Source organism: Streptomyces sp. NBC_00775, from assembly GCF_036347135.1.
GTDB classification, from domain to species: domain Bacteria; phylum Actinomycetota; class Actinomycetes; order Streptomycetales; family Streptomycetaceae; genus Streptomyces; species Streptomyces lutosisoli.
Genome location: NZ_CP108938.1, coordinates 10,598,809 through 10,713,682, shown reverse-complemented (window position 1 = coordinate 10,713,682; position 114,874 = coordinate 10,598,809). Strand labels below are relative to the sequence as shown.

General features: G+C 69.2%; 90 protein-coding genes, 1 tRNA gene and 17 pseudogenes (2 of these 108 running past the window's edge). 46 read left to right on the top strand and 62 right to left on the bottom strand.

All coding sequences use genetic code 11. The features are described from left to right. From OIC96_RS47885 to OIC96_RS47835, 11 genes and pseudogenes are all read left to right on the top strand, one after another. Positions 1 to 2,998 carry the 3' portion of a non-ribosomal peptide synthetase gene (locus OIC96_RS47885; RefSeq protein WP_330301795.1) on the top strand. 299 nt of this gene lie to the left of the window's left edge, so 2,998 of the gene's 3,297 nt are visible here — the last part of the coding sequence; its start codon lies beyond the left edge, outside the window; the stop codon is at positions 2,996 to 2,998. Between the two features lie 34 nt (positions 2,999 to 3,032). Next, complete coding sequence (locus OIC96_RS47880) at positions 3,033 to 4,040, top strand: TauD/TfdA family dioxygenase (protein ID WP_330301796.1); 1,008 nt, start codon at positions 3,033 to 3,035, stop codon at positions 4,038 to 4,040. Then, a complete protein-coding gene (gene sbnB / locus OIC96_RS47875) occupies positions 4,037 to 5,125 on the top strand; it encodes a 2,3-diaminopropionate biosynthesis protein SbnB (RefSeq protein WP_330301797.1) in 1,089 nt (362 codons plus the stop codon). Before OIC96_RS47880 ends, sbnB begins: the two co-directional genes overlap by 4 nt. Before the next feature lie 60 nt (positions 5,126 to 5,185). Continuing rightward, positions 5,186 to 6,274 carry a 2,3-diaminopropionate biosynthesis protein SbnA gene (gene sbnA, locus OIC96_RS47870; protein WP_330301798.1) on the top strand — a complete coding sequence of 363 codons (1,089 nt, stop codon included), beginning with the start codon at positions 5,186 to 5,188 and terminating at the stop codon, positions 6,272 to 6,274. An 18-nt stretch (positions 6,275 to 6,292) separates the two neighbouring features. After that, positions 6,293 to 6,558, top strand: a pseudogene (locus tag OIC96_RS47865) (GTP 3',8-cyclase MoaA); the annotation flags it as partial. A 48-nt stretch (positions 6,559 to 6,606) separates the two neighbouring features. Then, a pseudogene (locus tag OIC96_RS47860) lies at positions 6,607 to 6,727 on the top strand (IS5/IS1182 family transposase); the annotation flags it as partial. Positions 6,728 to 6,853: 126 nt separating this feature from the next. After that, positions 6,854 to 7,072 carry a hypothetical protein gene (locus OIC96_RS47855; protein WP_330301799.1) on the top strand — a complete coding sequence of 73 codons (219 nt, stop codon included), beginning with the start codon at positions 6,854 to 6,856 and terminating at the stop codon, positions 7,070 to 7,072. A gap of 176 nt (positions 7,073 to 7,248) precedes the next feature. Continuing rightward, positions 7,249 to 7,758: a transposase gene (locus tag OIC96_RS47850; RefSeq protein WP_330301800.1), complete on the top strand. Its 510-nt coding sequence runs from the start codon at positions 7,249 to 7,251 to the stop codon at positions 7,756 to 7,758. A 68-nt stretch (positions 7,759 to 7,826) separates the two neighbouring features. Beyond that, positions 7,827 to 8,285, top strand: coding sequence for a MarR family winged helix-turn-helix transcriptional regulator (locus tag OIC96_RS47845; RefSeq protein WP_330301801.1), 459 nt, complete (start codon positions 7,827 to 7,829; stop codon positions 8,283 to 8,285). 26 nt (positions 8,286 to 8,311) lie between these two features. Next, positions 8,312 to 9,778 (top strand): MFS transporter, encoded by a 1,467-nt coding sequence (locus OIC96_RS47840; RefSeq protein ID WP_330301802.1) that lies wholly within the window; start codon positions 8,312 to 8,314, stop codon positions 9,776 to 9,778. Positions 9,779 to 9,890: 112 nt separating this feature from the next. Further along, positions 9,891 to 10,184, top strand: a complete 294-nt coding sequence (locus OIC96_RS47835; protein ID WP_330301803.1) for a DUF1330 domain-containing protein — start codon at positions 9,891 to 9,893, stop codon at positions 10,182 to 10,184. A gap of 45 nt (positions 10,185 to 10,229) precedes the next feature. Here the strand turns inward: OIC96_RS47835 and OIC96_RS47830 are convergent, their stop codons facing one another. The 3 genes from OIC96_RS47830 to OIC96_RS47820 form a co-directional block, all read right to left on the bottom strand. Beyond that, on the bottom strand, positions 10,230 to 10,817 hold the full coding sequence (locus OIC96_RS47830; protein ID WP_330301804.1) for a hypothetical protein: 588 nt from the start codon (positions 10,815 to 10,817) through the stop codon (positions 10,230 to 10,232). A gap of 355 nt (positions 10,818 to 11,172) precedes the next feature. After that, positions 11,173 to 11,511: a thioredoxin family protein gene (locus OIC96_RS47825; protein ID WP_330301805.1), complete on the bottom strand. Its 339-nt coding sequence runs from the start codon at positions 11,509 to 11,511 to the stop codon at positions 11,173 to 11,175. A gap of 562 nt (positions 11,512 to 12,073) precedes the next feature. Further along, the gene (locus OIC96_RS47820; RefSeq protein ID WP_330301806.1) at positions 12,074 to 13,213 is read right to left on the bottom strand and encodes a PucR family transcriptional regulator; all 1,140 of its coding nucleotides are present in this window, start codon (positions 13,211 to 13,213) and stop codon (positions 12,074 to 12,076) included. Between the two features lie 87 nt (positions 13,214 to 13,300). Here OIC96_RS47820 and OIC96_RS47815 point away from each other — a divergent pair, with 87 nt between their 5' ends. The 3 genes from OIC96_RS47815 to OIC96_RS50050 are packed head-to-tail and all read left to right on the top strand — an operon-like array spanning position 13,301 to position 15,828. After that, positions 13,301 to 14,356: a ferredoxin reductase gene (locus OIC96_RS47815; protein ID WP_330301807.1), complete on the top strand. Its 1,056-nt coding sequence runs from the start codon at positions 13,301 to 13,303 to the stop codon at positions 14,354 to 14,356. 7 nt (positions 14,357 to 14,363) lie between these two features. Next, complete coding sequence (locus OIC96_RS47810) at positions 14,364 to 15,482, top strand: fatty acid desaturase family protein (RefSeq protein WP_330301808.1); 1,119 nt, start codon at positions 14,364 to 14,366, stop codon at positions 15,480 to 15,482. A gap of 58 nt (positions 15,483 to 15,540) precedes the next feature. Next, positions 15,541 to 15,828 carry a DUF6207 family protein gene (locus OIC96_RS50050; RefSeq protein WP_443058600.1) on the top strand — a complete coding sequence of 96 codons (288 nt, stop codon included), beginning with the start codon at positions 15,541 to 15,543 and terminating at the stop codon, positions 15,826 to 15,828. A 544-nt stretch (positions 15,829 to 16,372) separates the two neighbouring features. Here OIC96_RS50050 and OIC96_RS47800 read toward each other — a convergent pair. The 3 genes and pseudogenes from OIC96_RS47800 to OIC96_RS47790 form a co-directional block, all read right to left on the bottom strand. After that, entirely contained in the window at positions 16,373 to 17,485 is a 1,113-nt protein-coding gene (locus OIC96_RS47800; protein ID WP_330301809.1) for an alkene reductase, read from the bottom strand. Positions 17,486 to 17,542: 57 nt separating this feature from the next. Further along, positions 17,543 to 17,834, bottom strand: a pseudogene (locus tag OIC96_RS47795) (hypothetical protein); the annotation flags it as partial. Between the two features lie 149 nt (positions 17,835 to 17,983). Then, positions 17,984 to 19,330 carry an aldehyde dehydrogenase family protein gene (locus tag OIC96_RS47790; RefSeq protein WP_330301810.1) on the bottom strand — a complete coding sequence of 449 codons (1,347 nt, stop codon included), beginning with the start codon at positions 19,328 to 19,330 and terminating at the stop codon, positions 17,984 to 17,986. Positions 19,331 to 19,499: 169 nt separating this feature from the next. On the opposite strand from OIC96_RS47790, the gene OIC96_RS47785 reads away from it, so the two are divergent. Together OIC96_RS47785 and OIC96_RS47780 are read left to right on the top strand one after the other, a co-directional pair. Next, positions 19,500 to 19,853 carry an ArsR/SmtB family transcription factor gene (locus OIC96_RS47785; RefSeq protein WP_330301811.1) on the top strand — a complete coding sequence of 118 codons (354 nt, stop codon included), beginning with the start codon at positions 19,500 to 19,502 and terminating at the stop codon, positions 19,851 to 19,853. A gap of 174 nt (positions 19,854 to 20,027) precedes the next feature. Beyond that, a pseudogene (locus OIC96_RS47780) lies at positions 20,028 to 20,141 on the top strand (transcriptional regulator); the annotation flags it as partial. Positions 20,142 to 20,394: 253 nt separating this feature from the next. Here OIC96_RS47780 and OIC96_RS47775 read toward each other — a convergent pair. The 14 genes from OIC96_RS47775 to OIC96_RS47710 form a co-directional block, all read right to left on the bottom strand. Continuing rightward, a complete protein-coding gene (locus tag OIC96_RS47775) occupies positions 20,395 to 21,951 on the bottom strand; it encodes a carboxylesterase/lipase family protein (protein WP_330301812.1) in 1,557 nt (518 codons plus the stop codon). A 134-nt stretch (positions 21,952 to 22,085) separates the two neighbouring features. Continuing rightward, positions 22,086 to 23,639 (bottom strand): ABC transporter substrate-binding protein, encoded by a 1,554-nt coding sequence (locus tag OIC96_RS47770; RefSeq protein WP_330301813.1) that lies wholly within the window; start codon positions 23,637 to 23,639, stop codon positions 22,086 to 22,088. Next, positions 23,621 to 24,706 carry an ABC transporter ATP-binding protein gene (locus OIC96_RS47765; protein WP_330301814.1) on the bottom strand — a complete coding sequence of 362 codons (1,086 nt, stop codon included), beginning with the start codon at positions 24,704 to 24,706 and terminating at the stop codon, positions 23,621 to 23,623. Before OIC96_RS47765 ends, OIC96_RS47770 begins: the two co-directional genes overlap by 19 nt. Beyond that, the gene (locus OIC96_RS47760; RefSeq protein ID WP_330301815.1) at positions 24,703 to 26,652 is read right to left on the bottom strand and encodes a dipeptide/oligopeptide/nickel ABC transporter permease/ATP-binding protein; all 1,950 of its coding nucleotides are present in this window, start codon (positions 26,650 to 26,652) and stop codon (positions 24,703 to 24,705) included. The genes OIC96_RS47765 and OIC96_RS47760 overlap by 4 nt, the downstream gene beginning before the upstream one ends. Then, on the bottom strand, positions 26,649 to 27,596 hold the full coding sequence (locus tag OIC96_RS47755) for an ABC transporter permease (protein WP_330301816.1): 948 nt from the start codon (positions 27,594 to 27,596) through the stop codon (positions 26,649 to 26,651). Before OIC96_RS47755 ends, OIC96_RS47760 begins: the two co-directional genes overlap by 4 nt. Before the next feature lie 684 nt (positions 27,597 to 28,280). Further along, a complete protein-coding gene (locus tag OIC96_RS47750) occupies positions 28,281 to 29,096 on the bottom strand; it encodes a PaaX family transcriptional regulator (RefSeq protein ID WP_330301817.1) in 816 nt (271 codons plus the stop codon). A gap of 82 nt (positions 29,097 to 29,178) precedes the next feature. Beyond that, positions 29,179 to 29,919, bottom strand: a complete 741-nt coding sequence (locus tag OIC96_RS47745) for a maleate cis-trans isomerase family protein (protein WP_330309935.1) — start codon at positions 29,917 to 29,919, stop codon at positions 29,179 to 29,181. A gap of 92 nt (positions 29,920 to 30,011) precedes the next feature. Then, entirely contained in the window at positions 30,012 to 30,917 is a 906-nt protein-coding gene (locus OIC96_RS47740) for a fumarylacetoacetate hydrolase family protein (protein ID WP_330301818.1), read from the bottom strand. Positions 30,918 to 31,101: 184 nt separating this feature from the next. Beyond that, positions 31,102 to 32,214: a cupin domain-containing protein gene (locus OIC96_RS47735; protein WP_330301819.1), complete on the bottom strand. Its 1,113-nt coding sequence runs from the start codon at positions 32,212 to 32,214 to the stop codon at positions 31,102 to 31,104. Further along, positions 32,211 to 33,254, bottom strand: a complete 1,044-nt coding sequence (locus OIC96_RS47730) for a carbon-nitrogen hydrolase family protein (protein WP_330301820.1) — start codon at positions 33,252 to 33,254, stop codon at positions 32,211 to 32,213. The genes OIC96_RS47735 and OIC96_RS47730 overlap by 4 nt, the downstream gene beginning before the upstream one ends. Positions 33,255 to 33,289: 35 nt before the next feature. Further along, on the bottom strand, positions 33,290 to 35,689 hold the full coding sequence (locus OIC96_RS47725; protein WP_330301821.1) for a bifunctional salicylyl-CoA 5-hydroxylase/oxidoreductase: 2,400 nt from the start codon (positions 35,687 to 35,689) through the stop codon (positions 33,290 to 33,292). Positions 35,690 to 35,769: 80 nt separating this feature from the next. Next, complete coding sequence (locus OIC96_RS47720; protein WP_330301822.1) at positions 35,770 to 36,264, bottom strand: acyl-CoA thioesterase; 495 nt, start codon at positions 36,262 to 36,264, stop codon at positions 35,770 to 35,772. A 94-nt stretch (positions 36,265 to 36,358) separates the two neighbouring features. Continuing rightward, the gene (locus OIC96_RS47715; protein WP_330301823.1) at positions 36,359 to 37,984 is read right to left on the bottom strand and encodes a benzoate-CoA ligase family protein; all 1,626 of its coding nucleotides are present in this window, start codon (positions 37,982 to 37,984) and stop codon (positions 36,359 to 36,361) included. A gap of 209 nt (positions 37,985 to 38,193) precedes the next feature. Further along, positions 38,194 to 38,568, bottom strand: a complete 375-nt coding sequence (locus OIC96_RS47710) for an ATP-binding protein (RefSeq protein ID WP_330462177.1) — start codon at positions 38,566 to 38,568, stop codon at positions 38,194 to 38,196. Between the two features lie 375 nt (positions 38,569 to 38,943). On the opposite strand from OIC96_RS47710, the gene OIC96_RS47705 reads away from it, so the two are divergent. Both OIC96_RS47705 and OIC96_RS47700 read left to right on the top strand, forming a co-directional pair. Continuing rightward, complete coding sequence (locus tag OIC96_RS47705) at positions 38,944 to 39,903, top strand: alpha/beta hydrolase (protein WP_330301825.1); 960 nt, start codon at positions 38,944 to 38,946, stop codon at positions 39,901 to 39,903. Between the two features lie 123 nt (positions 39,904 to 40,026). Beyond that, positions 40,027 to 40,818, top strand: a complete 792-nt coding sequence (locus OIC96_RS47700; protein ID WP_330462157.1) for a phosphatase PAP2 family protein — start codon at positions 40,027 to 40,029, stop codon at positions 40,816 to 40,818. On the opposite strand, the gene OIC96_RS47695 is transcribed toward OIC96_RS47700, so the two are convergent. Beyond that, the gene (locus OIC96_RS47695; RefSeq protein WP_330301827.1) at positions 40,714 to 41,721 is read right to left on the bottom strand and encodes a LacI family DNA-binding transcriptional regulator; all 1,008 of its coding nucleotides are present in this window, start codon (positions 41,719 to 41,721) and stop codon (positions 40,714 to 40,716) included. The genes OIC96_RS47700 and OIC96_RS47695 overlap by 105 nt on opposite strands. 338 nt (positions 41,722 to 42,059) lie before the next feature. Here OIC96_RS47695 and OIC96_RS47690 point away from each other — a divergent pair, with 338 nt between their 5' ends. After that, entirely contained in the window at positions 42,060 to 43,226 is a 1,167-nt protein-coding gene (locus OIC96_RS47690) for a cytochrome P450 (protein ID WP_330301828.1), read from the top strand. A 303-nt stretch (positions 43,227 to 43,529) separates the two neighbouring features. Here the strand turns inward: OIC96_RS47690 and OIC96_RS47685 are convergent, their stop codons facing one another. Together OIC96_RS47685 and OIC96_RS47680 are read right to left on the bottom strand one after the other, a co-directional pair. Further along, entirely contained in the window at positions 43,530 to 45,065 is a 1,536-nt protein-coding gene (locus OIC96_RS47685) for a carboxylesterase/lipase family protein (protein WP_330301829.1), read from the bottom strand. Between the two features lie 144 nt (positions 45,066 to 45,209). After that, positions 45,210 to 45,920 carry a phosphatase PAP2 family protein gene (locus OIC96_RS47680; RefSeq protein ID WP_330309936.1) on the bottom strand — a complete coding sequence of 237 codons (711 nt, stop codon included), beginning with the start codon at positions 45,918 to 45,920 and terminating at the stop codon, positions 45,210 to 45,212. Between the two features lie 712 nt (positions 45,921 to 46,632). On the opposite strand from OIC96_RS47680, the gene OIC96_RS47675 reads away from it, so the two are divergent. From OIC96_RS47675 to OIC96_RS47660, 4 genes are all read left to right on the top strand, one after another. After that, positions 46,633 to 47,877, top strand: coding sequence for an MFS transporter (locus tag OIC96_RS47675; protein WP_330301830.1), 1,245 nt, complete (start codon positions 46,633 to 46,635; stop codon positions 47,875 to 47,877). 114 nt (positions 47,878 to 47,991) lie between these two features. Beyond that, the gene (surE, locus tag OIC96_RS47670; RefSeq protein WP_330301831.1) at positions 47,992 to 48,897 is read left to right on the top strand and encodes a 5'/3'-nucleotidase SurE; all 906 of its coding nucleotides are present in this window, start codon (positions 47,992 to 47,994) and stop codon (positions 48,895 to 48,897) included. 296 nt (positions 48,898 to 49,193) lie between these two features. Continuing rightward, a complete protein-coding gene (locus OIC96_RS47665) occupies positions 49,194 to 49,448 on the top strand; it encodes a transposase (protein WP_330301832.1) in 255 nt (84 codons plus the stop codon). Positions 49,449 to 49,638: 190 nt separating this feature from the next. Beyond that, positions 49,639 to 49,836, top strand: a complete 198-nt coding sequence (locus OIC96_RS47660; protein ID WP_330309937.1) for a transposase — start codon at positions 49,639 to 49,641, stop codon at positions 49,834 to 49,836. Between the two features lie 86 nt (positions 49,837 to 49,922). On the opposite strand, the gene OIC96_RS47655 is transcribed toward OIC96_RS47660, so the two are convergent. Both OIC96_RS47655 and OIC96_RS47650 read right to left on the bottom strand, forming a co-directional pair. Continuing rightward, positions 49,923 to 50,471 (bottom strand): HIT family protein, encoded by a 549-nt coding sequence (locus tag OIC96_RS47655; RefSeq protein WP_330301833.1) that lies wholly within the window; start codon positions 50,469 to 50,471, stop codon positions 49,923 to 49,925. A gap of 101 nt (positions 50,472 to 50,572) precedes the next feature. Next, complete coding sequence (locus tag OIC96_RS47650) at positions 50,573 to 50,980, bottom strand: RidA family protein (RefSeq protein ID WP_330301834.1); 408 nt, start codon at positions 50,978 to 50,980, stop codon at positions 50,573 to 50,575. 141 nt (positions 50,981 to 51,121) lie between these two features. Here OIC96_RS47650 and OIC96_RS47645 point away from each other — a divergent pair, with 141 nt between their 5' ends. The 3 genes from OIC96_RS47645 to OIC96_RS47635 all read left to right on the top strand — a co-directional run bounded on the left by OIC96_RS47645 (position 51,122) and on the right by OIC96_RS47635 (position 53,769). After that, the gene (locus OIC96_RS47645; RefSeq protein WP_330301835.1) at positions 51,122 to 51,502 is read left to right on the top strand and encodes a winged helix-turn-helix transcriptional regulator; all 381 of its coding nucleotides are present in this window, start codon (positions 51,122 to 51,124) and stop codon (positions 51,500 to 51,502) included. A 198-nt stretch (positions 51,503 to 51,700) separates the two neighbouring features. Beyond that, a complete protein-coding gene (locus OIC96_RS47640; protein WP_443058543.1) occupies positions 51,701 to 53,128 on the top strand; it encodes an IS1182 family transposase in 1,428 nt (475 codons plus the stop codon). Between the two features lie 446 nt (positions 53,129 to 53,574). Then, on the top strand, positions 53,575 to 53,769 hold the full coding sequence (locus OIC96_RS47635) for a hypothetical protein (RefSeq protein WP_330301837.1): 195 nt from the start codon (positions 53,575 to 53,577) through the stop codon (positions 53,767 to 53,769). 381 nt (positions 53,770 to 54,150) lie between these two features. Here the strand turns inward: OIC96_RS47635 and OIC96_RS47630 are convergent, their stop codons facing one another. Then, positions 54,151 to 55,599, bottom strand: a complete 1,449-nt coding sequence (locus OIC96_RS47630; RefSeq protein ID WP_330301838.1) for a serine/threonine-protein kinase — start codon at positions 55,597 to 55,599, stop codon at positions 54,151 to 54,153. Positions 55,600 to 56,275: 676 nt separating this feature from the next. On the opposite strand from OIC96_RS47630, the gene OIC96_RS47625 reads away from it, so the two are divergent. Continuing rightward, on the top strand, positions 56,276 to 56,842 hold the full coding sequence (locus tag OIC96_RS47625; RefSeq protein ID WP_330301839.1) for a hypothetical protein: 567 nt from the start codon (positions 56,276 to 56,278) through the stop codon (positions 56,840 to 56,842). A 212-nt stretch (positions 56,843 to 57,054) separates the two neighbouring features. On the opposite strand, the gene OIC96_RS47620 is transcribed toward OIC96_RS47625, so the two are convergent. Together OIC96_RS47620 and OIC96_RS47615 are read right to left on the bottom strand one after the other, a co-directional pair. Further along, on the bottom strand, positions 57,055 to 57,747 hold the full coding sequence (locus tag OIC96_RS47620) for a metal-dependent transcriptional regulator (protein WP_330301840.1): 693 nt from the start codon (positions 57,745 to 57,747) through the stop codon (positions 57,055 to 57,057). A gap of 8 nt (positions 57,748 to 57,755) precedes the next feature. Then, on the bottom strand, positions 57,756 to 58,295 hold the full coding sequence (locus OIC96_RS47615) for a YbhB/YbcL family Raf kinase inhibitor-like protein (protein ID WP_330301841.1): 540 nt from the start codon (positions 58,293 to 58,295) through the stop codon (positions 57,756 to 57,758). Positions 58,296 to 58,457: 162 nt separating this feature from the next. Between OIC96_RS47615 and OIC96_RS47610 the strand changes: the two genes are divergently transcribed. Next, a complete protein-coding gene (locus tag OIC96_RS47610; RefSeq protein ID WP_330301842.1) occupies positions 58,458 to 59,162 on the top strand; it encodes a GntR family transcriptional regulator in 705 nt (234 codons plus the stop codon). Between the two features lie 746 nt (positions 59,163 to 59,908). On the opposite strand, the gene OIC96_RS47605 is transcribed toward OIC96_RS47610, so the two are convergent. After that, a complete protein-coding gene (locus tag OIC96_RS47605; RefSeq protein ID WP_330301843.1) occupies positions 59,909 to 60,139 on the bottom strand; it encodes a response regulator transcription factor in 231 nt (76 codons plus the stop codon). Between the two features lie 710 nt (positions 60,140 to 60,849). On the opposite strand from OIC96_RS47605, the gene OIC96_RS47600 reads away from it, so the two are divergent. The 3 genes from OIC96_RS47600 to OIC96_RS47590 all read left to right on the top strand — a co-directional run bounded on the left by OIC96_RS47600 (position 60,850) and on the right by OIC96_RS47590 (position 64,504). Beyond that, entirely contained in the window at positions 60,850 to 63,276 is a 2,427-nt protein-coding gene (locus tag OIC96_RS47600) for a SpoIIE family protein phosphatase (RefSeq protein WP_330301844.1), read from the top strand. A 428-nt stretch (positions 63,277 to 63,704) separates the two neighbouring features. Next, entirely contained in the window at positions 63,705 to 64,184 is a 480-nt protein-coding gene (locus OIC96_RS47595) for a hypothetical protein (RefSeq protein ID WP_330301845.1), read from the top strand. Next, positions 64,181 to 64,504, top strand: coding sequence for a transcriptional regulator (locus tag OIC96_RS47590; RefSeq protein ID WP_330301846.1), 324 nt, complete (start codon positions 64,181 to 64,183; stop codon positions 64,502 to 64,504). Before OIC96_RS47595 ends, OIC96_RS47590 begins: the two co-directional genes overlap by 4 nt. A 381-nt stretch (positions 64,505 to 64,885) precedes the next feature. Here the strand turns inward: OIC96_RS47590 and OIC96_RS47585 are convergent, their stop codons facing one another. The 3 genes from OIC96_RS47585 to OIC96_RS47575 form a co-directional block, all read right to left on the bottom strand. Next, positions 64,886 to 65,545, bottom strand: coding sequence for a hypothetical protein (locus OIC96_RS47585; protein ID WP_330301847.1), 660 nt, complete (start codon positions 65,543 to 65,545; stop codon positions 64,886 to 64,888). A gap of 146 nt (positions 65,546 to 65,691) precedes the next feature. Continuing rightward, positions 65,692 to 65,949 (bottom strand): hypothetical protein, encoded by a 258-nt coding sequence (locus OIC96_RS47580; protein ID WP_330301848.1) that lies wholly within the window; start codon positions 65,947 to 65,949, stop codon positions 65,692 to 65,694. Between the two features lie 270 nt (positions 65,950 to 66,219). Next, positions 66,220 to 67,443 carry an RNA-guided endonuclease InsQ/TnpB family protein gene (locus tag OIC96_RS47575; protein ID WP_330301849.1) on the bottom strand — a complete coding sequence of 408 codons (1,224 nt, stop codon included), beginning with the start codon at positions 67,441 to 67,443 and terminating at the stop codon, positions 66,220 to 66,222. A 34-nt stretch (positions 67,444 to 67,477) separates the two neighbouring features. On the opposite strand from OIC96_RS47575, the pseudogene tnpA reads away from it, so the two are divergent. Continuing rightward, positions 67,478 to 67,886: pseudogene (gene tnpA / locus OIC96_RS47570) on the top strand (IS200/IS605 family transposase). A gap of 356 nt (positions 67,887 to 68,242) precedes the next feature. Here the strand turns inward: tnpA and OIC96_RS47565 are convergent. The 3 genes and pseudogenes from OIC96_RS47565 to OIC96_RS47555 all read right to left on the bottom strand — a co-directional run. Next, positions 68,243 to 69,448: a cytochrome P450 gene (locus OIC96_RS47565; protein ID WP_330301850.1), complete on the bottom strand. Its 1,206-nt coding sequence runs from the start codon at positions 69,446 to 69,448 to the stop codon at positions 68,243 to 68,245. Then, positions 69,448 to 70,446 carry a DUF1259 domain-containing protein gene (locus tag OIC96_RS47560; RefSeq protein ID WP_330301851.1) on the bottom strand — a complete coding sequence of 333 codons (999 nt, stop codon included), beginning with the start codon at positions 70,444 to 70,446 and terminating at the stop codon, positions 69,448 to 69,450. The genes OIC96_RS47565 and OIC96_RS47560 overlap by 1 nt, the downstream gene beginning before the upstream one ends. A 102-nt stretch (positions 70,447 to 70,548) precedes the next feature. Then, positions 70,549 to 71,099, bottom strand: a pseudogene (locus OIC96_RS47555) (IS5 family transposase); the annotation flags it as partial. Between the two features lie 9 nt (positions 71,100 to 71,108). On the opposite strand from OIC96_RS47555, the pseudogene OIC96_RS47550 reads away from it, so the two are divergent. Beyond that, positions 71,109 to 71,513 (top strand): annotated as a pseudogene (locus OIC96_RS47550) (RNA-guided endonuclease InsQ/TnpB family protein); the annotation flags it as partial. A 56-nt stretch (positions 71,514 to 71,569) separates the two neighbouring features. On the opposite strand, the gene OIC96_RS47545 reads toward OIC96_RS47550, so the two are convergent. After that, positions 71,570 to 71,830: a hypothetical protein gene (locus tag OIC96_RS47545; RefSeq protein WP_330301852.1), complete on the bottom strand. Its 261-nt coding sequence runs from the start codon at positions 71,828 to 71,830 to the stop codon at positions 71,570 to 71,572. 275 nt (positions 71,831 to 72,105) lie between these two features. Here OIC96_RS47545 and OIC96_RS47540 point away from each other — a divergent pair, with 275 nt between their 5' ends. Next, the gene (locus OIC96_RS47540; RefSeq protein WP_330301853.1) at positions 72,106 to 72,255 is read left to right on the top strand and encodes a hypothetical protein; all 150 of its coding nucleotides are present in this window, start codon (positions 72,106 to 72,108) and stop codon (positions 72,253 to 72,255) included. A 700-nt stretch (positions 72,256 to 72,955) separates the two neighbouring features. On the opposite strand, the gene OIC96_RS47535 is transcribed toward OIC96_RS47540, so the two are convergent. After that, on the bottom strand, positions 72,956 to 73,942 hold the full coding sequence (locus OIC96_RS47535; RefSeq protein ID WP_330301854.1) for a serine/threonine-protein kinase: 987 nt from the start codon (positions 73,940 to 73,942) through the stop codon (positions 72,956 to 72,958). 692 nt (positions 73,943 to 74,634) lie between these two features. Here OIC96_RS47535 and OIC96_RS50045 point away from each other — a divergent pair. Next, positions 74,635 to 74,785: pseudogene (locus OIC96_RS50045) on the top strand (transposase); the annotation flags it as partial. A gap of 41 nt (positions 74,786 to 74,826) precedes the next feature. Here OIC96_RS50045 and OIC96_RS47530 read toward each other — a convergent pair. Beyond that, positions 74,827 to 75,168: pseudogene (locus tag OIC96_RS47530) on the bottom strand (transposase); the annotation flags it as partial. Between the two features lie 139 nt (positions 75,169 to 75,307). On the opposite strand from OIC96_RS47530, the gene OIC96_RS47525 reads away from it, so the two are divergent. Next, positions 75,308 to 75,586, top strand: a complete 279-nt coding sequence (locus OIC96_RS47525; RefSeq protein WP_330301855.1) for a hypothetical protein — start codon at positions 75,308 to 75,310, stop codon at positions 75,584 to 75,586. Between the two features lie 42 nt (positions 75,587 to 75,628). On the opposite strand, the gene OIC96_RS47520 is transcribed toward OIC96_RS47525, so the two are convergent. The 7 genes and pseudogenes from OIC96_RS47520 to OIC96_RS47490 form a co-directional block, all read right to left on the bottom strand. Continuing rightward, positions 75,629 to 77,527: a xanthine dehydrogenase family protein molybdopterin-binding subunit gene (locus OIC96_RS47520; RefSeq protein WP_330301856.1), complete on the bottom strand. Its 1,899-nt coding sequence runs from the start codon at positions 77,525 to 77,527 to the stop codon at positions 75,629 to 75,631. 223 nt (positions 77,528 to 77,750) lie between these two features. After that, positions 77,751 to 78,338, bottom strand: coding sequence for a hypothetical protein (locus OIC96_RS47515; RefSeq protein WP_330301857.1), 588 nt, complete (start codon positions 78,336 to 78,338; stop codon positions 77,751 to 77,753). 214 nt (positions 78,339 to 78,552) lie between these two features. Further along, complete coding sequence (locus tag OIC96_RS47510; RefSeq protein WP_330301682.1) at positions 78,553 to 79,017, bottom strand: helix-turn-helix domain-containing protein; 465 nt, start codon at positions 79,015 to 79,017, stop codon at positions 78,553 to 78,555. 156 nt (positions 79,018 to 79,173) lie between these two features. Further along, positions 79,174 to 79,617 carry a hypothetical protein gene (locus tag OIC96_RS47505; RefSeq protein WP_330301683.1) on the bottom strand — a complete coding sequence of 148 codons (444 nt, stop codon included), beginning with the start codon at positions 79,615 to 79,617 and terminating at the stop codon, positions 79,174 to 79,176. Positions 79,618 to 80,144: 527 nt separating this feature from the next. Continuing rightward, a pseudogene (locus OIC96_RS47500) lies at positions 80,145 to 80,648 on the bottom strand (ISL3 family transposase); the annotation flags it as partial. 21 nt (positions 80,649 to 80,669) lie between these two features. Then, a complete protein-coding gene (locus OIC96_RS47495; protein ID WP_330301858.1) occupies positions 80,670 to 81,167 on the bottom strand; it encodes a transposase family protein in 498 nt (165 codons plus the stop codon). Between the two features lie 583 nt (positions 81,168 to 81,750). Beyond that, on the bottom strand, positions 81,751 to 82,407 hold the full coding sequence (locus tag OIC96_RS47490) for a hypothetical protein (protein WP_330301859.1): 657 nt from the start codon (positions 82,405 to 82,407) through the stop codon (positions 81,751 to 81,753). Positions 82,408 to 82,741: 334 nt separating this feature from the next. Between OIC96_RS47490 and OIC96_RS47485 the strand changes: the two genes are divergently transcribed. Beyond that, positions 82,742 to 83,113 (top strand): PP2C family protein-serine/threonine phosphatase, encoded by a 372-nt coding sequence (locus tag OIC96_RS47485; protein ID WP_330301860.1) that lies wholly within the window; start codon positions 82,742 to 82,744, stop codon positions 83,111 to 83,113. Between the two features lie 231 nt (positions 83,114 to 83,344). Here OIC96_RS47485 and OIC96_RS47480 read toward each other — a convergent pair whose 3' ends face one another. Further along, on the bottom strand, positions 83,345 to 83,887 hold the full coding sequence (locus tag OIC96_RS47480; protein ID WP_330301861.1) for a DUF3592 domain-containing protein: 543 nt from the start codon (positions 83,885 to 83,887) through the stop codon (positions 83,345 to 83,347). A 101-nt stretch (positions 83,888 to 83,988) separates the two neighbouring features. Between OIC96_RS47480 and OIC96_RS47475 the strand changes: the two genes are divergently transcribed. Together OIC96_RS47475 and OIC96_RS47470 are read left to right on the top strand one after the other, a co-directional pair. Continuing rightward, positions 83,989 to 84,062, top strand: a tRNA-Met gene (locus tag OIC96_RS47475). A 231-nt stretch (positions 84,063 to 84,293) separates the two neighbouring features. Beyond that, positions 84,294 to 84,590: a hypothetical protein gene (locus OIC96_RS47470; RefSeq protein WP_330301862.1), complete on the top strand. Its 297-nt coding sequence runs from the start codon at positions 84,294 to 84,296 to the stop codon at positions 84,588 to 84,590. Between the two features lie 192 nt (positions 84,591 to 84,782). Here the strand turns inward: OIC96_RS47470 and OIC96_RS47465 are convergent, their stop codons facing one another. Beyond that, the gene (locus OIC96_RS47465; RefSeq protein WP_330301863.1) at positions 84,783 to 85,319 is read right to left on the bottom strand and encodes a hypothetical protein; all 537 of its coding nucleotides are present in this window, start codon (positions 85,317 to 85,319) and stop codon (positions 84,783 to 84,785) included. 373 nt (positions 85,320 to 85,692) lie between these two features. On the opposite strand from OIC96_RS47465, the gene OIC96_RS47460 reads away from it, so the two are divergent. Further along, complete coding sequence (locus OIC96_RS47460) at positions 85,693 to 86,670, top strand: hypothetical protein (RefSeq protein WP_330301864.1); 978 nt, start codon at positions 85,693 to 85,695, stop codon at positions 86,668 to 86,670. Positions 86,671 to 86,794: 124 nt separating this feature from the next. Here the strand turns inward: OIC96_RS47460 and OIC96_RS47455 are convergent. Then, positions 86,795 to 87,070 (bottom strand): annotated as a pseudogene (locus OIC96_RS47455) (IS256 family transposase); the annotation flags it as partial. Positions 87,071 to 87,101: 31 nt separating this feature from the next. Between OIC96_RS47455 and OIC96_RS47450 the strand changes: the two are divergent. Beyond that, entirely contained in the window at positions 87,102 to 87,875 is a 774-nt protein-coding gene (locus OIC96_RS47450; RefSeq protein WP_330462156.1) for an alpha/beta hydrolase, read from the top strand. Between the two features lie 98 nt (positions 87,876 to 87,973). Next, positions 87,974 to 88,999 carry a hypothetical protein gene (locus tag OIC96_RS47445; RefSeq protein ID WP_330301866.1) on the top strand — a complete coding sequence of 342 codons (1,026 nt, stop codon included), beginning with the start codon at positions 87,974 to 87,976 and terminating at the stop codon, positions 88,997 to 88,999. Positions 89,000 to 89,302: 303 nt separating this feature from the next. Here the strand turns inward: OIC96_RS47445 and OIC96_RS47440 are convergent, their stop codons facing one another. From OIC96_RS47440 to OIC96_RS47415, 6 genes and pseudogenes are all read right to left on the bottom strand, one after another. Next, on the bottom strand, positions 89,303 to 89,659 hold the full coding sequence (locus OIC96_RS47440) for a transposase family protein (RefSeq protein ID WP_330301867.1): 357 nt from the start codon (positions 89,657 to 89,659) through the stop codon (positions 89,303 to 89,305). Between the two features lie 190 nt (positions 89,660 to 89,849). Then, on the bottom strand, positions 89,850 to 90,818 hold the full coding sequence (locus OIC96_RS47435; protein ID WP_330301868.1) for a hypothetical protein: 969 nt from the start codon (positions 90,816 to 90,818) through the stop codon (positions 89,850 to 89,852). 142 nt (positions 90,819 to 90,960) lie between these two features. Next, positions 90,961 to 91,639: pseudogene (locus tag OIC96_RS47430) on the bottom strand (SWIM zinc finger family protein); the annotation flags it as partial. Between the two features lie 288 nt (positions 91,640 to 91,927). Beyond that, a pseudogene (locus OIC96_RS47425) lies at positions 91,928 to 92,070 on the bottom strand (IS5/IS1182 family transposase); the annotation flags it as partial. 43 nt (positions 92,071 to 92,113) lie between these two features. Beyond that, positions 92,114 to 92,683 (bottom strand): hypothetical protein, encoded by a 570-nt coding sequence (locus tag OIC96_RS47420; RefSeq protein WP_330301869.1) that lies wholly within the window; start codon positions 92,681 to 92,683, stop codon positions 92,114 to 92,116. A 1,054-nt stretch (positions 92,684 to 93,737) separates the two neighbouring features. Next, a pseudogene (locus tag OIC96_RS47415) lies at positions 93,738 to 93,969 on the bottom strand (transposase family protein); the annotation flags it as partial. A 306-nt stretch (positions 93,970 to 94,275) separates the two neighbouring features. Here OIC96_RS47415 and OIC96_RS47410 point away from each other — a divergent pair. Further along, on the top strand, positions 94,276 to 94,755 hold the full coding sequence (locus OIC96_RS47410; RefSeq protein WP_330301870.1) for a VOC family protein: 480 nt from the start codon (positions 94,276 to 94,278) through the stop codon (positions 94,753 to 94,755). Positions 94,756 to 94,841: 86 nt separating this feature from the next. On the opposite strand, the pseudogene OIC96_RS47405 reads toward OIC96_RS47410, so the two are convergent. From OIC96_RS47405 to OIC96_RS47385, 5 genes and pseudogenes are all read right to left on the bottom strand, one after another. Then, positions 94,842 to 95,063 (bottom strand): annotated as a pseudogene (locus tag OIC96_RS47405) (zinc ribbon domain-containing protein); the annotation flags it as partial. A gap of 371 nt (positions 95,064 to 95,434) precedes the next feature. Continuing rightward, positions 95,435 to 96,910, bottom strand: a complete 1,476-nt coding sequence (locus OIC96_RS47400) for an MFS transporter (RefSeq protein ID WP_330301871.1) — start codon at positions 96,908 to 96,910, stop codon at positions 95,435 to 95,437. Further along, positions 96,907 to 97,650 (bottom strand): thioesterase II family protein, encoded by a 744-nt coding sequence (locus tag OIC96_RS47395; RefSeq protein WP_330301872.1) that lies wholly within the window; start codon positions 97,648 to 97,650, stop codon positions 96,907 to 96,909. Before OIC96_RS47395 ends, OIC96_RS47400 begins: the two co-directional genes overlap by 4 nt. A 23-nt stretch (positions 97,651 to 97,673) precedes the next feature. Then, positions 97,674 to 105,173 (bottom strand): SDR family NAD(P)-dependent oxidoreductase, encoded by a 7,500-nt coding sequence (locus OIC96_RS47390; RefSeq protein ID WP_330301873.1) that lies wholly within the window; start codon positions 105,171 to 105,173, stop codon positions 97,674 to 97,676. Between the two features lie 188 nt (positions 105,174 to 105,361). Next, positions 105,362 to 105,484 (bottom strand): hypothetical protein, encoded by a 123-nt coding sequence (locus OIC96_RS47385; RefSeq protein ID WP_330301874.1) that lies wholly within the window; start codon positions 105,482 to 105,484, stop codon positions 105,362 to 105,364. Between the two features lie 285 nt (positions 105,485 to 105,769). On the opposite strand from OIC96_RS47385, the gene OIC96_RS47380 reads away from it, so the two are divergent. After that, positions 105,770 to 106,708: a serine protein kinase RIO gene (locus OIC96_RS47380; RefSeq protein ID WP_330301875.1), complete on the top strand. Its 939-nt coding sequence runs from the start codon at positions 105,770 to 105,772 to the stop codon at positions 106,706 to 106,708. A 101-nt stretch (positions 106,709 to 106,809) separates the two neighbouring features. On the opposite strand, the pseudogene OIC96_RS47375 reads toward OIC96_RS47380, so the two are convergent. Continuing rightward, positions 106,810 to 107,795, bottom strand: a pseudogene (locus tag OIC96_RS47375) (transposase); the annotation flags it as partial. Between the two features lie 3 nt (positions 107,796 to 107,798). Further along, positions 107,799 to 109,232 carry a nucleobase:cation symporter-2 family protein gene (locus OIC96_RS47370; RefSeq protein WP_330301876.1) on the bottom strand — a complete coding sequence of 478 codons (1,434 nt, stop codon included), beginning with the start codon at positions 109,230 to 109,232 and terminating at the stop codon, positions 107,799 to 107,801. A gap of 383 nt (positions 109,233 to 109,615) precedes the next feature. Between OIC96_RS47370 and OIC96_RS47365 the strand changes: the two genes are divergently transcribed. Both OIC96_RS47365 and OIC96_RS47360 read left to right on the top strand, forming a co-directional pair. Continuing rightward, positions 109,616 to 110,368: a helix-turn-helix domain-containing protein gene (locus tag OIC96_RS47365; RefSeq protein ID WP_330301877.1), complete on the top strand. Its 753-nt coding sequence runs from the start codon at positions 109,616 to 109,618 to the stop codon at positions 110,366 to 110,368. An 841-nt stretch (positions 110,369 to 111,209) separates the two neighbouring features. Continuing rightward, positions 111,210 to 111,599 (top strand): annotated as a pseudogene (locus OIC96_RS47360) (RNA-guided endonuclease InsQ/TnpB family protein); the annotation flags it as partial. 56 nt (positions 111,600 to 111,655) lie between these two features. On the opposite strand, the gene OIC96_RS47355 reads toward OIC96_RS47360, so the two are convergent. Beyond that, on the bottom strand, positions 111,656 to 114,874 hold the 3' portion of the coding sequence (locus OIC96_RS47355; protein WP_330301878.1) for a discoidin domain-containing protein. The gene runs 1,053 nt beyond the window's last position; only the last 3,219 of its 4,272 coding nucleotides appear in the window; its start codon lies beyond the right edge, outside the window — the gene reads right to left on this strand; its stop codon occupies positions 111,656 to 111,658.

The window sequence follows — 114,874 nt, the reverse complement described above, 5'->3', positions numbered from 1 at the left end:
GACCGCACCCGAGTCGTGGCGGGCGCTGCTGGTGGACGCCCATCGCGGCGCGTCGGAACTGGTGTCGCACAAGGACTTTCCGGTCGACGCACTCAGGCGCGAACTGGGCCTGTCCGAAGCGCCGATCGAGACCGTCTTCGATCCGCATCCGGCCTCCGGTCCCCGTCCGACGGACGTCGGCGGCGGTCTCTTCGGAGACACCGTGCTGTGGGTGGGATTCTCGGAGCACGGCGGCCGGGCCGTGCTGCGACTGCGGTACCGGACCGACGTACTCGACGCGGACCACGCCGCCAGGATCGCCGGCTACCACCTCGCCGCGCTCACGTTCATCGCCGCGGATCCGGACGCGGAGCACGCGCGACAGAGCCTGCTGTCCACCGAGGAGCTCCGGTTCCAGCTCGAAGGGCTGTCCGGACCGCGCCGTGCCCTGCCGGACGTCCGGATGCACGAGCTGTTCGAGCAGCAGGCGAGGGTACGTCCGGATGCCGTGGTCGCCGTGCACGGCGACCGGCAGTGGACGTACGAGGAACTCAACGCCCGTGCCAACCAGCTGGGACGGGCCCTGTTGGCGCGGGGGCTGCAGCGCGAAGGCGTCGTCGCGGTGGTGACCGGGAGGAACCTGGACTGGATGGCAGCGGTCCTCGCGGTGTTCAAGGCCGGAGGCGTGTACCTCCCCGTCGAGCCGCACTTCCCGGCCGACCGCATCGCGGCCATGCTCTCCCGCGCCGAGTGCGGGCTCGTCCTCACCGAACCGGGCAGCACCGACTCGCTCGACCAGGCCCTGGACTCGCTGCCGGGGGTCCGGAAGCTCCTCATCGGCACGGCGTACGACGAGGGCCATGGCGGCGACGACCTGGGCATCGCCGTCGCGCCGGACCAACTCGCCTACATCTACTTCACCTCCGGCTCCACGGGAGAGCCCAAGGGAGCGATGTGCGAGCACGCGGGCATGCTCAACCACCTCTACGCCAAGATCGACGACCTGGGAATCGACGAGGGGCAGGTGGTCGCCCAGACCGCCCCCCAGTGCTTCGACATCTCGCTGTGGCAACTGGTGTCCTCGCTCCTGGTCGGTGGGCGGACCGTGCTGGTGGAGCAGGAGGTGATCCTGGACGTCCAGCAGTTCGTCGACAAGATCGTCCGCGGCCGGGTCGCCGTGCTCCAGGTCGTGCCGTCGTACCTCGAGGTCGTCCTGACCTATCTGGAGCAACACCCGCGCGAACTGCCCGACCTGCGGTGCGTGTCCGTCACCGGTGAGGCGTTGAAGAAGGAGCTCACGCAGCGCTGGTTCGCGGCCGAGCCCGACATCAAACTGGTCAACGCGTACGGACTGACCGAGACCTCCGACGACACCAACCACGAGGTCATGGACGGGGTGCCGGCCCGCGAACGGGTCCCGCTCGGTCCCCCCATCAGCAACGTGCACATCTACGTCGTCGACGAGCAGCTGTCACCGGTGCCGCTCGGCGCGCCCGGCGAAATCGTCTTCTCCGGCGTCTGCGTGGGCCGTGGATACGTCAACGACCCCGACCGCACCAAGCAGGCCTTCATGCCCGATCCGCACCGCGAGGGCGCCCGGCTCTACCGGAGTGGCGACCACGGCCGCTGGCTGCCCGAGGGCAAGCTGGAGTTCCTCGGGCGCCGCGACACCCAGGTCAAGATCCGTGGCTTCAGGATCGAGATCGGCGAGATCGAGAACACACTGCTACGGGTGCCCGGTGTCCGCGACGGTGCGGTGGTGGTCGTGGAGCGGCCCGACCGGAGCACGCACCTGGTGGCCTTCTGCTCCGGCCCGCGGTCGCTCTCGGCCGGGGATCTGGTGGACCGGCTGGGTGGGACGCTGCCGGAGTACATGGTGCCGTCGGCCTTCCACTGGCTGGAGAGACTGCCGCTGACCGCCAACGGCAAGACCGACAAGAAGGCACTGGCGGTGCTCGCCGGAGAGCTCGATGTCGTCGGAGACCACAAGGAAGGCCACGACACGCCGGGTACGCCGACCGAGCGGTGGCTGGCGGCCGCCTGGGCGAAGGTGCTCGGCATCCCGCAGGACGTGATCGGACGACGGGACCACTTCTTCGACCGGGGCGGGACATCGTTGTCGGCCGTGAAGCTGGCCATCGCCCTGGAGCGCGCGGTGTCGCTCAAGGACGTGACCCGCCATCCGGTCCTCGCCGATCTGGCCGCTCTGGTCGACGGCAGGTCCGATCGGCATTCCGGGCTGCTTCAGTCGCTGTGCGAGCCGGAGGGTGCGCCGGCCGCTGCTCTGGTGTGCTTTCCCCACGCCGGCGGCAACGCCGTGAACTTTCAGCCGATGGCCAAGGCGCTGCGGAGCAGTGGGATCGCGGTCTACGCCGTTGAGCTGCCCGGTCACGATGTCGGCGCCGAGAGCGAGCCCTTCGCGCCGATGACAGACGTGGTCGCGCAGGTCGTCGCCGAGATCGCCGAGATCGCCGAACGCGGCCTGCCCCGAGTCCTGCTGTGGGGTCACTCCTCGGGCGCGGCCTTCGCCCTGGAGACGGCCAGGCAGCTGGAGGAGCGCGGGGTGGATGTCCAACGGGTCTTCGTCGGCGCGCAGTTGCTCGGCAACGCCGCTGACCGGCGCAACGCCGTCACCGAGCTGACCGGACAGAGCAACGCCGAGATCGCCGCGAAACTGAGCACGGACAGCGACTACACCGGACTCCATCAGCTGGATGCGCAGCGTGCCGAGCATGTCGGTGCCGCCTACCGGCACGACTGCGTGTCCGCACACCGCTATTTCACCGGCCTCCTCAACACTCCCCCGGCGGTGAAGCTGTCCGCGCCGGTCACCGTGGTCGTCGCCGCCGACGACCCGATCACGACCGGACACGCGCACCGCCACCGCGACTGGGAGCTCCTCGCGGTCCGCGTCGACCTGCACGAACTCGCCGAGGGCGGCCACTACTTCCCCCGCACCTGTCCGACCGAGGCAGCGCAGGCCGTGCTGCGCACCGCCGAACTGCTGCCTTCTGCCTGAGCGGCACACAGTCACACACCGAAAGGAAACCACGATGTCCTCCACATCCCCGGCGCCGCTGCTCGACGACGTCGAGCTCCAACCCGGCCGGCCTCCGATACTGCGGACCGAGCCCCCCGGCGACGCGCCGGGCTGGGCGGCCGAGCACCGGGACGCGCTGCGCGCCGTCGTCGCCGAGCAGGGCTGCGTCCTGATCCGCGGCCTCGGGCTGCGCGACGTGGCCGGGACCGGTGCGGTCTTCGAGCGGCTGAGCACCGGGCTGATGGCGGAGCGGGAGGCCTTCGCGCCCCGGCGGACCTACGCCGACGGCGTGTACTCCTCCGCGCAGTGGCCGCCGAACCAGCCGATGTGCATGCACCACGAACTGAGCTACACGCTGGAGTTCCCCGGCCTGATGCTGTTCGCCTGCCTCACCGCACCCGCCGAGGGCGGGGCGACCGGAGTGGCCGACGCGGCGACCGTGCTCGAGGAGCTGCCCACCGAGCTGGCCGAGCGGTTCGAGCGGGAGGGTTGGCTGCTCACCCGCAGCTACAACGACGAGATCGGGTCGTCCCTCATCGAGGCCTTCGGCACCGACGACCGGGGCGCCGTCGAACGTTACTGCCGCGCCAATGCGATCGAGTTCGATTGGCAACCCGACGGGGGCCTGCGCACCAGGCAGCGCCGCAGCGCCGTGATGCGCCATCCGGTCACCGGCCGACGCTGCTGGTTCAACCAGATCGCGTTCCTCAACGAGTGGACGCTGGCCTCCGAGGTCCGCGAGTACCTCGTCGAGGACTACGGCGCCGACGGGCTGCCGTTCAACACCCGTTTCGGAGGCGGTGACCCGATCGGCGAGGACGTGGTGACACTGCTCAACAAGATCTACGAGGCCAACACCGCACGCGAGCGGTGGCAGGCCGGCGACCTGATGCTCGTCGACAACATCCGCACCGCGCACAGCCGGGAGCCCTTCGAGGGATCGCGCGAGGTGCTCGTCGCGATGGCCGACTCGGTACGACTGTCCGACTGCTCGCCGAACTTCGAGGTGACCGTCCGATGACCGGCAACCAACCGTCGACCACCGTCACCGCCGCCGTGGCGGCTTCGGCGACGACCGAGCAGCACAGCGTGCGGCCCTTCGCGGTGATCTCCGGTGCCCAGGTCCAGCAGGTGCTGGAGGGGCGCGAGAAGCAGATCGTCGACTTGGTCGAGGCCACCTACCGGCTGCACGGCGCGGGTCACTCGGTGAACCCGCCGTCGTACTTCCTGCGTTTCGCCGACCGCCCGTCCTCCCGGATCATCGCGCTGCCGGCTTCGATCGGCGGGCACGTAGGGGTGGACGGCCTGAAGTGGATCTCCAGCTTCCCGGAGAACGTACAGGCCGGCATCCCGAGGGCGTCCGCCGTGCTGATCCTCAACGACCGGGACACCGGCTACCCGTTCGCCTGCCTGGAGAGTTCCATCATCAGCGCCACCAGGACGGCCGCGTCGGCGGCGTTGGCCGCGGACCGGCTCAGCCGGGGCCGACCGCGGCCCACGCGCGTCGGGTTCTTCGGGACGGGCCTGATCGCCCGCTACATCCACATGTTCCTGGCCGGCAGCGGCTGGTCGTTCGACGAGATCGGCGTACACGACCTGTCCGCCGACAGCGCGGCCGGGTTCCGCCGCTACCTCGAGCAGTCGGGCACCGCGGGCCGGATCACGGTGCACGACAACGCCGAGGAGCTGATCCGCTGCAGCGACCTGGTGGTCTTCGCCACCGTCGCCGGTGAGCCGCACATCAGCGACCCCGCGTGGTTCTCGCACCATCCCGTGGTGCTGCACGTGTCGCTGCGCGACCTCGCGCCGGAGATCGTTCTGGCCTCGACCAACATCGTCGACGACGTCGAGCACTGTCTGAAGGCCGACACCTCACCGCATCTGGCCGAACAGCTCACCGGCAACCGGGACTTCCTGCACGGCACGTTGGACGACGTGATAGCGGGCCGGGTGGCGGTGCCGGCGGACCGGCCGGTGGTGTTCTCGCCCTTCGGCCTCGGGGTGCTCGACCTCGCGGTCGGCAAGTACGTCTACGACGAAGTGGTCCGCTCCGGAGAGCTGCACGTCATCGACGACTTCTTCCATGACATGCGCCGGTACGGATGACCGTCCGAGAGCGCTTTCAGCTCTGGAGAAGGTCCTGCTGCAGATGAGGAGGAGGCCGTCATGCCCGTCATCACCGCTCCCCATGCCTTCAACGAAGGACAGCTCTATGTCGACCTTGAGCCCATCTACGGGCGCTCCCTGTTCCTGAAGTGCGAAGGCTTCAACTTTGCCGGTTCGATCAAGCTGAAGGCCGCGACCGAGATGGTGGAGGCCGCCGAGCGGAACGGAGTCCTCAAGCCGAACTCGATCCTGGTCGAGTCCTCGTCGGGCAACCTCGGCGTGGCGCTGAGCATGATCGCGGCGAGCAAGGGCTACCGGTTCCTGTGTGTGACGGACTCCCGGTGCAACCTGTCGACCAGACTCCTGATGGAGGCATTGGGCAGCCGGGTGCTCACCATCTCCGACCTGGACGCCAACGGCGGCTTCCTGGGCGCACGCCTCAACTGCGTCCGCGCGCTGTGCGATGCCGACGACCGCTACGTGTGGCTCAGTCAGTACACCAATCCGGGCAACTGGCAGGCGCACTACCGCAGGACGGCGCCGGAGATCGCCCAGGGCTTCCCGCGCCTGGACGTGCTGTTCGTCGGCGCCGGCACCACCGGGACTCTGATGGGCTGCGCACGCTACTTCCGTCAGTGGCCCCGGCCGGTACGGATCGTCGCGGTGGACAGCGCAGGCTCAGTGATCTTCGGTGGTGCGCCTGGCCGCCGCATGATTCCCGGTCTCGGCATGAGCATGCGGCCGCCACTGCTCGACGAGTCCTACGTGGACGAGGTGATAAGCGTCGAAGAGACGGACACCATCCGTGCCTGCCATCGCATGGCCAGACACGGATTCCTGTTCGGCGGCTCCACCGGCACGGTCGTCAGCGGCGCCATGCGCTGGCTGGCCGAGCATGATGACGGACGTGAACTCACCGCGGTGGCCATCTCCCCGGACCTCGGCGAGCGCTATCTCGACACCGTCTACCAATCCAACTGGCTGCAGGATCTGTACGGAGAGGAGGTGATTGGTTTCGACGAGGGGGCCGAAGGTTCCTGGGCAACCGGCCCTATGGCAACGCGCCAGGAGAGCCGCCCACCGCACCACCCGCAGACCGGCGACGGCGGTGGTGGCTGGCACCATCGGTACCAGGACCGCAAAGCGTAGGTTCTGTCCATCCAGGGGGAACACGGCTCGGCCCCGGCCGAACGCTGACTGATGGACGGCGGCCCGCACCGCGTAGGAGTCATCGCCTCCGTCACCCGTCCGTTCTGCGCCGCCTGCGACCGCACCCGCCTCACGGCCGACGGCCAGGTCCGCACCTGCCCCTACGCCCGCGAGGAGACGGACCTGCGAGCGGCCCTGCGCTCCGGCGTCCCCGACGAGGAGACAGCCCGCGTCTGGCGCCTGGCCATCGGGGCAAGAAGGCGGGCACGAGCCTGGACGACTGATCCCTCGTCCAGCCGGACAGGCCGATGTCGGCTATCGGCGGCTGGTCAGGGCGACGCCGCCGGGTCACCGAGCGAACGATGTCCTGGCTGTCTGGCTACCGGCGCCTGAGCCCTCGCCACGAACGCAATCCCCCGCAACTACCTGGCCTTTATCGGTCTCGCTCCTTGATGCATGAGCCCGCAGCGAGCGGGACCCAGAGCGCCGCGGGCTGAGTCGGCGCATGCGCCGACTGCGCCGCCGGAGTCGCAAGGACTGCTCGTACCCGGACCGGATCTGCCGCCCTCAACCGCCCCGATGACGGTCGATGCACTGCTGAACCGGTGGCCCACCGGAGCGCAGAAGGTGGAGCTCTTCTCCGGCGTGCTGCTCTTCACGGGCGCCTTCGACGAGCGCGACCTGGCCACCACACGGCGCACGTACCCCGGTCGGCGTCCCGCCCTGAACGCCGACCGGGGCCTGGGGGTTCACCCCGCTGGAAAGGGCGAACCGACACCCGTAGTGAGCGGCCTCTGACTGTGGCCGGGCGGCGAACCGGTCTGACCTGGACCAAGCGCCGATGGCGGTGCGCCAACGAGCAGCGCCGGCGCAAGACGTTCACCGAGGCGCTGCCGTCGATCCCACCGCGGTCGCGGTTGACGTCGCAGCTGCGTACCTCGGTCGGGGAAGCGGTCGCCGACCGCGGACGGACGATGGTGCAGGCCGCGCGCGACTTCGAGGTGTCGTGGCCGGTGGCGAACACCGCGTTCACGGCCGCGGCCGAGGCTGCGCTGCCGAAGGACACGCCGCCGGTGACACACCTGGGGATCGACGAGACCCGACGCGGGAAGGCGAAGTTCCGCCTGGTCGAGGCGCCCGACGGCGGTGAGATCTGGGAAGTCGTCGCCGACCGGTGGCATGTCGGGCTGGTTGACCTGCTCGGCGGTGCCGGCCTGCTGGGGCAGGTCGAGGGCCGCACCGCGGCGAGTGTGTCGGCGTGGATCGGCGCCCAGACTCGCCAGTGGCGGGCCGGGGTCCAGGTGGTCGCGATCGACATGTGCACCGTGTTCAAAGCCGCGGTGCGCGACTCGCTGCCGCACGTCAGCGCGTGGTGGCCGCAGATCCTCGCCGCGATCACGACCGGCGTCACCAGCGCCGCCTCCGAAGGGATCAACAGGGCGATCAAAACCGACGTCGTTCATGTTTACGCGAACGCGTTGTAAGTCAAGTATCGCCGAACCCTGATCGGGAGATGCATAAAGGATTCATATAAAGCTGCTATGCTTCAGGCATGAGTCGCCGAGACGCCGCGCACGGCGCTTCCGATGCCATCGGGTCAGCCCTCTACGGTCTGGCCACCAGGGCCGTGAGACGCCTTCCCCGCGACATGAGCCTGACGTCCGCCGCCACCTTGGCCACCCTGGACAAGACCGGCCCGCGACGGATCACCGATCTGGCGGTGTCCGAGGGCGTCACCCAGCCCGCGATGACCGTCCTGGTCCGGGTGATGGAGGAATCCGGGCTGGTCGAACGGAAGGGCGATCCGTCCGACAAGCGGGTCACCCTGGTGTGCCTGACCGAGGCCGGCGCGTCGTACGTCCGGACGCGACGCCAGGCGGGCGTCGACGCGTACGCGCGGTTGATCGACGAACTCACCGGTGACGAGGTCGAGGCCTTGGCAGCAGCCCTTCCAGCGCTGCTGCATCTGGCGGAGCTCGAAAGCCACGCCCGAGAGGAGTCGGACCGGTGACCGCGGCCCAGGCTCATGACCAGCCCATGAGCACTGTCCTGATACGTTCCGAGGCACGTCTGCTGGTCCCCGCCCTGATGTTCATCGCCCTGGTCGTGGCGGCGGTCGCCAGCCTCGGGACGCCGCTCATCACCAGCGTGGCGACCACGTTCCACGTCTCCCTCGACAGCGCGCAGTGGACGCTGACCATCGCCCTGCTCAGCGGCGCCGTCGCCACACCCGTCCTCGGCCGGCTCGGAGCCGGTCCGCACCGGCGGGCCACGATTCTCGCCACGCTGGCGATCGTCGTCGTCGGCAGCGCGCTCACCGTGCTGCCGCTGCCGTTCGCCTGGCTGCTCGTGGGCAGAGCGGCCCAAGGCGTCGGACTCGGTCTCACGGCGCTGATGATGGGCGTGGCCCGCGACCATCTTCCCGAGGAGCGCAGCGCGGCCACGATCGCCCTGATCTCAGTGGTCTCCATCATCGGAGCCGGCGTCGGCTACCCGCTGGCCGCGCTGCTCGCCGAGTTCGGCGGACTGCGGGCCGCCTACGGCCTCGGCCTGCTCGTCACCGCCATCGCCTTCGTGACCGCGTGGCGCTCCATGCCCGCAGCTCCCGAAGGCCGCTCCGCTCACGTGAACGTGGCCGGTGCGCTCGTCCTGGCGGGTGGACTGCTCCTCGTCCTGTTCCTGGCCGGCGAGAGGAGCCTGTGGAGCCGACACCTCGCCGTGGCGGTGACCCTTGCCGTCGCCGCCGTACTCCTGCTCTGCGTCTGGACCGTTTCCGAACTGCGAACCAAGACGCCCCTGGTCGACGTCCGGGCGGTACGGCACCCGGCGGTCGCCGGGGCGAACATCGCCATGTTCGTCGGCGGGAGCGGCATGTACCTCCTGCTCACGCTCATCACCCGCTACGCGCAGACGCCGCACAGCGCCGACTACGGCTTCGGACTGACCACCTTCGTGGCGGGGCTGGTCCTCATCCCGTTCTCCGTGCTGGGGTTCATCGCCGGCAAGGTCACGCCGCGGGTCCGCGAACGGATCGACGGCCCCCTGCTCCTGGCCGGCAGCGCCGCCATCGTCGGCGGCGGGTTCGTCCTGTTCGCCACCGCCCGGTCCAACCTGGCCGAACTGCTCGCGGCCATGGGCGTGCTGGGTTTCGGCGTCGGCAGCTTCTCGGCCGCCATGCCCGGCGTCATCCTGGCCGTCACCCCCAAGAGCGAGACGTCGAGCGCCATGAGCTTCAACTACGTCGTCCGCAGCGTCGGGTACTCCCTGGGCAGCGCCATCGGCGGTCTGGTCCTGGCCGCCGGCACCGCCACGGGCCGCCTCTTCCCGAACGACGACGCCTACACGACCGCGGCGCTGGTCGGCGTCGCCGCGATGGCGATCACGACGATGGCCAGCCTCGCCCTCGCCCTCGCCCTCGCCCGCCGACGCTCACCCGAGACCAATCCGATCACAGCCCCAGTCGGTGTGCCGGGCCTGGGCCGGTCGAGTCGAACCGGAAGCTGAGGATCGAAGCCGTCCGACTTCGACGCCGTCTCCGTCGGCTCGCTGACCCACAGCGCGCCGGCCATGGATCTGAGCATGCTTCTGAACATCAATTCCGAACACAGGAGATACCGTGTCCAAGGGCTATTGGGTCAGCGTCTACCGCACCATTGCGGACCCCGAGAAGCTGGCTGCCTACAACAAGCTGGCTCGTCCAGCCGTAGCGGCCGCGGGCGGGCGGCTGCTCGCCCGCGACGGCCGGGTCGTCGCATACGACGCCGGAATCGCCGAGCGCACCATCCTGATCGAGTTCGACAGCTTCGAACAGGCGGTCGCCGCACGTGCGAGTGCGGCCTACCAGGAGGCGCTGGCCGCACTTGCTGACGGCGTCGAGCGCGACTTCCGCATCATCGAAGGCCTCGACTGACGACCGAGGCTGCGTCGGCGACGAACACGAAGCCGACTGCGGGGATCACCCCGGCTCGTCAGCGCGCCGCACCGTCGCGAAAATCGTCAGGCCAGTGGCATCGGCGGTGATGTCCAGTCCGGCGACGGTTCCCGGCGGCGCGGCGGCACGGAGGCCGGCCTCGATGTCGGCGGGGGTGCGTTCGACGAGGTTCCAGCGGCCGATGTGGGCCATCAGGGCGGCGTAGGGGTTCGGGGTCGCGATGTTGGAGAAGCAGAACGTGCCTCCGGGGCGGCACAGGCGGGACAGAGTGGTGCGGATCGGGGCTCGGGCGAAGCGTTCTTCGAGGTAGTCGAAGAGGCCTCCGGCCAGGACCAGGTCGAAGGGGCCGTGGTCGGCGGCCAGGTGGGCGGCGGTGCGCAGGACGTTGCTGGGGGCCGCGGCGGTCTGGGCGCGGGCCGCGGGCGGCAGGTGTGTGAGGGCGTACTGGAGGGCGTCGGGGTCGACGTCGTTGAGGACCAGGCGGTCGGCGGGGTGCAGGAGAGCCGGGTCGACTCGGCGCAGGTCGGCGGCGCCTCCGGACGCTATCAGCAGGATGCGGCGGCCGGTGGCGCGCGCGGGGGCCGTGCTCGGGACGTCCGCCGGGTCGATCACAGCGGTACCTTCATCCGGCGGGCTCTCCCGCCTCACCCCTTGGTGGGACTCGGCACCGGAAGGACAGCACCGGAGTGCCAGCGGCTTCCGTCCTGGCTCCGCCGCCGGGCTGACGGCGGCGAGGCGCTGCGGCCCCAGCCGACGCGCAACCGGCTGAGCGCGCCCCGGTCCCCGGCCGCGGCCGTGCCGCCCATCCCGCCCGTCCCAGGCTGCCGCCCGTGACCTCCCGAAGTCCCTGATCCTGGACGGCGTTATGTGACCTGTGGGGGTGTCTCAGCCCCAAGGTGTCTCAGGCGGCGCAGCTCCCATAGACGAGACGTGACGGGCGTCGCGGCCGCAGTGCCGCGGCGGCCGCTCAGAGGTGGCCGTCCAGGAACTTCCGTATCTCGGCGATGGTCATAGGCCCCGTGCCGTGCGCCACCGCCTCTCCCTCCTTCAGCAGGACGTAGGACGGGGCTCCGGTGATCCCGTATCGCTCGGTTGCGGCCGGACAGCGCGTGATGTCGGTGCGGACGGCCGTCAGGCGGCCCGTGTACTCGTCGGCGATGTCACCCACGACGAGGTCCATCGCCCGGCAGGGCTCGATTGCCTTGGGCCATGTCCCGGTGAAGTATGCAAGGACCGGAACTCCGCTCATCCCGAGGATGAAATCGAACTCCGCGTCCTCACGGGGTTGGTGAACCCGCTTCGCCATGGAAGCTCCTGACCTCGCGTTCCGTCATTCCATCCCCATCATCCCCCGCGCGGTGCGGCAGGCCGACCCGGTCGGTCGTCCGGCTGACCTGTCGGAAGGGAGGCACGGGGCCGTCGCAGAACCACGGTGGTCCCCGGCGCGAGCGGCCCGGCCCCCGCCCCTGGCGACCCGGCCTGGCCGCCCCGCCGGTCACCCAGCTGCAGCCTGCCGCGCGCCCGTGGGTCAGCTCGTGCCGGGACAGCGCCCTGCACGACGACATGAAAGCTGTTTTCCAGGACATAGCGGCCCAGATCATCGACCAGATGCTCGATGAGCGCGTCGATGAGCGGGCCGGTGCGCATCGTCCACCGGATCCAGTCGAGCCGTATCCGCCACCCCGCTTCTCAGAGACAGCGCCCCCGACGGGCTTCCCGAGGCCTTGTCTGGTCTTCACATCAACCCCCGGTCTCAGCCAGGCTCATACCGCTCTTCCCCGGGCCGCACGAGCCAGCTGATGGCACCGAGACCGAGGCACGATTCCTGGACCGCTCGCGGACGCGGTCGTGGACGGTCGAAGTACGCGTCAGCTGACCCGAAGACCGACCGCCAGCGTCAGTTCAAGGACCCGGTGTGGCGATGCGAGATCCGGAAACAGCTCCCGCAGCTGCGACATCCGGTACCGGACTGTCTGGGGATGGATGAACAACGCCGCCGCCACCTCGTCCCGTCTGCCCTGGTGCAGCAGCCACTCCCGCAACGTCTCCTCCAGCCGCCGTGCGGTCGCGACAGGCAAGGTCCGCAACGGTGCGAGGGCTCGGGCACGCAGGTCTGCGAACGCGTCCATGTCGGCGCTCAGCACCAGTTCGGGCAGGTGGTCCTCGGTGTCGTGAATATCAGAGGAGAGGGAGCGGGCGCGTACGGCTCGTGCGTACGAGGCGGTCGCACGAGTCCATGGCCGGGCCGGGCCGACCACGGCGGTGCGGTCGGTCAGCTGCCGCAAGAGATGTGATCGGTCGGCATCGGGGACGAGCAGCACACCGGTGGCGTCCGGCAGATCGTCCAGGACGAGGGTGCTCGGGTCGAGCGCGCGGTAGGCAGGCCGGGCCTGGGCGGCGGGCAGCAGGACCGCGGTCAGTGAAACCGGAGGCTGCCACCCGGCCCGTTGAGCGGAGGCCAGCAGCACGTCCGGGCTCGCGCCGGCGAGGAGGTCGCGGGCCAGGTGTTCCAGGTGGCGCTCGTGGTCCCTGCCCCGGGCGGCCAGTTCGTCGGCGTGGCCCGCGGCGCTCGCGGCGGAGAGCTCGTCGATGTAGGCGAAGGTCAGCTCGGCGAACTTGGCGACCTCGGCGGCGGGCAGACCTGCGGGTACGGCACCCGCTGCCAGGCATCGCCAGGCCACGCGGGCGCCGACGCGGTAGGCGCTGAGCAGGGCGTCCATCGAACGGCCGTCGCGCACCTCGCCGCGGCCCAGCTCGTAGGCGGCGTCACCGGCGTCGCCGCCTGTGGCGTTCCCGCTCGCGCGGTCCAGGTAGTGCCCCAGGGCGGTGCGGACGGCTCGGCGGATGGTGGCGCCCATGTGGCCCGAAAGGGCGTTGGCGTAGGGAGGGACCTCGTCGATGATCGCCTGGACGACCTCGTCGGCGGTGGTCTTCAGCGCGGCCCGCAGTGCGGTGACCGTCGTCTCATCCAGGACCAGTTCGCTGGCCCTCCGGATTGCATGGCTCACGTTTCTATTCCCTGCGAACAATTCAGCCAGCCAGATTTACGTCCTGCGGTCAGGACTTTACGCCTTGAGGCGCAGCAAGCTGGAGTCATGACGAGTACAGCCCTCCGCAGCAGGGCGTGGAAACTGCTGGAGATGGTCACGACGCCGCTGCTGCCGTCGGACTACCTCGACCTGGTCAGCCCGCTGCGTGCGGGCGCTGACCTGCGTGGGCGCATCGAGGCCGTGCACCCCGAGACGGGTGACGCCGCGACCATCGTGATCAGGCCGGGACGGGGCTGGCGCGGCCACACAGCCGGTCAGTACGTGCGGATCGGGGTCGACGTCGACGGGGTGCGCCTGTGGCGTGCCTACTCCCTCACCTCGCCCACAAACCGCCAGGACGGCCGCGTCACGATCACCGTGAAGGCGATCCCGGACGGCAAGGTCAGCAACCACCTGGTCCGCAGGGCGAAACCGGGCACGCTGATCCAGCTCGACCAGCCGACCGGTGACTTCGTGCTGCCGCAGGCCAAGCCCGCCAAGGTGCTCTACCTGACGGCCGGCAGCGGCATCACGCCCGTGATGGGCATGCTGCGCGACACCGAGTTCGACGACGTCGTCATGGTCCACTGCGCGCCACAGCCGCAAGACGTGATCTTCCGCAACGAACTGCACGACCTGGTCGCGGACAAGAAGCTGCGGCTCACCGAGGTGCACACCGACACAGACGGCATGCTCGACATCGCCCGTCTCGACGAACTCGTGCCCGACTGGGCCGAGCGCGAGACCTGGGCTTGCGGGCCCGCTGGCCTGCTCGACGCCGCCGAAGAGCACTGGACCGAGCACGGCGCACCAGAGCGCCTGCACACCGAACGCTTCCGCCCCAGCATCGTCGTCGCCGGCGACGGCGGCGAGGTCACGTTCAGCGCCACCGGCAAGACCGTCGACGCGGACGGCGCCACGCCGTTGCTGGACATCGGCGAGGAGGCCGGCGTGCTCATGCCCTCCGGGTGCCGCATGGGCATCTGCTTCGGCTGCGTCACGCCGCTCAAGGCGGGCGCCGTCCGCGACCTGCGCACCGGCGAGATCACCGAGGCCGAGCCCGGCGTCCTCATCCAGACCTGCGTGTCCGCCGCGGCGGGCCCCTGCGACATCGAACGGTAGGAGCACCTTGACCGCCATCGACCCCACCGCCCACCTGACCGCGGAGCAGATCGAGGAGCTTGGCCGCGAGCTGGACGCGATCCGCGACGAGGTGATCGCCGGCCGCGGCGAGAAAGACGCCGCCTACATCCGTAAGGTCATCTCGGCGCAGCGCAAGCTCGAGCTGGTCAGCAGGGGCGTGCTGCTGTTCTCGATCTTCCCGCCCGCGTGGCTGATCGGCACCGCCGGTCTGTCCGTGGCGAAGATCATGGACAACATGGAGATCGGCCACAACATCCTGCACGGCCAGTGGGACTGGATGCGGGACCCGAAGATCCACTCCACCACCTGGGAGTGGGATCACGTCTCGCCGTCCGAGCAGTGGAAGCACTCGCACAACGAGCTGCACCACACGTACACCAACGTGATCGGCAAGGACAACGACCTCGGCTACGGCATCATGCGCGTCGACGAGGACCAGAGGTGGCACCCGTTCCACCTCGGCCAGCCGCTGTGGAACTTCATCAACGCCTGCTTCTTCGAGTACGGCATCGCAGCGTACGACCTGGAGCTCGGCAAGAACCTGCACAAGCGCCGCCGCAAGAACCCGGAGTTCCGCGCGCGGGCCAAGGCCGTGGGCCGCAAGATCCGCAAGCAGGTCCTCAAGGACTACGTGATCCACCCGCTGCTGTCGGGCCCGTCGTTTTTCACCACGCTCGCCGCCACGTTCACCGCGAACCTGGTCCGCAACATCTGGACCCACTCGGTGATCATGTGCGGGCACTTCCCCGAGGGCGTACAGGTCTTCGAGCGCCGCTCCATCAAGGGCGAGACGCGCGGCCAGTGGTACCTGCGCCAGATGATGGGCTCGGCGAACATCAGCGGCAGCAAGGCCATGCACTTCATGACCGGCAACCTCTCCCACCAGATCGAGCACCACCTCTTCCCGGACCTGCCGAGCAACCGGTACGCCGAGGTCGCGGTGAAGGTGCGCGCGCTGTTCGAGAAGTACGAGCTGGAGTACGTCACCGGCCCGCTGCCCAAGCAGGTTTTCTCCGCGTGGCACAAGGTCTTCCGGCTCTCACTGCCGAACAAGAAGCCCAAGGTCAAAACGCCGGACCGCGAGCAGGAGCTCGTCGCCGCCTGATTCCCGGTATCGGTTCAGATCATTCGGCCGTACCGGCGGCACCGCCGGGTTCGGTGAGATCCGTTGCGGACGGCGGGCGACCGCGACGGCAGACCGTACGACACGGGGATCCGGGCAGCCCGGTGTCCGACTGCGCTGCTACCTGGACGTGCGCCAGGAGCTCAGCACACAGCCCCCGGCGAGGTGCTGCCGGGGTGGGCGGGCGAGCCGAAGTTATGGATGGGGTTTCGTTCTGTCCGTTGTCCACTGCGGGCATGGCTCAGGGCCCTCCGGCGTGAAGGGCCCTGGACCAGTGGTGGCGTCGGTTGGGGAGCCGTTAACGAGCGGCGAATCAGGTGCCAAGTAACTCGTGAACCGCCTCCGAGGTCGCCGCCGCAAAATTTCAGCTGGACGGCTAAGCCCAGCCTGGTGGCGCCGCCTTTGTTCCGTAACCAGCCCGCCTCGTCGCAGGACAGGGTGAAGTAGTCCACCACCCCGTCCAGACCCAGATCCCGACCCACCGACAGCCCCTTTCGTCACCCCCGTTCCCAGCGTTCGGGCTGGACGGTATGGGCGCCGGTGTACAGCGGGGACGGATATCGGCGAAGGACTGCCTTACGGAAGGCGGACCTGGTGGATGGGCCGCCGCCGGAAAACTGTCATAGGCGTCAGCTGTGGCCGAAGGCCGCCGCGGTGGCCACGCACGAGAGCGATGTGCTCGACGAGGTCACCGAACGCAGGCTGCTGACCAGGAACTTGCGGACCGTCAACGCCCTGACGGACCCGACGGTCCTCGAGCCGGTGATCGCGGGTGTGACCCGCGGGCTCAAAGGGGCGGGCACAGTGTCGCCGGTCGGGCGCCTGTCCATGTGTGAGTGGGGCTGCCGCGTGGACAGGCGTGACCGTGGGCCTCAAGCCGCTTCGAGGAAGGGGTAGTCGGTGTAGCCCTCGGCGCCCGGCCCGTAGAACAGTTCCGGCCGCGGCTCGTTCTCCGGGTGGCCACCCTGCCAGCGCTCGACCAGGTCGGGGTTGGCGATGAGGGCCCGGCCCACGACCACGGCATCGGCGTGGTCGGCCTCGATCTGCTGGAGCGCCTGCTCGCGGGTGGTCTGCCCCCCGAAGGGGCCGCTGTTGACGATCAGCTTGCCGTCGAAGCGCCGCCGCAGCTCCTGTACAAGGTCGCCGCCCGGCTCGGCGTGCAGTACGGAGAGGTAGGCCAGGCCCAGCGGGCGCAGTTGGTCCATCAGGGTGCCGTAGGTGGCCAGGACGTCGTCCCGGTCGGTCTCGAAGACGTCCCCGAGGTCGACCTCCGGCGAGATCCGCAGCCCGACCCGCTCGGCACCGACGGCCTGGGCGACCGCCGTGACGACCTCGACGACGAAGCGGGCGCGGTTCTGCGGCGAGCCGCCGTATCCATCGGTGCGCTGGTTGGCCGCCGGGGAGAGGAACTCCTGGAGCAGGTAGCCGTTGGCGCCGTGGATTTCCACGCCGTCCGCTCCCGCCTCGACGGCCCGGCGGGCAGCGGTGACGAAGTCCTCCAGGGCTGCCCGGATCTCTGCGGTGGTCATCGCTTCCGGTACGGGGTAGGGCTGCTCGCCCTTCTCGGTGAACGTCTTGCCGTCGATGGCGATCGCGCTGGGGGCGAGGATGCGGCGGCCGCCGTTGATGTCGGGGTGGGTGCCGCGGCCGGCGTGCATGATCTGCAGGACGATGCGGCCGCCCTCGGCGTGCACCGCCTCGAACACCCGCTGCCAGCCGGCCGCCTGCTCGTCGGTGGCGATGCCCGGCTCACCGACATACCCCTGCGACGCGTTGTCGGGGTAGGTGCCCTCGGTGATGATCATTCCGACGCTCGCCCGCTGCCGGTAATACTCGACCATGAGGTCCCCGGGGATGCCGGAGGAACCGGCCCGGACCCGGGTCAGCGGTGCCATGACGATGCGGTTGGCGAGCTCGATCTTCCCGAAGGCGACGGGGGAGAAAAGAGACGGGGCGGACGAAACTTCTGAAATGTTGATATTCATGGGTTCCTTTCTGCAATACGGAGGAAAACGGGATGAAGGTCTGCGACGCAGGGGTCCACGCTGTCCCGGCGGAGGCGCGGATGCGGTCCTCGGGCAGGCGCGGGCCCGCTGACGGTGACGCGGTTCCAGGACTGCGATCGGGGTGTGGGTGGTGTTGGCGGCGAACGCGGTGAGAGCCGCATGCCGTCGGCGTCGACGCCGGTCAAGCGCAACTGCCCGCCGAAGTACGGGCGTTCGCTCCTTGCGCACGATCAGCAGTAAGCCAGGTGACGAAGTCATGGGTGCCGCCGCCGGAGTCGGTACGGATCGGTGTCTGCAGGCCGCGCCGCGACCGGCTCCCTCGTCGCGCCCCCGCGAAGAGGACCGATACACGGCTTCACCTGGAACGCGCTTCCGGCGGTGGCGGGAACAGCGATCTCAGCGATCCTCGTTCGCACCGGAGAGGCACTTCCGCCGGCCGATCGCCTATCGGACAGCCTGCTTCACGAAGGCGCGGGCCTAGTTGAGCGGCACGTCCGCGACGGCCTTGAGGTGGCTGAACGTCTCGAGGGAGTACCGGCCGTGGTACCGGCCCATGCCGCTTTCGCCGACGCCACCGAAAGGCAGGCCGGGCATGAGCAGTTGCATCACGGGCTGGCCCCAGGCGACGCCGCCGGAGGACGTCTCGTTCACGAGGCGTGACTTGGTGGCCTCGGACGTGGTGAAGGCGTAGAGCGCGAGGGGCTTTTCGCGTTCGTTGATGACGGCGATGGCGGCGTCGAGGTCTTCGACTTCGACGACGGGGAGGATCGGACCGAAGATCTCCTCCCGCATGACCGGCGATGCGGGGTCGACATCGGTGAGCACGGTCGGTGCGATGAACAGGTCGTCGCGGTCGTGCTGGCCTCCCACCGCCGCCCGGCCGGAGTCCAGCAGACGGGTGAGCCGGTCGAAGTGCCGCTCGTTGATGATCCGACCGAAGTCGGCTGAGGTCTGCGGGGTGGTACCGAACTGGGCGTCGACCGCCGCGCGGAGGGCGGGGACCAGTGCGGCGGCGGTGGCAGGATCGGCCAGAACGTAGTCGGGGGCTATGCACTGCTGCCCCGCGTTGCCGAACTTGGCACCGACCAGCCGCTTCGCGGTCTCGTCCACGTCGGCGTCGGGCGCCACGAAGACCGGTGACTTGCCCCCGAGTTCAAGCGTGACCGGGGTGAGGTTCTTGGCTGCCGCGGCCATGACGATCCGGCCGACCGTGCCATTGCCGGTGTAGAAGATGTGGTCGAAACGCTGCGCCAGCAGGGCCGTGGTCTCCTCGGCGCCGCCCTCGACGACGGTGAGCACGTCGGCGTCGAAGTACTCACGCAGGAGCCGTGAAGCCACCGCCGAAGTGTGCACCGACATCTCGCTCGGCTTGGCCACCACGGTGTTCCCGGTGGCCAGTGCGCCGATGATGGGGTCGATGAGAAGGTGCAGCGGGAAGTTCCACGGGGCGATCACCAGGACGACCCCAAGCGGGTCGTACGTGGTGTAGGCCGTTGTCGTGGGACCGAAGTGGGCAGGAACCTCCACCGGGCGAGGCTGAAGCCAGTTCTCGAGGTTCGCCAGTGCCTCGTCGATGTCGGCGACGGTGAAGTCGATCTCCTGCATCTTCGCCTCGGCGGCGTTCTTCCTCAGATCCGCCCAGAGCGCTTCGAGCAGCTCCTGCTCGTTCTCGATCAGCAGGGCCCGCAGCCGCTGCAGCTGGTTGACGCGCCAGTCCAGTCCGCGGGTGACGCCGGTGTTGAACGTCGCACGAAGGCGGCCGACCACCTCCGCGGCCGTTTCGGTCCGGTGCGTCCTCGGCTCGGTCGCCTGATTTGTGGTCATGGGGTGTGCTCCGTTCTTGATGCAGGCCGCGCCGTCAAAGGCGTTCGTGGCATGCCGTAGTACCGGTGATGGGCAACCCGGTGGATGACGGATGAAGGGTCAATCCGTTCCTTCACCGTAGCCCATGTACGCGCTAACGCGAACATAGGTCGGGCGTTATCCTTCCCTTATGGCTAGCCGCACCGCGTCACCCCTCGTCCACCCCGACACGGACGACCTCGACCTCTTCAAGATCATGAGCGCGCTGACCGACGAGACCCGGCTCACCATCGTCGTCACCCTCTCCGTCTCCCCCGGTCTGGCCTGCAGCGGCTTCACGCAGGACGTCACCGCGTCCGTACTCACCCGCCACTTCCGCGTCCTGCGCGAGGCCGGTCTCATCCGGCAGCACGATGTCGGCACCCGCCGTTTCAACACTCTGCGCAAGGAAGATCTGGACCAGCGGTTCCCCGGACTGCTCGACCTCGTCCTCAAGGAGAGCGTCGGCCGCGTGGAGCCTTACGTGAACGCCGAGTGCGCCTGACCCTCCGGGGCGCCCCTCCGTGGCCGCGACGAACCGGACCCACCGCAGCCAGGTGTCCAGCTTGCGGTCGACTTCGATCACGTCGAACAACACCCCGTGCGCCGAGCGGCAGTAACCGGTGCCCCAGCAAGGCGATACGCCACCGGCCCCGACGTACCCGCTTACACGGAGGCGACGTACTACGCCGAACCCGGTTCCCCGTCGGCGGAGGCACTACAACTGCTGGTCAGCTGGGGCACCGACGCGACAAGGGCGGGAGCCGGGATGCCGCCGGCACGCACGGCTTGATGAACAGTTGATCATCGGTAGTTGGCTGCGCGCCACGCCCAGCGTCCTTTCGCACGCCAGACGCCTCCGGGGGGCGGTGTCGGATTCAGGACGGCGCGGGTGGCGCGGGCGTGCTGCGGGTAGGCAGTGGAAGAACGGTGCCGCCGCCGCGCAGGGCGTCGTTTTCGAGGGCCAGCTGGCGGATGGCCTCCTCGCACAGGGCGAGGGTGCGGCGCAGGTCGGTGTTCTCCTTCCTTGACTTGCTCCTCGGGCTTCAGCCCGAGGAGCAAGACAAGAAGCCACGGCACCCGTCGCTCTCGCAGCTTGGCGGGCGCCATGAGGAATCAGTCAGCAGCCGGACATCATTCCAGGGGTCCCGAACCATCCGTGAGGTGACGTCGAAGACCATGGTGGCTCGGTGGGCGGTGTCGAAGGCGGGCCAAGGAACGCCGGGATGGCCGTGGTGTGCGAAGGACGCCCAGGCGGAGCTCAGGGCGTCCGCGAGGCGCTGTGGCGCATCCTTGCCCGTGAATCGGTCGACTCCCCCAGCGTGCAGGTTGTCGAACACGAAGGGCAGATCGAGCGAGTGACAGGCGCCGAGCTGTCCGCCCCGGGCAGACGAGCGCCAGCTGAACAGGTACGTCCAGACCTGGCTGGTGCGTGCCGCGTGGGCCTCGAGGAGCCTGGCGGTGGGCGCGCGGAACATGCGTTCACCCATGAGGGCGGCGAGGAGCCCCATGGGGCTGGTGTCCGGCTGGACTCCCCTGAACGCCTCCAGGGCTTCCTCGGGCTTGTCGAATTCCGTGTCGAAGAGAGCGGTGACGGCGGCGTCGTCGACGTTCGGCGACTCAGGCCCGACCAGGAACAGGCGTCCCTCTTCCAACGTGGTGCCCGCGATCAGAGGAACCGGGGATGCGGCTCCTGATGTGAACGCCTCCAGCGGCGCCCGGGGAAGGGTAGGTCCGTCCACCACCGGAGCGAACGGCAGGCCGAGAGCGTCGCCGCGCTGGCGCATTACCTCCACCACACTCTGCTGGGCATACAGAAGTGTCGCGACGGGGAGGTCGAGGAGCCTGTGTGCCTCGTGTTCCGGAAGGGCGAGGGCGGCGAGCACATCCCGGGCCACGGCGGTGGCGCGCTCCCGGGTGTGGGTGCACTCGGCGCTGCCGCTCTGGGCGATGGCCTTGTGGAAGAGGCCCTGGGCGGCCGGCATGGCCATCAACGAGAGGACACTCATCGCCCCGGCGGACTGTCCGAACAGGGTGACGTTGCCCGGGTCACCGCCGAACGCCGCAATGTTGTCCCGGACCCATCGCAGCGCGGCGATCTGGTCCAGCAGGCCCACGTTGCCGGACGACGCGTACTCGTCGCCGAGCAGTTCACCCAGGTACAGGAACCCCAGTGCTCCCAGCCGGTAGTTGACGGTGACGACCACCACGTCGTGCAGTGATGCGAGTCGGCTCCCGTCGAACACCGGGTCGCGTCCCGAGCCCGTCAGGAACGCGCCTCCGTGCAGCCACACCATGACGGGCCGGTTTTCGGCGCCCTGCTGCGGCGTCCAGACGTTGAGGGTGAGACACGACGCCTCACTCGTGGGAAACGGCGCGTGCCCGAACATCTGCTCCAGCACCAGGTCACGCGGTTGCGGAGCGGCTGGGCCATACTCATGGACGGGTTTCGCCTCCGTCCACGGTGCGGGTGGCTGCGGCGGCTTGAAGCGCAGCGGCCCTACGGGTGGGGCGGCGAACGGTATGCCCTTGAACACGTGTACGCGTTCGCCGAGGGTGCCCTCGACCGGGCCGAGTGTCGTGTCAACGACCTCAATGGCCATGCGGAAATCCCTACTTCAACGGCCGGTCCACGCCGCTCACCTGCGATGCGGCGCGAGACACGGGACAGCCGACCGGCGCGCGGGCCCGGCGTCGTCCGCCGGCCCCGCGCCCGTCTTCGTGTGTCGGTTCGCTGCTACTTCGGGGCGACGGCCCAGGCGAGGTCGGGCAGATAGCTGGGGGCGGAGGTGAAGCCGGACAGCTTCCCGCCGTTGTAGGCGTACAGCCCGTCCATGCGCAGCACCGAGACGAACCACGCCTGATCGACGACGTAGCGCATCGCGTCCTGGTACAGGGCCCGTTGGTGTTGCGGGGAGGCGGCGTTCGCCTTGGAGAGCATCTTGGTCAGCTTGGGATCCGACGTGGCGTAGGGATTGAACGCGGTCGGGTGCGGAAGCATCCAGTCCAGGGCGAGCGTGTAGGTGGGTGCGCCGCCGTAGCCGAAGCCGAGGACCGGGTACTTCTTCGATGTGGCGGAGGCGAGCCACTGCCCGACGCTGGTGTCGGTGGTGACGTCGGTCTTGACACCGATCTTCTGCCACTGCTGGACCACGGCCTGGGAGACGAGATCGATGCCGAAGAAGCCCTGGGTCTCCATCTTCAGCGAGAAGCCGTGCGGGTATCCCGCCTCGGCCAGGAGCTTCTTGGCCTTCGCCGGGTCGTACGGGTAGTTGTTGTCGTAGTCGGCGGCGAAGCCGTCCAGGCCGGGCAGGGAGATCTGATCCGTCGGGTGGCCGTACTTCTGCACGACGGCCTTGGTGATCGCGGCCCGGTCGACGGCGTAGTTGAGGGCCTTGCGGACACGTATGTCCTTGAGGGGTGTGGCGAGGGCGCCGTCGCGGTCGGCGAGGTTCACGCCCAGGAACACATTGGGGCTGCCGGTGACCTTGAGCCCGCCGGCCTTGGCGGTGTCGACCTGGTTGGCGTTGATCGCCATGGCGTCGGCCTGTCCCGTCTTGACGGCCTGGAGTGCCGAGTTGGGGTTGGCGACGACCTTGATGACCACCTTCTTCCAGTGGATCTTCTTCTTGTCCCAGTAGTGGGGGTTGGGCGTGTAGGTGTAGTGGTCGCCCGTGGCGGTGTGGGCCGTGTCGAGGATGTAGGGGCCCGCTCCGAAGGACTTGGTGCCCATCGCGCCCGGTGAGGCCAGTCCCTTGGGGCTGATGGCGGAGCCGATCATGAGTACCTGGGTAAGGAGTTGGGGCAGGATCGGGTTCGGGCTGGAGCATCGGATGCGCACGGTCCGGGGTCCGGTGACGGAGACCGAGCTGATGGCCGAGGTCCATGAGACGTTGAGGCCATTCTTGCGGGTGTAGTTGAGGGAAGCCGCGATGGCCTTGGCGTCCAGCGGGGTGCCGTCGGCGAAGGTGAGGCCGTCGCGCAGGGTGACGTCGAAGACCTTGTTGCCGCTACCGACGTATCCCCACTTCGTCGCCAGGCCCGCCTGGGTCTTGCCGCCGGGGCCCTGCCGGAGCAGCGTGTCGTAGGCGAGGTTGATGAACCAGTTGTCCGAGCCGACATTCGCCTTGGCGGGGTGGAGGCTCGCGGGCGCGCCGGCCGAGACGACGGTGAGCGTGCCTCCGTGAGCGCCGCTTGGGGGGCTGGAGGAACTCGAACCGCTGCACGCGGTGGCCGCCGCCGCGAGCGCGGCGAACGCCGCCAGTCCCGCGGTTATTCGCTGTCTGCGCATGGTGCTTCCTTACGTACCGGGCCGCTGGGGGCGGACTCGAGTTCCTGGGTGTTGGTTCGTCGGGGCATCGGCAGCCCGTGGAGTTCCGCCGAGCGATGGCAGGCGACGGCGCGGCCGTCTCCGGTGCCGTTGCCCCGCCCCTCGGAGAAGGGCTGCAGGTCCGGGCGTTCGCGGTGACACAGGTCGACGGCATGCGCGCAGCGGTGGGCGAAGGCGCATCCTGTGTCGGCCGGAACGCCCGAGACCCGTTTGGCCTCTCGTGCTGACCGGCGAACCCGCTGGATGCGGGGGTCGGGCTCGGGCACTGCCTCGAGCAGCATTTGGGTGTAGGGGTGCGCGGGATCGTCGTACACTGCGCCGGCGGGCCCGGATTCCATGACCTGACCGCGGTAGAGCACGACGATGCGATGCGACAGATGGCGCACCACCGGCAGGTCATGGGCGATGAACAGATAGCTGAGAGAGAGTTCCTGCTGCAGTTCGGCCAGCAGGTTCATCACTTGCGCCTGGATCGACAGGTCGAGGGCGCTGACCGGCTCGTCGCAGAGCACCAGGCGTGGATGGAGCATGAGCGCGCGGGCGATGGCGATCCGCTGGCGCTGACCGCCCGAGAACTGCCCGGGAAAGCGCTGTGCGGTGTCGGGCGGCAGGCCCACCCGCTCGAGCATCGTCGCGATGCGCTGGGCGACGCCTTTACGGTCGGTCCCGCCGTGCGCCATCAGCGGCTCGGCCAGGGTCTGTCCGATGGTGCGGGCCGGGTTGAGTGAGGAATAGGGGTCTTGGAAGACCACCTGGAGTCTGGCGCTCAGAGCACGCCTGTCCCGGGTCGAGGCGCGGGTGATGTCGCGGCCTTCGAACTGGATGCGGCCCGAGTGGACCTGGTTGAGTCCGAGCACGGCGCGGCCGAGTGTGGACTTGCCTGATCCCGACTCCCCCACGAGGCCGACGGTCTCGCCTTCGGCGATGGTCAGCGAGACACCGTCCACGGCCCGGAACGGCTGAGTTCGACGGCCTTGGCGGAACTGCACCACGAGTTGGCTGATGTCCAGGAGGGGCGGCTGGGTCATGGGTGGCTGCCTTCCGCAAGGAGCTGCTGGTCGTGGACGCAGCGGGTGAGCCGGTCGGGGGCCGGTGCGGTGAGCTGGACCGGACGCTCGGTGCACGTGTCGTCGGCGAGAGAGCAGCGGGCCGCGAAGCGGCAGCCGGTCGGCCAGTTGCCGGGGGCGGGGACGGTTCCCGGGATGGTGGGCAGTGGTTCCCCGTGGCGTGCGAGGTGAGGGTTGGCTCCCAGCAGTCCCGCTGTGTAGGGGTGGAGCGGTCGGCTGAACATCTGCTCCACCTCGGCCTGTTCGACGACCTGCCCGGCGTACATGACCACCGAGCGGTGGCAGAGGTCGGCGACGACTCCCCAGTCGTGGGTGACGATCAGGATCGCCATGCCGGTCTGCTGCTGGAGCGTGCGCAGCAGGGTCAGGATCTCGGCCTGCACGGTGACGTCGAGTGCGGTCGTGGGCTCGTCGGCGATCAGGAGCTCGGGGTCGCCCGCGAGGGCCAGGGCGATGGCGACGCGTTGGGCCATGCCCCCGGACAGTTGGTGAGGGTAGCGTTTGGCCACCCCGGCGGGATCAGGGATGTTCACCATACGCAGGAGTTCGACGACTCGTGCCCGAGCTGCGTGCCGGTCGCAGTCCTGGTGCCTGCGCACCGCCTCGGCGAGCTGGTCGCCGACCGAGAAGGTCGGGTCGAGGGCGACCATCGGTTCTTGCGAGACGTAGGCGATGCCGGTGCCGCGGACGTGCTCGAGGGCACGGGGAGCACCCACGAGGTCGGCCCCGTTGAAGATCACCTGACCATCAGTGATATCACCGCCTCCCGGTACGAGTCCGAGGATGCCCAGCGAGGTGACCGACTTGCCGCACCCCGACTCGCCGACCAGACCGACGGTCTCGCCGGCGCACACGTGGAAGCTGACGCACTGCACCACGGGTGTCCCGCCGATGGCAATCGACAGGTCGCGCACCGTCAGCAGGGCGTCGGTGTCGTCAGGGGCGGCAGGCCGCCCGGTCTCCCCGACACGTTCCGGGGTAGAAGCAGCGGTCGCAGCTCGTGTCTTGGGCCGCCGCTCCGGCTCGCGCAGTTTCGAGACGGACCAGTTCTCCGTCGCCGCATCCCTGATGGCGTCGCCGAGGATGCCCAGTGCCATCACCGTGAGGACGAGCGGGACACCGGTGGGCACGAGCATCCACGGCGCGCGATCGATGTTCTGGGAGGCATCGGCCACCAGACCTCCCCAGGAGGGGTTGGGGGGTTGTGCGCCCAGGCCCAGGAACCCGAGGCCGGCCTGGATGACGACGACGACCGCCGCGAACAGCGAGGACTGGACGATGACCGTGCTGGCCAGCCGGGGCAGGATGTGGCGGCGCATGATCTGCCCGCGGCGCAGACCCGCCACTTGGGCCGCGGCGACATAGAGTTCCTCGCGGATGCCGAGGGTCTGGGACCTCAGGACCCGGGTGATGCCGGGGCTGCCCAGCACCCCGAACGTGATCATCGCGGCGTGGAGGTTCCCCGGGAACACCGAGAGCACCACGAGGACGATGATGATTCCGGGAAGGGCGAACAGCAGCTCTGCGCTCCGCGTGACGAGCCAGTCGATCCATCCCCCAAGGAAGCCCGCCGCCAGGCCGGAGGTGACGCCGATCAGAAGGAAGACGGCCAGGGCCTCCGCTACGGCCAGGAGCGTGGAGCGGCCGCCGTAGAGCAGTCGGCTGAGCAGGTCCCGGCCGAGGTTGTCCGTGCCGAGAAGGTGATGGCCGGAGGGGCCGGCGAGCACGTGACTCAGGTCCTGGTCCAGCGGGCTGTGGGCCGACACGGCCGAGGCCGCGAGGGTGGCCATGGTGAGGAGGACGAGCCAGCCGAGCGAGATGGCTCCCGCGGGTCGGCGCAGGACCCGCGAGATCAGTCCGGGGCTTCGCGCGGCCTTGCCGGCTGCCACGGTCGGGGAGAGTTTCATGAGGTACGCACCCTCGGGTCGAGTCGGCCGTAGGCCAGGTCCACGAGCAGATTGACGATCACCACGAAGCCGGTGATGTAGAGAACGGCTCCCTGGATGACGGGGATGTCGTGCTGGACGGTCGCCTGCTGGGTGAGGCTGCCGAGTCCCGGCATGGCGAACACGGTCTCGACGAACACGGACGCGGCGAGCAGGCTGACCAGCACGACGCCGAGAACCGTGACGACGGGCAGGGCAGCGTTGCGCAGCACGTGCCGGTAGAGAATCGAACGCCGGGAGAAGCCGTTCGCCTCCATCACCCGGATGAAGTCCCGGCCGAAGGTGTCCAGCACCGCGTCGCGTGTCTGTTTGGCGATGATCGCCACCGCGCTCAGCGACAACGACAGGACGGGCAGCACGAGAGAGCGCGCCCACTCGCCCGGGTCGTCGGCCAGGGGAACGTAGCCGGTGACGGGGAACCATCGCAGCTTCACGGCACCGACGGCGATCAGTACGAGCGCGAACCAGAAGGCCGGCACCGCCAGGCCGATGAGCGACAAGCCGTCGACGACCTTCACCAGGAATCCGCCGCGCCGCGCGCTCATCAGGCCCAACGCCACTCCGAGGAGACCGGAGACCAGGGTTCCGGCCGTGATCAGGGACAGGGACACCGGCACCCGGCTGCCGAGCACGTCGGTCACCGCCTCGCCGCTGAAGAGTGAAGATCCCAGGTCTCCGTGAAAGACACGCGCCAGCCAGTGCCCGTACTGGACCGGCAACGCGTCGTCCAGGCCCAGCTGTTGGCGCACCGCCTCGTACTGCTCGACGGTCGCGTGTTGCCCGACGATCGTTCGAGCCGGATCCCCCGGAACCAGGGACACCAACACGAAAGTCAGCGCAGAGACCAGAAACAAGAGGGGGATCGACGACAGCAGCCGCCTTGCCACCAACCGCAGGATTGCCATGCTCACCTCACCGTGAGTTGTGCAACTGATCGGTCGTACACGTCACTTCGGCGCCCGACCGGAGCGTGCGAAGTCGTCTGGATGTCTCGAACCCGGCAGAAGACAGGCCTGGTGGGCGGGGGTCAGCGCCGTGCGACCTCGGCCGGCGCAGGGATGCCCTGAGGGGCCGGCGAAACGCCGCGGGATTCACGTCGGGAGGCTGAAGCCGTGAGAACGAGACGGATGGAGCCGGACCCGAACGGGACGGAGCAGGTGCGGGGTGCGCACAACTCCCCGGCACGAGCTGCTGGTTCGACCGCTGAGAAGTGCGGCGTCTGAGACCGGGACCTTATATCGAAATTCTGGCGGTCACCAGAGAAGCAACATAAACGTTGAGTAACGTGCCCGCCACCCCCCTCACCCCTTGCCCGAACACGCTCCGGCATGGACACTGATTACACGTGTTAACGGCAAGTCGTCCAGGGGGCGGAATGAAGTTGTACGGACACGAGCAGGGCAACCACGACCCGGCCTCCGCACTGATACAAGGCGACATGGCCGACCACCAGATCTGCAGTCGACGGGTTCATCGAGTCACTGAGGGGCTGGACCTGACGCCAAGAGTTACACGTATTAGCAGCCCAACCAGCTTCCGTGGCCAGTGCTCGCGTGCCGCCGCGGAGAGCCTCGCACGCGGCGCTCGACTCAGAGCCCCGTCACTTTCCGTACATGTTCCAGGCTCGGCGCGGCCAGGACTCCATGCAGCTGCTGGAAGAGCTGACGGGCAGCGACCGCGTTCCAGTCGTCGGGAAGCAGTTCGACGGGAAGGCCGGGATCGAGATAGGGCAGGCGCCTCCACTGCGTGAGCATGGGCACGTAGTGGAGGAATGCTTCTTCGGCGTCGATGTCTTCCTGCTGCTCGATGGAGCGGACGATCGGGCCGTAGGCGTCGGTGAAAGCCGCGTACTGCGCCTCGATCGCCGGGAAGTCCCACCAGGTGCTCACTGTCGTACGCAGATCGCTGAAGGCGGCGTACTGGGACGTGAACAGGTGGACGTAGTCGCTGAGTTCCAGGCGCTCAAGCGTGGCGCGGGCAGGCTCCAGCAGTCGGGCCGGCGCCAGCCAGATGCCCGGCCCCATGTTGCCGAAACCGAGCCACGTCAGCCGCGTACGCAGCTGATAGCGGTAGGTGCGTTCCGACTCGGGCACGGAGAAGACCGCCATGACCCAGCCGTCCTCCAGCGCGGCGGGCTCCAAGCTGCCGAAGATGCGGCGATCGCCCTCGTCGAAGACGGGGTGCATGGCGGGGCTGAGGCTGTACCCCGTGCCTGAGCGGCGTTCGGGTACGAGGACGCCTCGCTTCTTCAGCCGGGACATGGCGGAGCGCACCGCCTGGCTGTCCACGCCGAGGTCCCCCATCAGCACGATCAGATCAGCGATGGAGATCCACCCGCCGAGCCGTCGGACGAATGCTCCGTAGACCGTGTTGATGAGGGAGCTTGGCCGAATGGAGCTGTCCACCTGATCGCCTTCCGTCGTATGCGGTGGCGATCCTATCGACCGGTACGGCCTCCTCCGGGTGCCGGGCAGTCCCCCGCCGGGGTCATCGCCCGCCGGTGGAGCCAGGGCTGAACGGCGCCTCTGCGTAGGCTCCGGACAGGAGGTGCCCGGCGCCGGGGGCCACAGCGGGGAGCCCGAGCGCCCGCAGCATCTGGTGGGCGGTGCAGATCGCCGCGGAGACCACGGGCTTGCCCAGCTGCTGCTCGGCCTCCTCGACGGCTCCCAGTGACGGCATCTGCACACAGGCGGACAGCACGACGGCGTCGGCGTCGGCGTGGTCGAGCGCGCGGGCGAGGCCGGGCAGCCTGGCCGGATCGTGGGCGGCCACGTCGAGGTTGTTGGGGATCTCGAGCGCCGCGTAATCGAGGACCTCGATCCCTTCATGGGTCAGGTAGTCCACGACCGTCTGCGTCAACGGACGCATGTAGGGCGCGAGCAGTGCGATCTTCCTGGCGCCGAGGGTGTGCAGGCCCTGGACGAGGGCTCCCGCACTGGTGACGACCGGCGCCGGGGCACCGTTCTCGACGGTCCGGCCGTGCAGGCGTTCCTCGGACGTGCGGTGGTAGCCCAGGCCCATGCTCATGATGGCCACCAGGCAGGCGTAGCCGAGGACGTCGACGTGGGCGTCGGACAGTTCCAGAGCGCACCGGTCGGAGTCGGCGTCCATGGCTTTGAGCTGCTCGGGCGTTACGTGCGTCATGCGCATCCGGCTGGAGTGGAAGGTGAAGCGTTCCGGCGCGATCGTTTCCCGGGCGCGCAGGATGGCCGGCACCTCCGTCTCCATGGTGACGTTGGAACTCGGAACGATCTGGCCGATCCGATACGTACGTGGGGCCACGGGGATTCTCCTGCTGGAAGTGAAGGGGACGCCGCGCGTCAGCGTGCGTCGATGACGGGGTTGGTGAGCGTGCCGATGCCCTCGACGGTGGCCTCGACGATGTCACCGGGTACGAGGAACTGCGGAGGGACCATGCCGGCGCCCACTCCGGAAGGGGAACCGGTGGCGATGACGTCGCCGGGCTCCAGCGTGACCCCGGAGGTGATGTCGGCGATGAGACGGGCGATGGGGAAGAGCATGTGGCGGGTGTTCGACTTCTGCTTGGTCACGCCGTTGACCCGCAGTTCGAGGTCGAGGGACTGAGGGTCGGGCACCTCGTCGGCGGTGACGACGGCAGGGCCGAACGGGGCGTAGGAGTCCTGCCCCTTGGAGAAGAACCACTGCCCCGAGCGGCGCTGGTCGCGGGCGCTGATGTCGTTGACGATGCTGTAGCCGAAGATGTAGTCGAAGGCGTCGTCCTCGCTGACGCGGAAGGCGGTGCGGCCGATGACCACGGCCAGCTCGCACTCCCAGTCGAGTTGGTCGGTCAGGTCGGCGTTGTGCAGGATCGGCTGGCCGGGACCGGTCACGGCGGTCGACGGCTTGCTGAACAGCACCGGCCTCGAGGGCAGTTCCTTGGCGGTGTCGAGGCTGCGGCTGGACTCCTCGACGTGTTCGACGTAGTTCAGGCCGACACCGATGACCTTGCCGGGGCGCAGCGGAGCACGCAGCGAGACCTCGTCCAGTGGGCGGCAGACGTCGGCGGGCCAGGCGACCGGATCGGTGGCGAGCAGCCGCCGTGCGGTCTCGTGGACGACGTCGCCGGCCCGGACGAGGGACAGGAGGTCCTGCGGCAGTTCCTCGTTGTGGAAGGCGGCCAGAGCGGGCAGGTCGATCACGCTCTCGTCGATCTGAGCACCGAGTCGGGCGGGCCCCTCGTCGAGGCAGTAGGTCACCAGGCGCATGGGAACTCCTTGGGCAATGAGTACGGATGGAAGAGCGGGGAGGGTGAGGCGGTGGCGAAGGTCATGTCCCTTCGCCACCGCCCCGGAACCGGGGGCGGCGCGGGGCGACAATGGCCGTCCCCGGTCGCGCCGGCGTCACACCACCGGTGTCAGGGCCGGCCGCGGTGGTGACGGTGGGCGCGGTCTAGGCGGTGGGCTGGTGCCCTGCGTTGTCGGCGTACGCCTCTTCCCGGTAGAAGCCGAGCGAGCGCATGACGGGGAAGTCGTTGAACGAGAAGAGGCAGGCATCGTCGTCCTGGTCGAGGTTGCTGTGCTCGTGCCACGCCCAGGACGGGACGCAGAAGATGTCGCCCTCCTTCCAGGCGAAACGCTTCCCGCCGATCACCGACTCTCCGCGGCCCTTGGCCACCGTGTAGATGACCGAACCGGTGTGCCGGTGAGCCTTGGTGGCCTGGCCCGGTCGCAGCAGCTGCATGTGCGCGCCCATGGTGGGCATGACCGACCCGCCGGTGACCGGGTTGGTGTACTCCGCGATCACACCGTCGTAAGGGGAACCTTCGGAGGCCCGGGCCAGCTGGCGCAGGGACTCGTACGTCGGCTCCCAGGGGTAGGCGAGCAGCGGGGAGTAGGGGCGGGTCCACTTCTCCACGCCGTAGGGCAGGAGGTTGGCGCCGAAGGTGAGCACGGAGGAGTTGATCACCTTTCCGGGCTTCTGGTAGAGCTCCGGATGGACTTCGTAGAAGCCGGCGTCCAGGGCGTTGACGAGAGGGATGTCAAGGCCGTCCTGCCAGATGACCGGACCGTCGTCGGATTCGTTGCCGTGCTCGTGCCAGGTGCCGTTGGGAGTGATGGCGAAGTCGCGCGGGCCGACCCTGAGCTTCTGTCCGTCGACGATGGTCCAGGCTCCGGTGCCCTCGTGCACGAAGCGCAGGGCGGCGGCCTGGTGGCGGTGGGCGGTCATCGCCTCGCCGGGGCCCATGATCTGCAGACCGGTGTACAGAAGTCCGACGGCGGCGCTGACGTCCTTGCGGCCCGGGTTGACGAGCATCACGACGCGCCGGCCGGCGTCGTCGGCCTTGACCAGGTCGAGCGCCTTGCGGACCAGGGGGCGCAGTTCCTCGTACCGCCACAGGACGGGTACGGACTTGGGTTGCGGGTACCAGGGTTCGATGTCGTTGGCGACGGTCCACAGGGCGCCGGCGTCCCGTTCGGCGAGTTCACCGTAGTAGGCGGTGAGTTCGGGTGTGTCGGCCACCCGGGCCCGCCCCAGCTGGTTGTCGTCGTACGCGGTGGTCATGCGTGATCCTCCTTCGTGGTGTCGGTGCCGTCCGTCGGCAGCGGGGCGCAGTGGTGCGTCGCGGGCTGCCGCGCGGGATCCGCGGTGAAAGTCACCGGGCTGCGGGGGGTGTTGTCGACGTGGAGCTGGAAGACGTCGAAGCGGTTGTAGTGGCCGACGATGTCGTGCATCTGCTTGGGCTGGATGCACTTGGCCAGGTCGATCTCCGCGTAGACGATCCCTTCGTCGTCGACGAGGGGTTCGGTCACGGGTCTGCCGTCGGGGCCGAAGATCCCCGAAAGCGCGCTGCGAGGGCGGGCGAGCATGCGCCGCATCTCCTCGTCGTCACCGGCGACGGTGTCGACGATCTCCGGGGAGATCGTCGAACAGGCCACGACGGAGAAGACCTTGCCCTCGAAGCTGTGGGCGGCGGTGCGCACCGCGATGGCGTCCGCCATGTCGTAGTCCTCGGGGGCAACCGGCAGCGCGATGTAACTGGCGGCGTGCACCAGTTCGCCCTGCGCCAGGAGCGCGAAGCGGGCGAGGGTGTTGGTGTTCTCGCCGCAGGCCAGTACGCCCAGGGGCCCGATCGGGGTGTGGTGGACGCGCAGGGAGCTGCCGTCGCCGCCGGTCCAGGTGAGTTTCTCCGCCCAGGTGGGCACCAACTTGCGGTGGACGCCGAGCAGTTGCCCGTCGGGTCCGATGGTGAGCAGTGTGTTGTAGAGGACACCCAGACTGTGCGGGCCGCGCTCGTTGACGCCGATCACGACGACGACGTTGTGCTGGCGGGCCGCCGCGCGCAGCGCGTCCACGTGGGGTCCGGGCACGTCGATGGACGCGCGGTAGAGGCGTTCGAACCAGGGTGAGCCCTGGACCGGGCTCATCGTCCAGTTCCAGTACGGGTAGCCCGGGACGAACACCTCGGGGAGGACGACGAGCGAGGCGCCGTTGCCGGCGGCCTCCTCGATGAGCGCGACCGCCTTGTCGACGGTGGCGGCCGGGTCCAGGTAGACCGGGGCGGCCTGGACCGCGGCGGCGATGAAGCGGGGAAGATTGTCCACGGGTTCCTCCTGGGACCGGGGATGTCCTGGGCGGGTCAACGGACCGTCGCCGCGGCGACGGTGGCCTGCGCAGGGGGCAGCCAGCGCTGGTGCACGGGCACGGGGGCTTCCCGCAGCAGCTGCAGCCGGGGCGGGATGCGGTCGGTGCGCACGCCCGGGGGCTTTCCGCTCCCCGCCTTCCAGGACGCCGGCCACGGTGCTGCGGGTCCTGCGTACCCCTGGGCCGCGGCGGCGTGCAGCGTCCAGAGCGGATCGTGGAGCTGTGCCCGTCCGACGGCACAGAGATCGGCACGACCGGCCAGGATGATGGAGTTCACGTCGTCGTAGGTGGAGATGGCTCCCACGGCGATGGCGGGAATCCCAGTGGCGTTGCGGATGAGGTCCGCGTACGGGGTCTGGTAACTGCGGCCGTAGCGGGGCTGTTCATGGGCGACGACCTCGCCGGTGGAGACGTCGAGGGCGTCGGCGCCGGCGGCCGCCAGGCGGCGGGCGATCTCGACCGCCTCGGCCTCCGTGGTGCCGCCCTCGGCCCAGTCCGTCGCCGAGATGCGGACGATCAGAGCCTTGCCCGCCGGCCATACCTCGCGCACACCTTCCAGAACCTGCAGGGGGAAGCGCAGCCGGTTGGTGAGGCTGCCCCCGTAGGCGTCGGTGCGGGTGTTCGTCAGCGGTGACAGGAAGCCGGACATCAGGTGTCCGTGTCCGAACTGCAGCTCCAGGACGTCGAATCCGGCTCGGTCGGCGCGGCGCGCGGCGGCGACGAAGTCCCGGATGATGTCGTCCATGTCCTGGCGCGTGGCCTCCCGGGGCGTGCTGCTGTCGGTGTCCCAGGGAATGGCCGAGGCAGCGATGAGCGGCCATCCGCGGTCACCGAGTGAGGTGCTCCGGCCGTCGGCGCGGGGCACACCGGTCGCCGCCCGTCGGCCGGCGTGGGTGAGCTGGATGCCCAGACGGGCGCCCGCCTGACGGTGGACGAATTCGGTGATCTTCCGCCAGGCCTCCTCCTGTTCGTCGGTGTAGAGACCGGGGCAGCCGAGTGTGGCGCGGCCGTCCGGGTTCACGGCCGTCATGCCCGCGAGGACGAGCCCGGCGCCGCCGAGGGACTGGGTGCTCAGGTGAACGAGTTCGAAGTCCCCGGGCAGACCGTCATGTGCCGAGTACAGGGCGGTCGGGGGCACCACGACACGGTTGCGCAGGTGCAGGCCGCCCAGTGGGAACGGCCGGAACATGGGCGGCACGGCGGCAGCGGCGCCTGTGACGGCGGTGATCGGGGCCTGCGTGGATGCGTTGCGTGCCTCGACCGCGTCCGTGAACTCCTTGTCCCGCACGCGCAGGTTGTCGTGGGTGACGCGCCGGCTGCGGGTCAGAAGATTGAAGGCGAACTGGTGCGGCTCCTGACCGCTGTAGCGACCCACGTTCTCGAACCATTCCAGGCTGGCCTGGGCGGCGCGCTGGGTGGACTCGACCACCGGCTTGCGCTCGGCCTCGTACGCGACCAGTGCCGTTGCCGGATCGGGCTGCTCGTGGAGGCAGGCCGCGAGCGCGAGCGCGTCCTCCATCGCCAGCTTGGTGCCGGAGCCGATGGAGAAGTGCGCGGTGTGGGCGGCGTCGCCGAGCAGGACGACATTGCCGTGCCGCCAGGTCTCGTTGCGGACCGTGGTGAAGCGGATCCACTTGGAGTTGTTCGGTATCAGGCGGTGTCCGTCGAGATGGTCGGCGAGGATCTCCTGGCACAGCCGGATGCTGTCCTCGTCACTGGTTCCCGGCGGGTGGTCGCGGGCCGCGAACTCGGCGAAGCCCGCGCGCCGCCAGGAGTCCTCGTCGATCTCCACGATGAACGTGCTGCGGGTGGCGTCGAAGGGGTAGGCGTGGACCTGCACGGTGCCGAAGTCCCGCTCCTCGACGATGAACGTGAACGCCTCGAAGACCTTGTCCGTGGCAAGCCACATGTAGCGGCAGTGCCGTTCGTCGAGGTCCGGCCGGAAGGTGCCGGCGTAGGTGGCGCGGGCCGTCGACCGGACCCCGTCACTGGCGACCACCAGGTCGTACTCGGCCGCGAGTGCGGCCACCGGCGGCGCCTGGGTGCGATAGCGCACGTCCACCTTCAGGGCCGAACACCGCTCCTGAAGGATGGTCAGCAGCCTCTTGCGCCCGAGCGCCGCGAAGCCGTGTCCTCCCGAGGTGAGGACCTGTCCCTTGTAGCGGATGTCGATGTCGCTCCAGCGGGCGAACTCGGCCGACATCGCCGCGAAGATCTCGGGATCGGCCTGCGCGATGCCGTCGAGGGTCTCGTCGGAGAACACGACACCGAACCCGAACGTGTCGTCGGCCGCGTTGCGTTCCCAGACGGTGACCTCCCAGTGCGGGGAGAGCTGCTTGGCCAGAGCTGCGAAGTACAGCCCTCCCGGCCCTCCCCCGATGACTGCTACGCGCACGGCGTCCTCCTTACGGTTCCACGAGCAAGGTATGCCGTGAATTCAACGATCGTCAAGAAAGCTATATACATGCGGAGTCCTCAGAGGAGGCGTTCCGGCGCTTGGGGTCCCGCCTTGGTCAGCACCTCGCGCACGTCGTCGGGCCAGGGGGTGGCGCCGGACGCCCGGGCGGCCGAGTGCGCGATCGACATGCGCCCGGTGGCCGCCACTTCGCCGCCCTCCGCCCGGACGGTGAAGGCGTAGTGCAGGGAGGCCGTGCCCACCTTCGTGACACTCAGCTCCGTACGGACGAGCTGGCCGAACCACAGCCGGGCGCGGTAGTCGGCCTCGAAGTGCACCCTCGGTGTGCTCCCGAAGAGGTGGGCAAGACCCAGCCGGCTCAGCAGTACGGCCTCGGCCGCCTCCACCCAGCGCACGACCGTCGAGTGGTGGTAGTGCCCTGCCGCGTCGGTGTCCGGCCACTCGACGCGTCGCTCGATGACAACGCTGGGCAGCTGGGGTTCGCGCGCTTCGAGGGATCCGGCGGAACAGCCTTCGTCACGAAGCGCTTTCGGCCGTGGCCTGGACCTGTCCATGCGAGTGCCTTTCACAACGAGCCGGCCGTGCCGGCGTGGGGGAAGGACGGCCGTGCCGTCCACGGGAGAGTCGACGCCGTGCGGGATGCCTGTCTCAACTGGCTGCGCCCAGGGCGTGTTTGCGCAGCTCGGCGCGCTGCAGCTTGCCGTTGATCGTGCGCGGCAGGTCGGCGACGAACTCGATGGCGCGGGGGTACTTGTACGGCGCGATGGCCTGCTTGACGTGGTCCTGAAGTTCCTTCGCGGTGACCTCGTCGCCGGAGACTTCCGGCTTGAGCACGACATACGCCTTCACGATCATCCCGCGACGGTCGTCCGGAGCTCCCACGACGCCGCAGTCCTCGACGTAGGGATGAGTGACCAGAGCCTTCTCGACCTCGGGGCCCGCGATGTTGTAGCCGGAGGAAACGATCATGTCGTCGCTGCGGGCCACGTACCAGAAGTAGCCTTCCGCGTCCCTGATGTAGGTGTCGCCGGTGATGTTCCAGCCGTTCTTGACGTAAGTCGTCTGACGGGGGTCATCCAGGTACCGGCACCCGGTGGGGCCGGTCACGGCGAGCAGTCCGGGCTCGCCGTCGGGGACGGGTTCGCCGGTCTCGTCGACGACTCTGGCCCGGTATCCGGGGACGGGCCTGCCAGTGGAGCCGGGGCGTATGTCGTCGTCGGCGGCGGAGATGAACACGTGGAGCATCTCCGTGGCGCCGATTCCGTCGATGATGCGCAGTCCGGTGGCGGCGTGGAAGTCCTCCCAGACCTGCGCCGGCAGTGCCTCGCCGGCGGCCACGCAGCGCCGGAGGTTCGCCAGGCGGTCCGCCTTGCCTGCCGCCATGATCGCCCGGTACGCGGTGGGTGCGGTGAACAGCACCGTGACCCCGTGCTCGGCGACATGGTCCGCCAGCTGGCCCGGCGTCGCCTGTTCCAGCAGCAGGGAGGCCGCACCGACGTACAGCGGGAAGACGACGAGTCCGCCGAGACCGAAGGTGAAGGCGAGCGGCGGCGTTCCCGTGAACACGTCGTCGGGTCGGGGTCGCACGATGTGCCGGGAGAACGTGTCTGCGTTGGCCAGCACGTCGCGGTGGAAGTGCAGCGTGGCTTTCGGCCGCCCGGTGGTTCCGGACGTGAAGGCGATCAGCGCGACGTCGTCCGCGGCCGTGTCGACGGTGCGGAACGTGGCGTCCTTGGCCGCGCAGCGGGCGACGAGGTCGTCCGCCGCACTCCCGCCGTAGGCGATGACCTGCAGCCCCGGCGCGTCGGCGGCCTGCAGCTCCTCCAGGTAGCGGTGGTCGCACACGGCGACGGCCGGGAGGCTGATCTCGTGCAGCTGCGCCAGCTCCGCAGCGCGCAGCATCGGCATCGTGGTGACGGCCACGCATCCCGCCTTCAGGACGCCGAACCACGCGGCGACGAGCCAGGGATTGTTGGGGCCGCGCAGCAGGACGCGGTTGCCGGGCCGCACCCCGAGATCCTCGGTCAGAACGCGGGCCACCTGATTGGCCCGGCGCAGTAGGTCGCCGTAGGTCCAGCGCTCGGTGGGCGTCAGCAGACACGGCCGGTCGGCGCCCCAGCGCTCGACGGCGTCGTCGAGCAGCCGGCCGGCGCAGTTGAGTCGCTCGGGGTACGTCAACTCCGGTAGATCGAAGTGGAGTTGGGGCCAGAGGGCGAAGATCGGGAGGCGATCGCGGCAGAACGTGTCCACATGTGCGGACGGGGAGAGCTCCATGGGGTGCACCTCGTCTCGGGGCAGCAGGGAGAGTGCCGCAAGTATGCCGTCTTTCTAACGGCAGTCAATATTTCGATATAGACCTCTTGGATGACGCGGCGTCATACACACACAGCCGTCGCCCCAACTCCCTTGCAGGACAGGCAAGAAGCGGCACAGACCACCGCGTCAAGAAACTTCACGCCCCGCAGCGAGAGGGCCGCAGGTGTTCAGCGGACCGCCGGAATCCGAACCCGGACGACCTTCCCCGCACCGCACGGGAAGGCGTTGAGCACGCCGCGCGCCTCCGCGACCAGGAGGTCGACGATGAACAGGCCCCGACCCCCCTCCGCCTCGACGTCGGCCCCTGGACCGACTCCCGGCAGCGACGGATCGCCGTCACTGACGTCCAGCTGTATCCACTCGCGCCCGAAAGTGATCGCCGCACACAGCCAGTCCGTGGCCGCATGGCGCACCGCGTTGGACACCAGTTCCGTGACCGTCAGGAGCAGCACGTCCTCCACGTCCACCGAAACCCCCTGGCGCCGGAGTACTGCGCGAACCCGGGCCCGAACCCCGGGAACGCACTCGACAGTCGGCCGCATGACCCATTGGCGGAAGGCGTGACCGCGCAGCCCGCAGACAGCGGGCCGCATCTCTGCGCGAGGAGGCCGCGAAGGCTGCACGAGGGCGACGGAAGGAGAGGGCATTGCAGACTCCCGAGGGGAGGATGACGTCAAGTCACTCGTGTAACCACTCGCAGTAGTGCGGGCGATTCCTTGCGTGCAACCTGTCGCCATCGGGCGTGTTACACGTGTAACATCGTGCATCCCGGAGGCCCTGAGCGCAATACATTTCGGACATTCTTTCCGTTCGACGCCCAGCTGTGCCCCTGAGAAGGGCCTGCTGTCGCCACACCTCAGGTGCGACAGGCCGCCGAGACCTCACCGCTTGCCCGCGACGCCGGAAGAGAGGCACACATGCCACCATCACTGCCCGCCGAGCTGGACCTCGGGTGGCCTCCGCCGCCCTTCCTGGCTCCGCCTCCCGCCCAGGTCAATCCCGAGGGCGTCCGCCACTTCGACGGCGTCACGTATGCGACCAGTCCCGGCTACCGCCCTCGCCTGCTCGACGTCCACGTGCCCACGAGCGAGGAGCCGGTACCGGCCGTGGTCTGGATCCACGGTGGTGGATGGCTGGAGGGCGACCGGCGCTACCCGCCGCCCACCATCCCCGTCGAGCTGCTGCACGGTTCCGTGCTGCAGGCCGGTCTCGCCCTGGTCTCCATCGACTACCGGCACAGTCTGGAGGCCCCGTTCCCGGCGCAGCTCCACGACGTCAAGGCCGCCATCCGCTATGTACGCCGATTCGCCGACACGCTCGGAATCGACGGGGACCGCATAGCGGTATGGGGCGAGTCCGCTGGTGGGCATCTGGCCGCGCTCTCCGGGCTCGTCGGCTCGAACGACCGCCAGGGCGTTGACCTGGAAGGCAGTGAAGGCACCATCGAAGAGAGCAGTTCAGTCCGTGCCGTCGTCGACTGGTACGGCGTCTCGGAGCTGATCTCCCTGCTGTCGCACACCCTGCCGGCCGTCCCCGGGCTCGACTACCCCAGCCCGTTCACGGCGTTGCTGGGCGGCGCCACCGGTGAAGAGCTGGTGGCGCGGGCAGCGATCGCAAGCCCTGTCACCCATGTGACGGCCGGCTCTCCGCCTCCGCCGTTCCTCCTGATCCACGGGACGAACGACGGACTGGTGCCGTACAGCCAGAGCGAGGCCCTCGCCGAGGCGCTCGAACAGATCGGGGCGGACGTGACACTGCAGCCCGTCGCGGACGCGGATCACATCTTCCTGGGAGCGGCGGACGTCGGGCCCATCGTGGCGCAGAGCGTCGACTTCCTCGTACGGCACCTGACGACCGCGGAGAAGGCTGCCCGCTGATCTCGACTCCCCCGCTCAGGCGCAGGGAGCGCCCGCGCGTGTACGGCCCGCGTCGATCCCGTGGACATCAGTTTCATTCCCCACTTCGGCCGGGTCCGTACACCGCGGCCGCGAGAGGCTCTCATGACTCGCGCCCTTTCCGTCGCAGACACCACGCCTGCGCACCACAGCCCGCACCCGGATCCCACCGCACCGAACGCGGCCGTGCTCCCGTTGGGAATGGCCTGCTCAGCGCTCGCAGCCGGGCTCGGTTTCGCCCTTCATGACCGGTCCGGGCGGTCGGAGATTCAGGTGGTCGACCATCACTGGCTCACCTGGATGGGCGGACCCCACGGCGGTGTGTACGCGGCGTTGGCGGACGTACTCAACTGGTTCGGCGGACCGCTCGGAGCCGTGCTGCCCGTTGCCCTGCTGCTGCTTCTCATCGGGCGGCGGCGATGGTGGTCGGTGGCCTATCTGGTCACGGCGTATCTGCTGGGGAATGTGGTCGTCGTCCAGGTCCTCAAGCACCTGGTCGATCGGCCGCGGCCCGCGCACCCCCTGGTCCGTGTGGACCACGGTTCCTTCCCGTCCGGGCATTCCGCCGACGCCGCACTGCTCGTGGTGGTCGTCGGCGCCGTCCTCGTTCCGGCCGCTCGCCGACGCTCGTGGTGGCTGTTCGGCGGCGCGTTCATCCTGGCCATGATGTGGAGCCGCACGTGGCTCCATGCTCACTGGCTCAGTGACACTGTGGCCGGCGCGTCGATCGGTGCCGGCGCCGCGCTTCTGCTCTGGCGGGCTTTCGCCCCGCTGCTGGCCCGGGAACGCATCTCACGAGGACTGCCGGGCGACCAGGACGGCGTCCGTCGGCGGCACTTCGGGGACGTCCGTTCCCTTGAGCAGCGCGTCGATGGTGTCCGCGACCTGAGCGGGTGAGGGCAGTTCCAGACGCACCGTGGTGAGCGGGGGGCGCTGCAGCGCGGAGGGTACGAGGTCGTCGGCGCCCACGACCGCCACCTCCTCGGGAACTGCGATGCCCCTGTCCTGGAAGGCATGCATCAACAAGGTGGCGTACTCGTCGTTGTAGGCGAACACGGCATCGAGCCCGAGGCTCGGCCACCGCTCCGCCAACTCGGCGGCGGACTCTCGGGTGTAGTTCATCGGGACGGCGGTGACCGTCGCCGTGCTCTGGGAGGCGACGCGCTGGGCGCCCGCGAGGCGAGGCTGGGCGAAGACATCCAGACCGCGTTCGCCCGGCAGGACCACACCGATCCGCTCTCGTCCCCGCATGACCAGGTGTTTCGCCGCCACCTCGCCGATCCTGGCGTGATCAAAAGCGAAGGTGTGGACCCCGGCGACGGGCTGTGAGGCGAAGGCGAGCAAGGCAGGCACCCCGGCACGCCGGAGTACGTCGACCGCGCCGGCCGTCAGGCGGTCCCCGTCCAGCGCGAGGACCGCGGCCGGCCGCAGCTCCGCCCAGGCACGAGCGCCGGCGGCCGCATCGGAGTACCGGCCCGCATGGAGAACCGCGATGTACCCATGCCGTTCGAGTTCGCTGTGCAGGTCGTCCAGCCAGCTGCTGACCAGACCGCCGACCGCCGAGACGGAGGCAGGGATCAGCACCAGATTGCTGCGGCCGGCCCGCAGCGACCGCGCTGCCGCATGAGGGACGTATCCCAGCTGTTGGGCTGCAGCCAGCACCCGGGCTCGCGTCGTGTCGCTCACACGGTGCGCTTGGGTGTTGTTGAGGACGAACGAGACCGTCGCCCGCGACACCCCGGCCAAGCGGGCCACGTCTGCGCTCGTGATCGATGCCGACGCGTTCGGCTCCTGGGCCATCGGGTGCATCACCTGTCCGACTCTGTTCTGACCTTGGAAAACCAGGTTACACGCGTTAAGCCGGACCGCCGACTCAAGAACGGTACCCACCACCGAGGACCTTCCTCCCGAAGAGAGGTCGGAGAAGCGATCCGATGAATCCAACCAGTGGGAGCGGTGCCGCTTCCCAGCCCCCTTGTCCAGCGAGCCGCCATCAACAACTCTCCGACGGCTTGTCTCCAGGGGACCTACGCGTCCAGTACGAGGAATTGCGTCGCCGCTGGGGACCTGTCGCCCCCGTCGAAATCCTTCCGGGCGTTGCCGCATGGCTGCTCCTGGACCACCAGGCAGCCTTGGAAGTGATCTGGAACGAGCGCCTCTTCTCCAGCGACGCGCGGCGTTGGAACACCGTCACCGATGGCAGGTTGGCGGCCGATGCGCCGCTGTTGGCGATGCTCGGCTGGCGCCCGGCGGTGTCACGCCTCGACCTGCAGGAACACAGGCGGCAACGCCAGGCCGTGACCGACGTCCTGGATCACATCGATCCGCGACGCCTGCGCAGGGTGGTCCAGCAGCAGGCCGACCGCCTCATCGACCACTGGGCACCACGCGCGAGCGCGGACCTGGTCGCCGACTACACCCGCCCCCTGGCGTGGGCCGTCTTCGCCCAACTGCTCGGCTTCTCCCCCGAATCGATCCCTGCTTTGGAAGCGCTGGTCAACGCCGTCATCGACACAGCCGATGACGCCAGGTACGCGGAGGCCGAGCTGCTGGAAGCGATACGTCGACTCCTGAACGCCAGGGTCGCCACGCCCCGCGCGGACCTCGCGTCCTGGATGGCTCACGCGACCACGCTGACGGACGTGGAGATCGCGCACAACCTGGCGCAGATTCTGTACTTCGGGGCTCCCGGCACCATCAACTGGGTCGGCAACGCCCTGCGGTTACTGCTCTCCGACCGCCACGTGAATGCTTCCGTGGCGACCGGTCGCCTCACCCCGTCCGACGTCCTGGAGCGGACTCTCATGGACGACGCGCCCGTCCCGAACATCGCCGGCCGGTGGGCCACGCAAGACATCATGTTCGCGGGGCACGCAATCCGCGCCGGCGACCTGCTCATTCCGTGCCTGGTGGCCGCGAACACGGACCCGGCCATCCACGGCAGCGGTGCCGTACACACGCGTACCCGCGCACACCTGGCCTGGGGGACGGGCGCTCACGGCTGCCCCGCCAAGGACATGGCCCGGCTGATCGCCGAGGCAGCGATGGACGTCGCACTGCGCCGGCTCGCGGAGCTACGGCCGGCCATCCCCGACTCCGTCGTGGCCACCAGGCAGTCCCTGTGGTGCAGCGGTCCGGTCGCGCTGCCGGTCGTCTTCAGCCCGACGGATCCCGTGCAGCGCACCGAGGCGCTGCACGAGCCGCCGGCTGCCTTGCCGGTTCCCGAGAGAACGCGGATTGCGGAGGCGGCGCCGGGAGAAGCGCCACAGCGGTGGGGCTGGTGGAATTCCATGACCGGGTGGTGACCACGCGCGAGGCTCATCTGCTCGGTGCGGGTGATGCCGATACGGGGCGGACCCAGGTCCTGGAGCACTCTACGCCCGGCAACGCACGAAGTGCCGCCGATGGCTCGGCGGCACTTCGCGCCGACCTCTTCGAGACTGGGCCGGCGCTGAGGTGTTGCGTCGGTGCAGACGCATTGCTGCGCCCGGCGCCAGACGGCCTCCTCGCCCGGGGCCGGGCGGCCACTCCCCTACGGCAGCCATCACGTATGTTACACGTGTAACTTCACAGAAGATAGTGGCCGACACGATCGATGCGCGGTCTCGCTACGGGGCCCCGCGCACGTAGAGCCTGCGAGAGTGACCCGCCAGGTCATCGACGGCCGAGACGACGGAGTCGAAGCGCATGGTGGTGCGGCTGTCCGCCTCGTAGGGCGCCCATTCCGGCAGTCCGTGGTGATGGGGATTTCCGTCACGAACGAAGGAGATCCACGCCTGGTGCATGCTGTGCGCCAGGCCCTGCCGGGCGGCGGGTTCGATCCCTTCGACGATCGGCGCCTTGGACCAGTTGTCGAAGTTGTTGAAGACGAAGGGCAGTTCGAGGCAGTGGGCCGCCCCCAGCCTGCCCTGATGCGCGGGCGTTTCGAAGTCGAATTGGTACGCCCACACCGGACGCCCCATCTCTGCCCGGGCTTCCGCCAGTTTCAGACTGGGAACGCGGAACAGCTCGTCGCTGATCAGGTCCATCAGCACATCGAGGGGCCGGGAACCGGGCCGCGTGCGCTCATAAGCGGCGTACACCTCGGGTGCGTCACCCTCGAACGTGTCGGCGATCCTGCCGATCACTTGCTCCTTGGTGGCCGTCTCGTAGCCCGGCCCAAGGGCGAAGCTGAAGTTGGACTCGTCGCGAGTCCAGCCGATCATGACGTCGATGTCGGCACCGCCCTCGCAGAGCAGCGTTTCGGCGGGATGGCGGGACAGGGTGGCGCCGTCGATGACGGGGAGGAAGGGCGTGGGCCAGTAGCCCCAGCGGGTGCTGGCCCCGAACAGTGCCATGGTCGCCTCGACCAGTCGCTGCCAGGGGACTTGTCGCAGCGTTTTGACGTCCCTCGCGCCGACGAGCTCGAGAAACGTCTCGGTGCGCTCTGCGCAGGCCTGGGGGTCGGGAATCTGCAGACCGAAGGGTGCGCTCTGCAGGATGGCCCTGCGGAACAGCCGTTGAGAGGCGGGATGCCCCGCCAGCGCCGCGGTGGAGATCGCGCCTCCTGACTGGCCGGCGACCGTGATGTTGTCCGGGTCTCCGCCGAAGTGCGTGATGTTTTCGTGCACCCAGCGCAGTGCAGCGACCTGGTCCGTGAGCCAGAAGTTTCCGGACCCCGGCTCATCATGGTCGGCGCCGAGGTAGAGGAAACCCAGGGGGCCGAGGCGGTAGTTGAGGGTGACGACGACGATGTCGCCGTTGCGGGCGAAGGTCTCCCCAGAGTAGTAGGGCAAGGAACCGGCCCCGGAGACGAAGCCTCCGCCGTGGATCCACACCATCACGGGCCGCCGGGCGTCGTCGGCAGCCGGAGTCCACACATTGAGGGTCAGACAGTCGTCGTCGAACGGCGGGAAGCCGTGGCCCCCCAGCACGGGGTCACCGCTCTCGCTGAACATCTGCGGCGCGCTGGGGCCGAAGTCCGCGGCTTCGCGAACACCGGTCCATCCAGGGTGGGGCTGAGCGGAGCGCCACCTGAGATCGCCCACGGGCGGGGCCGCATAGGGCACACCCTTGAAGACGGCGACGCCGCCTTCGACGGCCCCGCGCAAATGGCCGGCGGAGAGTTCCACCAGGGGTGCGACCGCACCAGGTTGCTCAGCCATGATCTTGTTTCCTCCTCGTTCACGCCCGAGGGCGCGACTGGACGGGCCCTTGGGCAGGCCGGATCGAACTCAGGCTATTCACTTATTTTTACGGACGTCAATGATTCGACATATCCATCTCGGCCCGCGACCGCCTCGGAGCCTTCAGCCCCACAGGCGATCGGCCGCCAACCGCTCCGCCTCGCATCGAAGGAGCGCCGCGAAGGCCCTCCACAGCACCAGCCCGGCACCCGCCCCCGCCATGGCGCCGGCGAGCGCGTCGCTCAGCCACTGGGCATGCAGCCACACGCGGCTCCACATCATCAGCGCGACGAGCAATCCGAAGGCGATCCACCCCCACAGACGCGTCCGCGGACGAAGGAACACCACACCCACGGCGACGAGGAGGGTGGTCATCATGAACACCTGACCAGAGGGAAAGGAACCATCGCTGACGAGGACCCACGGATGCGGGGGTCTGGCCCGGCCGACAAATGCCTTCAGGGGCAGAACGACCACCAGGTTGGCGAGCACGCTCGTCGCGAAGAAGAAGAGGGCAGATCTCCATCGGCCGTAGACGCCAAGGCAGCCCGTCACGGCAAGTGGGATCACCACCCCCATCGGCCCGCCGACCCTGTCGAGGAACAGCGCCAACTCCATCGTCGAACCGCGTGTCGAACCGGCCATCCCCGCGGTGAGGCGCTCGTCGGCCCCCTGGAAGAAGGGCCGCTGACCACCTCTGAGCAGCAGGCCCATGACGAAGGTCGTCAGCAACAGGATGGAGCCGGCGGCAAGAGCCCCTCGGGGCGGAGCAGCCGGCACGGAGCGTCGAGGCTCGGCGGAGGGGTTACCGCCGAGGTCCCTGTTCGAGTTCATTTCCAGCACGACAAGCCTTTCCCTGATGCAAGAACGCACAACGGTGCGGTTCAGGCGTGACGGTTGAGCTCCGCCGTCGAGACAGCCGGCGCGACACCAGAACACGAAGAGGCCTCGCGTGAGGCCTTGGGATTCGGCGTTCAGCCCAGCGACAGGCAGCCGGGGCAACCCCTCGTGAGGGTGGGAGTCGGCGCGGGCCGGGTAGGCGCGACGCGGCCATGCCACGCATAACCGCCCAAGAGCCGCTCGCAGCACGTACGGCGCTGAGAGTCCGGCCTTCAGCACCAGCATGGCGTAAATATGACGGTAGCCACAAGTGCGCAATAAGGGTCGCCGTCGAACCGTTACGCACAGCACGCCGAGCGAGCTGAGCAAAGGACAGCTACACGTGACAGCAGGCCTTCGGACGCAGGCGCGACACCCCACCCCCTGTCGCGCCGAAACCGATCAGCCCGGAAAGAGCGAGCTAGGCATGGGAGGTTGGACAGCCGCCCGCCTTACCTCTGGCGCAGCCCGACGAAGGGTGCTACACAAGGTCTGCACACGGAGATAACACGTGTAACTAGCTCTCGGGAGCATCCGTCCCATCACCGCCGCACCAGCCTCGCGGCCCCTCTGGCGCTCTGCCCCCGCACCACCCCTGAGGAGTCGACATGCCTGTCTCCCCGTCCCGTCGCGCTGCACGCGCCTGCCCCGCCGCACGGTGGTCGCGATGAGCGCCGGCGAACTGATCCAGCCGAAGGCGGCAGCGGACGCCGACACGCCCCGCCAGTGGGGGCTCCTGCTGCTTCTACTGATCGCCAACTCCACCATGCTGGCGGTCTACATGGGAGTGGGCTCGGTACTGCTCCCCACTCAGATCGCCTCGATCGACCCCGCCCACAAGGTGACCATCCTGGGCATCATCGGGGGCGTCAGCGCGATATTCGCCACCGCGTTCAACCCGATCGCGGGGGCGCTCTCCGACCGCTCCGGCAAGCGAAATCCCTGGATCCTGGGCGGGGCGTTCGTCTCGTGCGCCGGCCTGATCTTCCTCGGTACGGTGCGTACCGCGCTGCTCCTCGGCATCGGCTGGTGCCTGGTCCAGGCGACCATGAACACCTACCAGGCCGCGGTGACCGCCATCGTGCCCGACCGCGTCCCCCTGGCCCGGCGCGGCACCGCGTCCGCACTCGTCGGCCTCGCCCTGCCCATCGGCGGCACGCTGGGCGTCCTGATCGCCACACGTACGGCCGACAGCTTGAGCACGGGCTACCTGATTCTGGGCGTCATGGTGTCCGCGGCAGCCGCGCTGCTGTCGTTCCACTTCCGCGACGTGCCCCGGCAACAGACGGCGCCCGAGGTGTCCCGCCAGGACAAGATCGCAGCCTTCCTCTCCGCACTGGCCCACCACGATTTCCGCTGGGCGTTCATCGGACGGGCTCTGCTGGTGCTCGGCTACTTCTCCGTCGTGGGCTACCAGTTGTACATCCTGGACGACCACATCGCCCTGCCGAAGGGCATGCAACCCACCGACGCCATGGCGATCCTGACCCCCGTGTCCATGGTGGCCATGGCCGTCTCGACGATCGTCGGCGGACTCCTGTCCGACCGCTGGAACCGGCGCAAGGTGTTCGTCGGCGTATCGGCGGCCCTCGCCGGCCTCGTCACCCTGATCCCCGTCATCAGTCCGACCTGGCCCGGGATGCTGGTGTTCAGCATCCTCAACGGTCTGGCCTTCGGCTGCTTCATGGCGGTGGACACCGCGCTCGTCACCATGGTGCTGCCGAACGCCGAGGACGCCGCGAGAGACATGGGTGTCCTCAACATTGCCAACGCCGGGCCCCAGATCATCGCCCCCTTCGTCGCCTCGGCCATCGTGACCACGATGGGGGGATACAGCTCCCTCTTCCTGGCAGGCGGCGTTCTCGCGCTCCTGGGCGCCCTCGCGATCCTTCCCATCCGCGGCGTCCGCTGACCACCCTGCCCGACGACCGGCCCACGGCCGGGAGCCCCACTACCCCGGCGGACACATGTCGAGGGTTCATGTGTCCGCCGGTCCCTCTTTCGACACACCTCCAAGGAGCACCACGTGAGACGCAAGCGTGTTCTGCCGCTGGCCGCCCTACTGCTGTGTGTGCCCGGGCTGGGTGCCACGACGCCCGCGGCGGCTTCGTCGCCGAGCGACACGAGCGGCCCGCTGCGCATCCTGCTCACCAATGACGACGGCTACAACGCACCTGGCATCCGCGTCATGTTCGACCGTTTGACGGCCGCCGGGTACGACGTCACCATCGTCGCCCCGCTCACCAACCAGAGCGGAGCGGGGACCAGGATGATGAGCGCGAGCACGGTGACGGTCAAGCATCCGGAGGCCCGCGTGTGGGCCGTCGACGGCACGCCCGGCGACTCGGTGGCCTTCGGCCTCTCCGAGGTGTTCTCCGACCGGGCCCCGGACCTGGTGGTCTCGGGTACCAACTTCGGCCCGAATGTCGCGGGCCTGGCCACTCACTCGGGCACGGTGGGCGGCGCGATCGCCGCACTGGAGCAGGGCGTCCCCGCCATCGCGGTGAGCACCGGCGGCCTCACCGCACCCGTGTACGAGCCCACGGTCAACGCGATGAAGCCGACGAGCGACTTCACGGTCAAGCTCATCGAACGGCTGCAGGGCCGCGCGAAGCTCGGCCGGCTCCTGCCCGAGGGCGTCGGTCTGAACGTCAACCACCCGGTGATCGGCAAGGACGGCACGGGGACCGCCCAGGGCACCGCGCTCACCACTCAGGATCCCCAGCCGTTCCTCAAGGCGGACTACACCGACAACGGCGACGGCACGTGGAAGGTGACCGTCAATGTCGCCTCACAGCCTGCCCAGAAGGGAGGAGACGTCGAAGCGCTGAGCGCCAACAAGGTCTCCGTCACTCCGATCTCAGCCAACTGGAACTCCGGCGCGGTCGACTTCGCCAGGACAGCAGCGCTGCTCAGCGACCTGCGGCCGTAGCACATCCGCACGTCCTGGCGGCCCGGGACGATCCGCACGTTTCCCAGCCGGCTGCCGCCTCCGTACCGCTCCGGCGCATCGGAGGCGGCTTGCGTGCTGTTGAGAGATGGGCGCCGACTGCGACCGCCTGCCCCTCACGGAACCTCTTCACGAGCCGGGGCTTCACCGTTGACGGCCAGACCGCGGAACATCCGGCCGGTGGACTAGATGCCGGAGTTGCAGGAGGACAGGGCGGCCGCCAAGACGCAGAAGTTCATGATTCCGGCGGCGTCAAGGCGGGTCTTCAAAGTTGAGCGGTGCGGCGGTGCGCGAGGCCCGGACTGCCGCCCGCCATCGTGGTGGTCCACCACTTCCACGTGGTGCAGCTGGCGAACAAGGTGCTGAACATCGTCCGGCGGCGGACCACTGCCACCCTGCGCGGCAGGCGCGGGCGGGCCACCGACCCCGAGTGGAAGGCCCGGCGCCGCCTCCTGCGCAACCGCGAGGACCTGACGGACAAACAGTTCACGAGCTGGGGAACGCGCTCATCGACGCCGGCGCGATCGGCATGACGCTGCTGACCGCCTGGATCGCCAAGGAGCGGCTGCGGACCTGCTCGCCTGCGCCCGCACCGGCGCGAACCGGCACCAGGTCGGCCACCCGCGGTGGAAGTTCCTCACCTGGTGCGCAGACGCCGACATCCCCGAAGTGCGCTGGCTTGCCGCCACCGTCGACCGCTGATGGCCCGAGACCGAAGCGTTCATCGCCACCGGCCACAGCAACGCCAAGAGCGAAGGAATCAACCGCATGATCAAGCTGACCGCCCGCGCCGCCCACGGCTTCCGCAACCCCGCCAACCAGCGCCTACGCACACGCTGCGTCACCCCCGCCGAGCCCGCGGACACCTCCGCACCGCTCAACTTTGAAGACCCCACCCATTCGGGCCGCCAGCCGAACTGATGCATCAAGGACCGTGACAGGACGTCGGCGGCCCGGCGCAATACACCGCTCAACTTCGCGGACTCTCGAGATCGTGCTCTGGCGGTTCAGGCGTGCGGCAGTTCGCTCACGGCCGGCCGACAGCCTTCGTAGGAGGCGACCAACGCGTCTGCCACGATCGCCGCGTCTGCCTCGGCCACGTCAGCCGGGTACTCCGGCAACAAGTCGTCCCAGATGACCATCCACGACCCATACAGTTGGGCCTGCCCCTCGGGACGGGCGAAGAACCAGATGTGCAGATGGGCGCCACCGTCTCCGATGCGGTACACATGGGCCCGCGAGATGTGCGGCAGTGCCTGCACATGGCGGGCGATGTGAGTGGTGAGCACCCCCAATTCGGCTGCCAGTTCGTCGGGCAGGTCCGCCAGGTCAAAGTGATCGCGTGGATACAGCATCAGCACCAGCGGCACGCCGACTCCCGTGATCCGGGTGAGCCGCCAACGGTCGTTGAGCCAGATGCCTTCGTCCCGGCTGCGGCACGCGTTGCAGTCCAACGGGTCCTCGCCGTGCCGCGCCGGTTCGGGTAGAACCGGCGGTCGCAGCGGCGCGACCAGCAGGCCGTCCGGCTCGAACGGACTGATGTCCCACGCTGTCATGCGGGCTAGGAGCGTGGGTCAGTAACTGTGACTGAGCACGCTGGTTGGCCACTGAGCGCCGTAGTTGGCCATTCCGGCACTCAGTGACAAAGAGCACCTGTTCAGTCGAGGACCGCGGTGGCTTCGATCTCGACCAGATGGTCGGGGACGTCCAGTGCCGCAACGCCTATCAGCGTGGTCGGCGGGGCCGGGGTGATCCCCAGCTTCGCGGCTGCCCGGGAGATCCCTTCCAGGAGCGGGGGCATCTTGTCGGGGGTCCAATCGACGACGTAGAAGGTCAGCTTCGCCACGTCGTCGAAGGAGCCGCCGATCTCGGCCAGGGCGGTGCCGACGTTGAGATAGCTCTGCTCGACCTGGGCGGCGAGGTCGCCTTCGCCGATCGTGACTCCCTCGGCGTCCCAGGCGACCTGCCCGGCGATAAAGACCAGCCTCGACCCGGATGCGATCGACACCTGCCGGTAGACGTCGATCTTGGGCAATCCGCTGGGGTTCACAAAGGTGATGGCCATGCTGCCTGTCTCCTCGTCCTGAGCGCCTGTGGGCTCGCGTCCGCGCCGCCCAAGACGTTCACTCTCTTGTGGTTACTCAGAAACTGTAAGAGAGTGTGCGCTGACGTGGAAGAACGCACTTTTCAGTGACTGGAGAACCTTATGGTGACCAAGCAGTTCACAGGCTCGCCCGAGGATGCAGACCTGGCGCGTGCGGGCTCCTTGGCGCGGGAGATCTTCTCCGACGTCGCTAACAAGTGGGCGTTCCTCATCGTCGAGGGTCTCGGTGATCGCACCCTGCGCTTCAGCGAGCTGCGGGCCGAGGTCGAGGGCATCAGCCACAAGATGCTCACCCAGAACCTGCGCATGCTGGAGCGCAACGGCCTGGTCGAGCGCACCGTATACCCCACCGTCCCACCGCGGGTCGAATACACCCTCACCGAGCCGGGTCAAGCCCTGCGCGCAACGGTCGACGGAATGTGCGGCTGGACCCACCAGTACTTCGGTCACATCGAGGCCGCCCGTCGCCGCTTCGACGCCTGACGGCTGGCTCACGCGCCGCCGTGGGTCGGTCGGCTGCAATGCTCAGAGTGGCCAACCAGCGTGCTCAGTCACAGTAACCGGAAACCCGCGTGTGTCTGGTGATCACTTGAGCGGGATGATCCCGGTATGCGTGATCAGGAGGGGCTCTTTGAGGTCGAGCCGGCCGAGGGCAAACAGCCGCCACGTCGTGCGGCAGCGGTGGATAAGACGTTCCGGGCGTTCGACCCGCACCAGATCCTGCTGCTGCCGCCGTCGCTGGATGCCTGGCTGCCCGAGGATCATCTGGCCCGGTTCGTCGCCGACCTGGTCGACGAGGTGCTCGACTACTCACCGATCCTCGCGGAGTACACCGAAAAGCGCGGCTTCCCGCCCTACGACCCGCGGCTGATGCTGCGGTTGCTGATCTACGGTTACACCACCGGGGTCCGCTCCTCCCGGGCGATCGAGCGTCGTTGCGTGGACGATGTCGCGTTCCGCTTCCTGGCCGCCGACCAGGCTCCGGACTTCCGGTCGATCGCCCGATTCCGCCGCCGCCACCTGGACACCCTCGGCAGCCTGTTCCTCCAGTCGCTGCACCTCGCGCAGAAGCTCGGCATGGTCAAGATGGGCCGCGTCGCCCTGGACGGCACGAAACTGGAGGCCAACGCCTCCAAACACAAGGCGATGAGCTACGGCCGCCTGGTCGACAAGGAGGAGCGGATCGAGGCCGAGATTGCCGAACTGGAGGCCAAGGCCGCCGCTCTGCTGGCCGACGCTGAGGCCACCGACGCCGCCGAGGACCAGGCCTTCGGCGTCGGCGGCAAAGAGACCGACCTGCCCGCCGAGCTGGGCCGACGCGAGAAGCGCCTCGCCAGGCTGCAGGCCGCCCGCGCGCAGATCGAGGCCGAGGCCGCTGCGAAGGCACGCCGCCACGCGCAGGAGAAGGAACGCCGCCGCCAGGACCGCACCGGCACCAGCGACGATCAGGCTGTCACCGACGCGGGCGACAAGGCTGCCGCCAAGGCCCGGCCCAAGCCCAAGGCCCAGGCCAACTTCACCGACCCAGGCTCGCGGATCATGAAGAACAGCGACGGCGCCTACATCCAGGCCTACAACGCCCAGGCCGTCGTCGACGAGGCCCACCAGGTCATCACCGCCGCCGACGTGACGACCAACGCCTCCGACGCGCTGAACTACACCAGCATGCTCGACCAGTCCGCCGTCAACACCGGCGCCCACCCCAAGCAAGCCCTGGTCGACGCCGGCTACTGCTCCGAGGCGAACCTCGAAGCCGCGAAGGAACGCCAACTGGCCTGCGGAACCGACACGTTCATGGCCACCGGCCGCCTCGGCCACGACGAGCAGGTCCCGCCCGCACCCCGCGGACGCATCCCCAAAGACGCAACCTTGAAGGAGCGCATGGCCCGCAAGCTGCGGACCAAGCCCGGCCGGGCCGCCTACCGCCGCCGCAAGGCCATCGTCGAACCCGTCTTCGGCCAGATCGTGACCTGCCAGAACGGCCGCCAGCTACTCCTGCGCGGCGAGGACAGTGCCCGCAGCGAGTGGCAGCTGCTGGCCGCCTGCCACAATTTCCGCAAGATCTTCCGACACGCCGGATCGGCCGGTCTCACCACGGCGATCGCCTGACCGGCCCGGCCGTCAGCCCCTGTCCAGTCGATTCCCGAACCGGAAGGACCAGCCACCGCCGCCGCGGGACACCGGCCGGGCGACCGCGAGCGATCGCAGCTATCAAGACCACCCGGTCAGTTGCCCGTTACTGAGACACGCTCCTAGTGGGAGCCGTCGCTCATCATCCGCAGCGGTACGTGCATGGGCATAGAACTCGTCAGGTCGCAGGGCCATGGCCGAAGACTACTGATGTTCGACGGCAACCAGCGCCTACGCATACACTGCGTCACCACCCGTCGAGCCCGGGGACACCCTCGCACCGCTCAACTTCGAAGACCCGTCAAGGCAACCGAGCAGCCGAGCACGGGCCCGGCGAGCCCGTCCGGGGCTCGACACCGGTCCCACCCAGCACACTGGCCCTGCATCCCACCCCGGCAGAGCTGCCGGCCAGACGGTCTCCGGCCATGCAGCTGACCGCACTTGCCCTTACCTCGCACACCTCGGGCGATGCCGACGGCACTGGCATGGATGCCCTCGACCGCCTGACCACATCACACACACTCACCAGCTGGCACCACAACTGGAAGACCGACGAAGCCGTCTGGCACCCGCCCCAACAGCACGCCACAGCACGGCCCGGTGAGCATCGACCGCACTGACTGCGGTCCATCTATGACAGTGCGGTTGAGTGCAAGATATCGCCGGAGCGGAACAACCGGCTCCGCCCGCCCGTACTATCGCTACACGCGGTAGTCCGCCGACGCGTCTACCTGGGGGTTGCAGCGCTAGCGGCCGGCCTCTCGCGACGCTTGGCGCGGGTACCGTTTCCGGGGCTGTCCTGGGCCTCCCCTACTCCTCCACACCCCCGATACCGACGCGCAGTTCGTGCACCCTCCAGGACGGCAAATACCGGACGCTTCGGTCCAGTCCAGGGCTCGCCGCATCCTCTCGACGTCACTGCCTTCGAACCTCAGGCGAGCACTGAGTGCACCCGCCGCATGCCGAGCGTTGTTGCGATACGAGGAGCCCGTTGACGTGGATCAGGGCAGGCTGGACGGGCCGCTGTACAGCTTCTCGGCGTAGTAGGAGAGCGCGGACATCACCCGACCGGCGTCACTCGCGGGGATGCCGTGCCCGACAAACACCTTGGAATTGCCCTCTTTGTCGATCTTGGCCGGGTGTTTCGATCGCCATTTCCTATCGGCCACTCGTTCCGGGCGGACAGTGGCGACCAGTGTCACGGTGCCGCCTGACCGCTTGAGCTTCACGGTCTTCAGATCACCCCACTTGTACACGGCGGATATCCGGACAGTCACGGTCAGCCCGCCGGGACTGATCGTGAGACTGTCGAGCTCACCGAACAGCCCGCTCCAGGCACCAAGCGCCCAGCCGCAGACGTAGCCAGCGATCGAGCTGAGACAGAAGAAAATTACGGCGTTCGCGGCCACGCTCTCCTTGCCGATCTCACCGACGCCGTTGAGCCCCAGCACCGGCCCAATGATCGCGCCGAGCACTCCCAGAACTCCGCCGCAGTAAGAGGCCGCCTCGGTGCCGCGCGCCTTGACCGTCTCCATCCGACCGCTGGTGATCGTCACGGGTTCGGCGGACACCGGGCGTTCGGGCGCCCTCTCCGGGGTCCGCTCCGTGGTGATGACCTTGGTGGTCGTGTGGGAGGTGTCCGGATCGGCCTGGAGCAGGGCGCGGGCGGCGGCGGCATCGGGCCGCCGGGCGGGTGCCTTCTCCAGCAGTCGCAGCAGGAGCGGGCTGAGCCGCCCCGCGTGCACGGGCGGCCGGGGCTCCTGGGTCAAGGCCGCGATCGGGTTCTGCCGCGTGAAAGGCGGCTCGCCCTCGACTGCCTCGTACAGGGTCACTCCGAGGGCGAACAGGTCGGCCGCCGCGCCCGGTTCGGCGCCCTGCAAGCGCTCGGGCGCCACATAGCCGGGCGAGCCAATGACCACGCTGGAGGCGGTGAGCGCGGCGTCGGTGGGGGCGACGGCGATGCCGAAGTCCGTGAGCAGCACCTGCCCGTCGGCGGCGAGCAGCACGTTCGGGGGTTTGACGTCGCGGTGCATGATGTCCGCCTTGTGCGCGGCTCCCAGGGCCGCCAGCATCGCCTCGGCGATCCTGGCGACCTGGTCGATCGGTAGGCGCCCGTGCTGCCGCAGCTCCTCGGCGAGCGAGCGGCCATCGACGTACTGCATCACGATCCACGGGCTGCCGTCGTACTCAAAGGCGTCATGGACGGTGACGATGTTGGGGTGGTCGCGCAGCCGGGCGGCATGCTGCGCCTCCCGCACCGCGCGGGCAATGCGTTGCCGCTGCTCCTCGGGCGTAGCAGGGCCCGGTAGGAGCACCTGTTTCAGGGCGACCTTGACCTTCAGGTCCTCATCGTGGGCGAGCCACACCTGGCCGAACCCCCCGATCCCGAGGGTGCGGATCAGCGTGTAGCGGCGCCCGATCACCTCGCCGGCCTGAACCGTGTCCCCCATGACACCCTCCGTCGGTGGTCAACCCGCGTTCCAGTTCCCGGTGTTCATGCCCGGGCACCGAGGCTGACAGGGGATCGTACCGGTGGGTCATCTTCGCCGGAAGATGACCTTGCGACTGCTATTCAGCATCTGCACACACTGCCGCCGCCCGAGCTCACGGCTCGTTTGGCCGCCGCCCCTCACAGCATGCATGCCCGAGCGGCCCCCTGATCGTCAGACGGTTTGCGCACCCGGTGACTCAGTGCGGATCCGCCCGGTGCCCGTGACCTCTACGAGGTGGAGAAACAGGCACTTATCATCAGCTGAGCTTGTGTCTCTTCCTCAGAGGTTGCCGGGTGCCGGGTGCCAGGCGAGTACGGGCCCAACGGCCCTTCGGGCTTGCGGTCCTGGCCGGCGTCGGCGGGGCCGGCCTGAGCGAGTGTGTGCTTGGATCTGGGCGACCTGGTGGGAACACCCGCCCCGCACACTGCCCCTAGCCCCGGCCGCCGCACGGCGGAGCGGGGCTCACGCGCGTTCTCCCCTCACTGGTGTTCCTGCCCGCACCTGCCGACGGCGATGACCGCGCTCCGGTGGGAACACAGCCCCGCCCCGGAGACAACCGCGAGGATCGCCGGAAGGTCCGCTCGTCACCGGCATCCGCCTGCCGCAGGGCAGTTGAGTCCGCGAGACTCGGCTCATGGATGCAGGCGTGGCCGCGGTGCTCGGAGCGGCAGTGGGAGCGTTCGGTACCGGAGCGGCCGCCCTGGCCAGTGGATGGCTGGGGGCACGCACCGCTCAGCAGCAGATCGTCGCCCAGCACATGCAGGCGGACCAGCAGCGACGCTTCGAGCATGCGCGCGACCGGCGCGAGCCCCGCGGCCAGGCCTACGCCGACCTCATAGCCCAGACGCAGAAGGCCGGCACGCTGATCAACGTGATGAACCAGGTGGAGACGTACACCACGGACAGCGTGCGCGAGGCGATGGAACAGGTCACCAAGCTGCTGCGCTGCCGCGCCCGCGTCGCGGTCGAAGGCCCGGTCGCCGTCGCGGGCAGCGCCGAGGACCTGGCCGACGCGGCCACGTACTGCAGGGATGTGCTGACAGCACTGGCCTCGCTGCCCGGGACTCCCCCCGAAATGCAGGAACTCTCCCGGACAGAGCTGGTGGAGCGATGCCGGGAGGGCGTTGAGGCACTCGCAGCGAGCCTGGTCGTCTTCGTGGATGACGCCCGCGAAGCACTCGACGACAACGGCGCACCGTGAGCGTCCGACACCGGCAGCGAGACAGCATGATCGCGTTCACCGCCGCGTCGCTGGCGTTGACGCTGGCGGGGGGCATCGTGCAGCTCCGTCGCGCCCTGGTCGCGGTGACATCGCGGGTTGGCGCAACGAGGGTGGCCCTCGACCACGATCATGGCCGAGGGCCATCCTCGTGCCTGCACGGGCCACGGCAACGGGCCCGCGCCCGGCTGGGCTCAGCGTTTGGCCACGAAGACGTGCGCGGCGGTGTGCGTGGGGAGCTCGGCGGTCTGACCGCCGATGCCGACCGTCACGCCGCCGGGCGACGACATCACGCTCACGACCGCGCCGGGCCGCACCCCGGCGTGCCGCAGGGTGTACATCAGCTGGGCGTCGGTCTGGATCGCCTCCCGGATGCGCCGTACGACTGCGCTCGCGCCCTTCGGCCCGGGCTTAAGGTCGCTGAGGCTGATCATGCTCTCGTCGGGGAACGGATCCGTGGCGCTCTTCCCGCCGAGCTCCTCCAGGCTCGGAATCGGGTTGCCGTAGGGCGACTGGGTCGGGTGCCGCAGGAGATCCAGGACGCGGCGTTCGACGGCCTCGCTCATCACGTGCTCCCAGCGGCAGGCTTCGGCGTGGACCTGCTCCCACTCCAGCCCGATCACGTCGACGAGCAGGCACTCCGCGAGCCGGTGCTTGCGCATCACGCGCGTGGCGATCCGCCGGCCCTCCTGTGTCAGCTCCAGTTGCCGGTCGCCGGCGACGTGCAGCAGACCGCCGCGCTCCATGCGGGCGACGGTCTGGCTGACGGTGGGGCCGCTCTGGTTCAGGCGCTCGGCGATGCGGGCGCGCAGGGGGACCACGCCTTCCTCCTCGAGCTCCAGGATGGTGCGGAGATACATCTCCGTGGTGTCGATGAGTTGGGACATGCTGTTTGTCAGGCTGGGGTTTCGGCGGTGGCGGTCAGGACCGCGCGGCCGAGGATGTGGCCGGCCATGGTGAAGCCGAGGACGGCCGGGGTGGCGTCGGCCGGGACGCCGATGGAGGCAATGCCGAGGGCGTGCACCACGATGAAGTAGCGGTGAGGGCCGTGCCCGGCCGGCGGGGCAGCGCCGATGAAGCGGGATGCGCGGGCGTCGCCCGGCAATTGGTAGGCGCCCTCGGGCAGACCCGAGCCGGTGTCGTCGCCGACGCCCTCGGGCAGCTCGGTGACGGTGGCGGGGATGTCGGCGACCGCCCAGTGCCAGAACCCGGACCCGGTGGGGGCGTCGGGGTCGTAGACGGTGACGGCGTAGCTCTTGGTGCCTTCCGGGGCGCCGCTCCAGGACAGCTGCGGGGAGACGTCCTTCCCACCGGGGACGCCGAAGATGCCGGAGAACTGCTCGGGCGATAAGGCGGCGCCGTCGGTGACGGTCGTGCTGGTAACGGTGAAGGAGGCCGCCTCGGGGAGGCGGGCGAAGGGGTCGTTGGCGCTCATCGCGTCGTTCCTTTCATGCCGTGCTGTGGGGTGGGTTGGAGGTGATGCGGCCGGTGGAAGGCCCGAAGCGTCGCGTAGAGGCACCGCCGTCGCCTTCATCCACCGCCAGATCGACGATAACACGCATAATCGATTATTCGCTGGATCGTCTATGATGGAGGTATGACCCAGACGGCCCACACCTCGACCTCGTCGGCGAAGCAGATGCTTTCCGAGCAGGTCTACGCACACCTGCGGGACGCGATCATGCGCGGGGACTACGCCCCCGGCGACGCCCTCAAACCGCAGGACCTCGCCAAGGAACAGGGGGTGAGCCTGGCCGTCGTGCGCGAGGCGCTCGTGCGAGTGGTCGGCGAGGGGCTCGCCGACCGGTTGCCCAACCGCGGCTTCGCCGTCCCGGCATTCTCCGACCGCCGCTGGCAGGAGATCGCGGAGGCCCGCCGGACCATCGAACCGGTCGTGCTGCGCATGTCCGTCGAGCGTGGCGACGTCGACTGGGAGGCCCGCGTACGAGCCGCCCACCACCGTCTGGCCCGCACGCCGGCGTACGTGCCCGAGGAGGGCGAGTACTACAGCGGCGCATGGTCCGAAGCCCACCGGGTCTTCCACCGCACCCTGCTGGAGGGTTGCGGCAACCCCGTCCTGCTGGAGACCTGCGACCGGATGTGGACCGCGAGCGAGCTGGCTCGCCGCTGGTCGGCGCACCGCATCCCCGACCGGGACCACGTCGGCGAGCACCGCCGACTGGAGGAGGCGGCGCTGGCCCGCGACGCCGACACCGCGACCGAGGTACTGGCCCAGCACCTCACCCTGACCGCGGCCGGACTGACCGGCTGTACCCACCACGAACCCGCAAAAGAAGCCTGAGCGCCTCGCCAACCCGGCCGGACGACTGCACCTGATCACTGACACCGGAGCTGTGGACGTCGCCGACCCAGTGGTGGCCGGTTCGGCCCCGACCCACAGAAGATCTATGGCCAGCGGGCTGAGTTCCGCGCCTGGGCCCGGCGCCTGGGTACACGCGCCGGGCGCTCTGCGGCGGCCGAGGGCGATGCCGACGTCGGCGAGGCGGGCGCGTCGTTGGCGCCGTCGCCGGTCATGGCGACGGTGCGGCCGATGCGCTGGAACACCTTGACCACACAGACCTTGTGCGTGGCGGTGTCACAGACGACGACGCCGACTTGCGGCAGGAGTTCGTCGAGGGCGTCGTCGTCCAGGTCGTCGAGTTCCGCGCCGGTGACGACAGAGCCGCGCTGCTATTTCTCGTGAACATCCGCAGACCTCAAGATCCCCGACTGCTGCCCAAACCAGCGGACAATCGCTGCCGCTAGAAGCGGACCAGGCGATCGGCAGTGGCGAGGCGAGTGCGCGCAGCACGATCGCCGTGGCGAGGCGTGGGGTGTGCCGCCAGGTAAGCACCCGAGAGGCGGGAGTGTCAGATTCTTCAGGACAGTCCCGACGGCATCGCCGAGCGGCTCCGTGAGAGAGGCACCGGGCACGACGGCTGACGGCCGTCATCGGCGCTGCCGCTGTCGCACAGCCGTTTCCGCGCCGGGTGTGTGTGGAGGGTGCCGGATCCGTTCGGGCGGTTTCCCGGCCCGGGCGGCGGGGCGTCACAGGCCCAGAGAGATGGCCAGTCGGGTGAGTTCGGCCGTGGTGTTGATGTTGAGCTTGGCCCGGATGCGGCGGAGATAGGCGTCGATGGTGTGCCGGGAGAGTCCCATGTGGCGGGCCGCTTGCAGGTAGGTGCACCCCGAGGCGATATGTCGCAGGGTCTCCAGCTCACGCGGGGCCAGCGCAGGTGCGGGGGCTTCGGTGTACGGCGTGGTGAGTGTGAGGCTCATGGGATTTCCTCCGCGCGTCGGCTCGGTCATCACTGCTCACACCTTCGAAAGCAGAGGATAAATGCCTGAATGCTGCCTTTTGTCCGCTTTCGATAAGACTGCTCGGAGGACTTCATGACCGTGTCCGCCGACTGTCACAGGCGTGTCACAGGCCACATCCGCAGGCGCGCCACCGTGCGTCACAGAGAAGAGCCGTATCGCTACAGAGATGATCTGCCGCCCCCGGCCGGCGCCCAGGGCCGTCTTCCGCAGCCCCGCAACGGGGTTCCCGGCCTCCGGAACCGGTCCGGCCGCCTCCCCCTGGCCTACCCAGGGAAGATCCCGCACAGTGCTCTGTGCACCGGCGCGGGCAGGCCGGGCCGGCTGCCACCCGTTGCGCACGTTCTGAAGATTCCCCTTTGGCGGGGGCCGGCGGTGAACGCCGCCGGGGCCGCAGGCACAGCGTGCCCACGGCCGGGGCGAGGCGGGGTGGCGTGAGGCGGGGTGGGGGTGAGGCGGGGTGGGGGTGAGGCGGGGTGGGGGTGAGGCGGGGTGGCGTGAGGTGGGGTGGGGGCCGGGCGGGCGGGTTGTGAGCGGCCCGCCCGGCGTCCTGGGGCAGGGCCTGGGCAGGGCTCGGGTGACGGCGCCGGGTTGGTGCTCCGTGTCCCCCAGGATCATGCTTGTCAGGAGGGGTCCCGGCCGTGCAGGTTCCCGAGGCGAGATGAGCGGCAATGGAGCGACGTCCCACCCCTGGCGGTGAGCAGGCGCAGGCGGACGCCCTGCCCGAGCCCGCCTACACAGCCACGGCCACCGTCAATGAGCAGGGCATCGTGACGGGCTGGAGCGAGGGTGCCCGGCGGCTGCTGGGCTATGAGTCCTCGCAGGTCGTGGGGGACCGGGCCGCGCGGCTGCTCGCCGATGACGTCGGTGAGAGGGCGCGGCGGGAGGCGGCCGGGCGCCAGCGGTGGAGCGGCACCGTGGCGCTGCGGCACCGGAACGGTCACCGGCTCGAGCAGCGCCTGCTCGTGCACCGCCGGGATCTGCGCGGCCCGGCCGCCGAGTGGCTGGTGGTGTCCGCCGTGGCCGGCGAGCCGCGCACGCCCGGGGGCGGGGCGCTGGGGGAATGGGTGTTCCGCCAGTCCCCCTGCATCCTGGCCGTCTTCGATGCGGACCTGCGGCTGGTGCGGGCCAACGCCGGCATGGAGCGTGCGCTGCTGCTCACCGAGGACCAGATGCGCGGGCTGCGCCTGGTGGACCTCGCGCCGCACCCGGTGAGCGACCAGGCCGAGGCCAAGATGCGCCTGGCGCTCGAAAGCGGCGAGGTGCAGCAGGTGGAGGCCTACCTCCGCCCCACCGGCGTCAGCGCGGAACACGGCTGGTCGACCTCGCTGGCCCCGCTGAAAGACCCCGACGGCCGGGTACGCGCCGTGTGCCTGGCGGCCCACCACACGCGGCAGGAGCACCTCGCCCGGCAGCGGATGCTCCTGCTGAACGACGCCACAGCGCGCATCGGCACCACCGAGGATGTCCGGCGCACCGCGCAGGAACTGGCCGACGTCGCCGTGCCCCGCCTCGCGGACTTCGCCGCCGTCGACCTGCTGGAGACCCCCCAGCACGGTGGTGAGGGGCCCCCCGCCGGGCCGGACGGGCCCCTCACCATGGACCGCGCCGCCGTGCGGTCCCTCCTCGACGACGGCCCCGTCCCACCCCTCGCCGCGGAGCCCTCCCGCTACCCGGCGCTGTCACCGGTGGCCCGATGCCTGGCCCAGGGCCATGGCGCCGTGTACGAGGTGAGCGATGCCGCCATCGCCCGGTGGGCGGCCCAGGACCCGCAGGCCGCCTGGATCCGCGAGGCGGGGACCCACTCGGTGATGGTGGTGCCGATGCGGGCGGCGGGCACCACGCTCGGCGTGGCCCTCTTCAGCCGCCGCCAGCGCCCCGAGCCCTTCGAGGCGGACGACCTGTGGCTGGCCGAGGAGCTCACCGCCCGGGCGGCCGTCAGCATCCACCACGCCCGACGCCACACCCGGGAACACACCACCACCATGACCCTGCAGCGCAGCCTGCTCCCGCACACACTGCCCGTCCAGGGCGCCCTGGACATCGCCACCCGCTACCTGCCCGCCGGCAGCCGGGCCGGCGTGGGCGGCGACTGGTTCGACGTGATCCCGCTGTCCGGCACGAGGGTGGCCCTGGTGGTGGGCGATGTGGTCGGCCACGGAATCCGTGCCTCGGCCACCATGGGCCGGGTGCGTACCGCGGTGCGCACCCTCGCCGACGTCGACCTGCCGCCCGACGAACTGCTCACCCACCTCGACGACCTCGTCATCCACCTGTCCGCCGAAGAGGCCGGCGCGCAAGGCGCCGCCGAGAGCGCCGGAGGCATCGGCACCACCTGCCTGTACGCGGTCTACGACCCGGTCTCCCGCCGCTGCACGCTCGCCCGGGCCGGCCACCCACCGCCCGCCGTGGTCACCCCCGACGGCGCCGTCCACTTCCTCGACGTCCCGGCCGGCCCGCCCCTGGGCCTGGGCGGCCTGCCGTTCGAGACCTTCGAGACCGAACTGCCCGAGGGCAGCCTGATCGCCCTCTACACCGACGGCCTGCTCGAAGCCCGCGACCACGACATCGACGAAGCCCTGGACAAAATGTTCCAGGCCCTCGCCCGCCCCGCCAAGACGCTCGACACGGTCTGCGACAGAATCCTCACCTCCATGCTGACCCACCGCCCCGACGACGACATCGCCCTGCTCATCGCCCGCACCCGGGCCCTGCACGCCGACCGGGTCGCCACCTGGGACCTGGCCTCCGACCCCGCCATCGTCGCCCAGGCACGCCAGAACGCCACCGGCCAGCTGACCACCTGGCACCTGGACGACGCCGCCTTCATCACCGAACTCATCGTCAGCGAACTCGTCACCAACGCCATCCGCTACGGCCGCCCGCCCATCCAGCTCCGCCTCATCCACGAGAACAGCACCCTCACCTGCGAGGTCTTCGACTCCAGCAGCACCGCCCCGCACATGCGCCGCGCCCGCACCACCGACGAAGGAGGACGCGGCCTGCTGCTCGTCGGCCAGCTCGCCCAGCGCTGGGGCACCCGGCACGCCCCCACCGGCAAAACCGTCTGGGCCGAACAATTCCTCACCACCGACTGAAAACCACCCGCCCCACCCCAGCCCAGCCCGGCCCAGACCCCCAGCCCCACCCAGCCCGAGCAAACCGGCGACACACGCCGGAACACATCTCCCGCCCGCCCCACACCATCCCTCCCACCCCGCCCCTCCCTCCACTCCCCCCTGGCGCACAGCCCTCCCCCACACCCCCGGAAGGCGAAAACCCAGACCATGCGGCCACCCACGGCTCGCGCCGGGCGCCGGCGTACTGGCGAACATGCAGAGCCGTACGGGCGAACGTGCAGAGCATCGGTATCACCACCGCCTGGTGATCCCGGTTGTGTGGAAGGCGAACGCTGTTGCGGTAGCCGCGTCCGGCCGTGTGGACCCCAGTCCCCGGTCCCGCCGACAGATTGACTTTCCGATATGGAAAGTCAATACTGGCTTTCCCAACGGGAAAGTGAGGCGTCATGGACGAGCTGACACCCGAGCAGGCACGCGCCGCGCTGGACACCGTGGAGCGATCCCGCCGCAAGGTGATCGACGAGATCGACGCGCCGCGCTGGTACTGGACGGGCCTGGCCACAGGCTGGATCATGCTCGGCGTGATCGCCGACCTCCGTCATCCGCTGGTGACCACTGTGGTCACGCTCGCCTTCGGGGCCGCGCACTCCTCGATCGCGCCCCGGATGGTCAACGGACGGCACCGCACCGGCCGGATGAGCGTCCGCGCCGACATCGCGGGCCCACGGCTGGCAGCCTGGGTGCTGGGCAGTCTGGTCGCCTTGGTCGCAGTCACCATCGCCGCGGCGCTCATCCTGAACGCCGACGGCGCGCGTCACCCGGTCACCGGGGCGGCCGTCCTGGCCGCGGTCGTGCTCGTCCTGGGCGGGCCACTGCTGCTGGCCGCGGCACGCCGCCGCGCCGTACGGACTGGCGCGGCATCATGACGACGCCACGGTTCGACGAGCTGATCCATCCCAGCACCCGGCTGTCCATCGTCTCCCTGCTTGCGGCCGCCGACTGGGCCGACTTCGGCTACCTTCGCGACCAGCTCGCTCTATCCGACTCCGCACTGTCCAAACAGCTCTCGACGCTGGAGCAGGCCGGCTACGTCACAGTCGACCGCTCCATCAGACGCCGTGTACGGGCCCGCCTGACCACCGACGGTCGAGCCGCCTTCCAGGGCCACGTAGCCGCGCTGCAGGCCATCGTGGCCACCGCGAACGCCCCGTCCACCGGCCCCGCCGGCGACCGGCCACACAACTGACCACGAAGCCCTGCTGGAGCACCAAACCTTCTGCACACTCACCCATACCTACCTCTGCAGACCAGCCAGCACATCGACACCGGGCGCCGCATCCGGTGCCGTGTCCACGCACACGGCACCGCAGACGACAGCCCGGAAATCCACTGCCAGGACAAGGGAACACCGCCAGAACCCTCCGGACACGAGCACTCTCCCCCTTCCAGAGGCCGAAAAACTCGACAAGGCGGCGGGGTGAAGGCCTCAGTAAGCCTCCACCCCGCCGCCTTGCGGCGTTACGGCCCAGCCGTCACACACCCGTCCGGGCCACCAGCGAGCCGGCCAAAAGACGTCACCGCTGTCACCGCTGTCACCGCTGTCACCGCTGTCACCGCCACCCACGCCCTACCCAGCCGGGAGCACCTCAGCAGGGGCAGCCGGGTCAGCCGGGGCAGGGACCTGGTCAACGGGATCCGGAGCCGGAGCAGGGTCAACGGGGTCCAGAGCCGGGTCCGGAGCCGGAACCTGGTCAACGGGGTCCGGAGCCGGGTCAGCCGGAGCAGGGTCCGCGGGGTCCGCGGGGTCCGGAGCCGGATCAGCCGGAGCCGGCTTGGGGTCATCCGGCATCTTCTCGACCTCGCCCTTGTCCTTCCAGTGGTCCTCGTCCTTGGTGTCCCAGTAGTAATCCTCGTGGTGCTTGTCCCAGTAGTGGTAATCGTTGTGGGAGTCCCAGAAGTAGCACTTCTTGTGGTGCTCCACTACGTAGTAAACGTCGTAGTAGTCGTCCCAGTAGTACTCGTGGTGACCGTCCCAGTAGAACTTGTGGTGCTTGTCCCAGCAGCCCTTCTTGTGCCCCTGGTGGTGCTTCTTCCAGCACTTGCCCTTGCCGTGCTTGTGCCCGGGGGTCATGGCCCCCACCGACGTCTCGGACATCGGGGCCGCCGTTGCGGCGGCGGCCGGCAGGATGACGCCTCCGGCGACCGCCACGGCCGACGCCACCACCGTCGCCAGGCCCAGCCGGTGCTTGGAACGGGCGTCCTTGTCATTGCGGGTCATACGGCTCACGATTCCTCCTGAAAGGGAAAAGCACTTTCCGTGCCCCGGGTGCCTCGTTTTCTTTCCGGTGTCTCCGGTGAGGCCCGCACTTCAAGTAGGCCGGAATCACCGAACCCGGTCACGTTCCGAGGGCTCGGGACTTGACGGATCCAAAATCACCACGTAAAGCCACACAAACCCCACACCGCACAGCCGTCCCACAACAGGCCGGCGAAGCCGTGCCCGTTCGCCGCGCGTTCGAGGGCGATCAGCTGGTCCGCGTCCTTCTGGGCGGCGGTGAGGCGGCGGCGCCCGGCCACGCGGCAGCCGGTGACGACGACGGGACGGTCCAAGCCGTCGGCCAGGCCGAGGCCAGCGAGGCCGGCAAGTGCCCCGGGCCCGGCCTCGCGCAGACGGGCGGTGACGGCGGCCATAACGCGCGGCGCTCACGTCACAGGGGCGGCCGCGGCGGGCCGCCGGGACCCGGATCAGGCTGCCCCGTTCGCCGGCCGGGCGAGTGCAGGCCGTGTGCCGGCGTACGGACCTGTCTGGCCCCGGCAGGATTTCCGCAGCCGTCACGGAAGCGCGGTCAGAACCAACCGGCGCGCTCAGTCACGGCACAGGGTCACGTCCGGCGAAGTGGTTTGACTTGCTCCTCGGGCTGAAGCCCGAGGATTCTGGCCTTCTCGTCCGTTGCTGTGCCGCTACGCGGCACGGGGTTCGGGAGAGAATCCGTGGCTTCCTGTTTCTTCGCGCTGTGCCAGGACGAGTCCTGGTCTTACCTGCGCTCCACAGGCTGCAACCGCCAGTCCGGCGGCCGTTTTCACGTTGATCGCGGCGTTGTGGTCCCGGTCATGGACCGCACCGCACGCGGCACAGGTCCATGAGCGTACGTGCAGGGGCTTGGGGCCGTCCTTGACCCCGCACTCCGAGCAGACCTGGCTGGTGGGCTCGAACCGGCCGATCTTGACCAGGGTCCGGCCGTACCTGACCGCTTTGTAATCCAGCATGGCCACGAACTGCGCCCAGCCCGCATCATGCACACTCTTGGCCAGTCTGGTGCGCGCGAGTCCTTTGACCGCCAGGTCTTCCACACCGATCGCTTGATTGTCGCGGATCAGCTGAGTGGAGAGCTGGTGGTGGAATTCTTTGCGCGCGTCGGTCACCTTCGCGTGGGCGCGGGCGACCTTGAGGCGGGCCTTCTCGCGGTTCTTGCTGCCTTTCTGTTTGCGGGACAGCTCCCGCTGGGCCTTCTTGAGTTTCTTCTCCGCGCGGCGCAGAAACCTGGGGGAGTCGATCACGCGGCCGTCGGACAGGACCGCGAAATGGGCCAGGCCGAGGTCGATGCCGACCATCTGGTCGGTGTCGGGCATCCGGGTGGCGTCGGTGTGCGGGTTGGTGTCGATGACGAAGGAGGCGAAGTACCGTCCGGCCGCGTCCTTGATCACGGTGACCGAGGAGGGCTGGGTGGGCAGAGCTCGTGACCACTTCACCGGCACGGCCCCGATCTTCGGCAGGTTCAGCCGCCCGTTGTCGGTGATCGACCAGCGGGCGTTGGCCGTGAAGCGGATCGACTGCCGCCTGTCCTTGCGGGACTTGAACCGGGGCGCACCCATCTTCGCGCCCCGGCGCTCGCCCTTGAGGGAGGCGAAGAAGTTCCGGTAGGCGGCCTCCGCGTCGCGCAGCGCCTGCTGGAGCACCACCGAGGAGACCTCACCCAGCCAGGCCCGTGAAGCGGTCTGCTTCGCAGCGGTGATCAACTTCTTGGACAACTTGCCGGCCGCCGGGAAGGCCTCGCCCGCTGTCCGGGCGTCCTCGCGGGCGCGCACGGCGTCGTTGAACACGACGCGGGCGCACCCGAACGCCCGCGCCAGCGCGGCGCGTTGGTCGGAGTCCGGGTACAGGCGGAAGCTGTACCGAAGCTGCATGACCGCCACGCTAGACACTTGAGTTACCAGCGGCATGCAGAAGATCAGAACTGGCCGACACTGCATTTTCGTGACGCATGCGCACTTGATCTTCGTGACCAAGCTCCGGCACAAGGTGCTCACCCATGCTCATCTGACCCGCATGGAGGAGATCATGCGGTCGGTGTGCGCGGACTTCGAGTGCGAACTTGCGGAGTTCAACGGCGAGGACCACCACGTCCACCTCCTGGTGAACTTCCCGCCCAAGGTCGCCGTCACCAAACTCGTCAACTCCCTCAAGGGCGTCTCCTCCCGCCGCCTGCGCCAGGAGTTCCCCGACCTGGCACGCCACTACTGGCGCGCCAACAAGCTCTGGTCCGGGTCCTCCTTCGCCGGCACCGTCGGCGGCGCCCCGCTCTCGGTGGTCAAGGGAGTACATCGAGCAGCAGAACCGGCCGGTGTGAGCATCGCCCGGCTCCGCCGGACCAGCCATCGCGGCGCTCCGCGCCATGGTGGTGAATACGCGGCATCCGGCTCCGCCGGACCGGAATCCGCGACGCTCCGCGTCGCCACCGTCAGATTCGCTTCACCCCCGGCCTGAAGGCCGGAGCACTGCGAATGAATCCCGGTAGCGATGCGAAGTTCATGACTGTGCAGGTCAACGGGGCGGCGCAGCCGCCTCCGTGCCGGATCGTGCTGGACGCCTGCGAGCAGCACGGACAGCCTGGACGCCGTCACCGTGCATCCCCACCTGAAGTGCTCGCATTGACGAAGCGAGCCGACGCACTACCCCGTCAGGCCCGGCGCGGTTCAGGCGTTCCTACCAGGTCACCGGCAGCTCCAGCGGAAACCGCCGGATCGTCTCCGTGTCCCACCGCACTTCCTCCGGCGGCACCGCAAGCCTCAGCCCGGGGAAGCGCTCCAGGAGGCGCCCGATCGCCACTTCCAGCTCCGCCATGGCCAAGGGCACGGCGATGCACCGGTGTCCGCCCCAGCCGAACGTCATGTGCGGCTGGTAGGGCCGGTCGGGGTCGAGGACGTGCGAGTCCGGGAAGCGCTCCGGGTCACGGTTGGCCGTCAGATACGACACGTGGACGAAGTCGCCCGCCCGGATCCGTACGCCGTCCAGCTCCACGTCCTCAAGGGCCACCCGGGGGATACCGACCCCCTTGCGGAACGGGATGTGGCGGAGCATCTCCTGCAGGACGTCATTCAGGGTCTTTGGCCGGCGCCTGAGGTGTTCCATCAGCTCGGGACGCGTCAGGAGCAGATACGCGATGTCGCTGATCTGGCACGTCGCCGTGTCCTGGCCGCTGAGTGTCAGCGTCAGTGCCATGACCGCCAGTTCCCTGTCGTCAAGCTGGTCCTCGCCGTCCCGCGCTGCGGCCATCACGCTGATGAGGTCGTTGCCGGGTGAGTTCCGGCGCTGCTCGACGAGTTTGGCGAAGTAGGCCGTCAGATCGGCCTTGGCGCTCGCCGCGGCCTCCTTGCTGTCCGCGCCGACGGCGAGCATCTGGCGCACGGACTCCTGCATCTGGGGCCATTCCTCCCGTTCGACGCCGAGGAGGTCCAGGATGGTGTGCTGGGGAAGCGGGTCGGAGAGGTGCTGGACCAGGTCCGCCGGCGGGCCCTGCTCCTCCATCTCGTCCAGCAGGACGTCCGCGAGCCAGGTGATCCGGCTCCGCATCCCGTCGACCTGCTGCTGGGTGAAGGCCTGCGAGGCCAGCTGGCGGACGCGGCTGCTGTGCGGCGGGTCCATCACGTTGATCGATTCGGGCGAGACGATGGGCTCCGGCGTCAGCCGGGGGTAGTCGTGGCCGATGACGGCGGCCCGGCTGAGCCGGTGGTCGGTGGTCACCTGCTTGACGGAGTCGAAGCCGGTGACCAGCCAGGCGTCCGCATCGCCGTAGGGAAGCCGGATGCGTGCGGGGGAATCGCGGTGCATCAGGTCCGCGAGCGCAGGGTCGAACTCCAGGGCTTCGCTGAAGTCGAACGGGCAGATGCTTGTCTCGTTGTCGGCGGTCATCAGCCGGCTCCTCCGGGCATGGGTACGACGTTGGTGGTGTCCACGGCCCGGCGAATGGCCTTGGCGAGGCTGACGGCATCGCCGACGGCCCAGTAGTGGACGAAGAACAGGCGTGGTTCGTCGGTGAGGTTGTGGTGGTGCACCTCGACGAGTTCGACGCCACCGCGCCGCAGGGCCACGAGGACGGGCTGGACCTCCTTGGCGATCATGACCAGGTCACCGCTGAGGGCGGCCCTTCCGCCGCCGAGCGGCTGAAAGTTGACGGAGGTGGTGGCGCCCAGTCCCGGAGGCAGGATCACAGGGCCGTCGGCGACGGTCTCGCGGCGGACATAGGTGCACTTGTAGATCTCGCCGTCGGCGGCGCCCTTGACGCCCATGGCGGCGTCGATCGCGGCGGTGTCCAGGTCGACGGGCAGCGAGGGGGTGGTGGGTTCGGCGGGCGGGGTGCCGGTGCAGTCGAATGCGGCGCGCAGACCGCGGGCGACGGTGACCGGATCGTGGCCGTGGGCGTGCAGATGAACCCACCAGACATCCGGCTCATGGGCGAGCAGGTGCTTGTGGATGGCGGTCTGCATGATCCCATGCTGCTGCAGGACGTCGCTGAAGTGCTGCAGTTCGCGCTCGGTGACCACGGCGTCGCCCATCAAAAGCGTGCTGTGGTCTGCGTACCGGACGAAGGACACGTGCGTGCCCAGGGCGAGCGCGGGGTTGATCCGGATGCCGCGGGAGAAGACCGTAAGGTCCCGGCGCGGCAGGCCCGTGTGGTACATGAACCGTCTCATGTCACCGGGTCGGCCGAGAGCCTCGCCCACGTCCGCCCAGTCCGCCAGCTTGGTCATCACCGGTTCGACCAGGGCGCGGTCCTCCGGTCCGGCGGACAGGGCGCGGGCCCCGGCAGGCACACCAGTGAGTATGGGCGCAAGGGCGGCCGCGGCCAGCACGCGGCGCCGGGACGCGGTGAGTCGGGAGCGGGTGTCCTGCTGCGGCTTGTCAGCCATGTCATATGCCTCCTGGCGCGATGGAAGCACGGGAGACCGCGTGGACCGCTGATCGGCACAGTCACATCCCGCCAGGTGGGCTAAGGGGGTCCTCAGTTGTGATCAATGGGCTTGCGGGAGGCTGCGGAGCCAGATGGTCGCTGTGCGGAGATGGAGTCCGGCAAGGTAGCTCTCGGGCGTCTTGTCGTAGCGGGTGGCGATGCCTCGCCAGTCCTTCATCGTATTGATGGCCCGCTCAACCGTGTTGCGGTCGCGGTAGAGGCCGGTGTCGTGAGTGACGGGTCCGCCGCCCCTGCTGCCCATCTTCCTGCGGTTGGCGGCCTGGTCCTTCTTCTCCCAGATGACCGCCTTGATGCGGCATTTACGCAGGTGAGCGCGGTTGGCGCGGGAAGAGTACACCTTGTCGGCGGCCACGGCGGCGGGCCGGGTGCGGGGCCGGCCGACGGGCAGGCGGACCCCCACCTTCTCCAGGACGGGGATGAACTGGGGGCTGTCGGCGGCCTGTCCGGCGGTCAGGACCAGCGCCATCGGTCGCAGCGCCGGTCGGCCGCCAGGTGGATCTTGCTGGTCAGTCCGCCGCGGGACCGGCCGAGCAAGGCGGCCTTCAGCCGGGCTCTGCGTCTGCGGCGGATGCGCCGCGTTCGGACCGCACCGGGTCGCTTTCGCAAGCGATCGGCGTGGAGGACCTGGCGGTCAAAGGACTCGCGCGCACCAGGCTGGCCAAGAGTGTCCACGACGCCGGATGGTCGGCGTTCGTGACCATGCTGGAGTACAAGGCGGCCCGGTACGGCCGGACCCTGGTCAAGATCGGCAGGTTCACACCGACCTCCCAGGTCTGTTCGGCCTGCGGTATCAAAGACGGACCCAAGCCCCTGCACGTCCGGGAATGGACCTGTGCTGCCTGCGGGACCCTCCATGGCCGGGACCACAACGCCGCGATCAACGTCAACACGGCCGCCGGACTGGCGGTTGCAGCCTGCGGAGCGCCGGTAAGACCAGGACTCGTCCCGGCACAGCGCGAAGAAACAGGAAGCCACGGATCCCCGCCCGAACCCCGTGCCGCGTAGCGGCACAGCAACGGACGAGAAGGCCAGAATCCTCGGGCTTCAGCCCGAGGAGCGAGTCAAATGTACCTGCCCAGCGACCCCTGGACCCGCAGGACCTGACCGACCTGCTCGACAGCAGGTACGGCGCCCCGCGCACCCTCGTCCTCGACGGCTTCACCGATCCGACGGACGACGAGTCCAGGGGCGCGGCTCTCCTTGTCTCCTTCGAAGACCGGGCCGTGACGATTCGGGCGTGGGCGTACGGGGGTCAGTGGATCGGCACAGGTACGGCGCGGGACGCCGAGGACGCCGAGCGTCCGGTGCTGGTGGTCGCTCACAGACAGGTGCCAAAACCCTTGGCGGTCGCTCGGGACGAGGACGTCGACTGGATGGAGCGGCTCAGACGGATCACCGGCTGGACACAGCCCGTCCAGCGGCCGGACATGGACTGGGCGGAGGTGGAGTCGCGCCTGGGTACCGCGCTGCCGAGCGACTACAAGCGCATGGTCGAGACGTTCGGCAGGGGCGCCTTCGACGGTTATGGGCGGGCACCGAGCACGAGGACCTGTACTGCTGGAGGGCCGACGGCGACGACCCCGACCGCTGGCCCGTCGTGGTCCGGTCCTTCGACGGCGAGGACCTCCCCTTCGACTGCCAAGCCGCGGAGTTCGTCTGCCGCATCCTCATCGGCCTGCACCACCCGTACACGATGGCCCGCTATTTCGACACGCACTGGTTCATGACCTACCGGGAAAGCGGCTGATCAAGCCCCGCCGCCAACGGCATCCGCAGCCCGGTCGGCGACACTTCGGGGAACAGGACAGAAAGACTCGTCTGCCACAGCAGACTCGCCACATGTGATGAAGTCTCAGGGCAGCCGAACGCCCGCGGCATCACCGGTTCCCTCGGACGATCTAACCGCGGGGCGCCGCCGCGCCCCCTCCCCCTGCGGCCGCACATCCCTCCCCCGGCCGCTGCGCCGCCGCTTTCCCCCGCCCGCCGGGCCGGCACCCGGCACGCGGCACCACCAGGCGTGCCGCCGCAGCACCCTGGCGACGCCGGCGACGCGCCGGGGTGTGCAGAACCCGGCGGCCGGACGCCGCCTCCATCCGCCGCAACGTCCACCGCCCGCCGCCCCGGCCATGAACCACAGGCCCCCGGCCAGCCCGGCTTCCCGCCATGCGAACCGGGCCCCGCCCGGCCCCCCAGGCAGGGATGCCGGGTAGGCCGGGGCCACAGCCCGCGAGGGCCCTGCCGCCAGATCCGCCGCCACTGCCGCACCGCGGCAAACCCGCCGGCCCCTGGCGATCACCGTGTCCGTCCCGCCCGCGCCAGGCGCCCGGCCGCCCCCGGCCCCACCCCCGCGCGAGCTCCCGCCGCCCTGCCATCAGCCCACCGCCGACCGCAGCGCACAGTGCGGGGAGCAGCACCCGTCAACACCCCACGACACCACACGGGCAACCTCAGTAACCGGACGAACGGGCAAAGACCGGCCGGGCCCACAGCGGCGGCTCCGGGGGCAGCCCGGCAGGCTGCGCGGCCCCGGCAGAGCCACGGCCCGCCCGCGCCGGCGGATGCGCATCCCCGCCGGCACTCCCCGCAGCGGCGCGCAGAGCCGCCACGAATTCCAGGCAGGAGCCGTAACGGTCCTCGGGAACCTTCGCCAGCGCCCGGGCCAGCACATCGTCCATCCCCGGCGCAGTGCCCGGCCGCCTCTCACTCAGAGCAGGCGGAGAATCGTACTGATGCGCCCACAGCAGCGCGATGTCGTCATCCCGCTGGAAAGGCGGCCCGCCCGCGAGGGTCTCGTAGACGACGCAGGCCAGGCTGTACAGATCACACCGGCCGTCCACCGGACGGCCCGAAATCTGCTCCGGTGCCACATAATCCAGCGTGCCGACGAACTCGCCCACCGTGGTAAACCCGGTCAACGACAGCGATTTCTTCGTCAGCCCGAAATCCGTGAGATACACGTGCTCGGGATGATCACTGTCCGTGCCCCGGGCCACCAGAATATTCCCGGGCTTGACATCCCGGTGCACCAGATCATGCTCATGCGCCGCATCAAGCGCCGACGCCACCTGAGCCGCAATACGCAGCGCCGTCTCCACTGGCAACGGGCCGTCCCGGTCAAGCAAAGCCCGCAGATCCAGCCCCGGCACATAACGCATGGCGATATACAGGACACCATCCGTCTCACCGGCCTCAAAAATCGGCACAATATGCGGATGGTCAATCGCAGCCGCCACCCGCGATTCATACGTGAAACGCCGGCGGAACGTCTCATTGCGGACCATTTCCGGAGCCAGCAGCTTCAGCGCCACCGTGCGGTCCAGATGCAGATCCCGCGCGCAATACACCACCGCCATACCCCCCCGCCCGATCTCACGCTCCACCCGGTACCCCGCAATCTGCGCCCCCACCAAACCCGAAGCCCGCCCCGTATACACCTCCTTCCCCTCCGACCCACCCGCACCCGCACCCGCACCCGCACCCGCACCCGGCACATCCGGTCCCGCACCCATCACACACACCCCACCCGCACCCGCACCCGCACCCGCACCCGCAGCCCCAACCCCGTGAAACCGGCAAACCACCTATCCATACACAAATACTATCCAGCGGCCCACACCACCCACCCGACCGGCCGCACACCACACCAGCACAGGCCCGGACCCGGACCGGGAAAGGACGCCGCGCCGACCCGACCACACGCGAGACCGGCCCCCGATGGCAATACCGCATGCCGGATGACCCGCCGCAGACCTGGAACCGGCCACGAACGGGCGCTCTCCGAAACCATCCACCACCGGATGGCGAACGTCACCGCCGGGACACTCCCCCGCACCAGACGAAGACCCCGAACAACCCCTACACCCGCACCGCCACGGCACAGACAGGTGCGATCAAGTCCACCCCTCAGCTCCAGGCCGGCCCGGAGCAAAACCGGAACACGAAGGGCAACGGACCGCGACCGCCCCGCAGCCGGACCCATCCACCGGTCACGGCCCGCCACCGCCACGCCACTGCCCCGCCACCGCCACCCCTCCCACACCAGCAACATCGAACGGGCCCTGCTCAAGGCACTTCCCCCGACTCCCGCCCGCCCCCCCCCCAAGAGCTCGTAACAGGATCTTGCTGAGGTGCCCCGGAGAAGCGGCCCCGACGCCGCGCGGTCGACGCCATCCGCTACATCACCGACAACGGTGCGAAGTGAAGGGCACTTCCCGCCGACTTCGGCATCCCCTGGCGCACCGTCTTCGGGTATTTCACCCGCTGGGCGAAGGCCGGCACGCTCAAGCGGATACTCGACCAGATGCGCCGTCGGCTGCGGCTGGTCGCTGGAGCGTCCGTTGCATCCGTAGACGTGGCAGAACAGGCGATCCGCACTGCACGGGGCGCCGGGACGCAGCCAGTGGCTCACGTCCACCGCAAGGACGAGCCGGTTGCCGGCGGCCTTGGGCTGCGGCAGCACGGCCAGGGCCCGCCGCACTAGGTCCGCGTCGATGCCGCCGCAGTTCAGTGCGTCGTACAACGCGCCGTGACCACGCCGGTGTTCGGCCAGCAGCACAAGGCCGACCGGCGAGGTCACGGGGCCGCTCTCGCAGAGCATCGCGTCGGTGATCTCGAACAGCGTGAAGTCGAACGTGTCTCGCCGGGCATCGTGGTGCAGCAGACTCACCCCTGCGGCCTTCGTATGAGTGCGATTCTGTGAGGGAACGCATGCTCATGCGGGGCCGTCCGCCTGTCCGGCGAATGCCCAGGTGAGTGACTCAGTTCGGGACACCGTTCGAAGCCAGCCGCATACTTCTCGCATGCCTTCTCTCCTGGATGTCCTGCAGTCTCTTGATGACCAGCCCGCTGAAGCAGCCATCTTCGCGGCCAGGCCCTGGACGGCCATTTCGGACGCTGCTGTGGGAGTACTCGACGAGCCGCCGCACGGCCTCACTTACCTGCTCGAAGTCGAACTGGCCGAGGACGTTCTCGAAGTGTGGTCATCCTGGCGTGATGGGGCCGAGCCGAACGTCCAGCAGAAGTGCCAGGCCGTCATCCACTATGCCGAGCACGACGCATACCTGGACGTGCACCGCTGAACACCACCAGCTTCGCAGGCGCCTCAAGGTTAAAAGACAAGATCAGAGCAGGCCTTCGATCGTGTTGGGCATCTTGCGGATGCGGCGCCCCGTCGCGTGGTGGATGGCGTTGGAGATGGCCGCTGCGGCGCCGACCTGGCCGACCTCCCCGACGCCCTTGACACCGAGCGGATTGACGATCTTGTCCTCCACCTCGATGAGTTCGATGTCGACCTCGGGGGCGTCGGCGTTGACCGGGACGAGGTAGTCACCCAGGCTGGAGGCGACCCAGCGGCCGCGCCGCGCGTCCATGTAGTTGGCCTCCAGGAGAGCTTGGCCCAGTCCCCACAGCATGCCGCCCATCAACTGGCTGCGGGCCGTCTTGGTGTTGAGCACCCTGCCGGGGGCGAAGGCGCCGACCATCCGCCGGACCCGGGCGAGGCCGGGGTCGACGGCGACCTCGGCGAACTGGGCGCCGAACGTCATCATCCCGTAGTTGTTGACGCTGTGCGAGGGCGACCAGGCGCCCGCGGCTTCGACGTCGGGCAGGAAGTTGCGGTGGAGCAGGTCCCCGTAACTCTCCCCGATGCTCGGCTGGTCGCGCAGCGTCATGCGGCCGTCCCGCACGACGACGGTGCTGGGATCGGCGCCGTGCAGCGGCGACTGGGCATCGCCGACGGCCTGGGCGACGAGCTGGTCGCGCAGGTGGGTGGCCGCGGTGTGGACGGCGGCGCTGATCATGCCCGATCCCGAGGAGCCGACCGCGGACGCGATGGTGGGCAGCGCGGTGTCACCGCCCTCGAAGCGGCACCGCTCGACGGGCAGGCCCAGCGCGTCGGCGGCGACCTGCGTCATCACCGTGGCGACCCCGGTGCCGAAGTCGGGCGTGGCGGCCTGGACCACGGCGGTGCCGTCGGCGTACAGCCGGGCGCGGGCCCGCTGTGGGTTGTTCGGGCCGTAGACCGGATAGCCGGCTGTGGCCATGCCGTAGCCGATGAGCCAGTGGCCGTCGCGGTGCGAGCGGGGTTCGGGGTTGCGGCGCTGCCAGCCAAAGCGCTCTGCGCCGCGCTGGTAACACTCCTTCAGGCCCGTGCTCGACCACGGGTTGCCGGTGTTCGGATCCGTGTCGGTGTAGTTGCGCAGGCGCAGTTCGATGGGGTCGATGCCCAGTTGTCGGGCGAGGTCGTCCATCGCGCACTCCAGGGCGAACATGCCCGAGGCCTCGCCGGGGGCCCGCATGAAGGTGGGCGTCATGGTGTTGGCGCGGATGAGCCGGTAGACGCCTTCGTAGTTCGGGCAGGCGTAGATCTGGCCGGCCACGCCCAGAGAGGGTTCGGCCCAGTCGTCGAAGTGCGAGGTGGGCGAGAGTTTGTGGTGCCGCAGCGCGGTCAGCCGCCCCTGCGTCGTCGCGCCCAGGGTGATGCGCTGCTCCTGTTCCTCCCGGTGCCCGACCGAGGTGAACATCTGCTCACGGGTGAGGGTGAGCCTGACCGGGCATCCGGTCATGCGGGAGGCGAGCGCGGCCAGTGCGGGATGGGCCCAGATCATGGCCTTGCAGCCGAAGCTGCCGCCGACGAAGTGGGACAGGACGCGGACCTTCGACGGGGTGAGACCGAGCAGTGCGGCGACGGTGAGCTGGGTGGCCGCCACGCCCTGGGTGGCGTCGTAGAGCGTGAGCTGGTCGCCGTCCCAGGTCGCGGTGGTGGCCGACGGCTCGATGGGGTTGTGGTTGTTGGCTGCGTAGGTGTACGCGGCGTCGATGCGCACATCGGCCTGGGCCAGGCCCGCCTCCACGTCCCCGCGCTGGTTCCGGCCCGGGATGAAGCCCGCGAAGATCGCCTCGGGCTCGTAGGCCTGGTCGCGACCCTGGTCCAGGAATGGCTTGGCGAGCTCCCACAAGCCGTCCGGACAATCCAACTCCACGTGCCCCGCCCCATGAACAGCCCAACGAGCGATCACCATGTAGGACACGGTCTTACATGAGTACGCCGACAGGTGTACCTGCGCCGGGCACGACACCCCCGCCCAGACTTCCCGCCCTCCGACCGGACACCGGGCCTGCTCAAAGCCCTCCGCGAGAGCGACACGCCCCCACCGGCAGACCCGTGCGGCCCGGACCATTCCTCACCACACGCTGCAAGCCGCCCGGGTCGCCGGTGCGGCGGCGGCACGGGCCGGCCCGGCCTCAGCCGGCTCCCCCGTTGCCGCCGCGCCCGCCCTGGCCGCTGCTCTGGCAGCCCGCGCCGATGCAGATCCCGCCGTTGCCGCCCCTGCCGCCCCTGCCGCCGTCACCGGAGCCCACCGCGTCCCCACCATTGCCGCCGCTGCCGCCGTTGGCGCTGCCGCCGCAGATCCCGGCGCAGATCCCGCCGCCCCCGCCGTCCGCCCCTGCCTGGCCCGGACCGCCGGCCGTGCCGTTGCCGCCGTTGGCGCTGCCGTTGCAGATCCCGGCACAGATCCCGCCGCCCGCGCCACTAGTCCCGTTGACCGTCCCGTTGCAGTTGCCCGCGCACACCCGGTCACCGATACGGACACTGCCGCCTCCCACCTTGATGTTGTTGGACCCCCCGGTGCCACCGAACACAGTGCCGCCCGGCTGCGCGCCCCCGCCGTCCGCGGCCGGCAGAACCCGGGCGGCCTGCGCCGCGGCCGCATGCCCCTGCGGCATCGGCGCCGCCATCGCGGCCGGCGCCAGCGCACCGGCCGCCAGACCAGCGGCCAGGACAGCCGAGACCGTGAGACCGAGACGGATTTTCCAAGAGCGCATACGCATGAAATTCTCCCTTCCCGAAGAATTCGTTTCCGTGACGCGGATTCCCTTTCCGCCTCTTCCGGCCCGTGACGCGGCTTCCTTTTTCCGCCGCTTCCGGTCCGTGACGCGGTTTCCCTTATTTCCGCCTCTCCCCGGTCCGCCCGCGAGGACAGTACGGAAGAGGCCACCGGGCGGGCCCTGCAATCGAGCAGGCCGGCCCGGCGCCAAGGCCCCTTCAGGAGCCGAAGAGGAAGTCCACTCCCGTCAGCGCGGCCCAGTCACCGTCGCGGAACTGCTTGACCCAGGTGCCGATCTCCTTCTCCGAGACCTTGTACTTCTTGGCGACCTCGGCCTTCTTCGCCTGGCCGGACTCCACCGCCATCACGATCCGTATCTTGTCGATCATCGTGAGCTTCGATGCGGGTTTGTCGGGCAGATCGCCGAACCGCAAGCAGGACGTGCCGGGCTTGCCGGGCTCACCCGGCCGACCGGGCTCACCACCCCTGCCGCCTTCCCCGCCCTTCCCGCCCTCCCCGCCTTCTCCGCCCCTGCCGCAGTGGGAGGACCGGTCAGCCACGGCCACATGGCCGGTGACCGCCGCGGCACTCGGCGACGCCTGCGCGGCGCACGCAGTGCCGGTGGCCAGGGCCACCGAGGCCACCGCCAGGATGAGGGGACGCTGCCAAAGCCTTCTGGACATGAGAGTTCTCCGTTTCCGTCACGAGATGTCACACGAGGTGAAAATTTGAAGGAGATGGGGGGGGGGGTGGAGGCCGCTTCGACCTCCACCCCGCCGGGGCGGGCCACCAGGGCCCGGACACCGCAGCCCCATTGCGGGGCTGCCGGCGCGGGAGCGTCAGAAGATGCTGCTGCCCCCGGCGCCACCACCGCCGCCCAGGCCGCCGAAGAGACCACCCAGGCCGCCCTTGCCGCCCTTGCCTCCGTTGCCGCCCTGGAAGACACCGTCGCCGCCGGTGCCGCCCTTGCCGCCGTTGCCGCCCTTCAGGACGCCGTCACCGCCACCACCGCCACCGCCGGCGTTGCCGCCGAACAAGCCGGTGCCACCGTTGCCTCCCTTGCCGCCGTTGCCGCCGACAACACCGTCGCCGCCACCACCGCCGCCACCGCCGCCGCCGCCGGACAGGACGCCGTTGCCGCCGTTGCCGCCCTTGCCGCCGTCACCACCGACACCCAGCACACTGCCGCCACCAGAGCCGCCGGAGCCGCCGCCACCGCCGATGAGGCCGCCCCCGCCATCCCCTCCGTCACCACCGACACCGCCGCCGTGAACAAAGCTCACAACATGCGAAGCCGGCATCGGGGCAGCCATCGCGGAGGACGCCGGAAGGAGAATGCCCCCCGAAATCATTGCGGCCGAAGCGAAAAGCGTCGCAAAACGCAGACCACGCCGCCGGGAACGGACATCACTGTGGGTGTGAACATTACGAGTCATGGTTTTTCTCCTAGCAATACAGAGGGGCCCAATCACGCGCCCCAGGAATTCTGGACAATGGCCAGCGGACCGGAGAAAGGGACAACCTCGGTGAGGAATTTCCACCCCCACCGCACTGCCTCATTTCCTTTCCGTTGAGGCCCGCACCTCAAGTAGGCCCCGCACACCCGCCACCGTCACGCTCCGACAAGTCGTGGCTTGACCAAACCCCACACATCAGGTAAAAGCCCACAAAAACGCCGCCGGCGAACACCCACACCCCCACCCCCGCCCCGCCGCCCATAACCACGCCCACAGGCCGCACCACAGCGATGAAGGCCCACCCGGCCCCGACCGATACCGCGAAGGCCCCTGCAGCCCGACAAAGGAACCCTTCACCAGCCGAAGCGACCACACCGGCCAGAGAAAGACCCACCTGCTCCCAGATCCACACGAACACCCCGGTGAAGCCTCCGGCGGCTACGCCGATGAGTTCGGGCTCTGGCTCTCGTTGTGTGGTCGCGTGACTCTCGGTTACGCCAACAGGACTCGTGCGCGCAGGAGCTCGAATCCTGCGCGGCCGAACATCTGGCGCTTGAGCTCCGCCTCTTCCTGCGGTTCCTCAGGCTGGGCGGCGTGGGACGCAAGCAGCCACGGTGCCGGTAGACGCACTTCTCGGCGGCTTCGCCCAGGTTGTGCCAGAGATGCCATCGGTCGGCGACCTGGAGTGCCTGCGGGGCGCCGCGGATGGCGCCTTCGGCGAAGAAGGGCGCCCGGGCACGGCAGACGATCTCGATGCCGGGCCGCTCGGCGAGCCAGGCCGTGAGCGTGTCCGCCTCCCGATCGGGAAGGAGGTCGACCGGGCGACGTGTCTCGACATCGACGAGCACGGTTCCGTAGACACGGCCCTTGCGCTAGGCCTACTCGTCCACGCCGACCACACGGGGTACTGCGGTGGCGGGGTCCGGAAGCGAGGCGATCAACCTCAACAGGGTGTTCTGGCTGACCGGAACCTTGAAGGCGTCCGTCATCCGGGCGCCGGCCCGGCCCGCGAGCGCAAGACCGACCGACACCAGCGTCAACCGCAGCCGCTCGGTCCGTCGCCCGAACCTGCGGGTGAGACCGGGTACTTGCTCGGCGAAGGTCATGCGCTCGCAGGATTCCTCCTCGCAGACGAACCTCCGCACCCGCAACGACACCACGACGAACTTGCCCGCCGTCGGCAGATCACGAGGAAATCGCAGGTAGGAGCCGTGTATTCGCCCCGACCAGCACCCGCACCCCGGACAGGCCGCCCGCCCTGCGGTCGTACGGGCCTCGACCTGGACGACCGTGTCGATCACCTCGACCGATTCCACCAACACGCCCCCGACCGAGGAAAACAGCAGCTCGCTCAACTGCGGCAGCACTTCGTTCACAGCGAAGGACTGTCGACCTGCACCGTCTTCCTATGCGGTCACGGGTCGCCTCCTTGCCACCCTCACGCTGCTGCTGCCATCACGGCAACGAGCACGCTGACAAGAAGAATGGAGCGCCGAACTGACTGCCCACGTCACCCGCCACGCCCGCACCCGCACCCGCACCCGCTTCACACTCCACGTCCTGCTCGGCGCGCCCCGACTCTCCATGACGCTGCGCCACCCTTCCCGTCAGGGCTGACCACCTGGATGGCCGGAGCGCTCGCCGTAGGCGGCCTCGTACTGGTGGCGGTAGTGGTCTTCGTCCCCCAGTGAGAAACCAGCTCGCCGCCTATGCCGACTGCTCCAGGCCTGGCAGAGATCCACGACCGGTGTCGCCGGACCTGAACCAAGCCCGTATCTGGCACCGTTTTCCCTCACCCGGGACGGTCTGTGACGGTCGCTGTGCACGGTCACCATCCTGACGAGCCGTGCACCGCGACGTGTACCGGGCAGTAGTGGGTCGGATCCCATTCTGTTTGAGGCTCTTTACACCTGTACGAACCGCTGTCGGCCGTCCGAAGTAAACTGACTGGCCTGGCGGTCAGTTCGTCTCAGGCCGGGCGTCGGCCGGGGTCGCTACGGGTGCGGTCGGTTCCGGGGTGTCGGTGGCGGTGTAGTAGACGGAGGAGCCTTGCTTGGTGCGCTGGGCATGGCTCTTGGCGACGAGTCCTTCGACCGTGGTGCGCACAACGGTGGCCTTGATGGTTCGGTCGGGATGGGCCTGGCCGAGTGCGGTGGCGATTTCGGCGGCAGAGCGGGGTTCGCTCTGATCGGTGAGGTGGCGGCGGATGAGCTCGACGAGGGTGAGCTGGGCCGCCTTCGCGGCCGTCGCTTCGGGCACGGCTGCGGGCTTCTTGGAGGCAGGCTTCCTGGCTACCTTGCCATCTTGCACAGCGGGGGTCTTTTTCGCCCGTGCCCGCTTGCCGGCACCGGGTTCGGTGTCGGTCTTCTGCCGGGGCACTGAGGGTGCTGCTGTCTCTTCGGCGGCGGGCTGCGTGGCTGTGTCCGCAGAGCCGAGTGCCTTTTGCATGTTGGTCAGCACGGTGTGGTCGTGCCGCAGGGCGCGCAGTTGTTCCTGCAGCGCGTCGATGTCCGCATTGATGCGTTCCTGCTCCTTGGCGTTGCGCTCAAGGTCGTTGGCCACCTGGGCCGAGTACTGCGATGTCAGTTCGGTGGTGGGGGCCTGAGTGTCAGGCATGATGCCGACCTTTCCTCGGTTCGCGGCCGCGGGCTGAAGTAGCCCCGCAGAGCTGGCGCCAGGGCCGGGCAGTGAATCCGCTGGCGATGATGAAGTCATCGGTGGGCCGCGATTGCTGTGGGCTGCCCGCGTGTAGCGATAGTACGGGCGGGCGGAGCCAGTTGTTCCGCTCGGGCGATGTCTTGCACTCACCCGCACTGTCATCCATGGACCGCAGTCAGTGCGGTCCATGCTCACCGGGCCGTGCTGTGGCGCGCCGTTGAGGCAGATGCCAGACGGCTTCGCCGGTTGCCCAGTGGTGGTGCCACGTGGTGAGTGTGTGTGATACGCGGTCATGGATCCCGGTGCGGGCACCTGTACGACGGCCAGCGCCGGGCATCTGCCGCCCGCTGCCGTGCGACCGGACGGCGGCATCGAGGTCTTGTGGCTCCCGGCCGGCCCGCCCATCGGCACTGGACTCGGTGGCTACGAATCGCTCACCGTACGAATGGACCGCCGCACCACTCTGCTGCTCTACAGGGACGGCCTGGTGGAACGACGCGGCACAGACATCGACATCTCGGTGCAGGCGCTTGAGACGGTGAGCCTGCCAGCGAACGGCCCTCTCGACGACATGCTCGACACGTTCCTGGCCCGCCTGGCGAACGGTGCGTACGAGGACGACGTCGCGATCCTCGCCGCTCGCCAGCGCGACGGAAATGAATGACCCTCCCCGCTCAACCTTCGATGAGAAACGGTCAACCTTCGCTACGACAGAACACGGGTGTCCTATCGCGCCGAGGTTGAGCGGTCTCACCGAAGGCTGATCGCTGGGCCTCCGTCTCATCGAAGGCTGGTTGACTGACTACGGCCCCGCGACACGGAGCCAGCAATGGTGGCGGCCCGGATCACTCGGTGCGGAGGTGCTGCCGCCGTGGAAAATGAGAGTCGGCTGCGGTCAGAGAGTGAGTAGTCGGACGAGCAGCACCACCAACGTGCCCACGGTGAACACCGACCCCAACACGGTGAACAGCATGTCGATCGCCGCTATGTCCCAGCCCGGGATCGCAAACCGGCGGGGATCTTCCGGATCGTATCGGACCATGACAGAGGTCCCCACGCCGAAGCCGCCTGCGACGGAACCGCGGCCAAACCGGGATGCGTACTCGCACTCGCGGCCGTCCCGGGTCGTCCAGGCTGCGACCGGGTGGTAAAACGTGGCACCTTCGTCGTCTCGCCTGACATCGTGGCGGACGATCCAACCCTGTGCGGTGACACCTGTACGACGGAGCGCGCGGGCGCGGCGGAGTCCGTACACGCCGAAGCTGAGGAAGACCGCGCCGATCGTCAGCGGGATGAGCAAGAAGAGCCATTCGCGTTCCATGTGTGGTGCGACGCGTGCGCGGGGCTGACGGTTGCGAATGGGGCGGCTGTGGCAGCCTGCCTGCCCCCGCTCGCGCAGCGCCTCCAGGACGGACAGCGACTTCTCCCAGTTCCTCATCCACTCCCCCGACGGTGTGCGTCCCCGCCGACGCCCCTCGCGGCGGGCAGGCGATCATGGTCTCGGGGCCGGGATAGTTGGCGTAGGGTGGAGCCATACGACGCGGGGTGGAGCAGCTCGGTAGCTCGCTGGGCTCATAACCCAGAGGTCGCAGGTTCAAATCCTGTCCCCGCTACTGAAGCCTGAGGGGCCAGCACGATGTGCTGGCCCCTCAGGCGTGTCCAGCCCCGGGGCACGCGGCATTTCAGCACGCGCCTCGGACGGGTCGAACTGCGCTGTGGGCACCGCAGTTGGACTACTCACCATCGGGATCGCAAACAGGTACTGATCTTCTTCTTTGAGGTTGGACCGGGCCAGTGGCGACATGCGTGCGGCAGCGGGTCGCTAACCGCCCCGAGCCAATCCGATGGCACTGACAGCCTTCAGACGACAAGACTGCTCCGGTGAACAACCTGCCACCGTCGCCGTCACGCATTCCCTGTTCGCCCTGGAGCACGTCCTTGCCGAGCGTCTGGCCGTCAACAAACCACTCCGGGACCTGATCGAGCGGGCCGCCGACGCAAGGCTCATCGCGGTAGAGCTCGCCGCCGAACTCGACCGCAGCCGACTGCTGCGCGACAAGCTCATGCAGGGCGCCGTGATAAGTGCCGCCCTCAGCCCGGCCGGGGCCACGGAGCGTTCCTCAAACTCGCCTGTTGCCTGATCACCTATAGACAACTCAGCTCATCGAGGCAGCCGTTGTCGTTTTGAGCGCGGCCCAGTTCACTTTGCTGGGGCAGTAATTGGCCAAGGAGGGCGGTCACGCTTGGCTGGCCGGACCAGAGGTGAACGCCAGCCCGGGCGAGGACCCTGTTCGGGCGACGTTTCCCTCGTCGTGACGTGGCTCGAAAGAAGATCAGCTCACGCGATACTTGCCGAACACATACAGCACCCCTGCGAACAGGAACTTTCCGCGGCCGCCCAACACCCCGTAGATCTCGACGAAGGCGTCTCTCGAATTTGGCACAGCCGCGATCCGCACGGTGAACGTGCGTCGGCCGGTCAGCCGGTGGCTGTACCACGCATCACGCTCGATGTCCGTTTCCGGCAGGGCCGTCTCGACGACCTCCCATTCGGAGTCCGCGAAGTCGTGCTCGGCGAAGTGCGCCAACACCTCACACAGGGGGCGTAGGTTCTCGCCGTAGATCCGCCGCTTGGTTATGGCGCGGGTCTCGCCAATTGAGTAGGCGTGGACACCGTCCCAGACTCCCAGGCGCACGAGACGGCGCTGACGGCCTCTCTCGAACCGGGTGAACATCCCAAGCCATCCGCCGAGCACCACGCCCGTGCCCAACGCTGGCAGAACGTCGCCCTCGAAGACGAGGAGGAAGAGGCCCCAGAAGAAAATCCCTGCCACAAGCCACACAACGAGTGGCCGCCTCGCTGCGAACATCTGCGATCTAGTCGGAGGTCGTTGACCTCCGAGGGCGCGGTCGAAAGCCCGTAGGCACGCGCCAGATCCCCACCCTTGATCGGCATGGCGGGATCGTAGCCCGTCCTCCGCTACAGAGGTAGGTCCCGGCCTCCGCATCGCAGAGCCATAGTCAAGAGTTGTGGGCGAGCTGAATTCGACGCTTTGCTCTGCTACATCTCGTGGAACTCGACCAACCATCCTCGACGGACGCGTGCTGCGCTCACACAGTAGGAGGCCCGGCCAGACAGGAGACCACCAGCAAGCCGCTCACCGAGTCGCAGGCGACCAGCCCGAGCTGGCCGCCTGAAAAGCGTTCGTCGCCCGTCGCCCAGCGGCGCTAACCTCGCCGGTCATGGGAGCACGAGCGCAGTACGTGGTGGTCGAGAACGGCGCCTGGCAGCGGTACTACTCGCACTGGGCCGCCAACCGGGTAGTTGACGATCTGCTGCCCGGTCCGGCCGTGGCGACACGCTGCTTCCGCGGCAACCGGGAGATCGACGAATGGCTCGACGACGTGTGGTGCGAGGGCGCCGCACTGGTCGACCACGATCGCCGGATCCTGCTCTGGTTTGCCTTCGCGGACAGCTGGGCCGACCACCTCGCCGCCCGCGCCGTACTGGCCCGGACATGGCCCGGCTGGGACGTCCGCTTCGCGCACGACGGCATGGGCGATCTGACCCACCACCTGGGCCTCGGCAGGGACCTGACCCGTCCGCCGGGCTGGTTCGAGACCTTCGAACCTTCCTGGTTCGCGGACACCGAGAACACCGAGCCCTGGTCCGTCGTCTCCCTGTGCCTGCCCGACGGAAGCGTTCGCGCGTGGGGCAGCGGTCGGGAGCCCATCGAGCACGTCGCCGACGGCCCCGGCCTGATCGACCTGCTCGTTGCGTCGCCGAACACGCCTCCGCTCACAGACATGCCGTACGGCGGCGTCCATTTTGACCCGCAGGCCCGCGCCGTCTCGCTCTGGGCAGTGCAGACCGTGGCCGGCATTCACAACTGGCCGTTGCCGGGCTGGGAGAACTGGGTCCTGGACTTCCGCGGCGACGACCACACCCAGCAGGCCGGGCTGCTCTCCGCGGACTTCCCCTTCCCTCAGCCCCCGCTCGCGGCCGCACTGCGGAGGCTCGGCGACGGCCTCAGCACCCCGCCGCCCGACAACGGCGCGTTGCTTGCCCGCGCCACGGCCGTGTCTGGTCCGGAGGGCACCGCCCCCGTGGTGACCCCCGCTGCGCTGGTGCCGCACGAACTAGCCGATCCCAACCCGGCCGAACTGGCCGCGCTGCGTACGGCGCTCGATGAGCTGGTCGCAGGGGCGGAGGTTGACTGACCACCACCTCATCGGCTCCACGTGGGCCAGATCGGACAGCACCGCGGCCATCTCCTCGGCATGCGCGACGTGCAGCGGCAGCAGGTCCAGCCGCTAGTGCTGATGGCCTGGGCCGCGAGGGTACTCACACCGCGACCGCCGATGGGCGTTCGACGAGCCGGCCGCGTTCGAAGCGGGCTCCGGCACGGACGAGGGCGACGAGGTGGGGCGCGTTCACCGCCCGCCACCGCTGCTGGGCGGACTCGACGAGTTCGAAGACCATGGCCAGGGCGGCGGTGCGGGATCCGGCGCCGCGGGTGACGTTGGTCCGCAGACGGACGGTGGCGAAGGTGGACTCGATCGGGTTCGTGGTCCGCAAGTGGATCCCGTGCTCGGCCGGGAAGCCGAAGAACGCCAGCAGCTCCAGCGGGCAGGCGCAGTTCCCGGCCCAGTTGTACGACATCAAAGGCGCCATCCGCTGGCTGTGCGCCAACTCGGCGACGTACCACCTCGACCCGGATCGCATCGCGATCATGGGTGACTCGTCCGACGGCTGGACCACGGCGATGGCCGCGGTCACCGGTGACATCCCGGCGCTGGAGGGCGACGTCGGCACACGTGGACCCTCCAGCACCGGCCAGGCGACCGTGCCGTTCCACTCGCCGACCGACTTCCTGCAGATGGACGCGCACATGCCGGACAACTGCACGGCGTTCACCGCGGCGTTCGGGCTGACCAACTGTCACTCCGACGCCCGCTCCCCTGAATCGGGGCTGCTCGGCTGCACCATCACGGCCTGTCCCGGCAAGGTCGCCGCCGCGAACCCGCTCACCTACATCGGCGACCAGCGCACCCCGCCGTTCCTGATCCTGCACGGCGAGCAGCACGCCATCGTTCCCTACCACCAGAGTCGCCTGCTGTACGACAAGTTAGCCGCCGCGGGCGACGACGTACGCCTGATCTCCTTTCCGAAGGCAGAGCACGGACACGCACACGGGACGAGCGGTCGGTGCACGGTGGGCCGGGGCGACCAGGAAGTGGTCATGGTGCGTACGTCGGTTGGCGGGACTCAGTGGCTCAGCCGGCGGGCAGCCGATCCTTCTCCGACGACCTCGCACTGGCAATCGGTGCTGGCATCGGGGCGGGACTCACGGCGTCCGATGGGTGCGATCGCAAGGCGGAGGAGGCACAGGACGTGCAACTGTTCGGGATCGGCAGGAGTCTAGCGATCGAAGGGCTGTTCTCCTGGAAAACACCGTCCGTTTGCCCGCGTTCCAACAGAGGTTCTCTCCATGTCATCGGAGGCATCGAGCCGATCGACGGGGTGAGACCGGGGAGCATCTTCGATCTGCCGGTCACCGTGGCGAACAAGGGCACCGGAGCCGCCGAGAAGGTGTGGGTCTCCTACTCCGTCACCCGGGGACTCGACCTCGCGGAGGTTCCCTCCAACTGCCGAACACAGCAGGTCCGGTCCTACGACGAGATGCCCGAGAGGTGGACCGCGGTGTGCGCGTTCGACCAGGCGGTGGAGCCGGGCGTCGTCTACACGCCCGAGAGGCCTTTCCGTGTCAAGGCACTGGACCGCGCGCTCAACGACGAGCTGCGCCTGCGTGTCGGGGACGACGATCCGGGGGCGGACGATAACGGCACTCCGCCGGTGGTGGGAACCGCACCGGCGGTGAAACTGGTCGAGGGACAGGTCGGGGGCGAGGGGTCCGCGCGAGTCGTCGATGTGCCCGTCACCTCCGTCAACACGGCCGACTACCAGGTGACGGGTGCCGCGTTGAAGGGGAGCGTCGGTGAAACGGTGACGATGAAGGTGGAGTTCACCAACGCCGGGCCCGCCTGGGTCATGGCCAAGGTGGAGGACCGGTCCGCCAGGGTCATGATCACGCCTCCTGCCGGAACGTCGGTCGCCAAGACTCCCGGGTTCTGCAAGGCCAAGGGTGAGGCGTACGACTGCGGCACGAGTCAGCGGGCTCTCAACGAGGGCGGCCGAGAGACCTACACCTTCGAGCTGAAGATCGACAAGCGGGTGGCGGACGCCAAGGGCTCGGTGGCGCTGAATACCGAGGCGCGGCCGTTCGACCCCAACAAGGCCAACGACAAGGCCTACATCACGCTGGACGTCTCGGGTGGGGGCTCGACGGGCAGCTCGACCAGTGGCTCGGGCGGATCGGCCGGCGGCTCGTCGTCGACCGGCGACGACGGGACGACGGCGAATGGCGGCAACCTGGCAGAGACCGGGTCCTCGGCGCTACCGATCACGGGCGTGGCTGCCGCGGCGGTGGTCACGGGTGCGGGCATGCTCGTCATTGTGCGCCGCCGCCGGGCCCAGAGCCTGAGCTGACGACCGGCCGGCGCGAGCGGCGGTACTCGCCCCGGGCCGCTGGTCCGGGACCTCCGCGCTGCCTTGATCGGTGGCGCCTCGGGCGGTTCCGGGTCCCGAGCCGACTTGTTGAGCGGGGTGCACGAACCCCGTTGTCGGCGACGGACTGGAGTCTGTCAGCGCGGCTTGGTGATCCATTCATGCGCCGCAACCTGGAGCCGTGCCCGCTGAGCGCGGCACGGCTCCAGTCGTCCATCGTCACGGCATGTACCCGGCGGCAGCAATCCTCGGCCACGGCCGGTTCAGCGCGTTCCGATCAACCATTCAGCCCGCCTGCAGGGACCAGCTGAGCGGAGCGTATTCATCGACGCCGACCACGCGGGGTGCGGCGGTGGCGGGGTCCGGAAGCGAGGCGATCAGCCACAACAGGGTGTTCCTGCTGACCGGGACACGTAGCGACACCACGACGAATTTGCCCGCTGTCGGCAGGTCACGGGGAAACCGCAGGTAGGAGCCATGTACTCGGCCTGACCGACATCCGCACCCCGGACAGGCCGCCCGCTTGACGGTCGTCCGAGCCTCGACCCGGACGACCGTGTCGGTCACCTCAACCGAGTCCACCACCACGCCCTCGGCCGAGGAGAACAGCAGCTCATCCAGCTGCGACAGCACTTCGTTCACGGCGAAGGACTGTCGACCACACCACCATCCAGCCCGGCGATTTTCGGGCGAACTCAACCGACATCACACGAAGATCAAGAGTCACCCTGCGCACGCGACCACAGGAATTGGGCCAGAGCTGGCGAAACCCTCGCACCCCCTTCACCGAAGGTCCGCGCTTCACCGGGGAGCGGGGCCCGCCGAAGCCGGATCAGGCGCGCAGGGTGACGCCGAAACGGGTCCTCATCCGCCGCAGTTCCCACAGCGAGACGGCGGTCACCGACAGCGGCCCGCCCAGCGTGGAGCAGAACTGGACGATGGGCGGGCCCCCCGGCATGCCGTCGCCGATCAGGTTGAAGACCGCAAACACCCACACCAGCGCCAGGGTGAGGACGGGCGGCAGCAGCGGGTGGACCTGGGCGCTGTTGAAGGCACTGCGGGCCGAGTACAGCGACGCCATGAAGAAGAAGGGAAAACCCCACACGATCACGATGAGCGCGGCGACGGCCAGTACGTATTCCCACCAGCTCTTCCCGTCGCGGTCGTCGACGGTCAGGGCCGTAAGGACGAGGATTCCGCCGATGACGACCAACGTCAGCACGTACCAGCCGACCGCCTTGAGCGGAGCGCGCAGCCGCGAGCGCAGATGCGGCCGCAGGTGCGGGGGCGCGTAGTAGATGAATCCGAGGATGACCAGGGGCGCAGCGATGATCAGCACGAACGGAGCGGCGATGAGGTTGGCGACGCCGCTCCACGCCGCGTCCTCCCAGCGGTTCCGGTCCACGTTGTAGGCGAGGATCAGTGCGATGGTGGCGGCGGCACCGAGCACCGTGCGGGCCAGCTGGACGCGGTCCACGGCGCGGTCCACGATCCGGCCTTCACCCTCCTGCGCGAAGAGCCTGGTGGCGACGCGGTGCGCGGAGCGCAGGATCGCGGAGACGAGCCCGAAGGGTGAGACGTACGACAGGCAGCCGCGGGAACGCCGGACGGCGGGCCTCGTGGGCTGGGGGCCGTAGGGGTACGGAGGCTGGTTCGGGTACGGGCCCGGATTCGGTGGTGGCGGACCGTACGGGCCGCCCTGCGGTGGTCCGTAGGGAGCGCCCCAGCCGCCCTGACCTCCCGGTCTGTTGCCGCCAGGCTGACCCGGGCCGTTTCCCGGCCCCCATCCCCCCGTAGCCACGCCGCTCCCCGTTCGCTTTCGGCCAGTTGCTGTGTGTGTCCTGTGGTGCCACGGCGCAGTGTAGTGGCACATCGGGTGACAGAGGCCGCGCTCATTGCCGGTCGCGTCGCCTTGCCCGTCGCGCCACATACATGCACACCCGTCAGCGCTCCGGCGAAGCGCCGAGGCCGGTCAGGGCGCAGACCGGATCGAGGTCGGGGGTGCCGCGGGGCCACCAGTCGTCGTGGCCCGGTTCCGACTCGTACGGGTACCACAACCCGTCCCGGTCCAGGCGGAGTTGGACATGGCCGCGGGGGTGGGTGAGGTGGTTGCGCCAAGGGCGGAAGGCCTGCAGGTCGGCGGCGAGGAGGAGCGGGCGGGCGCGGGCGAAGCGTCTGGCCGGCGGGTCCCAGGGCTCCTCGAGAACGGCGAGCCCTTCGATGCCGCCCTGCCGCCAGGCCGCGACCGCGCGGGCCAGTTCGGCGGGGGTGCGGTCGGCGGCGGAGGCGAGCGAGGTGTAGAGCGAGCGGGAGCCGGCGGTGAGGCCGGAACCGGGGCGGGCGGCGGCGAGCCGGACCGCGTCCTGCCACAGCGTCAGCTCCGCCACCGGATCGCGGCCGGTGCTGAGCAGGGCGTGGGCGCGGGCGGCTGCGTCGGTCGCCAGCTGGTCCAGCGCGAAGGAGTCGGGGCCGCCGGGCGTCGCCGGGTAGACCGGGGGCTGCTCGGGGTGCGGAGGCACGGGCAACGGCGCAGGGAGAGGCGGGAGTTGGTGTCGGGCGAGGACGTCCGTGGCGTACGCCCGGGAACGGAGCCGGTGCCTGTTCTCGGGCGGCGCGAGCCGCACCGTTCTTTACTGAGGGTGCTGCTGCCGGAGCGTCGAACGCCGTGGTGACCCTCCGCGACCACTCCCCAAGATCTGTGCCAGAGCCTGGAACTCACCGACAAACGCTGTCGCTGAAAGCGAACGAAGCCAGGCATGAGCGCGAGAGAGCCGATTTCCGACTGCTCCTGCCGTAATCGAGCAGGAGAGCGCACGCAGAGCTCGCCCGACGCGAGCGGCGGAGACCCGTTCGGGCAGCGCTCGCTGATCTGGGCGGCCGACGCCGAACGTGAGCGAGACGTATCCGGCGAGGCAGGCTCCAGGGCAGGCCCTTGCGCACTGGATCCACGCCTACGCGCCGCAACGCGGTGATGACTTTGCTGAACTGACGTGGGCTCAGCCCAGTGACGGGACTATCCAGGACCGCTCCGACGCCGTGATCACACCAGTCACTGCGAGATAGTTACACGGCCTCACAAGCGCGGGCCTGCGGTATTCAGGAGAGGTCTCCCTGCAGTTCCACAGCCTTGAGCAGGCACTCGCGGTCGTCTGCGCTGATCAGTCCGTCCGGAAGGGTCTCGTCCTCCAGCAACGCGCGCAGCGCAGGGGCGTGTGCGGCGAACTCGGCCCTGCACCATTCGCGTTCCAGGTGATCGCAGTCGTTGCCGAGCAGCAGCACCTGGCGTTCGTTGTCCGCGACGACGGGTTGAGACAGCTCGGCGGCAACGACCAAGAGGTCGACCAGGCCAGGGCGCACCGCGATGTCAGGGACGGCTGCCAGGCGAATCAAGAAGGGCAGGGCAGTCGACATCACCGCGCTCACGTGAAAGCCACTGTCCATCAAGACGTTGCCCAGTACGCGCAGGGCCTCGGGACCAGCAGCCTGATCGAGGAGACCACGGAGCAGGACCGGGATCCCAGCAGGACAACCGGGAGCCTGCGACCAGGCGGCCTCGGCGCAGCCCACAAGCGCTGGATGGTCGCATTCAGCTTGCTCTATCTGCGGATACTCGCGCAGGAACTGAGCAACGGCAGCCTCTTTGGCCGCCACATCCAGTACGCACATCCTCTGCCCCGCCCCAGCTCACACGACATCGCCCCGATGAGCGTCCGCCGGATGAAACTCTTCCCGGGGCGGGCGTCGAACGCAAGCGCCAAGGTCACTGGCTGACACCGCCCACCCCGGGTCCTGAAGTCAGGCTCATGAACACCGCCTTGGGCAGCGAGCGCCATCGAGGCGCTTCGAACTCGTCACAGTGTGGACGGTAGGGAGCGGCCCTGACACCCCGTCACCCGCAAGAGGGAACCAAGGGAAGCTGCGGGCGAGGGATTCACCCGCGCGAGGGGCGGCGTGTCGTCAGCAAGCGGTGCAAGTCCGTCGCCGACGGGCCGATCAAGTAGGACGCTGAGGGCGAGTGGGAGCGGCACGACCCACAGTGGTTGTCGGCCAATGAGTTCGAGATCGTTTGGTCGACCGCCCGTCGGCAGCTTCAGGATCGTCAGCGGCGACATCGTTCCTGAGCGCGTCACGGCTGCGGCCTCTGACCAGGAAACTGCCATCTCCACTGCGAACCCGGGCGTCGAGCGTCTCGCCATCCTGACAAGGCCCTGTTCAGGCGGCATCGCCCTCGCCATGATCAATGAGACGCACCATCGGCACCGCCCGCGGGTCTTCTGCGACGCCTTGTCATTCCCCCACCCAGTCCCGGTTCAATCTGTCACCCCGCAGGTCAACGGCCCCGCCTCTGCAAGATCTAATGAGACGGGACAAGACCGCTCGAGGCGAGAGGTGACCCGCTGGCACCTGCCTGCAAGATCTGCTTCGCGTCACCCGTGCGCGGTCACGGCCAAGTAGCTGAGACTTCTCAACCAACTCGTCGTTTGCCACGCCCCATGTGACAAACCCCGGAGCCGAGTCTCACCGGACCTGTCCAACAGCAGGTCACGGTTTGATCGCTGGCCACGTCTCCAGAGACGGGACAGCAGGTCTGGCTGCGAAGGTGTACGAGGCCAACGGCCCCCGGGGCTCACCCGGGGGAAAGGGCGTCGTTGCTTGGGCTATCGGAGAAGCGCACCGCGACTTTGGTCCAGCGAGCAGCGCGCCTGATCAGTGAGGTCTTTCAGCGTTGCCGCTCCAGGGTGAGGACCGCTGCTGCGATTGACGTCATTCGATTCGGACTGCACCGCGCTCTGCGGAAGATCCGCCAGGGCTTCAGACGGGCGACTCCACCCTCGACCGGGGCCCGCGCCCTCGACAGCGCCCGGTTGACAGTCTGTTGGGTGAGCGTCAAATTCGCCTCCCGCCGGCCGTCTGGCCGGTGTAGTCATCCACGCGCCGACACCGATGTAGGACACGCCCTGGGGTTTTTCCCGGGTGCATCGTGTACCTCATCGGTCTAACGTGGAGATGTAGGTGGCACGGGGTTGACACTGCAACAAAATGCCCAAGGACGGGCACTTCGCCGCCTGGGAGCAGCCGGAACTCCTCGTGGAAAAGTTACGCACTGCCTTCCGCATCCTCCGGTAGGCCCGTGCCCGACCGACGACAAATGCCCTCGCGCGGCGGCGCGTCAACACTGAGCCGCTCGGCCGCCAGAGCTACGCGGCCACGTTGGCCCGGCCTCATAGAATTCTGGGCATCGGGCGCAGGAGAACGCTATGAGCACTCAAGAGCAGGACCGCGCACAGGGCGGCGTCAAAGAGCCGACCGTGGATATGAAGATCGAGGTCCACATTATCCCCGTCGCTGACGTCGACCGTGCCCTGCGCTTCTACCAGAGCCTGGGATGGCGGCTCGATGCGGACTTCGAGGCCGGCCCAGAATTCCGGATCGTTCAGCTGACGCCGCCTGGGTCGGAATGCTCGATCATCTTCGGTCGCGGGGTCAACTCCGCGGCGCCCGGATCCGCGGAGGGCTACCTCGTGGTCTTCGACCTCGACAAAGCCCACGCCGACCTCGCCAGCCGCGGTGTTGAGGTAAGCAAGATCTTCCACAAGGTCTACGACACCGGCGCTGAAGTACGGGTCAACGGCCGCGATCCAGACGGCCGCAGCTACGCCTCCTACGCCTCCTTCAGCGACCCGGACGGAAACGGGTGGTTGTTGCAAGAGGTGCAGGAGCGGCTATCTGGACGATGACGAGTCAGGAGGCTTTTGCCGTGGACTTGACTTGCTCCTCGGGCTGAAGCTCGAGGATTCTGGCCTTCTCGTCCGTTGCTGTGCCGCTACGCGGCACGGGGTTCGGTGGAGAATCCGTGGCTTCCTGTTTCGTCGCGCTGTGCCGGGACGAGTCCTGGTCTGACCTGCGCTCCGCAGGCTGCAACCGCCAGTCCGGCGGCCGTTTTGACGTTCTTCGCGGCGTTGTGGTCGCGGTCATGGACCGCACCGCAGGCGGTGCAGGTCCATGACCGTACGTGCAGGGGCTTGGGTCCGTCCTTGGCCCCGCAGGCCTGGCGGTTCCCCCTCCCAGGGTGAGCCGGCCCGGCTGGTCCGCGCCCGCCTGGATACTTCCCTGGCTCGGACTCGGCACCGACCGCGTGGACCTACTACCAGCACCGTGTGCCGAACTCGATTCCCGTCGAAGACGTCGCTGCGGTCATGGGAGTGCGGATCGAGGAGGCCAAGGTCATCGACCGGTGCCAGTCCAACTCCCGGCTCTGCGTGAAGACACCCCCACGCTCACCCCACCCTGGACATCCCCCGTTTCCGAGTGACCGCGCATGCCCCGGCCTTGAAAGCCTGACGAAACCCCCCTACCGCCACCTGCTACGGAGCCGCGAAAGTGGCGGCTGGGCCTACGGTGCCGGGTCCGTACCGCTCATTCAGGACTCTCACGGGACGTCGTGGCGAGCGGAATCACGTTGCGCCAGGGAATGACCGCCAGGACCGCCGCCAAGGTGATGGCCCCCGCGGTCAGGGCCGTTGTCGTGAGGCCGTCGACGAACGCCTGCCGTGCGGCCGGGAACGGTGGCAGCACGGCGGTCGGGGTGGTCGCCGAGGCCACAGTACCCAGGCGGTCGGTGACAACCGTGCTGAGGACGGAGCCCTGGACAGCGACGCCGAGGGAGGCTCCGACCTGGCGGGTGGCGTCGTTCACCGCGGATCCCAGTCCGGCGTGGGACGGCGGGATCGCCCCCATGACGGTGTCCGTGCCGACGGCCGCGACCAGCCCGGCGCCCAGTCCGGCGATGACTTCGAAGAGCAGCAGGTGTCCGTAGCCGGAGGTGGCCTGGGTGTGGCCAAGGATGGCGAACGCGGCGGTGACGAGGGCGAGTCCGGCCGTGAGCGGCGTTCGTTCGCCGTGGCGGGCCAGCAGCGGCGGTGCTGCGAGTGAGCCTGCGGCGAGAGCCACAGCCAGGGGCAGCGTGCGTACGCCGGCCTCCCAGGGGGTGTAGCCCAGGACGCCTTGGAGGTAGAGGGTGATGACGAACAGCGCTCCGTACATCGCGAAGGACAGCAGCGTCAGGGACGTGGCGCCGCGCATCACGCCGGGCAGACGCAGCAGGGGCAGGGGCAGCATCGCGTGCTCGGCGCGGCGCCTCTGATGTGCGACGAACACGGTCAGCAGGGCGGCGGCCAGGGTGAACCCGGTCAGCACCGGCGGGCTCGTCCATCCCTTGACCGGGCTTTCGATCACTGTCCAGACGAGCGTAAGCAGCCCGCACGCCGACAGCAGCGCGCCCAGGAGGTCGACCCGCTCGTCGCTGTGGCCCCCGGTACGGCTGGATCCTGTCTTCGGTACGGCGAGCAGGGTGAGGATCAGGGTCACAGCGACGAGGGGGACGTTCACCCAGAACCCGGCGCGCCAGGAGAAGGTCTCGACGAGGGCCCCGCCGAGCACGGGTCCTGTCATGCCGCCCAGACCGAGGGCGGCGGCCCACACGGCGATCGCCCGGCGCCGCGGGGCGGGGTCGGTGAAGAGGTTGCTGATGATCGACAGGGTGGCGGGCATGAGCAGGGCAGCCCCTGCGCCCATGCCACAGCGCGCGGCGATGAGCCAGCCCGGTTCCTCGGCGAGTGCGCCAAGCGCGGATGTAGTGCCGCACACGACCAGACCGAGCGTGAATGCGCGGCGCCGACCGATCCGGTCGGTGAGGGCTCCGGCGGTCAGGACGATGCCGCCGAGGACCAGGGCGTAGGCGTCGACGATCCACTGGATCTGGGCCATGGAGGGTTTCAGGTCGCGATCAAGGTCGGGTAAGGCGACATTGAGGACGGTCAGGTCCATGCCGAGCAGGAACACGCCTAGACAGACGACGACGGCGGCCGTCCAGCGCGCACCGTCACGGGTCATCGGGCCGCCATCTGTAGGTCCTTGGCGAGCCGGCGCACCAGCGCCGGGGTTTGGTCTTGCGGGTAGGTGTGGCGTCCGGCGAAGAGGTAGGGCGTGGCGGGGGTGGTGAACAGGTCGTTCCAGCGCTCCAGACAGTCCGGCGGAACCAAGGGGTCCGCGTCGCCTCCGTACAGGGCCAGAGGCACCTGCAGGGGTGGTTCGTCGTGGTGGCGGTGGTGCAGGGCGAGGACCAGGTCGGCAAGGAACGGCGTGCACAGACTCGTCACGGCCACCGAGTCTTCGAGAATTTCGGCGGGGACGGGCCCCACCATGTCGGTGAAGGCGTTGAGGCCGGAAGTAAGCAGGGTGGCCAGGAGCCGGTCAAGTTCCCCCTGGTGGGGTGCGGGAAAGGCGGAGAAAGCAACGAGTACAGGCTCGCGTCGACCGGTGCGCCGCAGGCGGCGCGCGGTCTCGTAGGCGAGCAGGGCGCCGAAGCTGTGCCCGAACAGGGCGAAAGGCCGCGGGTCGGTGGCATCGTCGGTGAGGGAGGCGAGCGCGGCGGCGAGTGCTCCTGGGTCGGTCGGTGACGGCTCGTCACGGCGGTTGCCGCGGCCGGGCAGGGCGACGGCGTAGGCCTCGACGGCGGTCGGCAGGAGGTCGGCCCAGGGCTGGTAGTACTCCGGGCCGGAACCGCCGGGCGGCAGGCAGTACATGCGTGCGGTTGCCTGGGGGCGGTGGGTGAGGGGGACGAGTGCGGGCACGGAAGCGTTCCTCATCGGGCCTGTCAGCGGGTGGGGTTGAGGCGAGCGAGCACACGCTGGGCCAGCGCGGGAAGGTTCGGTGTGCCGGCGAGTTCCATGGTGGGCAGGTCGCAGCCGAGCCGCTGCTGCAGCAGGGCGGCGAGTTCGGCGGCCAGCAGGGAGTCCACGCCCAGCTGGTCCAGGCGTCGGGTCCGGTCGATGCGGTCGGGCGTCGTCTGCAGGACGTGGGCGAGGAGGTCGGCCAGGACGTCCTCGACGAGTGCGGCGGCGTTGCCGGGCGCGGCCTGTTTGAGCGCCTGTCGCAGTGACTCCGCACCGTCGGTGTGTTCGGCCGGGGGCAGCAGCGCGGCCGTACGCGGTGCGGAGAGGATGTGCAGGAAGCGGTGCATTCTTGCCCAGTCGATGTGCCCTACGGTGACCGCCGTGGTGTCGGGGTCGGGGTCCGCGAGGAGCCGGTCGAGGGTGGCGAGCGCGTCGGCGGTGGCGAGTCCGCCGATGCCCAGCGCCGTCATCTCGTCGTCGCGTTCGGTGCGATGCACGTAGCCGGATCCGGCGATCGCGCCCCACTGCACCGCGAGGGCGGGCAGCCCGGCCCGGCGACGGTCGCGTACGAGGGCTTCGAGGGCGAGGTTGGCGGCCGCGTACGACGACTGCGTGAGGTTGCCTGCTACGGCGGCGGCCGAGCTGTAGACGACGAAGAAGTCGAGCGGGCGGTCGCGGGTCAGCTCGTCCAGCACGTGACCGGCCGCCATCTTGGGGGTGAGAACGGCCCGTACGCGCTCGTCGTCCAGTTCGTGCAGTGGGGCGTCGTCGAGCACCATCGCCGCGTGGACGACTCCGGCCAGGCGCCGCTCTTGGGCGTCGAGGCCGTCGAGGATCCGGCGCATGGCGTCCGGGTCGGCCGCGTCGACGGCGTACGTGTTCACCCGCACGCCGAGTTCAGCGAGGTCGGCGGTCAGTTCGGCGGCGCCGGGCGTGCGCGCGCCGCGTCGGCCGACCAGGGTCAGGTGGCGGGCCCCGCGGGCGGCCAGGTGGCGGGCGGTGGCGGCGCCGAAGCCGCCCAGCCCGCCGGTGACCAGGTAACTCGCCTCCGGGTCCAGGACGAGGGGGGTGGCAGCGGGGCGGACCGGCAACGGTTCGGCGGCGTCGAAGGCGACGACGACCTTCCCGATGTGCCGGGAGTGCTGCAGAACGGCGAACGCCTCGCGGATCCTGGCGGCGGGGTAGACGCGATGCGCCAGCGGGCGGTAGATGCCCTCGTGGACGGCCCGGGTGATCGCCGTCAGATGGGCGTCGGCCAGCGCTGAGGCGTCGGTGAGCAGGGCGGCGACGTCCACTCCGTAAAAGGAGAGGTTGTCGCGGAAGGGCGCCAGGGCGAGGGAGTTGTCGGCGAGGAAGTCGCGCTTGCCGAGCTCCACGAACCGGCCGTGCGGTGCCAGAACGCGCAGACTGCGGTCCATGGCCTCACCGGCCAGGGAGTTGAGGACGACGTCCACGCCCCGGCCCTGGGTGATCGCGTCGATCTCGTCGGCGAAGCGCAGCGTGCGTGAGTCGAGGACGTGCTCGATGCCGAGCAGCCGCAGCAGGTCACGCTTGGCGGGACTGCCGGCGGTGGCGATGACCTGGGCGCCGACGTGCTGGGCGTACTGCAGGGCGGCCAGGCCCACGCCTCCGGCCGCGCCGTGCACCAGCACGGTTTCGCCGGGCCGCAGGCGGGCCAGGTGGTCCAGGGCATGCTGGACGGTCAGGAAGACGGTCGGGAGCGTGGCGGCCTCGGTGAAGTCCATACCGTCCGGCAGCGGCATCACTCGGTCCGCGCGGACCCACGCGTGCGAGCCGTAAGCGCCGAGGGTCAGACAGGCCACCCTGTCCCCGACACGGATGTGTTCGACGTCAGCGCCCACGGCGACGACCGTGCCGGCGCACTCCAGGCCGATCGGTTCCGCGTCGAGCCCGCGCGGCGCCTCGGGCGGCGGTACGAGGCCGGTCGCGGCCATGATGTCGCGGTAGTTGAGCGCGGCGGCCGCGACCTCGACGACGATCTCGCCCTGGCCCGGCCGGGGCGTTCGGGCAGGCCGCCAGCCGAGCCGGTAGCGCAGACCGGGCTCCTCCAGGACCAGGGTGTACGAGGGGGACGTCCCCGCTGTCCATGCCGTCGGAGCCGGGGCGGGAGGCGGTGCGTAGGGACGCAGCCGCGTCACGAACCGTCCCTGGCTGGTCAGCAGGACCTCGTCGTCGGCCGGGCGGGCCGTCAGCTCCTCGGCGAGCCTGTCCTCGGCACCGGCAGCCAGGGCGATGCGTCGGACGGTCAGCCGCGGTTGTTCGTTGGCCAGGCTGCGGGCCGCTCCCCACACGGCCGCGGCGGCGGTCGGCGGGATGTCGCGGGCTCCGCACACGACGAGCCAGACGGTGACCTCTCGGTCCGCGGGCAGCTGCCAGGTGGCGGTGGCGAGCGCTCGCAGCACGGCCAAGTGGCGTACGGCGGCCTCCGTGGCAGCGGCCGGGCCACCCCCGCTCCCGGTCGCGCCGCCCTCGCCGCTGCCGGCCAGGAGGATCACGTCGTCGGTGTCCGCGAGGAGTTCTGACCACCGCAGCGGACTTTCACTTGCGCGCCGGGCGTCGGCGCGCAGGACCGTGGCGGCCGCGGTGGCGAAGGGCCCGCTGGTCAGGTGGGCCACTGCGGGCGGGCGCACCGAACGCGGCTCGGGCGATGCGGTCGCCGGCATCGGCGCGGGTGTGGGGCGAGGGGCCCGGACGGTGAGGATGACGGAGTAGTGGTCGTGCGCGGGCTGTGTGGCGTCGCCGGGCTGCACAGTGCCGGTGTATCCGCACTCTTCCAGCAGTCCGGGCCATCGGTCGCGTGCCAGCAACGGCCCGTCCGGCCGAAGATCGGTGTCCTCGGCGCCCCAGTAGGAGTCCAGCAGCCCGAACACCGGTGTGAGTGCGGCCTCGTCGTGGCTCTCCACCGCGAGCAGTTGTCCGCCGTCGGCCAGCAGATCACCGATCCGGTGCAGGGTGCGCCGCAGATCCCGCGTGGCGTGCAGCACGTTCGCGGCGATGACAAGGTCGTAGGAGGCAGGGGTGAAGCCCTGGGCGACGGGGTCGGTGTCGAGGTCGAGGCAGCGGTAGTGGACGAAGTCGTGGTCGGCGAGGCGGTCCTGGGCGGCCGGGAAGAAGGCCGAGGACACGTCGGTGTAGGTGTAGTGCGTGCGCTCGGGCGGCAGATGCGGCAGGAGCGCGGCCGTCAGCCCGCCTGTTCCGGCGCCGACCTCCAGCACACGCAGCGGCCGCCCCTCGGGCCAGGCCGCGAGGGCCGTCTGAAGCAGGAGCCGGGCGGTGCGGTACTGGTGGTGCATCACGGGCGTGCTGTCGTAGATTCGCGCGGCGAGGGCGTCGGGCTCGGCGAACAGCAGCGTGAGCGGATCGGCGCGCCCGAGCAGCACGTCCGCCAGATGCAGCCCGCACACGCCGTACGCCTGCGCGGGGGCGGCCTCGGCCGGGAAGGCCAGGAGTGCTTCCTTGAACAGCCGGTGCGGCTGTGGTTCCTCCGCCACGCGCCACCGGCCGTCCCCCTGCGTGGTCAGGACGTCCTGCTGTACGGCGTGCTCGAACAGGGCGGTCAGCAGCCTGAGATGCCGGGGCCGCACCCCGGCCGCGATCAGGTCGTCCAAGGTGAACTCCACTGCGCCCGGCAGGAGTTCGCGTACGGCGGCTGCGGTCAGGTGCGCGCTCATGCGCAGGCAACGGGCGCGGGCGCGGTCGTAGGGGTGTGTCCGCCATTTTTGGGCGGCTCGCGAGAGTTGGTCCGCGCAGGTGGCGAGGGTGTCAATGGGCGTGGGCCAGGACGACTGGGTGGCCCGGCTCGTGGGCAGCGGGGCGGCGCGCAGGACCTCGGCGAGCTGTTGGGGGGCGGGGGAACGCGTCGCGTCGAAGCGGCGCAGTCGGCAGCCGAGCGCTTCCAAGGCCACGGTGCCGTCTTCGGCCATGACGGTCATGTCCCAGACGGCCTCGCGTGCGGTGCGGGTACGCAGGCGTACATGGATCAGGCCGGTGCGGGGCAGCGGCTGCCAGCAGCGAACGGTGTCGATGCCGACGGGCAGGAAAGCGGCCGGCGCGCGGTCGGGGTCGGCCGCTTGCCGGTCGGTGGCTGCCGCGAGCAGCGGCAGGCCCGCCTGGAGCGCGCCGTCGAGGAGGGTCGGATGGGCGAGGGGAGCGTCGTCGAGCTCGGCGGTGGCAGCGTAGGAGGCGAGTACTTCACGGCTCTCCCCGCCGTCGGTGCGCAGGCCGGTCAGGGTACGAAACGCACAACCGTAGGGCAGCCCGGCACGGGCGCAGACCGTGTAGTGGTCGCCCGCGCTCATCTCGCGGGGCATGCGGGCGCGCAGCGTGTGCGGGTCGGCACCGGGCGGGCAGGCGCGCAGCAGCTTGCGTACGCGGCCGCGTGTGTGTTCGACCCATGCGCCACCGCTCCCGTCACGGCTGGAGACGGTGAAACGGCCGTCGTGTTCCAGCGCGGTGTGGACGGACATGGTGCGGTCCTCGTCGTCGCCCGGCAGGCTCAGCGCACGGCTGATCGACAGACCGTGCACCTCCACGGGCGCGTTGTGCACGGCCTGCCCGAGGGTCAGGGCCATGTCCACGTATCCGGCTGCCGGCACGACCACCGTCTCGCCGACCAGGTGATCGGCGAGCCATCCCAGGGCGCCGGAGGAGAGCTCCTGCTGCCAGGCGGGCCGCGCTCCCGGCTGTCGTACGCCGAGCAGCGCGTGCGGGGGCTGCGCCGACTCGCCGTCGTCCTCGGCCGCGGTCTCCAGCCACCATCCGGGATCGCCGTTCCAGTGGCGTTCACGCTGCCAGGGATAGGCGGGCACATCGGCCACCCGTCCTGGATGCGGGAACGGGATGCTCCAGTCGGTTTCGGCCCCGCACGCCAGCAGCTGCGCCACAGTGGCGTCGAGCGCGTCGGGGCCGGAGGCGGTGCGCGTGAGGGTGGGGATCACGGCGACGGGCTGCCCGGCACCGGTCGTGACACGGCGCAGATACGCGCCGAGTACCGGGTGCGGGCCGATCTCCACCAGGACGTCGCAGCCGGCCTCACCGACGAGGACGTCCACCCCTTCGGCGAACCGGACGGGCTCGCGGACATTGCGCCACCAGTACTCGGCGTCGAGAACCTCACCGCTGCTGAGCCGCCCGGTGACCGTGGAGGCCAGAGGGATGTGAGCGGGCCGTGTCGGCAGCCCGGACAGCATGGCCGTGAGCGGCCCGCGCAACTTGTCCATGGCCGGGCTGTGGAAGGCGTAGTCCAGCCCGAGGTCGCGGAAGAACACCCCCCGCTCGCCGAGCTCTTCGCCGAACGCGGCGAGCACTGCGGTGTCCCCTGCGACGGTCACGTCCCGGGCGCTGTTGATCCCGGCGATCACCAGCCGCTTCGCCTGCCCCATCTCGAAGATCAGCTTTTCGGCGTCCTCGGATCCGAGCCCGACGGCCGCCATTCTCCCGCTCCCGGCGGTCGCGCCCTGGGAGCGGCTGCGCGCGGCGATCACCCGGCAGGCGGCCACACGGTCCAGGGCTCCCGCGCAGTAGGCGGCCGCGACTTCGCCCACGCTGTGCCCGCACATCGCGGCGGGAGCGAAACCGCGCGCGGTCAGCGCCGCGACCAGCCCGGCCTGGAGGGCGAACAGCATCGGCTGGGCGATCTCGGTGCGCTGCCACACCTCCCGCCCGCGGGGTGCGGCCATCTCCTCCCTCACCGACCAGCCCAGCAGAGGGCGCAACACCTCGTCGACCGCGTCGACCTCAGCCGTGAAGTGCGTTTCGGCACCGAGGAGTTCCGCCCCCATCCCCGCCCACTGGGAGCCGTTGCCGTTGAAGACGAGTCCGATACGACCCCGCTCCACACCGACCGCACGAGCCGTGCCCCGTGCGGGCTCGCCGCGTGCCACCCGCCGCAGCGCCGCTGACGGGTCCTCGGCCAGCAACGCGAAACGATGCTCATACCGGGCCTGACGACGGCACGCCGTGTAGGCCGTGTCGTAAAAGGCGTCCGGAACCAGGTCCTCCAGGTGCTCCGCCCACCGGACGGCGGCAGCCTCCAACGCCTGCGGCGTACGAGCGGACACAACGAGCGGGAGTGGGCCGTCGCAACCGGGACGCGCCCCGTCGTACGCCTTGGGGGCTGCGGACAGCACCACGTGGGCGTTGGCACCGCCGAACCCGAAGGAGTTCACCCCTGCCACCGGCCGCTTCCCGGGCAGAGGGCGCGCCTTGGCCACAGGCTCCAGGCCCAGCCCGGCGAAGTCGATCCGCGAACTCAGGGGAGTCGTGTGCAGCGTCGCGGGAATCCGCCGCTCCCTCAGCACCAACAGCGCCTTGAGCAGCCCGGGCACGCCTGCCGCCGCCTCCAGGTGCCCCAGGTTCGACTTCACCGATCCGATCGGCAGCGGCGCGCCCGAGGTACGGCGCCGCCCGAGCACCTCACCCAACGCCGCACACTCCACCGGATCCCCAGCCTGGGTACCTGTGCCGTGCGCCTCGACGTACGCCACCTCGTCCGCGCCGATGCCCGCCTCGGCATACACCCGCGCCAGCAGCGCGGCTTGGCTGCGCGCACTCGGCAGCGCCAACCCGACGGTACGTCCGTCCGTGTTGATACCACTGCCAAGGATCACCCCGTGGATCCGGTCGCCGTCCGCCAGCGCCGCAGACAGCGGCTTGAGCACGAGGACACCGGCTCCCTCCGCGCGCACAAAGCCGTCCGCGCGCTCGGAGAACGGGTGGCACCGCCCGGTGGGCGAGAGCATCGACGCCTGCGCGAACCCGACACTCTCCAACGGATTGAGCATCACGCTCACACCGCCCGTGAGCGCGAGCGCACTGCGCCCGGACCGCACCTCCTGACACGCCTGGTGCACCGCGGTCAGCGTCGACGAACACGCCGTGTCCACCGCGAACGACGCACCCTGGAGATCGAAGACGTACGACACCCGGTTCGCGGTGTTGCAGGACGCCGTACCGCTCATGGAATACGCGTTCATCGTGCGCGGCCGCCGCTGCTGCAGATCGCCGAATCCGTGCGACGACACGCCCATGATCACCGCCGTGTCGCTGCCGGCCAGCGCCGCCGGGTCGATGCCCGCGTCGCCGAACGCTTCGACGGCGCACTCCAGGAGCAGCCGCTGCTGCGGGTCCAGCCTGGATGCCTCCTTCGGCGAGATGCCGAAGAACTCCGCGTCGAAGGCGGCTACGTCGTCCAGGAAGCCGCCCGCGGCCGTGTACGTACGGCCGGAGCGCGGACGTCCGTCGGACGACACGAACCGCGTCACGTCGAACCGGTCGCCCGGCACCTTGCCGACCAGGTCCCGACTCTCCGCCAGCGCCGCCCACAACCCGTCGAGCGACCGGATCCCCCCGGGCAGCCGGATCCCCACGCCCACCACCGCGACGTCTCCGTCCCGGGCCTCCGCATGCCCGGGCGGGGTGGTGGCAAGGAGAACGGCATTCTCCGCGGAAGCATCGGACATCGTACGAGCGTTGTCGTTCACCTGGGTCACGCTTCCCCCAACTCGTTGGGCCGACCTGGGGTTACTGCCGACGAGGGATGCGGGACGGAGCCTTGAGGCAAGTTACGCCAAGGGGTTGTACTGCGCTGTGCCCGACGGCAACGCCGTCCGACACTGCCGCCCCTTTTCATCGTCGGCTCTGCAGACGTTTACGCAGCGCGAGGTTCGGTGTTCCAGTCGGCAAGGAATGCATCCCGGTAGCCGTCCCGGACGTCGTGGTGCAGCACGTCGATGCCGCCGTTGCCGTCCTGTGGGAAATACGGGTCTCCCATCCCGCTCGCACCGGGCGTCCGGCCGGCAACGACCCGGCCAACGTCAGCCCGAACAGGGCCGGGACGAGCCCGGTACGGAGGATCACGCCGGAACCTACGGCACCGCTGGGGCCGCTCGACGCGGGCCGACTTTATTCGGTTGCCGCTCCCCGTCTCCGCCCCTCACCATGGGCGGGACACCGGGAGCTGCCCGGTGCTCCACGAGAGGAGGCACGACCGTGACTACGACTGTCCTCGGCCTGCCCGCAGACCGATCCTCTCTCACCTCATGGAGCACCTCCAGCGATGTCTCACGACGATCTCTCGCAGCACCCTCAGCACCCGGCATTTCCTGACGACTTCATCACCGACCCCTACCGCCACGTCCCGCCGCCGGACGACCTGGGCGACGTCGACGACCGGTTCGTCTTCGACTTCCGTTCCTACGACGACCTCGAGGACGGCCAGCGCTGGTCGACCTGGCTCAGCGTCGAACCCCTCTGCCGAGGCCCCGAGCCGCTCCCGGACTGGGTGGTGACCTCGCAGGGCGCGATCGACACCGAGCTCGGCGTCCTCAAGACCGGCAAGGAGGCCGACGTCCACCTCGTCGAACGCGCCGACCCGCTCGACCCCGCCGCCGGCGTGGTCATGGCGGCCAAGCGGTACCGCTCTCCCGAGCACCGGGCCTTCCACCGCGCCGCGTCCTACACCGAGGGCCGCTCGATGAAGCGCTCACGTGACGAGCGGGCCCTCAAGCGGAAGAGCACCTTCGGCCGGCAGGTCGCGGCCGGCGAGTGGGCGGTGTCCGAGTGGGGTGCGCTGGTGCGGCTCTGGAACCTCGGGCTGCCGGTTCCCTATCCGGTCCAGATCGACGGCACCGAGATCCTGATGGAGTGGATCACTGTCGTCGACGAGGACGGCGCCGTCGCGACCGCACCCCGGCTCGCCCAGACCCGCCCCTCACCCGAGCTGCTGGCGGCGTACTTCGAACAACTCACCGATGCGCTCGCGACGATGGTGCAGAACGGTTTCGTGCACGGCGACCTCTCGGCGTACAACATCCTGGCGGCGGGCGAGCGGCTGGTCATCATCGACCTGCCACAGATCGTCGACCTGGTCGGCAACCTCAACGGGATGACCTTCCTCCAGCGCGACTGCGCCAACATCTGCGGCTGGTTCCGCTCGCGGGGCCTCGATGCCGACGAGCACACGCTGTTCGCGGAGCTGATGGCACACGCCTTCTGACCGGGCGGCTAGCTGCTTGCCCCTGAAAAAGGGTTTTGGCCTGGTGGCAGGCCTGTTGCTGCGGGCTCACTCCTGTGCCGGGGCCAGGGGTAGTTGCGTCCTCACCGGCCGCTGACAGTCATCCGATGGAGGTTGTAGGCGAAGATCCCGAGTCCGGCCCAGGTCTGCGCGCCTGCCAGGCGGCGCAGCCGGGTGCGGCGGAAGCCGAAGCTGCGCTTGAGGTGGCTGATACGGGCTTCGATGCCGACTCTCCAGTTCCGCATCCGGCGGAACGGGCGGGTGCGCTCGTGCTCGCGTCGAGTCTTTCCCGGTGTTCCGTTGCGTCGGAGGCCGATCCGCTGGACGCCGAGTTCGGCCGGCGCCCGGTCGTTGGCGGCGGTGCCAAAGCCGCGGTCGGGGACGACGGTGCCGGGCGGTCGGCCAGTGAGCGCGGTCACTCGCTCGACCGAGGGCACAAGTTGCGGTGCGTCGGGCGGGTTCCCGCGGTTGACTTGGTGGTCGACGACGAAGCCGCGTTCATCCTCGGCGACCAGGGTGGTGTAACCGAACTGGGTGGGGTGCTGAGGCTTGCCCTTGCGGATCGGCCGGGCCTCGGGGTCGGCTAACGAGACCAGCCGGTCGGGGATGGTGCGGATGCCCGCCAGCCGCAAAGCGGTCTGCTCCAGCAGCCGGCGAGTGCCGGCCGAGGTCTCGGCCGGCCCCGCCACCACTCGCGCGAGGCGTCCCGAAGGCCGTTTGCCCAGCGCGCGGCGGGCGTTGCGCTCCGCCGTGGCCGCGTCCCGCAGTGTCGCGCGCGCCGCGGTGGCGATCTCACCGGTGAGCCGGTCGGTCTCGCCCATCGCCTGGCCGGTGCGTCGTCGCAGGGTGCGCGAGAACTCCTTCAAGCGGCGCCCTGCTGATCGGTGCGATCACGGAAGCGGGTGCGCCTGGCGCCGCCCGCGGCCTTGATCCGGCGTACCAGTCGGCCCAGCTTGCGCACGCCGTGGTCCAGCAGGTCGGCGTCCGTGGGGTGGTCGATGTCGGCTTCGATCACGGTGGTGTCGATGCGCAGCTTGCGGCACCGCACCAGCTTGTCCTCGACCAGCTCGATTCATCGTCGTTGTCGGACTGAACGCGGGGGAAGGTGTGCCTGACTGTCGATGCCGTCGAAGGCGTTGACCTGTGCGGTGGGGATGTGGCTCTCGTTGGCCTCGCTGCCCCGTCCAAAGTGGTTCAGGAGCAGGTTGAGGAGGACGGCGGCGAGGCATCCCGCAGTGATGCCCGATCCCAGCACCATGGTGACGGGCGCGGGGAGCCGGTCGTAGAAGTCGGCCGATGCGATGGGGAAGAGGCCGAAGGCGAGGGCGACGGACACGATGATGCCGTTGTGCCCGGTGGCCAGGGATGCCTTGGCGAGGGTCCGGATTCCGGCGACGGTGATCGAGCCGAAGAAGACGACTCCCGCCCCGCCGAGTACGGGCAGCGGCACGAGCGCGACCAGCGAGCCCAGGACCGGCACGAGGCCCATGAGGACCAGGATCGCTCCGCACAGGGTGACCGCGTACCGGCTGCGGATGCGACTGATCGCGACCAGGCCGACGTTCTGCCCGTAGGCGCAGCTCACGAAGGCTCCCAGGGCGCCGCCGAGTGCGGTGCCCAGACCCTGGGCGCGCAGGCTGCCCGCGATGACGCGGTCGTCGACCGGCCTGTCGACGACCGATCCCACCGCGATCAGGGACGCGGTGGACTCCGTCATGGAAACGAGCATGACGACGAGCATGGTGGCGATGACCGGCGCCTCGAACTGCGGGGCGCCGAAGGCGAACGGTTGCGGAAGCGCGAACAGCGGTGCCTGGGAGAGGTGGTCAAAGTCGACCTTGCCCATCGGCACCGCGGCGGCCGTGCCGGCGATGAGGCCGAGCAGGATCGCCACCCGTTGCAGGAAACGTCCGCTGAGGAGTCGGTGGAGGACAAGCGTGAAGGCGAGGGTTCCGGCGGCGAGCGCGAGGTTGGACGGTGAGCCGTAGCCGGAGGACTCGGGGTCGCCGCCCCGGGCCCACTTCCCGGCCACCGGCAGCAGCGAGAGGCCGACCAACGTGATGACGGAACCGCTGACGACGGGCGGGAAGAAGCGGACGAGCCGGCAGAAGGCCGGCGCCAGGAGGAAGCAGACGACCCCGGCGACGAGGGTGGCGCCGAACACCAGAGGCAGGGTGTCCTGCCCCCGTGACGCGGAAGCGGCCAGGACCGGGGAAACCACGGCGAACGAGACGCCGTTGGTGACGGGCAGCCCGGCTCCGACACCCCAGAAGCGCAGCGTCTGGGCGACGGTGGCCAGGCCCGCGACGACCAGGCTCGCGGCCAGCAGAGCGGTGAGCTGTGCCGCGGTCAGGCCGATCGCGCCGCCGATGATCAGCGGAGGCGCCGCGAGGCCCGCGTACATGCTGCCCACGTGCTGCAGGGCGGCGGGGATCATCCGCCGCATGGGCAGCACTTCGTCCGCGGGATGGGCGGGGAGGGACGGGGCGGAGCGGTCGTGCGTCAAGAGCCTAGGCGAGCGCATGGGGACAGTCCCTCCGAGAGACCGCCCGGCCGGCGCACGGCTGGGACGGTCGAGAGCGAAGCACGGCCGGACAAGTGGACGGACCTGCCCGGAGGGATACGGAAATCGTGCCGGATTCCGGAGTGCGGAGAACGACGCGATTCCCTGTTGCGGAATTTACTTTCCACTGTGGACGGCTGCGACCATACGAACAGGACCCCTGGTCGTCAACTCCTCCAGGCAGACCAATTGATTCCTGTGATTCTTTGGAGGTACGCACAACCGCCGTCGGCCAGGGCTGTCAACGCGCGTCAACCGGCGTCCTGAACTCCTGCGGAATCCGCAGGTCTTGGCTGGGGCGGCCCCCGGCCCTACGGTGTCCGGCTATGCCATCCCAAGACGATCTCCACAGCCCGTCCGAGGGCGAAGAAGACTCCGCCTATCCCCCGCTCGAGCCCCGCCACGCCGCCCGCGTGCGCGAGCAGCTCGGACTCACGCGCGGCCAGGTCGCCTGGGCCGTCTCGGCCTTCCAAGGGCACCCCCTCCACCCCGACACACTCCTGGCCTGGGAGCGGGGCACGGAGGCGCCGACAGCCCATCAAATCAACGCACTGGCAGCCGCGTTGTGGTGCTCGCCGGGTGATCTGCTCGGCGAACCGGCTACGCTCCTGCAGTGCCGGACGCTCCTCGGACTGACGGTGGAGCAGGTGGCCCTGGGGGTAGGCATGACCCGCGACCGCTACGCCGAGGCGGAACGGCGCAACCGCTGGCGCGGGTCCGAACGGCAGACCCAAGCATTGTTCGAGGTACTTCGGCCGCCGCCCGCCTGCTTCGTCGGCGCATGCGGCAGGACGGGGCAGCTGCGCGTGCTGCTGCGCGAGGCGGTCACGGGGTGGTGGCCGAACTACGTACGGCCCGTCGCGAAGATCGTCCCCGTGGCGCCGGCGGAGATCCACCGCGCTCTGGAACAGCTCCACCTGGCGTACCAGCGGATCGACAACCACGGCCGGACCGGAGCTGCCGCCGAAGCGGTCGAGCGCGAGGCCTTGACCTTCCTCGACCGGGTCGATGAACAGCTGTGGCGGCAGCTGCGCACCAGGGAGCCTGACCTCACCCGCCTCCCAGAGAGGAGGTCTTGACACACTCGCCGTCACGTGAGGCACTAGAGCCCCCCATCCATACGGAAGCCGATTTCCGCATCATGGAAGATCCGTTCATGCAGTCTTCGGCAGGGCCTGTCGGGGCTCGCTCACCCCGCGACGCCCCAGCTCGGGCAACTCCCACGTTCCCCGTTGCTCAGGGCACCCCTATGCCCTCGGGCCCTCCTGCCGCCCGCTCGACTGCGTCATCGAACCAGTCCACACGGCCCTCCGAGGCATCGGCCGCTCCCCTGCGCCAAGCACTATCGAGGCAGGTCTGCTGATGCCGGTTATCAGGGACTAAGTGCTCAGATCTGCGGCCGGGTTCGCCCACTCATCAGCCCGAATCCCGGTCGAGCACGGCATCGCTGATGGCACGGCCGATCATGTGCTCACGCTGACCATGCACGAGGTCGTTGAGGCTGGGCTCGGTTCAGCGGATCGGCCCCACGTCGCCCGCCCGCGGCCAGGGAGGCCGGGCTGGATGAGTCCCGTGCCCGGCCGTCCGCACCGCCGATGGTGATGCGCACACTGTGGGACATCGGCACGCTGCACGTGATGGGGCCGCTGGGCCGGCTCTTCGTAGAGCAAAGGGCGGGCGAGCCGGCCACCGGGGAAAGGCTCCTTGAGGGCACGGTCGGCGCGGCGCGCTCTTCGGTGACCATGTCCCTCATCCTCCAACACTGCGCAACCGGGTTTCGGCCCAGAGTGACCAGCCATGCATCGCCCAGATCTAGCCACTTCACACCGACCGGCTCGTCGTGGCTGAACCTTGTCGAGCGGTGCGTTCGAGGGTGGGGGCGCGTGCATGGCGTCGCGGGGCAGACGGGAGTTTGACGGCGTGGAAGACCTGGCGGTCAAAGGACTCGCGCGCACCAGACTGGCCAAGAGTGTCCACGACGCCGGATGGTCGGCGTTCGTGACCATGCTGGAGTACAAGGCGGCCCGGTATGGCCGGACTGTGGTGAAGATCGGCCGGTTCACACAGACCTCCCAGACCTGTTCGGCCTGCGGTATCAAAGACGGACCCAAGCCCCTGAACGTCCGGGAATGGACCTGCACCGCCTGCGGGACCCTCCACGACCGGGACCACAACGCCGCGATCAACGTCAAAACGGCCGCCGGACTGGCGGTTGCAGCCTGCGGAGCGGAGGTCAGACCAGGACTCGTCCCGGCACAGCGCGAAGAAACAGGAAGCCACGGATCCCTGCCCGAACCCCGTGCCGCGTAGCGGCACAGGGTCGGACAAGAAGGCCAGAATCCTCGGGCTTCAGCCCGAGGAACAAGTCACTGGATGTTGATCGTGAAGGTGGTGGTCCTGTTGCGGACGTCCTCCGCGTTGCCGCTCATCCGCAGGTTGCGGAAGGTGGCCTCGCCGACGGCGGGTCCCTGACCGGGTTCGGGCAGCTCGTTGGCCCAGATGCCGAACCCGGACTTCGCGTCGAACGTGTCCCCGCTCTTCTTGGAGTTGGTGATGGAGATGTCGGTGAAGATCGTGTCCTTCACCGGGAACTGCGGCTGGCCGCCGACGTAGTTGGTCTGGAACATCACGCCTCCGTAGGTCGACTCGTCGATGTCGACGTCGTTGACCCGGATGCCCTGGAAGACCTTGGAGGCCGAGAACGCCCAGATGGCCGGGAAGACCTGGGAGCCCCAGAAGTGGCCGCCCGTTCTGTCCAGGGAGACGTTCTCGATCGTCGTCGGATCGGTCCCGAAGCCGTTCATCGGGTAGCCGAAGTCCAGCGAGGAGATCGTGATGCCGGAGTAGACCAGGGTGTCGGCGACCCGGATGTTGCGGAAGGTGTTGTTGTAGCCGCCGTAGACGGCGATACCGGCCGCACGCCAGGTGAGCGTCGACGTCAGGTTCTCGTAGAGGTTGTTCTTCTCGTCGGCGCCGCCCGCGTCGATCGCCGAGAAGAGCGCGAAGCTGTCGTCGCCCGTGGCGCGGGCGTCGTTGTTGACTACGTGGTTGTCGGTGGAGCCGTTCGTCATGTTGATGCCGTCGGCGAACGTGTCCCGGATGCGGGAGTTCTTGATGGTCATGTTGTCGGTGTTGGCGCCCCAGTAGAGGCACACCATGTGCTCGGCCCAGATGTCGTCGATGGTGATGCCCGAGACGTTGGAGAAGTCGAACACCTTGCCCGGACCGTCGATCCGGGACGTGTAGTTGCCGAAGTAGGCGAAGCCGGTGAACGACGAGCCGTTGGCGGTCGCCTCGGCCCGGAAGCCCACGTCGGTGTTCTCCTGCGCGGCGGGAGCGTGGAAGCGGGTGAACCACGACCCGGCTCCGACGACCTTGACCGCCTTGCCGTAGACCTGGAACTTGCTGGAGGTCTCGTAGTCACCGGCGGGCAGGTAGACGCCGACGAGCTTGCCCGTGGTGTCCATGCGGACCGTGTCGAGCGCGTTCTGCACGTCCTGGTGTGAGAAGCCGGCCGGGACCGTGTAGGCGGCCGGGTCCGGGTTCGGGATCGCCGTCGCCTGTTCGGTGTTGATGAAGTCGATGGCGTAGGTGGAGGTGTTGGCCGCGTCCTTCTGGAGGCGGATCTTGGAACCGGCCGGCACGGTCTTGCCGAGCTGCAGGTTCGCCTCGTCGTAGATGTGGCGCGGAGCACCGGAGCCGGGCGAGTTGCCGGGCGCGGTCTCGTTGCCGTAGAGCCAGGCGTACTTCGAGGTGAGGTCGATGGCCTTGAGGAACTGGCCGTCGACGTAGACGTTGAGCGTGGTGTCGGTGCCGTCCGGGATCTCGAAGCGCGTCACCAGGGTGTTGGTCGCCGCGCGGGTGGTCCACTCGACGTACTGGCCGGTCCCGGTGAGGGTCACCGCCTTGCGGCCGCTCGCCTCGCCGGCGATGTCTCCGATGGTCCGGTTCGGGCCGACGACCTTGGCGCCGCCGCCGACGGTGCCGTCCTCGGCCTCGTACATGTCGTACGGCATGTCGGCGCCGCGGCCGACGAACAGGGGTTGTGTGGTGGTGTTGTTGGTCCGTTTGACCGGCAGTTCGTTGGCGTCGTCGGCGATGACGGTCTTGACGGTGTACTTGCCGTTGGCGGCCGTCCACGAGCCGAGGGCGACCGGTGCGGTCGTCTGGCCGGAGGCGATGGTGCCGTTGTAGGAGCCGGTGAGTGTCTTGACGGTGGTGCCGTTGGCGTCCTGGATCGTGAGCGTCACGCCGTGGGTGCCGGAGGCCGAGTCCGTCGTCCCCTGGTTCTTGATGGCTACGGTGAACGTGACGTTGTCGCCCGTAGAGGGGCTGGAGGGCGTCCAGGCGACCGGCGCGGCGACCAGGTCCGAGCTGGAGACGGGCTTGACGACGAGGGCGTCGGCGCGGGTGAAGGAGTTGTTCGCCTCGTTCTGCTCGATGACCTTGTTCGACGGGTCCACCTCGGCGCCGAGCGGGTAACTGCCCGCGTCCCGGGTGCCGATGCTCGCGGTGACCGTCGCCGACTCGCCGGCCGCGAGTGCTGGGACGTCGGCCGTGGCGGCCTTGGTGCCGCCGAGCGTGAAGTTCAGGTCGGTGGCCTTGGACGGCTTGGTGCCGCTGTTGGTGACGGTCGCGGTCAGGCTGATGGCGTCCGACTCGACCGGTGCCGCAGGCGAGTTGGTGATGCCGGTGACCTTCAGGTCCGGGTTGGCGGCCGGGGTGCCGATCACCTGGAGCTCGGCGACCTGGGCGCCGGGGGCGCCGGTGTTGGAGGCGAACTTGAGCTGGATGTCGGCGGCGGCGCCGGAGACCGGGATGGTCACCGTGTTGCCGCTCGACGGGTTGAACGTGTAGTCCTTCGCCGCGGCGAGACTCGTGAACGCGGTCGCGTCCTGGTCGCGGCCGAGCACCTGGATGTTCTGCGTGCGCGTGGACCAGGCGGCGTCGGGGTTGAGCTTGACGACGACCTGGCTGAGGTCGGCGTTGGCACCCAGCTTGGTGGTGAGGGTGGCCGGGTAGGCGCCGCCCCCGCTCTCCCAATAGGTGCTGACCTGACCGTCGTTGGCGTTCGTGGCGACGTAGGTGAAGGTGTACGAGGAGGCCTCTATGGGCTTGCCCTGGGCGAGGTCGGAGCCGGAACCGGAACCGGTCCGGGTGACGCTGTTGCTCGCCACCGACACGTTCCCGGCGGCGTCCTTGGCCTTCACGTAGTAGGTGACCGTGGCCGTCGGCGACGGGGTGTCGGTGTAGGTCGTGACGTCACCCGCCACGGTCTTGACGAGCTGGTCGTTGGCGTAGACGTCGTAGCCGGTCACCTGGACGTTGTCGCTCGACGCCTGCCAGGTGAGCTTCACGTCGCTGCCGGACTGCGTGTAGGCGAGGTTGCCGGGCGCGGTGGGGGCCTGGGTGTCGCCGCTCGTTCCCTTGCGGGTGACGTTGTTGCTGTTGGCGGAGACGTTGCCCGCGGCGTCCTTGGCCCGCACGAAGTAGGTGATGTCGCTGCCGGCCGGCTGGGTGTCGGTGTAGGTCAGGACGTTCCCGGCGACGCTCGACCGCAACTGGCCGTTGGCGTAGATGTCGTA

Coding starts and splice junctions, on each gene's coding strand:
- OIC96_RS47880 (WP_330301796.1), top strand. CDS start 3,033: ATGTCCTCCACATCCCCGGCGCCGCTGCTCGACGACGTCGAGCTCCAA.
- sbnB (WP_330301797.1), top strand. CDS start 4,037: ATGACCGGCAACCAACCGTCGACCACCGTCACCGCCGCCGTGGCGGCT.
- sbnA (WP_330301798.1), top strand. CDS start 5,186: ATGCCCGTCATCACCGCTCCCCATGCCTTCAACGAAGGACAGCTCTAT.
- OIC96_RS47855 (WP_330301799.1), top strand. CDS start 6,854: ATGACGGTCGATGCACTGCTGAACCGGTGGCCCACCGGAGCGCAGAAG.
- OIC96_RS47850 (WP_330301800.1), top strand. CDS start 7,249: ATGGTGCAGGCCGCGCGCGACTTCGAGGTGTCGTGGCCGGTGGCGAAC.
- OIC96_RS47845 (WP_330301801.1), top strand. CDS start 7,827: ATGAGTCGCCGAGACGCCGCGCACGGCGCTTCCGATGCCATCGGGTCA.
- OIC96_RS47840 (WP_330301802.1), top strand. CDS start 8,312: ATGAGCACTGTCCTGATACGTTCCGAGGCACGTCTGCTGGTCCCCGCC.
- OIC96_RS47825 (WP_330301805.1), bottom strand. CDS start 11,511: ATGGCGAAGCGGGTTCACCAACCCCGTGAGGACGCGGAGTTCGATTTC.
- OIC96_RS47815 (WP_330301807.1), top strand. CDS start 13,301: ATGACGAGTACAGCCCTCCGCAGCAGGGCGTGGAAACTGCTGGAGATG.
- OIC96_RS47800 (WP_330301809.1), bottom strand. CDS start 17,485: ATGAATATCAACATTTCAGAAGTTTCGTCCGCCCCGTCTCTTTTCTCC.
- OIC96_RS47790 (WP_330301810.1), bottom strand. CDS start 19,330: ATGACCACAAATCAGGCGACCGAGCCGAGGACGCACCGGACCGAAACG.
- OIC96_RS47785 (WP_330301811.1), top strand. CDS start 19,500: ATGGCTAGCCGCACCGCGTCACCCCTCGTCCACCCCGACACGGACGAC.
- OIC96_RS47775 (WP_330301812.1), bottom strand. CDS start 21,951: ATGGCCATTGAGGTCGTTGACACGACACTCGGCCCGGTCGAGGGCACC.
- OIC96_RS47770 (WP_330301813.1), bottom strand. CDS start 23,639: ATGCGCAGACAGCGAATAACCGCGGGACTGGCGGCGTTCGCCGCGCTC.
- OIC96_RS47765 (WP_330301814.1), bottom strand. CDS start 24,706: ATGACCCAGCCGCCCCTCCTGGACATCAGCCAACTCGTGGTGCAGTTC.
- OIC96_RS47760 (WP_330301815.1), bottom strand. CDS start 26,652: ATGAAACTCTCCCCGACCGTGGCAGCCGGCAAGGCCGCGCGAAGCCCC.
- OIC96_RS47755 (WP_330301816.1), bottom strand. CDS start 27,596: ATGGCAATCCTGCGGTTGGTGGCAAGGCGGCTGCTGTCGTCGATCCCC.
- OIC96_RS47745 (WP_330309935.1), bottom strand. CDS start 29,919: ATGGAGACGGAGGTGCCGGCCATCCTGCGCGCCCGGGAAACGATCGCG.
- OIC96_RS47740 (WP_330301818.1), bottom strand. CDS start 30,917: ATGCGCCTGGTGACCTACTGCCTCGACGAGGGGCCCGCCCGACTCGGT.
- OIC96_RS47735 (WP_330301819.1), bottom strand. CDS start 32,214: ATGACCACCGCGTACGACGACAACCAGCTGGGGCGGGCCCGGGTGGCC.
- OIC96_RS47720 (WP_330301822.1), bottom strand. CDS start 36,264: ATGGACAGGTCCAGGCCACGGCCGAAAGCGCTTCGTGACGAAGGCTGT.
- OIC96_RS47715 (WP_330301823.1), bottom strand. CDS start 37,984: ATGGAGCTCTCCCCGTCCGCACATGTGGACACGTTCTGCCGCGATCGC.
- OIC96_RS47710 (WP_330462177.1), bottom strand. CDS start 38,568: ATGCGGCCGACTGTCGAGTGCGTTCCCGGGGTTCGGGCCCGGGTTCGC.
- OIC96_RS47705 (WP_330301825.1), top strand. CDS start 38,944: ATGCCACCATCACTGCCCGCCGAGCTGGACCTCGGGTGGCCTCCGCCG.
- OIC96_RS47700 (WP_330462157.1), top strand. CDS start 40,027: ATGACTCGCGCCCTTTCCGTCGCAGACACCACGCCTGCGCACCACAGC.
- OIC96_RS47695 (WP_330301827.1), bottom strand. CDS start 41,721: ATGGCCCAGGAGCCGAACGCGTCGGCATCGATCACGAGCGCAGACGTG.
- OIC96_RS47685 (WP_330301829.1), bottom strand. CDS start 45,065: ATGGCTGAGCAACCTGGTGCGGTCGCACCCCTGGTGGAACTCTCCGCC.
- OIC96_RS47680 (WP_330309936.1), bottom strand. CDS start 45,920: ATGAACTCGAACAGGGACCTCGGCGGTAACCCCTCCGCCGAGCCTCGA.
- OIC96_RS47675 (WP_330301830.1), top strand. CDS start 46,633: ATGAGCGCCGGCGAACTGATCCAGCCGAAGGCGGCAGCGGACGCCGAC.
- OIC96_RS47655 (WP_330301833.1), bottom strand. CDS start 50,471: ATGACAGCGTGGGACATCAGTCCGTTCGAGCCGGACGGCCTGCTGGTC.
- OIC96_RS47650 (WP_330301834.1), bottom strand. CDS start 50,980: ATGGCCATCACCTTTGTGAACCCCAGCGGATTGCCCAAGATCGACGTC.
- OIC96_RS47645 (WP_330301835.1), top strand. CDS start 51,122: ATGGTGACCAAGCAGTTCACAGGCTCGCCCGAGGATGCAGACCTGGCG.
- OIC96_RS47635 (WP_330301837.1), top strand. CDS start 53,575: ATGCAGCTGACCGCACTTGCCCTTACCTCGCACACCTCGGGCGATGCC.
- OIC96_RS47630 (WP_330301838.1), bottom strand. CDS start 55,599: ATGGGGGACACGGTTCAGGCCGGCGAGGTGATCGGGCGCCGCTACACG.
- OIC96_RS47625 (WP_330301839.1), top strand. CDS start 56,276: ATGGATGCAGGCGTGGCCGCGGTGCTCGGAGCGGCAGTGGGAGCGTTC.
- OIC96_RS47620 (WP_330301840.1), bottom strand. CDS start 57,747: ATGTCCCAACTCATCGACACCACGGAGATGTATCTCCGCACCATCCTG.
- OIC96_RS47615 (WP_330301841.1), bottom strand. CDS start 58,295: ATGAGCGCCAACGACCCCTTCGCCCGCCTCCCCGAGGCGGCCTCCTTC.
- OIC96_RS47610 (WP_330301842.1), top strand. CDS start 58,458: ATGACCCAGACGGCCCACACCTCGACCTCGTCGGCGAAGCAGATGCTT.
- OIC96_RS47605 (WP_330301843.1), bottom strand. CDS start 60,139: ATGAGCCTCACACTCACCACGCCGTACACCGAAGCCCCCGCACCTGCG.
- OIC96_RS47600 (WP_330301844.1), top strand. CDS start 60,850: ATGGAGCGACGTCCCACCCCTGGCGGTGAGCAGGCGCAGGCGGACGCC.
- OIC96_RS47595 (WP_330301845.1), top strand. CDS start 63,705: ATGGACGAGCTGACACCCGAGCAGGCACGCGCCGCGCTGGACACCGTG.
- OIC96_RS47590 (WP_330301846.1), top strand. CDS start 64,181: ATGACGACGCCACGGTTCGACGAGCTGATCCATCCCAGCACCCGGCTG.
- OIC96_RS47580 (WP_330301848.1), bottom strand. CDS start 65,949: ATGGCCGCCGTCACCGCCCGTCTGCGCGAGGCCGGGCCCGGGGCACTT.
- OIC96_RS47575 (WP_330301849.1), bottom strand. CDS start 67,443: ATGCAGCTTCGGTACAGCTTCCGCCTGTACCCGGACTCCGACCAACGC.
- OIC96_RS47565 (WP_330301850.1), bottom strand. CDS start 69,448: ATGACCGCCGACAACGAGACAAGCATCTGCCCGTTCGACTTCAGCGAA.
- OIC96_RS47560 (WP_330301851.1), bottom strand. CDS start 70,446: ATGGCTGACAAGCCGCAGCAGGACACCCGCTCCCGACTCACCGCGTCC.
- OIC96_RS47525 (WP_330301855.1), top strand. CDS start 75,308: ATGCCTTCTCTCCTGGATGTCCTGCAGTCTCTTGATGACCAGCCCGCT.
- OIC96_RS47520 (WP_330301856.1), bottom strand. CDS start 77,527: ATGGTGATCGCTCGTTGGGCTGTTCATGGGGCGGGGCACGTGGAGTTG.
- OIC96_RS47515 (WP_330301857.1), bottom strand. CDS start 78,338: ATGCGTATGCGCTCTTGGAAAATCCGTCTCGGTCTCACGGTCTCGGCT.
- OIC96_RS47510 (WP_330301682.1), bottom strand. CDS start 79,017: ATGTCCAGAAGGCTTTGGCAGCGTCCCCTCATCCTGGCGGTGGCCTCG.
- OIC96_RS47490 (WP_330301859.1), bottom strand. CDS start 82,407: ATGCCTGACACTCAGGCCCCCACCACCGAACTGACATCGCAGTACTCG.
- OIC96_RS47485 (WP_330301860.1), top strand. CDS start 82,742: ATGGATCCCGGTGCGGGCACCTGTACGACGGCCAGCGCCGGGCATCTG.
- OIC96_RS47480 (WP_330301861.1), bottom strand. CDS start 83,887: ATGAGGAACTGGGAGAAGTCGCTGTCCGTCCTGGAGGCGCTGCGCGAG.
- OIC96_RS47470 (WP_330301862.1), top strand. CDS start 84,294: ATGGCACTGACAGCCTTCAGACGACAAGACTGCTCCGGTGAACAACCT.
- OIC96_RS47465 (WP_330301863.1), bottom strand. CDS start 85,319: ATGTTCGCAGCGAGGCGGCCACTCGTTGTGTGGCTTGTGGCAGGGATT.
- OIC96_RS47460 (WP_330301864.1), top strand. CDS start 85,693: ATGGGAGCACGAGCGCAGTACGTGGTGGTCGAGAACGGCGCCTGGCAG.
- OIC96_RS47420 (WP_330301869.1), bottom strand. CDS start 92,683: ATGTGCGTACTGGATGTGGCGGCCAAAGAGGCTGCCGTTGCTCAGTTC.
- OIC96_RS47410 (WP_330301870.1), top strand. CDS start 94,276: ATGAGCACTCAAGAGCAGGACCGCGCACAGGGCGGCGTCAAAGAGCCG.
- OIC96_RS47400 (WP_330301871.1), bottom strand. CDS start 96,910: ATGACCCGTGACGGTGCGCGCTGGACGGCCGCCGTCGTCGTCTGTCTA.
- OIC96_RS47390 (WP_330301873.1), bottom strand. CDS start 105,173: ATGTCCGATGCTTCCGCGGAGAATGCCGTTCTCCTTGCCACCACCCCG.
- OIC96_RS47385 (WP_330301874.1), bottom strand. CDS start 105,484: ATGGGAGACCCGTATTTCCCACAGGACGGCAACGGCGGCATCGACGTG.
- OIC96_RS47380 (WP_330301875.1), top strand. CDS start 105,770: ATGTCTCACGACGATCTCTCGCAGCACCCTCAGCACCCGGCATTTCCT.
- OIC96_RS47365 (WP_330301877.1), top strand. CDS start 109,616: ATGCCATCCCAAGACGATCTCCACAGCCCGTCCGAGGGCGAAGAAGAC.